Here is a 115343-nt window from a genome sequence, read left to right as displayed (position 1 = left end):
GCTGTCGAAACGCTAGTTCATGCAGTCACGAAGCCGCTCTTGACCGTTAAATCGCGCTGGCTTTGGATCTACACGATCATCGTCGTGGTGTTTCTAACGGCGCCTCTGATCGTCATTGTCGTCCTGTCGTTCAGTTCGTCCCCCTTCGTCGTCTTCCCTCCTCCAGGCTTTTCGCTGCGGTGGTGGGAAGAGTTGGCGAACGCCACGGATTGGCATGCCTCCTTCCTCTTCTCGACTAAGCTCGGGCTCACCTCTGCGCTACTCGCGACGATCATCGGCACCATGGGCGCCTTCTGGCTGGTCCGCACGACGCTGCCAATCAAGAGAGCACTTTTCCTGTTTTCGCTGTCACCCCTCATGGTGCCGGTTGTCATCGTCGCGACGTCGCTCTACGTCTTCGAAGCGCGCATCCACCTGCTAGGAAGCTTCATTGGGCTGGTGATTGGACATATTGTTCTGTCGGTGCCCTATGTCATCGTGGTCATGACCGCCGCGTTGCGTGGTTTCGATCAGTCGCTCGAGAGGGCCGCTGCGGTGCACGGCGCGCGCCCCATCCAGGTACTTCGCCTCGTAACGTTGCCGATCCTTAAGCCGGCATTGATTACCGCGGGTCTTCTCGCGTTCTTGACCTCATTCGACGAACTGCTCGTCAGCATCTTTCTGCTTGGACGACAGACGTCAACGCTACCGATGAAATTCTGGGGGGACATCAAGTTCCAGGTCAACCCGCTCCTTAGCACGGCCTCGACCTTCATCGTCGCGCTCGTGATCGTGTCGATCCTGACTGTTCAGTGGATCAGGGTACGGCATGAAAAGCGTACCTCGGCCAGCGCCAACAAATGAATGATCGGAGGCAATGATGTCGACCAGCCTTGAGATGAAGAAAATCCAGAAATGGTATGGGGCGCTCCACGTCGTGTGCGACTTCGACCTCTACGTTAAGCCGGGAGAGTTTCTAACCTTTCTAGGTCCCTCTGGGTCAGGCAAGACAACCGCCCTGAAAATGATCGCCGGCTTTGAATCTCCGAGTGGTGGCGACATGTTGCTCGGGCCACGCTCCATCGTAGACGTGCCGCCTTATGAGCGCGGGATCGGCATGGTGTTCCAGAATTATGCGCTTTTTCCACATATGACAGTCGCCGAAAACGTTGCCTTTCCGCTCACGGTCCGCAGGGTTGGGCGGGCCGAGACCGAGGAAAAAGTCTTGCGGGCTTTGCAATTGGTCAAAATGGTCGAGTACCGTGACCGCTACCCAAATCAGCTTTCAGGTGGACAGCAGCAACGCATTGCCCTTGCGCGCGCCGTCGTCTTCAATCCGAGCATCCTGCTCATGGACGAGCCGCTCGGCGCTCTCGACCGCAATCTCCGCGAACACATGAAAATCGAGATCATGCGCATCCAGGACGAGTTGAATATGACTGTCGTCTTCGTTACCCACGATCAGGACGAAGCCCTGACTATGTCGGACCGCGTTGCTGTCATCAATGAAGGCAGGCTCGTTCAGGTCGCTGACAGCAGGAGCCTCTACTACAGCCCTCAAGACCGTTTCGTTGCGTCGTTCGTCGGTGAGTCCAACCTTCTCCCCTGCCGAGTCGATCGCATTGAAAATGGGGCAGGCAAGGTTACCATCGGCGCTTCTACGTCAGGCGTCGCTCGCTTGTCCGGGCAATTGGGGGGCGAAGCGGGATGGCTCTTTGTGCGGCCCGAGCATGTTGATATTAGCCCGATCGGCGCAATCCCTAACGCCGAGAACGTCCTCAGTGGAGTTGTCAATGACGCCTTATTTCTAGGCGAGATGACGCGCTATGCGGTTCGTTGCAACAATGAAACGATTACTGTCAAGCAGCAGAATCGCGGGCAAGCCCAACTCGCCGGGGGAACGCCGGTGACCGTTTCCTGGGACGCGGCAAACTGTATAGTATTGAATTGAACTGAACCGTTCAAACTCAATGCTACGCCTTACGGGTGAGCGACTCGGCAGTGAGGCCTCAAGAGGGGGTGAGCCGAGCCAGCCCAATTCGTCAACACTATTGGAAAACGAGTATGAGAGTTTTCGTTGCTGGGCTACCGAAGTCAGGAAAGACGACGCATTTCTCTGTACGCGGCCAACCAGATTCCAGAGACTGAGTACGCCAGCATCGTGGTACCTCCGCGATACGTTAAGGCTCAATTCAACAAGGAAATCTGACCATGAAATACGACGTCGTCATAGTCGGCGCAGGTTTTGCTGGTGTTATTGCCGCTCGTGAACTGCGTCATTATGGGCACAAGGTCTTGGTGCTTGAGGGTCGGGAGCGAATCGGGGGGCGCACGCGAACTGAGCAGAAATATGGTGTTCCCTTGGAACTCGGCGGCACCTACCTTCAGTGGTCTCAGCCACATGTATTCCGTGAAATACTACGGTATGGGCTTGAGTTGGCACCGCCTACTCTTCGACGCGACAAGCGGCACTGGATTGCGGGAGGTAAGCTCCACTCAGGCGCGGCAGAGGAGCTCTACAAGCTGGCGGCACCTGGTCTCGAGGCAATGCTAGCTGATGCTCAAGAAGTGTTCCCGTATCCTTATGAAGCGGGCCGGGTCGATATCACAAGGGTGGATCAAGAATCATACGCCGATCGGTACGCACGTATCTCCCATCCCCTGACGCGTGATCTTGCTAGCGCGGTCCTCAGTGAAATCGCCACGTTCCCCGAAGAGCAGTCAATCACCTCATTGTTGCGCTACGTCTCTGCGATAGGGAATTGGCAGACCTTCTTCAGTTCAGCTGGTGGTTGGAGGCTCAAGACAGGTACGAAGAGCTTAATCGAAGCCATTGCTGATGAAAGTCGTGCAGAGTTTCGCCTTAGCGCACCAGTTGCGAAGATCGTCGACGATGGTACCCAGGTTGTGACTACAACTCGGGCAGGTGAATCCATTCAGGCACGCGCTGCAATTGTCGCTGTCCCAATCAACACGCTGCATCAGATCGATCTCTCACCCGGGCTTCGTATGCCTACCAAGCGATTGGTTGAGGAGCAGCAGCCGAATCGTAACTTTAAGTTATGGGCTCTCGTCCGGGGACAAATCGAACCTTTTGGCGCCTCTTCCCCGATTCACGCAAATCCGCTCAGCTACGTCCAGACCGAGTATCGGATTGACGGCGACACTCTCGTGACTTGCTTCGGCGCTGATCGGAGCAAGTTCGATATTTTCGATCGTAACGCGGTGCAGAATGCCCTCCGCGCCTACGTACCCGGTCTTGAAGTCATCGAGGTCACTGCACATGATTGGGTTTCGGATGAGTTTTCGCAGGGTACTTGGGCCACCTTGCGCCCAGGTCAGCTCTCCGAATTGCTCCCGGACATCCAAAGACCTCATGGTAGGATCGCGTTCGCGGGCGCTGATATATCGCGGTCGCCTTATATTGGTTGGATAGAGGGCGCGTTCGAGAGTGGATCCACGACCGCGCGATCGGTATCACAGAGTTTTTTGGGTGGTCGATAAAATTCAATGGGCGGTTGGCTGGTCATTGTTGGGCGCCAAGAGCTCTGTCACGCGCCAATAATTTCTCAGACGGATCCGGTCTTCTATCCCAGCTTGCGGTCAAGCCACGCAACAAAGGAGATTTTACGTTGAAGGCGATCAATCTCCCCTACACCGGAATCCCCAGCTACCTGCGGCAGCGCATAGCGCTAACGCAGGCCGACTACGTCGGGGCAAAAATCGGCATTCTGGGGGTGCCATTTGATGAGGGCTCTCCTTTCTTGCCTGGCTCACGCATGGGCCCTCGGGCGATCCGAGAGCATTCGATTCGGTTCTCCCCTACGGAGGCGCTGTACGATCCAGACGTGAATGAAACCTACTTGGGCGAGGAGTTTAAACGTGGCCTGATTGTAGATTGCGGCGATGTCGACATCCGACCCGCGAACGCCGCGAGGACCTTTGAACTGATCACGCAGCGAGTTCGGGAGATAATTGAAGCTGGCCTGCTCCCCGTCGTAATCGGCGGCGATCGTTCCATTTCCTATCCGATCTTCGAAGCTTTCAAGAAGCCGCTTCACGTCATCCAGTTCGACGCCCATCAGGACTACTCCGAAATCGACGAGGATATGAATCGAACAAACATGCATGCATTCCGCCAAAATGAAGAGTGCCTCTCGTTGACTCAGGTGGGAATCCGCGGCCTGCGCACCAACAAATCCCATGTCGAAGAGTTGCGCGCGAATGGTCACAGAGTCGTCTGCATGACCGAGACGCGGCGGCTCGGGCCGCAGGGCATCGCCGAATTGTTGCCGGCAGGCTCTGATGTGTATGTCACAATCGATGTGGATGTGCTCGACATCAGTATCATTCCAGGCTGTGTTTCGGGCACACCGGATGGACTGACTTTCCGTCAGCTCATGGAAAGTTTGAAGGCAATCGCCGAACGGCATCATATTTCGGGCTTCGATTTCGTCGAGGTCAATCCGCTGCTCGACGTTCGGACCGGGGCATCAGCAAATCTAGGTGCGATGATCGTAACCGGCTTCCTCGGCTACATTTGCAACCAACCTTGGTGGGCTGCGCGTCGAGACACTTGATCTGCAAGGGGCATGTTCTCGCATGGCAGGCGCGGTGGACAGGCGTCGCTGATGCCGCACAAATCTGATGCTGAACAGAGCTGAAGCTATCGGTCGGTGCGGCGGATCGACAGCTCTGCGAGATCCAGAGACTAAAACGCGACTCGCGCGTAGCAGCTGAAGGGTCGAGGGGTTCCCGAATGATCCGGGGCGAGAATGAACGCGAATATATGGATCTACCAGCTCCCGAAGTACCGCACCAAGTTTCTACGAAGGGAGCGCGGTAGCTGAGGCAAATGATATTTTATAAGCTTGAGTGCTCAACACCATGATCTAGCTCGCCGAGGAGGTATGACGATGCTGTGCGTCGCCCACGAGACGTGGTTTTGCCCGTCAGGTCGCAAACCGCATCATTTTTAGGGATCAGGGCTAAATCGTCGAACAGAACTCGCCGCATGAATGCTGAGTGCAACATCGCCAGCCTGCCAACGGGTCTTTCATGAGTATTGGTCACTGAATGGTGACGTATATGCGTTTGTAAGTCGAGCCCGCGCATCTGAGAGTGAAGCAATTAGAGCAGACGTTGGTCCGCGACGCCGGACTGAAATCTTTCAGCTTTGGAGGTTTGCGCCGTGAGTATCGTCGAAAAATACATGCCCACGCAGCGTGAGCAGTCGTTCTTGGACACAGTCGTCAATGGCAAATACGACCGGCAGATCATCACTGGCATAGCCAAGTTCGCCAGCGGTGACGTGGCTCAGGACATGCGGGGGTTCTATTCGCAAGAAGAACTGGACCGGATCCTAGAACTGAAGGGCACCGCAAAGGATCTGGAAGCCAGGATGCCGATCAAGATCACGCGGCACTACTACGAACAGGCGCAATACAGCCGGCCCATGCAGACGCTGGTGAAAGCCAGCCCGAAGGAAACCTATGATCTCGACGGTGCCGAGGATCCGGGCAAGCAAATGACCTACAGCCCGCGCGAAGGGCTGATCCATAAGTATGAGCTTGGTCTGCTCTATGTGGCGTCGACATGCTCCGCCCACTGTCGCTTCTGCTATCGCGAGGAACTGATAGGCCGCAAAGAGATCGCCCGCGAGGATGGGACGGTAGCGCCTAAAGGCTTGGCGCAGCTCAATGAGATTGTCGAATACATTCGGGAGCACAACAGGGCCGTCACGGCGAACGGCGGTCGGCATCCAGAATCCGGCCGCGAAAAGCTCCGCGAGATTCTGATGTCGGGCGGCGATCCCATGGTTCTGGGGAACAAGAACATTGCTGCCTGGCTGGCCGGGCTAGCTGAAGCCGGCGTCGAGAATATCCGCATCGGGACCAAGGAACTCGCTTTTCATCCGCAGCGGTTCGACCAGACGTTCTTCGCGATGCTCGACGCTTTCCATGAGGCCTATCCGGAGGTCAGCCTGCGGATGATGGTGCACTTCAACCATCCTGATGAGTTTCTCCGCAAGACACCGGATGGCGGCTATGTCGACAATCAGGGCGGTGGGCTGCAATGGATCCCCGAAACGCGGGTTGCGGTCAAGGAACTCGCCCGGCGCGACTGGATCACCATCCACAATCAGTCGCCGATCATCCGCGATATCAACGACGATGCCGAAGCGCTGCGGACCATGCAACGCGAGATGCTCCGAAACGGCATCAACAACCACTATTTCTTCTGTGGTCGCGACATAGTCGGGCACAAGGCATTCAATGTGCCAATCGAGCGCGCATGGCAAATCCTGAACGAGTCGCAAAAGGGCTTGTCGGGCGTCGAGGCCCATGCGCGGCTTTCGATCACTCACTACAAGGGCAAGACCGAAGTGGCGGCCGTCACCAACGAGCCCGTTCCGGGAGTACCTGGTGGTGAAAAAGGCGTCGTGATCTTCAAGCTCTTGCGTTCAGCCGCTGATGCACGCGACCGATGCAAGGTGACCATGGTCGGCCGAAACCCGGAGGCAATCTGGTTCAACGGTTACGATGATCGCGTCATCTTCGACGAGGCTGGCCTCTATTCCATGTATGGGATCAACCCCGCATTCCTGCAGGCGGCGGAATAGCTGCGCGCGATAGGATTCGCCATTTTCCAAACAGTATGGGAGCCCAACGTGACCTTTGTTGTCACCGAGAATTGCATCAAGTGCAAATTTACCGACTGCGTAGATGTGTGCCCGGTCGATTGCTTTTACGAGGGCCCGAACTTTCTCGTTATTCACCCCGACGAATGCATTGATTGCGATGCCTGTACACCGGTGTGTCCGGCAAAAGCGATCTACCGGGATACGGACCTGCCGGCGGATATGGAGCACTTTTTGGAGCTGAACGAAGAGCTTTCGCGATTGTGGCCCAACATAACTGATTCCAAGGAACCACTCCCCGACGCAGCGGCGTGGGATGGGGTGCAAGGCAAGTTCAGCCATTTGGACCGCTAGCTGCTGTTGGGAGACGCGCATGGACGCGAATTTGCATACGGATATATCGAAAAGCGCAGCCCTGTTTGAGCGCGCCAAATCCGTTTTGCCTGGCGGATGTAGTCGAAATACGATTTTGCGCAAGCCGCATCCGATCTACGTCGAGAGAGGGCAAGGGTGCTACGTCTACGATGTGGAAGGCGTCCGTCGCACTGACTTTGCGAACAATATTGCTTCGCTGATTCACGGGCATGCACACCCGGCGATCGTTGCTGCTGTCAGCGAGCAATTGGGGAAAGGAACCGCTTTTACCCTCGGCACCGAAGTCGAGATCGATTATGCCGAGTATATTCGTAGCCGCAATCCTGCCTTTGAGAGAATCCGCTTCGTCAATTCGGGCACCGAGGCGGTCATGGCGAGCCTCAAAGCTGCGCGGGCATTCACCGGGCGACCGAAGATCGCAAAGGTCGAAGGGGCCTACCACGGCCTTTACGACTACGCCGAGGCAAGCCAGACAGCCAAGCCGGACAATTGGGGACAGCCGGAGCGCCCGTCTAGCGTTGCAGTGTCGCGCGGCACGCCTCAGCGCTTACTCGACGATGTCGTTGTGATCCCGTTCAACGATGTGCGACGGGCGATCGAGATACTCGACGAACATCGCGACCAATTGGCGTGCGTGCTGGTCGACCTGCTTCCTCATCGCATAGGCGTAGTACAAGCGGCTCAAGATTTCATTCAAGCGCTGAGACGCTGGACCGAGCATAACGGGGCGCTCTTGATCTTCGACGAAGTGATCACGTTCCGGTCCAAATTTGGAGGGGCGCAGCAATGGTATGATGTCCAGCCGGACATCACGGCCTTAGGCAAGATGATAGGGGGCGGCTTTCCCGTCGGGGCCATTGCCGGTAGTACTGAGGTGATGGAAGTCCTGAACCCCCTCAATGGTCCGGCGCCTTTCCCGCTTTCTGGCACTTTCTCGGCAAACCCAATCACGATGATCGCCGGCCATACGGCGATGAAGTTGTACGACCGGGAGGTTGTTGACAGGCTCAACGCACTGGGCGACCGCGCACGCGGCTCGATCGGCGAGGCTATCAAGATTGCCGGCGTGCCTGCCTGTGTTACCGGCCAAGGATCGATGTTTCGAATCCATCTATCCGCGGATGCGCCTGCCAACTACCGGCAGGCCTACTTGTCGTCGGAGAAAGCTGGGCTTCTTTCGGCATTCGTCGGGCATCTTTTCGACGGCGGCCTGCTCATGGTCGAAACGGGTACTGGTTTCCTGTCAACGGCAATGTCTGAGCATGACATTGATGACATGGCGGCTGTGGTTCTCATCGCTCTGCGAWGGATGAAGCCTCATTTGTAACCGCGCCTCTGGGCGGAATGTGGAGGCAACGTGCGGCTGGAAGGTCAAGGTCGCTGACCGTCACGCCGCTGCTAAGCGGGGTCTGAGCCTGCAACCTTAGCGACCTGACAGCAGCGAGGCGGAAACGAAGGGCCTGACCATGGTTGAAACCGCCAATATAGGCTTGCCCGCACCGGACCTCGACTACGACGCAGTCTCATCGGAAGGAAAGGCATCATCTGAGAGCACGCTCAGGCTCAACATCCTTGTTCTGCCAGGGTTCTCGCAGCTTAGCCTTTCTTCGTTCGTAGAACCGTTTTATCAAGCGAATTGCAGCGCCGGCGAAAAGTTATTTGGCTGGCGAGTCATCGGCACAGATATGTCCCCCGTTGTAAGCTCGAGCGGGATCGCAATTTCGCCCGACATCGACATCAATTGCTACAGAAACAACGATGACGATTCCCCCATTGTAATAATCGGTGGCGAGCGCATCGAAGAGCAAAAATCACGTCTACTTTCCGCTCTCTTACGCCTGAAAAGTCATCGCAAATTGCCAATCTGTGCGATTGGAACCGCTGCTTGGTTGCTGGCTGACGCAGGGATCCTACATGGCGGCATGCGATGCACGATTCATTGGTCGAAACTTGCACCTTTAGGCGAAAAGTTCTCCGAGTTGGTCACCGAAGATTGCCTCTTTGTCCAGCATGGCTCCGTTACAACTTGCGCCGGTGAATTCGCAGCGTTCGATCTCGCAGCTGAAATGATCCGCCTTCGGCACGGAGAGGACCTGGCCCGGCGAGTTTGTGGTCAGTTGAGTGCGGACAGATTTCGTACAGGTAACCATTGCCAATCGGTGCCGCTTGGAGTGCGCTACACCGGTGCCGTCGAAAAGCTCATTTGCGTGATCAGACTGATGGAGGGGCACGTAGAGGAACCGTTGCCACTCAAGAAAATCGCTCACTCAGTCAGTTTATCGCGTCGCCAAATCGAGCGTCTATTCTCAAAGCATCTGAAAACTACCCCGATGACTTATTACTCTCAGGTTAGGCTCAAAAAGGCGCGGCAACTTCTCGAGACGACAGACATGTCGGTCATCGAGGTGGCAATAGCCTGCGGATATGTTTCATCTTCGCATTTTTCGAAAGCCTTCAAAGATCATTTCGGAAGGCTGCCGAGTCATGTTCGTCCCTGGGCATGCTCGGTCGTATCGAGATAGGCAGCCTAAATGCAGCGCAGTCTTAGGCGAATTGTGAGAAGCTATGCTAATGTCCGGTTGGCGCGCTTTGCAGCCGACATCAGCCAGCGCGTAAATGCGTTTACCGGTGGGTTGACGTCGCCAGCCGCGCTGACCACGAAATAGCTGTTATGCGTCTTCAGGGGCATGTCACTTAGCGGGATCAGAATTCCCCCCTCGAGCTCAGTTTCTATTAGATATTTCGGTAGAAGCGCGGCGCCAAGGGAAGCCGCGGCAGCCGAGATGATCATGGAAAACTGATCGAAATGCCGGCCGGTCAGCAGCCGCTTGTCGCTGATGTTGTTCATGGCAAACCAGTCAATCCAGGCGCTCTCGCGGGTGATGAGGTGCAGCAGCGGAGCCTCCGCGAGACGCGCCGGCTCGGTGGCCATGTGCATGTCGCGGAATTTGGGAGATGCTACCGGCAGCATTTCCTCATCAAACAGCTTGGTCATACGGGCGTCTGGCCAGTCGGCCCTTCCAAAATGGATGGCGACATCGAAGCGCTCTCGGGTGAGATCGAACGGTATTGTGCGGGTCTCCAGCCTGATATCGATATTGGGATGATCGCCCAGGAACGTCGCTAGTCTGGGGATCAGCCAACGACTGGCAAATGTTGGCAGTATGCCAATGCGCAACGTCGACATTCGCTCGCCGACTGCAATCGCCCGCACCACCGATTGCTTGAGGTTCTCGAGATCGATCGCTAGGTCCGCCGCAAACCGCCTGCCAGCCTCGGTTAATACGACCCGTCGTCCAACCCGCCTGAACAATGTCGCGCCCATCATGTCTTCAAGCTCTTTGACTTGTCGGCTGACTGCGCTTTGCGTGAGATGAAGCTCCTCAGCCGCCTGTGTAAAGCTTTCGTGACGCGCAGCGCATTCAAAGCTGCGCAACAGGGCATAGGAGGGGAGATTGTGGTGACCCACCGAATGCAAACTTAGCACCTTCTGTGAGCGGAACTCGTGCTTCGTATCTACTACGCTCATCGAGTTCATTTCAACAGCTCTCGGCAGCTGTTGGCTGCTTGGATCGCCGGCGCCGCCGCACGGCACCAGTCCGGCGCCTATCGCTGGAATCGCGTCGAAAGGATGATCGACGACTGGGTTTTTTCGACACCCTCGACGTCACCAATCACGTCGATTGTCTTGTCAAGCTCGCTGATCGATGGCGCGGCGACGTCGGCGATCAGGTCGAAGGCCCCGCTGACCGAATGGACAGACATGACTTCCGGAAGGGCACGAAGCGCGCGAACGACCGCGCCGAGCGCCTTAGACTTGAGGACAATCATGACATGAGCTCGAACCAGGCCGTGCTCGTAAGTGTCTGACAGCCGCACGCCATATCCGGCTATGACCCCCTCCTGTTCAAGGCGATCCAACCGAGTCTGAACGGTTGTTCGTGAGAGGTCCAGCTTGCGGGCAAGCACGGCGATGGGCGTGCGCGCGTCTTCGGCAAGCAGCATCAGAAGTTGGCGATCTTTTGCCGAGACCTGCATTTCGTCGAATTGTCCCTGCGATATGTCCAAAATGAATAGTAGTTTTATGAAATTCATCGCTGCAAATCAACCGCACGAGCTGAGAGACATGACGCGCTCGGACCCAAGTCGTGTCGCAGGAGGAAACAATGAAAGACGTCGTCGTCATCGGATCAGGAAAGATCGGATCCACTATCGCTCGGTTGCTCGCGGATACCGGGGACTATCATGTGACAGTCGTTGATCGCAGCGCGGATCAACTGGCGGAAATTGAAAGTGGTCCCGCCCTTTCGACGGCAATCCTCGATATCACCGACGAAGCAGCCTTGTCGGCTCAGCTGTCCGGCAAATTTGCTGTGCTAAGCGCGGCGCCTTTCCAGCTTACAGTTTCCATCGCCACTGCCGCTGCCAAAGCTGGGGTGCATTATCTCGACCTCACGGAGGATGTAGAATCCACTCGGCAGGTGAGACAGATCGCCAAGACAGCCAAGACGGCATTTATTCCACAATGCGGTCTGGCGCCCGGTTTCATCTCCATCGTGGCGAGCGACCTTGCCCGCAAGTTCGACAGCCTCGACAGCGTGCGGCTGCGCGTTGGCGCACTCCCGCAGTTTCCGAGCAACGCCTTGAACTACAACCTCACCTGGAGCACGGACGGGGTCATCAACGAGTACATCCAGCCCTGCGAGGCCGTCGTCAACGGCGAGCTCATTGAAGTGCCGGCACTGGAGGAGCGGGAAGAATTCTCGCTCGACGGCGTCACCTATGAGGCCTTCAACACCTCCGGCGGATTGGGGACGCTATGCGAAACGCTGAAGGGCAAGGTCAATACGCTCAACTATCGAACCATCCGCTATCCTGGTCACGCCGCGATCATGAAGGCGCTTTTGCAGGACTTGGGGCTACGGCACCGCCGTGAGGTACTGAAGGACATACTCGAAAACGCCCTTCCGACGACGCTCCAGGACGTCGTGATCGTGTTTGTCACGGTTTCCGGGCGCAGGAGCGGCAGGCTGATCCAGGAGACCTATGCGAACAAGATCTACAGCACGCAGATTGGCGGCCGCACCACGAGCGCGATCCAGGTTACGACCGCTTCCAGCATCTGCGCGGTACTCGATCTACTTGCTGACGGCAATATTCCGGCCTCCGGCTTCGTTCGCCAGGAGGACATTGCCCTCGACGCATTTTTGCGAAACCGCTTCGGCCTCTATTATCGCCAGGGAGAACCGGTGAAGGGCCATGGTGTTACTGTCGCCGCATGACCAGGCGTCTCCCCCTTCCTTCCTTGTCGGTCGGCGGAAGTTCCACGCTTAGACCTCGCTTTAACCCTCAGGCGGGGGCCTGGCGTTCACGGCGAAAATTGCTCCGGCTTCAAGCTGTCAGATCGACGCGTGAACGCAGTTCAACATGTAGATTAAGCTGAAGCTGCGTGATGCCGTCGATCGAGCCGTCTCAATTTGTATTCATTCCAATTCGGAATGAACTTCTGAATAGATGTCGATATCGAAGCCGGCAGAAGGATGGTTTGATCGCATCCAGATCCCTCGAGCAGCCGCAAGCGTCGGCTGCTTCTTTCTCCGGTTGGCATTCAGGAGGTCCGTATGACCATGCATGCTCAGATAAAGTCGCTCAGGATGTCGTCAATGACGGTCCACGCCGACGACATCCGGTCGCTGTTTTCGAATGCCATGTCGGAGATGTACCGCGCCGAGGTGCCGCAGTATGGCACCCTCATTGGGCTGGTAACCGACATCAACACTGCAACGATGGCGAGCGACCCGAAGCTGGAACAGGCGTTGCGCCGCAGCCACGAGTTGGACCGGCTCGGTGTCGAGCGTCACGGCGCCATTCGTCTCGGCACGCCGGAAGAACTTTTCAACATCCGCCGCATCTTTGCGGTGCTCGGCATGCATCCGGTCGGCTACTACGATCTGTCGGTCGCTGGCGTGCCCGTGCATTCCACGGCCTTCCGCCCTGTTGAAGACGATGCGTTGCGAAACAACCCGTTCCGCGTTTTCACCTCGCTTCTTCGCCTCGAGCTGATCGAGGACGAAGCACTGCGCAAAATGGCGGCGCGCATACTAGCGCAGCGACAGATATTCACCGCGCGCGCACTCGAACTCGTCGAGGTCTTCGAAGCCGAGGGCGGCCTTGAGCAGGCAGAGGCCGAGGAGTTCGTACGCGAGGCTCTGGAGACTTTCCGCTGGCATAGCGACGCCACCGTGACGCTTGCCACCTACAACAAGCTGCACGGCGCTCACCGGCTGATTGCCGACGTCGTGAGTTTCCGCGGACCGCACATCAACCATCTGACGCCGCGCACGCTTGACATAGACGCGGTGCAGGCCGGCATGCCCAAACGCGGCATCACGCCCAAGGCGGTCATCGAGGGCCCGCCGCGTCGCGACTGCCCAATCCTGCTTCGCCAGACCAGCTTCAAAGCGCTTGAGGAGCGAATCGAGTTCAAAGCAGCAGGGGCCTTGCTTGAGGGCAGGCACACGGCCCGGTTCGGTGAAATCGAGCAGCGCGGCGTTGCGCTTACGCCGAAGGGACGCAAGCTCTATGACAGGCTGCTGGCGTCGGTTCGCCGCCAGGTCCAGGTTGGCGCGGCAGGCTATCGTGCCGGTACCTACGAGAGCCAACTGAAAGAGCGGTTCAAAGAGTTTCCTGACAGTTGGAGCGCACTTCGCGAACAAGGACTCGCCTATTTTCGCTACGCACCGACTCGAGAAGGCTTTGCCGCCGCTGCAAGCAAGGAGATCCTGCCATCGGTCGATGAGCTCGTCGCGCGCGGCCATTTGCATTTCGATCCGATCATCTATGAAGATTTCCTGCCGGTCAGCGCCGCAGGAATCTTCCAATCGAATCTCGGTACCGACGAGCAGGAGAACTATTCTGAATGTTCCAATCGGGATGCTTTCGAACAAGGCTTGGGAGTTAAGGTCGCCAACGAACTTGATCTCTACGCCAAGGCGCAACAGGACTCGATCGACGAGGCATTGGCGCAGCTGAGCAAAGCAGCACGCAAAGCGCCATGAACACGATGGGGCGGATCGGGACGACGGCCGATTTATTGCGGATCTTCGGCGCGCTGGGGTGCTCCGGTTGCTGTGGCGACTTCCCGCCCAGCCTCGCTAGCCGAATTCTGTTCGCCGCTAACGACAGCATCTTTCTGATCGTACCGGTCGCGGTTCTTCATCCACCTGAGGAAGACGACTTAGACCGCCTTATTGCTCCTTCCGCTTCAGGCAATTTTGAGCGCACACCCCTTTCGGGCCGTGGCGGTGGAAACCGGCACCAACGGTCAGTCGCCGACGTCGGTGTCGCCATTGAAAGATCGCGGAACAGGAACCCGGTCAAGCGAGGCTTCATGCTGAAGCAGGTATGCTCCCGGTGCCACCAACTTACCGCATCTCTGTCACGCACCTGTCGCCGCCAATACGCATTGCTAACACTTGGAGGAACACCATGACTTCCCACGCCACGCAGATCGCCCGTCCATCACTCGCCGACGAGGTCGCCGCAATCCTCAGTCGCTGCGGGGTCGATGTCGCCACCGTGAACGCTGGCGAGCTTATCGTGAAATCACCCATTTCGGGCGAGACGCTAGCGCGAGTGAAGACGGTCGATACCGCAACCGCCAACAAAGCCATAGAGAACGCGCATTCGGCCTTCCTCGAGTGGCGACTGGTGCCCGCGCCTAAGCGCGGCGACCTGATCCGTTTGCTTGGCGAGGAGCTCAGGGTGGCCAAGGCTGACCTCGGACGTCTTGTCTCAATAGAAGTTGGCAAGATCCCTTCGGAGGGCCTGGGCGAGGTCCAGGAGATGATCGACGTCTGCGACTTCGCAGTCGGCCTGTCGCGTCAGTTGTACGGCTTGACGATCGCAACCGAGCGTGCCGAGCATCGGATGATGGAAACCTGGCATCCGCTCGGCGTCACCGGCATCATCTCGGCATTCAACTTCCCTGTCGCCGTCTGGTCGTGGAACGCGGCGCTTGCCCTGGTCTGTGGGAACCCTATCGTCTGGAAGCCCTCGGAGAAGACGCCGCTAACCGCGCTAGCGGCTCAAGCCTTGTTCGGCCGGGCGGTTAAGCGCTTCGAGGATGAAGGCGGAAGCGTCCCACATGGACTTGCGAGCGTGCTGATCGGCGCCCGGGATATCGGCGAGGTGCTGGTCGAACATCCGATGGTGCCGCTGCTCTCCGCCACCGGTTCGACGGCGATGGGTCGCGCGGTCGGTCCTCGCGTCGCCTCCCGTTTCGGTCGCTCGATCCTGGAGCTGGGTGGAAACAATGCGGCAATCGTCACCGCTACTGCGGATCTAGACCTGACCCTGCGCGGCATCGCCTTCTCAGCGATGGGCACCGCCGGGCAACGCTGCACCTCGCTGCGGCGCTTGCTCGTGCATGACAGCGTCTATGACAGCTTCATTCCGCGACTGAAGAAGGCCTATGTCTCCGTTTCGGTCGGCAACCCCCTCGAATCGGGAAACCTCATCGGCCCCTTGATTGACAAGGCAGCCTACGACGCACAGCAGGCCGCCCTTTCCGCCGCAAGGTCCGCTAACGGCAAGGTCTTTGGGGGCGAGAGGGTCGATGCCGGCTTCGGCGAGGACGCCTACTATGTCCGCCCTGCGCTGGTCGAGATCGCCGAGCAGACAGGTTCGGTTGAAAAAGAGACCTTTGCCCCCATCCTCTACGTGATTCGTTACGGTGATTTCGATGAGGCCCTGCGGCTGCACAACGCCGTGCCGCAAGGCCTGTCGTCGTCGATCTTCACCAATGACCTGCGCGAGGCCGAGACTTTTCTTTCAGTGCGAGGTTCAGACTGCGGCATCGCCAATGTGAATATCGGCCCATCCGGCGCCGAAATCGGTGGCGCGTTCGGTGGCGAAAAGGAAACTGGCGGCGGCCGCGAATCCGGCTCGGACGCCTGGAAAGCTTATATGCGCCGGGCCACCAATACCATTAATTACGGTCGTAGCCTGCCGCTCGCTCAGGGCGTGACGTTCGAAGTCGGATAGTTGAGCATCCACACCCGCGCAATGGCGAAGAGGCTTCTGCCCCGCGCCACGGCTTGCCGCCGATGTCCTGCTGCCTAACGCCGCGACGTATGTGCGGCGCGCCCTGCCGGTGTCCCTCCCCACCGGCAGGGCGCTATCCGCAAGAGGACGCCGAACCAAGCAACCGTTCCGCTTTGCTCAGCACCCCGATATGCGCTGGCGTGATCAGGTCGACTTTCCGGGCGAGCGCAAACAGTGCAGTCGCCGAGCCCGCCTTCCTTTCCAACTCGATCTCGCAGAGCGGCGCCTCGCGATCGGCTGCAACGACCTTTTTGAGATCCAAAGCGCCTTCGATCGTGCATCGCCATCGATCACATTCCAACGATGCCGTTAGACATGAACCTCGAACAAGGGCGCGAGCTTTGGGCCAGCCCCCGCAAGCAAGTCTCCGGATCTGCGTCGTCAACTATCGGTTTATCGGCGCCGACCGATCGCTCCCATTCCTCGCGTGTGAACGATCCGGTCGCGGCATCATCGCCGGCTTTGACGGTTTGTATCCGTTCATTTCCCGATTGCCGAATCCGAAGCGACAAGTCGCGCTGGACAGATCCCATCCGGGGGTGTCGAAATAGATGGATCTCTGCTGAAGAATGGTGGGCGAGGATCCGAACGGTTTTTTCTTCAGGAGCGACCCCGCACCCGATTGCGAAAGCTCGAGCTTAAGTTCCGTTTCCCTGCATGATGTCCTCGGCGCAGGGTCGCTTCACGGCAATCGGAGGGACCACCTGTCACAAACAACCGCCCGCCTCGGCCAATTGCGGCCGGACGTCAAGCCGGCGGGCGACAATGCGCGAGCCGGAACCACAATTCTCAGTCCTCGTTCATCTGATGATGCAGGAGAAGGACACGAAGATGGCTACCAAAGAAAAGAAAGGAAAAAAGGAGGCGAGCCGCGTGGTGAAGGGGCAAGAGTTGGAGGTAGAGCACCTGACAGAAATTGCCGACGTGTCGCCGAAACAGGCCCGCGCTTTGTTGCGCAAGCATGGTGCCGACTGGCCCAAGCTCAAAGACGAAGCCGAAGATTTGAAGGAAGACTGAAACTCCCTGCGGAGCTTTTTCACTCTCTGTCTCTCCGCCCCGTTGCGGAGCGGCATTGCCCGGCCTACTTCTGGCGAAGGGGCCGCTTTCGCCATATGAGACAGTCGGCCAGCCGGAATGGGCGCTGGCGAGGCTCCTAGGTACGTTAATGTAGCTTCAGCTAATAAAGGCGCTCTGCTAGACTGCTTGCGGGGAGCCAGGGACGGAGCATTTCCCAATGGATGCAACCGAATTGCAGGCGATCAGCGACACTTTGATGCGGATCGTGACGTCGGATATGACGCCCAAGCAATTGATCAAGGCGGCACGGAAAGAGCACCCGAACGCGTCAAAGAAGGACATCGCCCGCGCAGCGTTCTTTTCGATTATCGTCAATGCCGACCAGGACCACGGAAAGGTCAAAAAACCTACAGGCGTTCGCCATAGCCGAGCGTGTAGACGACGGCTCTTGACCAGAAGCATGGCGCTTGCATCCAACCAATGCCGACCGAATAGCAATTCGCGAGCAACAGATTGAGGTTTGCCGCACATGGTGGCATGGGAAGCGTCACACGATTAGGGCGATGCCGTTCAACTCGCGCATTTATCTGCCGGCCTCCTCGAAGAATAAAAGCGCCTGATCGCCACTCTGCATCTTATTGCGGACGAGCCGAGAAACCTCGAAACCAGCGAATGAGCCAGGCATCGCGCGAGAGGCTGCCCCCCTAAACGCGTTACCGCAATGCATTGCAGAAAGCCGCGTGGCGTCGAGATCCTTCGAGAAGGACGTTCAGATACCACTGCAGCATCTTGCTGCCGCGACCTTGGTGCATTGGCAGCAGATCCCCGAAGCGGTGCGCAGCGCGATTGTCGAGAGGGCGACAAGCGGTGCATTCCCCGACTGGCCGCACCACCTGATTGCATGAACAAATCGCGCGGCTTGTCCACTACAGCGGGGAGAACCGCGACTGATGCCCTTAGAGGCTAAGAAGTGCCGAAAAACGTGAGGGCGACGTCACTGCGATGCGGTCCGGCAGACAAGCCGTCCGACAAGACCGGCGCGATGCGCCCAGTGGACGAGGCCACTGACCGCCAGCCGCCGATCGCCTAAAGCAATCAGGCGGCCTTGCCTACCTTCAAAGCCTTCTCAAAGGCATCCTTAATCGGTTTGGACACGTCCTCGGTAGCTCTCAACATCAATGCCTGGAGGGCCTTGGCTTGCTCGGCGGACGTCTCGATCTGTTTGTGCAGGAATGCGGCCTGCAGCTCGAAGAACTCGGACGGCGACTTAACGGCAACCAGTGCTTCGAGGTGCGTGAAACCGGCTTCAGCATTGGCTTGCAGAGCGGCAATTGTCTTCAGGAGCATCTCGTTGCTGGTGGTCCTGGCCATTTCAAAGGTCGACTCTAAAGTCTTTTGAGTCGTTTCGGTGTCCGAGCTCAATTTGGAAAATACTTCCTTCGATTGCTCAACGCTCTGATCGGCGACAGCACGGACTTGCTCGGCAGCCTTGGACGGCTCGATGGTGGGGAATTCGGCGGTCTCGATCGATTCAGTCTTGCCGGTTATCTTGGACATTCTTCCATCCTTTTCCAGGGGCGGCCGCAAAGCAAAGCCGCCTTCTCCATCTACGAAATCGCCGCAACGGATTTATGAAGCTGCCATGAATTTGCGCGAGTGGGGCTGCGCCCAGTGCTGCGTGACTAGCGGTCAGCGAGGGCAAATTGGGGCTGACCGACCAATGTGGGACGCGGAGAAATCGAATTTTTTTAGTCGACGTTCGGCGGTCAACACAGGCCGCAGCGGCGGTACCCATTCCATCTCATCTGCTGCGCGCTTCGCCCTGTGGACAGCAGACGGCGAAGCCTCCACGGCCGCGAAAAGCTCGCGACGGTGGCTCGATTCCGGGACCGGGCTGCCATTTTTGGGAGGCGATCCGTGCCGGTGCCTGGCCCGGATCGTGCCATCTATCTCCTGAGCACGTCATAGTCGTCGTCCATTCACCGGCCGAACCTCCCGATCGCCGGACCCCTGATGAAGATTCCCTCTGGAAAGTGACGTCTTCTTTAGAGCGTGACGGTCTGCGCCGACTTGCCGTACTTGGCATGAAGCTGCGATTGCCCGCCGCGCGCGCGGCGAGGCGCTGTTACTCTACCGTCCAATGGCCTTTGGAAATGCGACAGGCGAACCACAATAATCATATTTAGGCTGAAGACTTTTCCGCGAACCGTAAAAAAGGACACGCGAGTCCTTCCGCTCCTTGCGCGGCCCCTCGAACTCGCTTGCTTCGGAGAAGGGAGGTCGCTCGTCAGTCGTACCTGTGTGATTCGGCAAACCGCCGTAAACGGTCAATCGCTGTCTTTTGGCTGTATGCTACACAGCTTGTCGAACAAAAACAGCTTGCCTTCTCGCACACTGTATTCAAGCGGCTTCTCATTTTGCCAGACGGCGATCGCGATGGCCACAGCATGCAGCCCGTTCCACGCATCGATGCGGCAAGGCGCGGCGTGTCGAAGCGGTTTGGTTCGAAATCTGATTGTCGAACTGCAGGACCAGCCCGAGCACTTGCACGCCTACCATTATGAGCACTGAGCGTGCTCGGGCCTCAAGACGGTATGGTGCGGCTGAAACGGCCCGCCGCGCTCGACTTCCTGAAGTTGATCACGACGCGAGTAACCATGAAACGTGTGGAAAAAGCACGGCCTTTCGTGCCGACCGAAATCCATGTCGGCACGGTCATGGACGAGAAAGGCACCTTTGGCATTCTCTCCATCCAGACAACTGAAGGCCTACTAGACATCGCGCTGGACCGGCAAGCCGCCGACACCATCATGAAGGCGTGAGGGCCGACCGCCCCGCCGGGCGAGGTGTCGTCGTCAATCGCAATATCTCGCGAAAATTATGGACGCGTGGCTTTTCATCAGAGGATGCACATGGCAGAAAATGCAGCCTACAGGCGGATAGCGCAGATTCCGGTCTGCGTCGACGAGAGCATTACCGCTGTGTCGTTCAGATCGAACGGCAATTTACGGCAATGAGATGACGTTCCCAGACAAGAAACGGGGCCTGTCTAACTATAAGATTGAGCTCGCGCGTGATTGTCGGAAGCCGCCCAAAGCGCACAATCCGCTCAAAACTGGACCCCAGGGGGAGCTAGATTCCGTCCGGCCGAGGCGAGTAAGGACGTCTTGGCAACACCGAATAGTTCGGCAGTCGGCGTGCCTAGGTTGCGATGCTGTCCTGACCGCCGGATGCCGGCCATACTTGTCTGTCACCAAGCATCAAGCGGTAGCCATCGACCATAAAGCCTAAGACGGCTAATGCCTCGGCCGCCGAATAGAAAATCGCAACAGGTATGGCGCGACATTGTCCATGCGCTCGAGGCGGTAGGCGTCGCTATGCGCTTGCTGTTCGTCCACAACGATGAACCGCTCCCCCAAGGAAGACCACGTTAGCCGTCATTCATGACACTTCCGTGAGGGAACCGAGCAACGACACCGTGTCTGTCAAACTCGTCAGCGCCGAGTTTTCGAAGAATGCGTCTTACTGGACGCAAACCTGGCGCGTCACTTCGCAAGGCCGGCGGTTGCGCTGGTGGCACTCGGAAAGAGCCATCTCTTCGGCGTCCACGATCGTCGCTTACAACTGCAGTTCATAGCGCGAGCGCTTCGTAGCCGGGATAACCCCGCGCCATGGCCGCACAGCTGTTGCGGAACCCCTGTTTCACCTCGATTTGGCTTACTTCCAACCATTCGCGGACCACAGGCGGTCATGTCGCCGCGCCCTCCAAGTCCTACCAGCCCAGAGCCTACGATCATAGCCGGAAGAAAAATCGCGTCGATTGATCCCGCTTGCGGGTTGCCCCGGTAGGTCGTTCGATCGAAAGCTTGGTACGAGGCGCAATTCCCAGATTCAATTCGAGCAGATGTTGGTCCAACTCCTTGTCCGCCGTCGTCAGACGATGGTTCAGCCGCAGATAGTCCATCCAGGTCGGCGTGCGGAAGGTTTCTGTCCAAAGCAAAGGATCCTGAAGATCGCGCTGGAGGTTCCAGTGCCGCGCACCGACGCGGCTTTGCACGCGCCGTCGTTCCTGCATCCGGTCCAAGAAAGGTTCGACGTTTGCCTCCGGTATCGAGTACTCGATCTTGACGACGATCGGCCCGCTTCTCGGCTTCAGGTCGAGAGCGAGCTGTGGCGTTTCGAAGCCAAAAGGATCCTGATCAGAATCTTGCCATTGACGGATAGGCATCAGGAAGCCGGTGGCCGCGACCATCATTAGCGCGCCGGCGGAAACCTCCAGGGCCAAGGTAAGCGAATAGGTCTCAGCCACTGAGCCCCAAAGCCAGCTGCCGGCCGCGATACCGCCAGACGAAAGCGCATAGTGGATCGAGAGCGTGCGGCCGACGACCCACCTTGGGCTTGCCAACTGGACACTCACGTCGAGCCCCGTCCAGGTGACAACCCAGCCCGCGCCGCCGAGCGCCAGCGCAATAGCCGCCACCACGACTGAAGACGTGAGAGCAAGAGATAGACAACACGCCGCACAGGCAATGCATGCCAGTGTTGTCAGCCGTTCCTGGGACAGAGACCGCCTCAAGACATTGTTGCAAATGCCGACGCATAGGGCACCCGTCCCGAAGCCGGCCATCAGGACACCGTAAACGATTGGGCCTCCGCCCAGTTGATCGCGGGCGACGAGAGGCAGAAGCGCGAGTATGGAGATGCTGGTCAGGCCGAAAAGCGCTCCACGCGCGATGGCCGCCTTGATCTCCGCAGACAGGGCCGTGAAGCGCGCTCCGTCATGGATGGCAGTGGTCAATGGCTCGCGCGGGAGAGGGGAAGCGCGAACATCCCATTTGCGGCGCCCTATGGTCCACAGCAGGGCTAAATAGGTTAGTGTCGCCACAGCGAAGGCTGTTAGAGGTCCAAAGGAGGCAACGACGATGCCACCGAGCGCCGGGCCGACGCTTCGAATGGCGTTGTATCCAACCGAGATGAGCGTGACCGCGGCCGGGACTTCGCGTTTTCGCAAGATATCGCCCACCGACGCGTGCCAGGCTGGATCGGTGAAAGCGGCGCCGGCTCCGGCCAAACAGCTGAAGGCGAGAACCATCCATGGATTGAAAATCCCCAGCGCCGCAAGAACAGTCAGCATCGCCGAGGACAACGCTATCGCGCACCAGCCGGCGAACATGAGATTGCGGCGGCTGTAGTTGTCAGCCAGGGCCCCGGCGAAGATCGACAGGACGAATACGGGCAGTGTGGTCGAAGCCTGCACCAGGGCGACCATCACGTCCGAGGTCGAGATGGTCGCCATCAGCCAACTGATGGCGACAGTTTGAATTAGCCAGCCAAGGCTGGCGACCTGGGTGGCAAGCCAGATCGAACGAAAGGTCACATTCTCGAGCGGCGCAAATGTCGCCGACGAAGCTGGACTCGCATCTTCGTGCGCCACCCTGCTCATTGGGTTGAGCCCTCCTTCGGTCTATAGGTCGTGTTAGAGGTGCCCTCCCGGCGCACGTGCCCATGGAGGAATGGCACCATGAGCGCATTTTATCGGGGCAGCGCAAGATATTTCTTTACCGCTGGCACTCTGGCGCAAGCGATTACTTCATCTGGAATTGCCACGGACGTGCATTCATGATTGCTGGGGTCTATGTCACGTCCTCGATTGCTGCCCGAAAGGAATTTCCCGGGCTACGCGTACCTGCCTGGCAAATATCCGCATCCGGTTCGCGACCCCTTGGGTCACAGTTACCAAAGCGACCCGGTGACCGTTGTTACGGTCGAGGAATCACTCAGCTCAAACGTGTTCCGATGGGGCATCGACCTTTTCAACCACGGCTATTACTGGGAAGCCCATGAGGCTTGGGAGCCTCTATGGCATGCTGCGAAACAAAGCGCCCAGCATCGACTTTTCTTCAAGGGATTGATCCTATTGGCAGCGGCCGGGGTGAAGATCCGCGAGGGAAAGAGGGTCGCTGCCGCGCGCCATGCGGCAAGGGCCGCAGCGCTCTTTCGCCGGGTGGCACTTCGGCCGAGCCGGCTCTTTGAGGCTGCGGTCGGAATGATCCCCGCCGCCCTCGCTGTCGGAGCCGAAACGGCCACAACTTTTCCGACTGTTTTGCGAAATCCGACACCTGGCCAGCTGCCTGAGCCTGTTTTTGATTTCATTCTCGCGCCCAAATCCGAGAGCGGCTGACAGGGCGGCTCTTCGTTATCTGGATGCGCTGCCGGACTGGCATGAACAGTCTGACAAGGGCAGATTCAATTGGGAGCGGTCGACCTACCGCTAGGCCCGGATCTGGCGGAGAACCCAAGGCAGGCGCCGCTTCCATCGTTGACCTCGCGGCAAAGGAACATCTTTCTGCCAGCGCTTTAACTTGCGGGTTCGCCTGCCTCCAGGCTGTGCGTTCGATGCTTCTGGCATCGACGCTTCCTCAACCGTTGGCGGCTTAGGAGACGATTCGTCGGGCACGATCACGCCCTGGGCGTTGGATACCGCTTCACCGGTAGTTGGCAAGGGCTGAGAACGAACATCGTCGGAGAAAATCGGCTGCGGGATCGCTTCAGCGATCGCATCTTCCGTCTTTGCTTCCGCGACGTCGTTCGCGATGGCAGCCAGGTCGATGCCGCCCCAGATCGACTGTGGCCGCTTTACCAGCGCACGCTTCTGTTTGATCTCGACGACAAAGGGTCGCTGTGGCTGCCTCATGGTGATCTCGCGGATTTTTGGGGGCGTTGCTGATGTCCTCTAGGCGGAGCGCACGCCTTCGTCCACCCGCCGCCACGCATTCTCCAAAGGTTTTCGGAGACTTTGCCGCCGTCCAAGCCACGACGAAAGCTGCTCGCCGCCGGCACCCGGGCCAGCGCTCGCGATCTCTTGTCCAGCTTTCAGCGCGATCGCCACGACGATCATATCGCCCACGCAGTCGCCTTTATTAGGCCCATCGCGAAGCCGCAAAATATTCAAAATGCAATGAAGATGGCCGCTACCCTTGTCCATACTCCCATGTTCCCGAGTGTATCGGGCCCGTCCAACGCATTTTTGGAATCGGTCACCTGCGACTGATTCATGCTGCTGATGGACGTCAATGTGCCGGATGGCATGGGTGCCGGGCACGGATTGCCGCACGCAAGCGCCTGGCAATCCCAAAGCTGCCGCACTCTGGTGCACATAGCATCGGCTTCCCTCCACCGGGTTGAGACGTCGCAAGAGTGGCGCTGACCCAGGCTTGTTCCGCAGCCCATTGTCGTTGATCCAGACGCGCGGGGTGATGCACCCTGCTCGATTTCCTGGATCACCGGTCGTTAGTGTAGAGCGGCAGCGTAGCCTTGCGCTGGACCTCGAGCTCCGCCGGCGACATCGTCGACCGCAAGCGCAGCTCGACATCGACGGCCTCCGCTGAGTTCGCCTCACGCCCGTAGCCTGAGGCAAACATGAGGGCCAAGCCTACAATCAGGCGTTCCCATATACGGCGTGCCACCGGCCCGCCCATTTTGCAGCGAGCCTGTGGAGTTCCTTCACAACCTTCGGTAACGATAATCAAAGTGGATTTTCCGCTTAAGCGCTTTATTCAAGTTTTGGCCGTAGATTTCTTCCCAGACAGGTGATCATCCTGCCTGGGGGAAGAGCATGTTGAAAGTCTACACTTGCATTGCGACCCAGCACGATCTGCGTCTGGTCGCGCTAGCGGCCTTCATCTGCGCCCTGGCCTCCTTCACGGCCGTGAATCTCCTCCACCATGTCGGGCGCAGTGAAAGCGAAATGCGACGGATCTGGCTGGCCGTCGCCGCGGTCGCCACCGGCTTCGGCATCTGGGCGACGCATTTCATAGCCATGTTGGCCTTCCAGCCCGCCGTACCGAGCGGCTACAACATCGCCTTGACGATCATGTCGTTGCTGGCCGCGATCGCCTTGACCGGGACGGGTCTCACGATCGGCATCTCGCCACGCGTTCCTCATGGACGCTGGATCGGCGGTGCGATCGTGGGAGGCGGCATCGCGGTGATGCACTACACTGGCATGGCCGCATTCGAGATCGCGGGCCGCGTCGTCTGGGACGTGCCGCTCGTCGCGGCCTCAATCATTCTTGGTGGGCTGTTCGGCGCGGCCTCATTGCCGGTTGCCCTTCACGCCAACACGGTCAAATGGAAGGCGCTCGGCGCCCTCGTGCTGACGGTAGCGATTTGCAGCCACCATTTCACGGCGATGGCCGCGGCTGCAATCATGCCAGACCCGCGCATTGTCATTTCCGCAACGGCGTTGCCCGCGGACTGGATGGCGGCTGGCGTGGCCCTCGTTTCGATCCTCATCATCCTTTTGGCCATCATCGGCCTCGCCCTCGATGTGCGCGATCTCCGTCGCGCCGGCGAGGCAGCGCGTATGCAGGAGCTGGCCGACGCGGCCGTCGAGGGGCTGATCGTGTGCAACGAAACCGAGATCGTGGCAGCCAATCGCAGTTTCGCCGCGCTTGCCTGCGTCGACGGCTCTCAGCCGGCCGGCCGGCCGCTCGCCCACTTCTTTCCCACGGTTTCCCAAGGCGAGTTCACGGGCACTGCGCAAACGCCGCTTGAGGTGGGGCTACGTGCGACGGACGGCAGTACTGTCTCGGTTGAGCTGATCCGGCACAGCATGCTCTATGCCGGCAAGCAACACCAGGTTCTTGCCGTGCGCGATATCCGCGGGCGCAAGCGGGCGGAGGAGGAAATTCATTTCCTTGCCCACCACGATCCCTTGACCAAGCTTCCAAACCGCACGAGCTTCAACGAAAAGCTGGAGGCCGAGTTTGCGACGCATCGCAGCGCTGAGCGGTGCCTTGCCGTCCTCTTCCTCGATCTCGACCGCTTCAAGGAGATCAACGACCTCTTCGGCCATCTCGTCGGAGACGCTGTGCTGCAGTGTGTGGCCGACAAGATCAGGGGCGTCCTTAAGCCAGGGCAGATGGTTGCGCGCTTGGGCGGCGACGAGTTCGCGGTAATTGTTCCCGGTCTGCCGAGCGCGGGCTATGCGACGCGCACTGCTGAAGCCATCCTGGACGCATTCAACGACACAGGCGCCAACCTGCCCGCCGGCGTCTCCATCGGCACCAGCATAGGCATCGCTGTATTCCCGAACGATGCACCCGATCGGGAGACGCTTCTGAGCCATGCCGACGCTGCGCTTTATGAGGCAAAGATGCAGGGGCGCGGCCTTTATTGCGTTTTTGAGCCGGCCATGGGTGAGCATCTGCGCGATCGCCGCCAATTCGAGCACGACATCCGTCACGCGATCTCGCGCAAGGAACTCCGCCTCGTCTATCAACCGCAGGCGCAACTCCTGTCCAACGAGGTCTTTGGTTTCGAAGCGCTGCTCCGGTGGGATCATCCGGAACGCGGCGCCGTTCCGCCGGCGGTGTTCATCCCGGTCGCGGAGGAGTGTGGCGCCATTCTGAAGATCGGTGAATGGGTGCTGCGGACCGCCTGCGCCGAAGCGGCAAGCTGGCAACAACCGCTAGCAATCAGCGTCAACGTTTCGGCCATGCAACTCCACGGCGGGAATTTGCCCGAGCTGGTCGGGGCAGTGCTGAAAGAAACCGGTCTCGATCCGTTTCGCCTCGAGCTGGAAATTACCGAAACTTGCCTGATCAAGGATATCGGGCGGGCGCTCGCTGCCCTGCGTCAGCTCAAAAGCCTTGGGGTTCAAATCGCCATGGATGATTTTGGCACGGGATACTCGTCGCTATCGAATCTGCGGGCATTCCCGTTTGACAAGATCAAAGTCGATCAGTCTCTTATCCGGGCGGTGGATACCAGCGATGAGGCGGCCGCCGTCATGCGCGCGGTCTTTGGCCTCGCTCGGGGCCTCAAGCTCCCGGTCCTGGCAGAGGGTGTCGAAACGGACGCGGAGCTGGCCTTTTTGCGGCAAGAAGCCTGCGATGCGATCCAGGGTTACCTACTTGGCCGACCCTGCCCGATTTCCGAATTCGCCCAGCATACGAGCGGCAAAGGCAGGACGCCCGCTTCCCGACGGCAGAGCATCCACGAACTGCGCCTGGTCAAGAACAGCGCGGCGTAGTGCGCAAGCGCGTCGCACGTTCGTGGTGAGACTCGCGAGCGTTCGGAGATGATGCTGGGTTCCACAGATCAACAGCTCATATGCTGAGATGGTGGCGCATTTCGGAAACTCGGTTCTGCCCGCTCAGCCGCGATCGACGGCTGCGCCTTCCCGCGTTACATCGAACGGGCGTAGCGCCTCGAGCAGCGGTTCGCCGTGCCGCTGATGCTTATCCTGCAGAGCGCGATTCGGGAGGTCGAAACCATCGCCGAATTTCGATCCTTTCGAGAATGAGCCGGCTCATTGAATCAGCTTAGTCTAGCAGGTATCGAAAAAGACAGCGCGATCGCCAACAGACAATTGCGAAGACATGTAGGATCAGGTTATGTCGGCGATGTGCTAAGGGAGCATCGCGGTTTTCGCCATCTTCGAATTTCCGAAGCCCTCCGTTTCCCAACTGGGCTGTCCAATTTTTGCGGTTGAAATTTACTTTTTTCCGAAGTGTTCGATGCTAGGGGACCAACACGCAGCTACTACTCTAGCGTGGGGGGAGCGAAAGAGTGATGCAGCGTCTGTATGCCGCAAGGTTTGGTGATCTTCTGGCGGGAGACCTGCGAGTTTTTGGCGGGCCCTCGACAATCGAACCCCTTGCCGGCCGAATCAGGGCGGAGCAGGTCAGTATCGTGCTTCGCAACACGCCTCTTGGCATGGCTGCGAACATACTCAATGCGGCCACTCTTGTTATGGCGCTTTGGGGCTCCCCGGACCAAACGAAAGCCATCCTCTGGGCGAGTGTCATCATCGTCGCCGCTGGTTTCGTCGGCCTAAGAGCGAGATCTTCGTTTCAGTCAGTCAAACCAAGGTCGGTGTCTCGCCGGACAACGCAAAACCTGGTGCGGAACGCGTTCCTGTTCGGCACATGGTGGGGAGCACTTCCCGTTCTGTTCTTCAGTGGGGCAACAAGTGCCGCCCAGGTCGTCATTACCTGCCTGAGCGCCGGGATGATCGCAGGCGGTGCCGCTTCTTTTTCCACGATTCCTATTGCGGCCGTCGCGTATACGCTCCCGATTTTCGTCGGTTCGATGCTTGCGATCGCGTGGGTGGAAGGCGCCATCAATCTGCCCGTCGCAATCCTGATAGTGAGCTACGCCATCACGCTGTTTCGCGCGGTGCTTGCCCACGCGTTCGAATTTACCCGACGCTTCATTCTGCAAGCGGAAAGCGAAAATGCCATTCGCAGGGATGTTCTAACGAGGTTGCCAAACCGGTTCAGCTTCAACGAGCGGCTGGAGAACGCGTTGGTGGACGCAAAGCAGTTTGACCAGCACTGTGCGTTGCTTTTGTTCGATCTTAACAATTTTGCCGAGGTGAATGATCGCTTTGGCCGAGCCATGGCGGATGCCCTTTTGGTCGAAGTGGCTGCGAGACTTCGGAGATCGACGCGGGAGAGCGATGGCATTGCCAGATTGGAGGGTGGCGAATTTGCAATAATCGCTACGCGCGATATCAGGCCAGATCAGATCAGGTCCTTGGCCAAAGAGATCATAGAGGCCATGCGCCCCCCGTTCTTGATCGAAGGGCGCGAATTATATTGCAGGGCCTCTATCGGCATCGCTTTGGCCCCCGCTGACGGTTTGGATGCCAACCAACTCCTGCGGTGCGTCGACACCGCGTTATACAGGGCCAAGACGCTGGGGGCGGGCTCCATCCAGTTTTTCAGCGCAAGCGACGATGAAGCTGCTGCAAGGCGCCATGTCCTTGAACGCGATCTGTCATCTGCGCTGGCCAATGACCAGCTTTGGCTCGCTTTTCAACCCTTTCTCGACCTCGGGAGCGATCGCATCCGAGGTTTTGAAGCGCTTCTGCGCTGGCAGCATCCGACCCTTGGCCAGATCCCTCCGACGGAGTTCATACCCATCGCTGAAGAAACGGGTTTGATTCACTCCATCGGACACTGGGTCGTCAAAACGGCTTGTTTGGCAGCGGCGCGCTGGCCGCGCGACTTGCGGGTCTCCGTCAACTTGTCGGTAATGCAGCTTAAGAACAAGGCCTTGCTGGATGGAATTGTGGTGGCCTTGGCTGAAGCCGGTTTGGAGCCCCGAAGACTCGAGGTCGAGATCACAGAAACTGTGCTGATTTCGAATTTTGAAGAAACGATTTCATTCTTACAATCGTTAGTTTCTCTATCCGTCACAGTTGCTCTTGACGATTTTGGCACCGGCTATTCATCACTGACCTATCTTCGTAAACTGCCTCTTTCGCGCCTCAAGATCGACCGATCTTTTGTCCAGGATATGCTCACCGATGCGGACTGCGCCGCGATTGTACGATCATTGGTTGAGCTGGCGCATGAGCTTCGAATCGAGGTAACAGCCGAAGGCGTAGAAACTCCCGAACAGCTCGACTATCTGCGCTGCGTCAGATGTGACGAAGCTCAAGGCTATTTAATCGGGAAACCTATCCGGATAGGCGAAATTCCTGGCATTGCCGCGGAGCCGGTGGGTCTGGAGCCAGGTATTTGAATAGCAGGACCGGCACTTTTGCAGCGTGGTCTGGTTGTCTCGTATCTCGATGGTCACGTCGCCTTGCTCAGGTAGGCTGAAGGCAGCAAATCCATACAACCCTGGGAGTAGCCCTGTGGCGAAGCGGAGGGTGCGGAGCCGCTTCCTCGTGGGGGGTCAACGCTGGAAGATGTACCAAGCGTTTCGTACGCAATGGTCGGAACGATGCAGATTTTTTTGCCACCTGATGAGCCGCTCTTGCAACAGTATGTATGGAATCGGCCTGCTGGCTTACCGGAGGGCATCACGCCGCTGCCTTCCTCTTGAACCGTCATTGCCCTGACAACACATTCTGCGAGTGTCGGCGGGTGTCGATGAAGCGCCTGTTCACGCAGACCAGTCGTTCAGTAGGTCGGGAGGAACCAATGAACCCTGAGGCTTTCAGCAGCCCAGTTTTCGTGAAGCGTGCAACCTACATCGTGCAGGAGATTGCCAGCCTTGCGGACGCTATCGATTTCCTCAATGACTGGCCAGAAGATCGCAGAAACCTGATCCACGAAGCCGCCCTCAGGGCATGCTATGATGCATACGATGGACGAAAACCTGTAAGCGCGGCGCGCAATGCCTTTTTCGGCTTTGCGAAACGCGCAGCGATATTGGAAGATGCAATTTCCGCCATGCAATGGCTCGCTGCCTGCAAGTCGGGCCGTGGAAAAGTGCAGGTATAGGCATCTGGCACGGGGCACGCCGTGGTGAGCATTGCGTCGAGATTTCACGGATAGCCGAAAGCAAAAGCAGGTCTCGACATTAGCGGCGCGATCCCACCATGAATCAGGTACCGCACATTGATCGCGAGGGGCCAGGTTCTGCGAGCAGCGGAACCGTTCGGCTGGGCAAAAAGATGCGATCGAGGCTATTTGCCTCACAGGAGCGCTGACATTGGCTGGCTTGAGCAGATTTGAGAGGCCAGTCGTTGTTCAGGTTAGCCATCACAGCTCAGAGCGGATCGTGTTCGAGGTCAATGACGCGGCCGCTATCTTGCTGCGTGATCTTCAACGTCAGACCGTGAAACGGAAGGCCGCGATGGATGCCTGTCTGCAGGTATTGCGCGGTGAGGCTTATCCAGCGGCTGCTCGAAGAGCTTTCGTGGCAGCTGCGCTTGAAGCAAAGATCCTGCGCAGCGATTAGAAAGCTGGGATGCTCAGGAACTGCTGACTGGCCATCGCCGGGACAGCCGTTGGCCTGAAACGATGATGTGAACGCTTGTCCAGGTTCGGTATTCCCAGGCTTTGCAGGGCCGCGCTCACATCGTGGCGACCACCTAGCCTGACTGCGGTACAACGGCGGCGTCGGCGCGAAGCTCACCTCAAGGTGACGAATGCGACGGTTTCTGCGGACCGGAGCCGCCGCCCATCGAGGTGCGACTTTTGCTTCACATGTTCGAGGATCGCTTGCGCCGGCGGCTCCGCGAATTCGCAAGCGGATGCTTCAGATGCCACCCATGCAGAGGTATTTCATTTCCAGATAGTCCTCGATCCCGTGGCGCGAACCCTCCCTTCCGATGCCGGATTGCTTCATGCCGCCGAAGGGTGCGGCTTCCGATGACATGCGTCCGGTGTTGATTCCCACCATGCCATATTCCAAGGCCTCGGCCACACGCCAGACACGCTGCAGGTTCGAGGCATAGAAGTAGGCGGCCAAGCCGTAGATCGTGTCATTTGCCTCGTGCACGACCTGATCCGCATCGTCGAAGCGAATGGTTGGGGCCAGCGGTCCGAACGTCTCCTCCTGCGCAATCGTCATCTCGCTGGAGACTTCAGTGAGGACCGTCGGTTGAAAGAATGTGCTGTCCTTGCCAATGCGTTTGCCTCCACAGCGAATTGTACCGCCTTTTGCGACGGCATCGGCGATATGCGATTCGATCTTGGTGAGCGCATGCCCGTCGATCAGCGGGCCGATGGCCACACCTGGATCGAAACCGTCACCAACCTGAAGCTGGCGAACCCGCTCGACGAACTTGTCGACAAATTCATCGTGAACGCCCGATTGGACGTAAAGCCGGTTCGCGGAAACGCAGGTCTGGCCGGCGTTGCGGAACTTGGCCTGGATCGCCCCGTCGACCGCCGCATCGACGTCAGCATCGTCGAACACGATGAAAGGCGCATTGCCGCCGAGTTCGAGGCTGACCTTCTTGATCTGGTCCGAGCACTGGCGCATGAGCAGCCGGCCAACCTCGGTCGAGCCGGTGAAGCTGATCTTGCGGACCGTGGGGTTTGTGCAGAGTTCTCGTCCGACGGCATCGCCTTCAGAAGCGTAGACCAGGTTGACCACGCCTTCGGGAAAGCCAGCCTGATGCGCAAGGGCGAACATTGCACCGGCAACGAGCGGCGTCTGTTCAGCAGGCTTGAGCACGATCGTGCAGCCCGCCGCCAAGGCCGGAGAGATCTTGCGCGCCACCATGGAAGCCGGGAAATTCCATGGCGTAATCGTGCCGACGACGCCGATCGGCTGCTTGATCACCAGCAGGCGACGGTCCGTCGATGGCGCGGAGATGGTCTCGCCATAAATGCGGTTGGCCTCTTCGGCGTACCATTGCAGGTAGGCCGCCGCATGCGACACTTCCGATTTGGCCTCGGCAAGGGGCTTACCCATTTCAGCGGTCAATATCGCGGCAAGGTCATCGGCGTGGTCGATGATGAGCTGATGCCAGCGCCACAGAACGTCGCTGCGCTCACGCGCCGTCAATGCCGCCCATCCAGGCTGCGCTTTATAGGCTTTGTCGATCGCGGCGCGCGTCTCCTCGACACCCATGTCGGGAAGCTCCGCCAGCACTTCGCCCGTTGATGGGTTAAGGACCTCAAATGTCCGTTCACTGACTGGTTTGCCAAGCGCCGGCAGGCGGTCAAGGCTGCCAAACAGGTCAGGAGATTTGAGGTGGCGGATCAAAGGCGGGAGCAGCGGCAATGTCGATTCCCCAAAAGGCTCTTGGCCTGTCCGGCCGGGTGGACATCTACTGCGCACGTGTGGCTTTTGCATAGGACCACCGCTCACGAAAAGTCGTGCGTCCCTTGCGCCGGGTGAACCCGTTGCGGGGAAGGCTTACGGCCAGCGTCCGACGATGCCGGCGAGGCCCAAACCGTCCGCCAGCGGCGGCGGCGGCCGCAGCCCCCACTTGCTCAAAACGAACGACTTCTCGTCGCCTTGGCTCGCAGCGTTTGCCTTATCGCCCCGTCCGTCTCGGGTATCGCATCGGGGTCGTAAGGCGTGTCGTAACGTGAAGCCCCATCGGGGTTCTGGACGATACATGAGGGGTTGCGGCGGCCGGTAAAACCGAGGCTTGCAAATTTCTCGTTTTTGCTGGGCCTGACGCAGAAGTTTCGGTTATGAATCGCGACTGGCCTGAGGGCCTGCCCACAATTGTTACAAAGGAAACCGCGTATGGCGACAGGATCGGTAAAATGGTTCAACAGCACCAAGGGATTTGGATTTATCCAGCCCGACAATGGCGGTCAGGATGTTTTTGTCCACATTTCCGCCGTTGAACGGGCGGGACTTTCGACCCTCGCTGATGGCCAGAAGATCAACTATGAGATCGAACAGGACCGCCGCACCGGCAAGTCCTCGGCTGGCAGCCTCAGCAAAGCCGGCTGAATTTTTTACCCTGGCTCCCGTCAAGGGCGGATGGACGCGATAGGTCCAGGTGGTCTGACGCCGCGTGATAAGAGTGGGCGAGCACAGGGCTCGACCGGAGGGCTTGAGCGGCTGGCTGCTCCGGTCGAAGTCCTGGGGAAGCCAAGCGGCCTGAAAGGGAAGGCGGGATAGACCCCGCCTTTCATATTCCGGACCAGATGCAATCTATGCCAGTGGCAGCAGCGCCCCCAGAACAAAGCTCGATTGCTGAAATCAAGCTGCGACCTTCTTGCGGGTCCGCTTCGCCGGCGCCGGCTTTTCCGGTTCTACCGGTTTGCGGCCGAGCCCCATCGTTTTGGCCAATGCCGAGCGCGTAGCGGCGTAGTTCGGCGCGACCATCGGATAATCCGCCGGCAGACCCCATTTGGCGCGATAGTCGTCCGGCGTCAGCCCATAGTGGGTCGACAGATGGCGCTTCAGCGATTTGAATTTTTTCCCGTCCTCAAGGCAGATGAGGTAGTCCGGCGTCACCGACTTCCTGATCGATACGGCAGGCTTGAGAACCACCGGTTCTTCCGCCGAAACGCTGGTGCCGGCCGTGCCTTTGAGTGCCGCGTGCACCTGGCCGATCAGGGCAGGGAGTTCGCCGACCGGGACCGGATTGTTCGAGACATAGGCTGAGACGACATCGGCGGTCAGCTCGATGAGGACGTCGATGTTGTTGTCGGCTTCTTCTGTCATGAAACTCTCCGGATGGCTTGAAAGACGGTCGGCGAAGTGTCGCTACATAGTGGCGGTTGCCGCTGAAAGCAATAAAGCCCCGGCAGGACTGTCGCGATGCTCGTCCTGCACTGCGGTCAAGGGTGTCTTGCGTCGCATTGATCCGACCGCGGTTGGCTCATCCATGCTGGATGTAGCATGAGGGAATGATCCTGAGCTGCAACGCTGCCAAACCTGTTCTCGGTCTCTTTCTATGCTGAAGATCGGACTCGATCATTTGAAAAATTCCGGCCCGGCACGCTCGACAATGCCTACTTCCGCGACCAGAGCTGGCCGCCTGTGAAGCAGCAGGATCGAACTCGCCGGTAGGACAGGTGTTCTCCTGTTCCTCTGCAACGATCTGGTCGAGACCGGAAACGATCGCTCCGATTGCCCCGAGCACCCCAGGCGCCAAGGCGCGTGCTCCGGGGAGGGGGGCGGCGCCCGGCATCAGCAAAAGCGGCTGGTGCGTTCAGCTTCGTCCTCGACGAGCGGCCGCCCCGAAAAGCAGCACCGCGACATTATGGAAAGGGGCAGGGATGACGGCCACGGCGCTTGGTGTGAAAGCATACGCACCGACCGCACCAGTGTTCACAACCGAAAAACCCGCCACTCTTGGGGGCAAGAGCGGCGGGTTTTCTGCAAACCTACTCGAACAGAATACGCGTTCCCAGTAAAATTAGCTGCGGATAATTAAAGGCGCATTAACATGCAAAATTTGGGCATCTAAATCGATCTGTATGCAGGATGCCGCGCACCCGGACGCTCGGGTCCTGAATTTGCTGTCGTGGTCAAATTTCCAAACGATCAGCGATCAGAAAATCTGTGCTTGACGTAACGTAAGGTCCCGTGTTTTTCGCCGTGCGTGGAGCGACTTCCAGTCTCGGTCCAGGGCGACGAAAATGAGGGGCGGCAATGGTGGCTGGCGAACCAAACGACGTGCGCGTCAAGCGGTGCGGTGGGGGATGGGTGGTTCATACTGTGGAGGACGGCAAACTGACAGTTCATCGGTTCAAGACACAGTCGCCCGCTGAGAATTTCGCCGATGGCCAACGCGCCAGGCTCGGCCTTGCCAGCAGGCCACCTATTGACGAACACTGATGTTACTTCTGCGGCGGGTGTTACGCCCCGGAGACCAGCGCAGGAATGGCCAAAGCCTGATCAGTCTCGTCAAGGATGGAGAAGCTGTAACGGCCATCTGCGTCAAGATTGACGGAGTAGCTCAGGCGGTCGAGTATGTTGTTATCCTGGTCGAACGTGACAATCCGCGGCTTCAGCGACGTGATATGCGCTTCGTCCAGATAGATGGAGCTGCAGCCAATGATCTGGTCGTCGGGCTGGCAGGTGCGGGCCGCCGCTCCGTTGAGGATACAGCATCGCGAGCCGCGCTCGCCAAGAATGACATAGGTCGAAATCCGCGCCCCGGAATTCTTGTTCCATATCTCCACGAATTCCATGGGTAGGATCCCTGCTTCTTCGCAGTGGTCGGGGTCGAGCGTTATCGAACCGTGGTAGTTGAGATTCGCTTCGGTGACGTAGATGCCGTGCAGCTTGCCGGCGACTAGTTTTCGCATTTTTTCTTCTTTCCTATCATCATGGGATGACTTGTCCCGCCGTCATCTGGGCGGCCAGGTCGCCCCGCTAAATTCCGACGACGAGCGCACCGCCGCCGAGGCCCGCACCTGCCGCTGCCAGGAGGAGCTTTTCGCCTGGTCGAAACGGCTCCGCCTGATGGGCCAGCGAGAGCGAGAGCGGGATCGTCGCGGCGGAAGAGTTACCGTAGTCGACGATCGTCCTGACGATCGCTTGATCCGCAATGCCGAGGTTTCGCCCGACGGCATCGAAAATGCGGGCGTTGGCCTGATGCGGCACGAACCGATCGACGTCTTGCAGCCGCATTCGGGCTGCGGCGAGTGCGTCCTGCGAGCAGGCAGTCATCATCTCCACGGCCTTGCTGAACACTTCACGGCCGTCGGTGATCGTCATCCGGGTCTGCCCGAGGTCGAGGTCACCATGGAACGGCGTGTTGCTTCCTCCGGCGGGAATCTGGATCAGCCCGTAGCGCGAGCCGTCCGAATCAACCGAAGCGCCGAGAATGCCCCGATCAGGATCCTCGCACGGTCCGATCACCAGGGCGCCGGCGGCATCGGCAAACAGGACGGCGCTGGCGCGCTCGGCCGGATTGATGCGGCGGCTGAGGATGTTGGCGGCAATGACAAGGGCCGCTTTGCCATGCAGGCGGGTGAATCCGTCCGCGAACATCAGCGCATAGACGAAGCCAGCGCAGGCGCCGGTCAGATCGACCGCTCCGGCTCGGCCGAGTCCGAGCCGATGTGCGACCAGCGGCGCACTGGGCGGCAGCAGGTGGTCGGGCGTCGAGGTGGCGAGCAACAAAAGACCGATGTCGCCACGGTCGATGCCGGCGTCCGCCAGCGCCATGTCGCCGGCCTGCGCGGCAAGGCCAGACAGCGTATCTTCGTTGGTTGCCCAGAAGCGCGAGCGAATTCCGGTGCGCCGCTCGATCCAGCCGGGTTCGAGCCCGAGACGGTTTTCGATTTCCGGGTTCTCGACCTTTCGCCCGGGCGCATGGTGGCCAAACCCGAGAATGCGCGACGATCTGCTCATGGCCTCGAACCGAAGCGTTCGCCGGCCTCCTCGATCGCGTCATAGAGTCCGTCCAGTTCGTCGCCGGTGATGCAATAGGGCGGGAGAAGGTAGAGGACATTGCCGAGCGGACGAACAAGCAGGCCGCGCTCGAGGAAAAAAGCGCGCAGCTTCGGTCCGATCTCGGCCAAATAGCCGGCAGAGCCGGTGCGCAAATCGAGCGCCACAATCGTGCCGGTCGTCCGGCTGTCGGTGAAGAACGGATTGTCGCGAAAGCGCCGAAGCCCGGCGGCCTGCATCGCGCTCAAGGCCGCGACCCGCTCGGCCACGGGCTCGTCACGCCAGATCTCGACATTGGCGAGTGCTGCCGCGCAGGCAATCGGATTGGCGGTGTAGGAACTCGAGTGGAAGAAGGTCTTCTTCCGGTCCGCGGAATAATGGGCCTGGAAGATGGCATCGGTGGCGAGCGTGGCCGCCAGCGGGATGGCGCCGCCGGTCAAGCCCTTCGAGGTGCACAGGATGTCCGGAGAGATGGGCGCCTGCTCGCAGGCGAACATGGTTCCGGTGCGCGCCCAGCCGGTCATCACTTCGTCGGCGATCAAGAGCGTGCCGGAGGCTTCGGCAATCTTCTTCAATTCGGTCAGAACTGAAGCCGGATACATCAGCATGCCGCCGGCGCCGAGCACCAGCGGCTCGACGATCAGCGCGGCGGCGCGCCGGTCGCGGCTGACGGCCTCGAAACGATCCAGCGTGTCCTGTTCGCGGCCGGCGGCCGGGAAGGGGACGGTATCGACCTCGAACAGCAAGGGCTCGTAGGCGGCGTTGAACACGCCGCGGGCACCGACGCTCATCGTGCCGATCGTGTCGCCATGATAGCTGTGCTCCATGACGACGATGCGCGAGCGCGGCGCGCCGATGTTGCGGAAATAGCCGAGCGCCATCTTCAGCGCGACTTCGACTGAGGTCGAGCCGCTGTCGGAATAAAACACCCAGTCGAGACCGGTGGGAGCGAGCCCGACAAGCGCCCTGGCCAAGCGTTCGGCTGGCTCGTGGGTGAAGCCCGCGAAGATAATCTGGTCGAGGCTCGACGCGGTCGTCTCGATGGCCCTGATGATGCGGGGATGGCGGTGGCCATGGGTGACGACCCACCAGGAGGAAATCGCGTCCAGGATGCGGGAGCCGTCAGCCTTGTGGAGATAGGCGCCCTCGGTCAGGACGATTTCCGGGATCGCCGGCTCGAGTGCGTGCTGGGTGAAGGGATGCCAGACATGCGACATCAGTGATATCCCGTGCACGAGGCGAAGGCAAATCCGGCAATCATTGCGTCCCGCAGCGTCTTGTCCGTCAGCGGGTCGAGATAGGGCAGCCTACCGAGCTGCGGCACACCGCCCATTTCCACGATGGTCCGTTGCGTGTCGGCCATCTCATCGCCGATAAAGGCGATGCCGGCCAGCGGGATGGAGCGGGCGCGCAGCGCCTCGATCGACAGCAGCGTGTGGTTGATGGTGCCGAGCGTGGTGCGGGCGCATAGAATGACCGGCAGCCGCCACTCAGCAAAGATGTCGATGAACCTTGTGCGCCGGTTGAGCGGCACCATCAGCCCGCCCGCGCCCTCGATGACGAGCGGCGTCGGCAGGACGGGAAAAGTAAGATCGGCAGCCTTGATCGCGACGCCGTCGATCTCGGCCGAACGATGCGGTGAAAGCGGGCTCTGCAAGCGGTAGGCTTCCGGCAGCACGCGCCCCGACGGCAGGCCGGCAAGTCGCGCAACCACCTCGCTGTCGGTCTCGCCCTCAAGGCCCGATTGCACCGGCTTCCAGTAGAAACCGTCGAGCAGGCCGGCGAGCCCGGCCGCAAACACGGTCTTGCCAATGCCGGTGTCGGTTCCGGTGATGACGATGCGTTGGGTCATGTCGGCTCCGGTCATGTCTGGGCCGACACCTCGACCAGCGCCTCAACCATGGCGGAAATGTCGGCTTCGTCGACGTTGAGCGTCAGCGAAATGCGCAGTCGCGATGTGCCCTCGGGCACGGTCGGCGGACGAATGCCGCGAATGTCGAAGCCGCGCGCCTGCAATGCCGCCGCCACCGCCATGGTGCGCCCGACATCGCCGATGACAACAGGTTGGATCTGCGAGCCGCTGGGCGTCACGCCACAGCGCTCGGCCAGTTGACAGCCCGCGAAGGCAACGCGCTCTTGCAGCTGAACCCGGCGCAGCGGCTCGTCGGACAGTATGGCAAGCGCTTCGCGCGCCGCGACTGCCATCAGCGGCGATGGCGCGGTGGCGTAGATGAATGGCCGGCACCGGTTGATGAGATAGTCGCACAGTGTTTGCGGCCCGGTGACCAGCGCGCCGGAAGCGCCGAGCGCCTTACCGCATGTGTGGAGCGCGATGATGTTGTCGCGGCCCTCGAAAGCGGCGGCCAGCCCGCGGCCGTCCGGTCCCCAGACGCCGGTGGCATGCGCCTCGTCGACGACGAGGAATGCCTCGTGCCGATCGGCAAGCGCGACGATACTCTCCATCGGCGCGCGGTCGCCATCCATGCTGTAAAGGCTTTCGACCGCGATCCAGACGCGTCCCATGCCGCCTTCGGCGCGCCAGCGCGTGATCACGTCCTCGATAGCACCAACGTCGTTGTGCGCGGCCAGCTTGAACTCGGCGCGCCCGGCCTGCGCGCCCTCATGCATGCTGGCATGGGCGAGCTCGTCGAGGACCAGCAGGTCGCCTTTCTGCGGCAGCGCGGTCAGGAGCGCGAAGTTGGCGATGTAGCCGCTGCCGAAGAACAGTGCGCGTTCGGCGCCAAAGAACGTCGCCGCGTCCGCCTCCAGTTGCTCATGTTCCGGTGCATTGCCGCGCAACAGCCGCGATCCTGTTGCGCCGACCGGCGTGCCCTGCGCGATCGCCGCCGCAACCGCGTCGCCGAGCCTCCTCGAGGCGGCGAGCCCGAGATAGTCGTTCGACGAGAAATCGAGACCTGCGCGCGGCGCAAGCGTCCGCAGCCGGTCCTTGCGCGCCAGTCCCTGCAAGGTCGCGTCATAGCGGGCAAGCGGTGCCCCGTTCATTGCGCCTCGAGTTCCATCGGCTCGATGCCGAGGCGCCGGAAGAGCAAAAGATCCTTGTCCTCGCCGGGATTGTCCGCCGTCAGCAGCGTGTCGCCGACGAAGATCGAATTGGCGCCGGCAAAAAAGCACAGCGCCTGCATCTCGTCGGTCATGGCGGTGCGGCCGGCGGAAAGCCGCACATGCGATTTCGGCATCATGATGCGCGCCAGCGCGATCACGCGCACGAATTCGATCGGCTCGATGGGCTTGGCTTCGGCAAGCGGGGTGCCGGCGATCGGAATAAGCATGTTGATCGGAACGCTTTGCGGATGTTCCGGCAGATTGGCCAGCGTGACCAGCATGTCGATCCGGTTCACCGGTTCTTCGCCCATGCCGACAATGCCCCCGCTGCAGACCTTGATGCCGGCTTGGCGAACCTGCTCGAGAGTATCGAGCCGGTCGGCAAAGCTGCGCGTGCTGATGATCTCGCTGTAGTAGCGTTCCGACGTATCGATGTTGTGGTTGTAATAGTCGAGACCAGCCTGTTTCAGACGAGCGGTCTGCTCAAGATCGAGCATGCCAAGGGTCATGCAGGTCTCCATGCCCAGCGCTTTCACGCCTTCGACCATCGCCACCACGGCGTCCATGTCGCGCGCCTTGGGGTTCCGCCAGGCCGCGCCCATGCAATAGCGGGTGGCGCCGGCGTCACGCGCCTTGGTCGCCTCGGCGATGACGCGCCTGACTTCCATCAGCTTCGACGCCTTCAGACCGGTTTCGTGATGCGCCGACTGGCTGCAATAGCCGCAATCTTCCGGACATCCGCCTGTCTTGATGCTGAGAAGCCGGCTGAGCTGGACCTTGTTGGGATCGAAATTCTCGCGGTGGACGGTTTGCGCGAGGAAGAGGAGATTGTTGAAGGGAGCGTCGTGGAGCGCCCGAGCCTTCTCCAGGGTCCACATCCCGGTGTCAGGGGCTTGAGCCTGTGACGATGTCTTTGTCGAACTGGTTGCGTTCATATCGATCCTGTTTTCTCGGTCCTGGTTTTGCCGCGGCTTTTTTGTGCGCTTGATGGCGATCGAAACGGTTACCGACCTGCTCCATTCCGTTCGCGCGATCATGAGCTCCGATAGTCGAGACCGATATCCAGGATCGGCGCGCTGTGTGTCAGTCGGCCGATGGAAATCAGGTCAACGCCGGTCGCGGCAATCGCCCGCGCTGTATCGGATGTGATGGTGCCGGAAGCCTCCGTGATCGCCCGACCGCCAACGATTGCGACGGCGCGACGGAGATCGTCGAGGGACATGTTGTCGAGAAGGACCGCATCGGGCGCGAAACCGAGGACCTCCTCCAACTGGGCCAGCGTATCGACCTCGACTTCGATCTTGACCAGATGGCCGGCGCTCGCTCGTGCCCGCTCGAGCGCGGCGCGTATTCCGCCGGCGATGGCTATGTGGTTGTCCTTGATCAGGATGGCGTCGTCGAGGCCGAAGCGATGATTGCAGCCGCCGCCGGCGCGCACGGCGTATTTTTCCAGCGCCCGCAATCCGGGCGTCGTCTTGCGCGTGCAGACGATTTTTGCGCAATGCCCGCGAACCGCGGTGACGATCGATGCCGTTGCCGTGGCGACACCACTCAGATGGCTCAGAAAATTGAGTGCCGTCCGTTCGGCCGTGAGAATGGCCCGGGCCGGACCAACCACTGACGCAATGACCTCTCCTTTCGCGACGTCGCTGCCGTCCGGACGCTCCACCGAGATTTCGACACCAGGATCAATCAGGCGGAAAGCAAGCATCGCCAGATCGAGGCCGGCGACAACTCCTGATTGGCGCGTCGCCAGCACGGTCCTCGCATAGTGTTCTTTCGGTACGATCGCGTCCGTGGTCACGTCGCCGGCTCTGCCGAGGTCTTCTAGAAGAGCTGCCCGGACAAGTGGCTCCAGCATGACCGTGGGAAGTGGTGCGAGCTTCATCATCTGGCGCCCTCGAGGTTCGGGACGTGTGCGAGTTCCCGCGCTGCCGCCAAAGCATCGGCGAGAGTAAGTTCGAAACGTCTGGCAACGGCTTCACGATGGGGAAAGTCGGCGCGGTAGTGGGCGCCCCGGCTTTCTTCCCGCGACAAGGCGGCGATCGTCATCATCAAACCGACAGCCGCCGGATCCGATGCCGCGTCGTTGGCCTCGGCGAGCGGCAACAAAGCGCTTGCAGTTGCTTTCAAACATTCTCCATTCCGGACGATGCCGAGTGCGTTCGACAGGAGAGGGCGCACTTGTATGGGATCGGGCGATGGGTAATCGCGTGCAAGGAAAGGTTTTGTCCTGCGTGCAGGCGTACCAGCGACGCTTTCGGCGACCCAACGCGCGCACACCACGGCCTCGGTCAGCGAGTTGCTGGCAAGCCGGTTGGCGCCGTGCAATCCCGTCGAGGCCACTTCGCCGCAAGCCCAAAGGCCTGAAACAGACGAGCGACCGGCGCCATCCACGGCGACACCACCCATGTGATAGTGCTGTGCAGGCCGAATGGGAATGAGGTCATGTGCTGGATCGATGCCGACATCGCGGCAGGCTGCTGCGATCGTCGGAAACTGCCGCTCGAACGCCGTGCCGGGTTTTTCTCGCGCATCGAGAAAGACGCGGTGGCCGTTCGAGAGATGTTTCCAGACGGCGCGCGCTACAACGTCGCGCGGCGCGAGTTCTGCACCTTGTAAGCCTTCGAGGAAGCGCTGGCCGGTTTCATCGACGATCTCACCGCCTTCGCCGCGAACCGCTTCGCTGATGAGTTGCATTGGACGGTCCGGCCCGTCGAGCGCGGTCGGGTGGAACTGGATGAATTCCAGACCGGCAAGGATAACTCCCGCACGGGCCGCGAGCGCCAGGCCCTGTCCGCAACTGCCAAGAGGATTGGTGCTGTCGAGAAACAGCCCGCCAATCCCGCCGGTGGCGAGAACCACCCGTCGCGAGCCGAAGAATACCGAACCCATCGAACAGCTTGCCCAGACACCACGGACCGCATTCTCCTTGACCGCCAGCCGGCGCGCTTCCACACCTTCGACGGCCACAATCGACGGGGTGGAACGCACAGCCGCGACCAAGGCACGCATGACTTCGCGTCCGCTGCCATCGCCGCCGGCATGGACGATACGACGGCGGCCATGCGCGGCCTCCAATCCGAGGCGCAATGTGCCTTCCGGCGTCCGATCGAAACGGACCCCAAGAGTCGCAAGGGCCTCAATCGCGCTAGGAGCCGCATGGAGGATGCGACTGGCGATTTCCGCGTCGCACAGCCCATCGCCAGCGGCGAGCGTGTCGGCGAGATGCGCTTCCGGATCATCGTCAACGCCAAGACTGGCAGCCAGGCCGCCCTGTGCCCACGTGCTCGAAGCGTCGGCTCCAAGCGGCGTTCTGGACAGAAGAAGCACCGGTTCGGGTGCAAGATGAAGCGCCGTCATCAACCCGGCAATGCCGCCGCCAATTATGATGGGCCGGCCAAAGAAGCTGCGGACATCCGCGCTCATACGGCGAGCATCCGCTCGACGGCAAGCCGCGCGCGCCCGGCGATCTCCGGCTCGATGGTTACGACATGACGTTTCTGCTCGAGCGCGGCGCGGATGTTGGCGAGCGTAATCCGCTTCATGTGCGGGCACAAATTGCAGGGCCGGATGAACTCGACCTCGGGATGCTCGACCGCGACATTGTCGCTCATCGAGCATTCCGTCAGCAGCACGACACGTGGCGGTTTTTGTCGTCCGACATAGTCGGACATGGCTGCGGTCGACCCGGAAAAATCGGCTTCAGACACCACGTCTGGCGGGCATTCGGGATGCGCCAGCACCGTCACGCCCGGATGATCCTCGCGCAACTGGCGGATGTCGGCAGGCGTAAAACGCTCATGCACCTCGCAATGCCCTTTCCAGGCGATGATCTCCACCTCGGTCTGGGCGGCGATGTTCTGGGCCAGATACTCGTCGGGCAGCATGATCACCTGGGGAACACCGAGGGACTCGACGACGGCCTTGGCATTGCCGGAGGTACAGCAGATGTCGGACTCGGCTTTCACGACGGCCGACGTGTTGACGTAGGTGACGACCGGCACGCCCGGGTAGCGTTGCCGCAGCAGCCGGATGTCCGCGGCGGTGATCGAATCCGCCAGCGAACAGCCTGCGCGCAAGTCGGGGATGAGTACCGTCTTCTGCGGGTTGAGCAGCTTCGCCGTCTCGGCCATGAAGTGCACGCCGGCCAGCACAATGACATCCGCTTCGGTCGACATCGCCTTGCGGGCCAGCGCCAGGCTGTCGCCGACGATGTCGGCGACGCAGTGGAAGATTTCGGGCGTCTGGTAGTTGTGCGCCAGGATGACGGCATTGTGCTGCTTTTTGAGGTCGAGAATGGCCTCGATGTCCCCGGCAAAGACCGGCCATTCGATCGGGGGGACAAAGTGGCGAACGCGGTCGTACAGCGACGCGCCTGAAGGCAGGATGGCGCTCATCGAGCCTCCAGTTATAGTCTACAAGAATATAAGGCCTATATATCCTTTGTGACTATAAGGGATGTCAAGCCCTCGTAAGCGGCAACTTTGTCCCAGCCACCGGCCGCTCATCGAGAATGTCGTGGCGGAAGCGGTAGAGCTGCGCCGGCCGGCCGCCGGTCTCAGTGGTCGTCTCCCCGGTTTTCTCAACCAGCTCTTGTTGCTCTATGAGTCGGCGAAAGTTCGGCTTGTTGATGAGCCTCCCAGAGAGAGCTTCCACGGTTCGCTGCAGCTGCAAAAGCGTAAAGAGTGGCGGCATCAGCTCGAACACGACGGGCCGGTATTTGATCTTGGAGCGCAGCCGCGCAATAGCCGTTGCCAGGATGCGGCGGTGATCGGCGATCATCGATTTGCCCGTTATCGGAGTAGGTGCGGCTGAAGGTCTACCGCGTATCGCTTCCTTCACAAGCCCCGCCTCGTAGAGAAGCTCATAACGCTGCAGCGCGAACTCTTCGTTCCATGACCGGTTCTCGAACCCGAAGGCAACAGCCGTGCGCCGCCGGCGATCTAGACGCATGGCTTTCTCGTCAGCGCTATCCGCCCATTCCCTCAGGCGCGGTCGCAAATCTTCCAGCACTGCCGCCGGTGCGCCGGAGCGGTGATCCTCCCATGGAAAATAGTCGTACCAGCTTGCCCAGGATCGCCTGGCGGCGGCGCCCGCATCTTCGATCTGCGTAAGCGCCAGATAGCTGATCGAGATTATGCGCTCCTCAGCGCCAATCCGGTCGCGATCGGCGAAGGTGTAGAGCTGTTCGATATAGCCGAGCGGGTGGCCGGTCTGTTGTTCGACCCATCCCCTGAGGCCGGACTGCAACGAACGGTGAGCGAGTTCGAACGGACCTGACGGCAAGGCGTTTGCCCGCGGGATAGTGAGAACGCAGGGGACGCTGTTGTTCATCGCGACGACGACGGCGATCAGGTCGGCCTTGACGTTGTTGCCCTTGCCTCCAGATCTGCGTTGCCTGGTCGGCTTTTCCTGATGGTACATGATCCCTGATCTGGCTGGGCTGAGTTACGTCGCGGAAGCAGCTGAACCGATTTAGTTTGGTTTTCTACGATAACTGTCGGCGCGTCAACATCACGCCGGGAGGCGGTTTTAGCGCTGGCGACTATGCTTTCGAGCCGCCGGGCGACTCATACGCTCGTCGTAATGACGATCGCTTCGAGATGATTGCATCGGGGTCGAAAATGCCGTCATCTCGTCGCCAGAAGACACCAATCTACAAACTGAATTGGACGCCTGCGGCCGCCTGCTGTCCACTACTATCACTTAGTTGGAGCGATAGCAGCAACCTAAAGGACCGGCTGGCTTTACACGGAGCTAGGCGTCACGTCGCGATAATGTTTTCGAAGATACACCATACTAACGCCAACGGAGTCCTGAATGGCACCGCAACCCCAGCGATCTCTAGGAATTCTCAATCTTGAACGCGGGGCAGCGGCGGACGCCATGCCGGCGGCGCCACCACGCGGTTGCTTGATGAGTTCGGCCACCTACGATTTTCCCGTCATTTCGGAAACCGTTGTGGGTGCATGGGTTGACCTCGTTGTCCCTGGCGCGCCCGAGCTGGAGTCAGCCTGCGTTGCAGCAGCGAAGCGCCTAGTCGACCGCGGCGCGGTGGCAATTAGTGCCAACTGCGGCTACTTTATCCGACACCAAGCTGCCGTGGCGGCGGCCGTGAATGTCCCCGTGGTGTCTTCGAGCCTGCTGCTTCTGCCGGCACTACTCGGCCAATTGCCGGCCGACGCTAAGCTCGCCGTTCTGGTCGCCCAGCCGAAGCACTTGAGCGAAGATATGCTCGGGATCACCGATCCGTTTGCACGGGCCAGGGTGGTCATCGGAGGGATTGAAGATAGCGCACTCGTGCGAAATGAGAATATGCGACCACCGCCGCCGACAGATATGGCGGATATAGAAAAAGATGTCTTGGCGTGCGCCGAGCGTATCCGGGGTTCACATCCAGATATCAAGGCCTTTCTATTCGAGTGCACGGCAATGCCGTTGACGGCGCCGGCGGTTCGGCGAATGACGGGCCTGCCTGTCTACGACATTACGACCCTCTGCCGAATGACCTTGGCGTCCGTCGCCTGAGGGAGGCGAGCGCGTCAAAATACGCGGTCCTAGCGCATAGCCTGCCGTGAAACTCTCATTGGGAGAACGATTATGTTCACAATATCACGCCGAAATCTTCTAAAGAGTGCAGCTTCGGTTGGGGCTGCTGGTGTTGGTCTCTCGCTCGCGCGGGTAGCCGGGGCGCGTGCTGCCGAGACGATCACCGTGGTTGAATGGGGCGGAGACTACTTCGAAGCAATGAAGACAGTTGTCGCCAAACAGTCGGACATTAATGTCAATTGGATCCTGCATACAGGCGGTTCCGCCGCCATTCTGCCGAAGATCAAGGCCATGTGGCCACACCCTGGCATAGATCTTCTCACGGGATGGGATGTATCGTGGCAAACAGTCGCCCGTGAGGGCTGGGCGGAGCCGGTCACCTTGGAAAAGGTTCCAAATCTCGCCGATGTTCCAGAAAAGTTGCTGGTCAAGGATGGCGCTGGAAACATCGTAAACATTCCCCGTACGGTTACCGGCCTTTCATGGTTCTACCGGGAAGATACCACTCCCTTCGAAATTGCCAAGCTTGACGACCTTTTGGACCCGCGCCTGAAGGGCAAGATCTGCTTTCCGATTCCCACACTAAATCAGAATGTCCAGATGGTCTCTTTGGCGCTTTCCAAGGGAGGCGACGAGAGAAATATGGAGCCGGCCTGGGATTTCATGAAGAAATTGGCCAGCAGCGGGAACATTGGTCGAGTCGCAAACGCAGATGTTGACGTCACAAACTCCCTTAGCTCGGGAGAAACCAGTATAACCTTCAATGCAAACTCAACCTATACGGCGTTGAATCGTAACTTCAAAATGCGATTGCTGAACAGGATGGATCCAACAACCACAGGGTTCCGGACGTTCTACCTGCAGGAAGGCTGGTGTGTGCTGAAGGGTGGGAATACTGAATCCGCGTTCAAGTTGGTGAACTTTCTCATCAGCCCGGATATCACCGCCGAATACAATCGGCTTGTGGGAGGTCTGCCTGCCAGCGTCAAGGCGGCGATCCCTGACGAGGCCAAACCGTTCGTATTCAACAACGAGGAAATGAATAAATACGCCTACGTTCCGGACTGGTCGTATGTCTCCGAACAGTCGGATCCTTGGATGAAGCGCTGGGAGCAGGAAATCCAGCCTCTGCTTTAGTAAAAGCCCCGCAATCTTTGGCGCAGGTGCGTTGGCTGGAGGGATCGATGAGACGTTCTAAATCTCAAATACTGCTGCTGCTTCCGGCGGCAGCAGTATTTTCCCTCTTCCTCGTGCTGCCGCTATTGATAGTCATCGAGGAGAGCTTTCGCTCATTCACGCCAGGCCGTGTCGGGGCCGTGGCAGGAGCTCCGCTTACCATTAAGAATTACACCGAATTCTTCGGCCCGGTCTATGCGAGGTACTTTGGCCAAACCTATCTGTTGGCTTTTTTCGCGTCCGTGATCGCTATCATCATAGCCTTTCCAGTCGCCTATTACATCGCGAAGAATGCATCTGTCAGTGTGCGGAAGATTTGGATCTCAGCTCTCATCGGGCTAATGTTCTTGAGCGCATTGGTTCGGATCTATGCGATCGAATTGACATTTGGTTCTGTCGGGATACTGGCCCCGTTCATGTCCTTTTTTGGCGTTAACATGAACGGCAGTGCATATATTAACATCATCATCATCGTCGGATTGCTCCACTACGCAATACCGATATCGGTCCTGATCATGATAGGCGCGATACTGAATCTCAATCCTCGCTTGACTGAGGCGGCGCAGTCTCTTGGCGCATCTGCAATAGAGTCGCATCTTTCAGTAACGATCCCGTTGTGCATTAAAGGAATCGTGTCTGCATTTTTGGTTTCAATGACGTTTGGCGTAAGCGCTTTCGCCATCCCTTGGATCCTGGGGCGAGGAAGGGTGCAGTTTATTTCAAACATTATTTACAGTCGCTTCAGTGAAGTATCGAACTATCCCAGCGGGGCTGCAATATCGATTATCATGATGATCTTATCGCTTCTAATGATTTTTATTATCTCTCGAATTGCAACGTTGCTTGATAGGACCTGATAATGATCAGCAGGCGAGACGCAGACGCCGGTCTTGGGGTACTCCTAAAGGCAGTAATCGCGGTGACGGCAGTGTTTTTGCTGCTCCCAGTCGTGATGACCGTGATCATGTCATTTGACTCGCGTGACTATCTTGGTCAATTTCCTCCCCCGAGTCTGTCGGCTAAATGGTACACCAAGTTCGTTCTCAATGGCTATCTCTGGTCCGGACTCCGCACGAGCCTATTGCTGGCGGCTGCGGCGACCGCCGCCGCGACCACGATTGGAGCCTTGGCCGCGCTGGCAATCAGTCGAATGTCTGCGCAATGGCGGGATCCTATTACGACGGCCTTCCTGTCGCCTTTAGTGCTGCCAGGAGTTATCATTGGGTTTGCGTTGCTGATGGCATTTTCGGCATTGAACGTGCTGCCGACATTTCTTAAAATGCTCGCTGGGCACCTTATCATCACAATTCCCTTTACGATCAGAATGACACTGATTGGGCTGACTGGCATAAGTGCCACGTTGCGTGAAGCGGCTTTGAGCCTTGGCGCCCATGAACGCCAAGCTTTCTTTACGATAACCTTGCCTCTCGCTAAGAATAGTATCGCCGCTGGTGCGATCTTTGCCTTCGCATTCTCCATGGACGATTTAACAATCAGCCTCTTTTTGAGCGACTTCAATACGTATACGCTTCCCGTCGCTCTCGTAGGTCTTATGAGGTCGAACTTCGATCTTACTCTCGCCGCGGCCGCCGTTTTTCTGATGGGGCTAACTGTCGTCATTTTGATCGTGCTCGATCGCATATTCGGTCTCGAGCGGGTTATCGGCCATGGCATCTATAAGGCTTGAATCAATGAATGTTCTTGAATTGAAAAACGTCACCAAGAAATACGGCGAATTTGTCGCTGTTGAAGGCGTCTGCTTGGAAATAGAAGAAGGAAAGATTCTTTCTCTTTTGGGGCCGAGTGGTTGTGGGAAATCCACCACGCTACGCATGATAGCTGGGTTTACAACGCCGAACAGCGGCACAGTGGCAATCGCTGGCGAAAACGTTGACCATCTGAAGCCCTACGAACGCAATGTTGGGCTTCTGTTCCAGGATTACGCGCTCTTCCCACACATGACGGTGGAGCAGAATGTCGCGTATGGACTGCGGTACCGCGGAACACCGAAACCGATGATACCTTCTCGGGTCCAGCAGATGCTGTCACTTGTGCGCATGCTCGGTATGGAGGCCAGATATCCTAGCCAGCTAAGCGGTGGACAACAGCAGCGCGTAGCGCTTGCCCGGGCGCTGGCAACTGACCCCCAAATCGTCCTGCTAGACGAGCCACTGTCCGCACTTGATGCCAAGCTTCGCCTGGAGTTGCGTATCGAGCTAAAGGAAATTCTCAGATCAGTAGGCGCGACCACCATTGTCGTTACGCACGATCAGGAGGAAGCTCTGAGCCTTGGCGACGAAGTCGTTGTCATGCATGCGGGAAAAGTGATTCAGCGCGGTTCTCCGATAGAAATCTACAAGGCGCCCGCAGATAAGTTTGTAGCTGAATTCGTTGGTAGATCCAACTGGTTCTGCGCAACTAAACGTAGTCGATCAAGTGGAGACCTTAGCTCCTATATCACCAGCAATGGAATTGAGATTCGCACGAGATCGGCGCCGACAGACCGGCGTGGAAGTGCCGATCTATGCATCAGACCAGAACATATTGAACTCATGGAGGTCACACAGGGTGTTATGAGTGATGAACCAGACCAGAATCTCTTAGAGGGTGTCGTAGTCGACGTGGCGCCTCTGGGGGCCGATGTGCATGTGGTCGTCGACCTACCGGGTGAGACTCGGTTGCAGGTAGTCCGAAAGAATGTCGGGAGGATTCCGACGGTCGTGCCGGGACAACCCGTGCGGCTTTGCTTCGCAGCCTCCGATGTTCTCGTGTTCCCAACCTGAACACTGATTGAATTATCAAGCTATCGATCCGAGATCGACATGGAACCGTGGGAGTGGAGCGAGGACGTCTGGCGCTCCAAAGTCAACAAGGTGCGGGCGGGCCGCTCGTTGACGCCTAAGAGATGGAAGGACGGCAAACGCTGTGCCGTGGCTCTCTCCTCCGATAACGACCACAAGACCAACGAGCTGTTCGTCGGCGGCAACTCCCTCGGGCGCATGTCGCAGGGCCAGTACGGCAACCGCGTCGGTGTGCCGCGCATGCTCAATGTGCTGGCGAAGAATGATATCTGGGCCAGCTTCTTCGTGCCGGCCGTATGCGCGCTCCGTTATCCGGACGAGCAGCGGCGGCTGGTGGCCGAAGGGCATGGTGGCGCCGCATGGCTGGATCCATGAGCTCAATATCAGGTGCCGGCGGACAAGGAACGCGAACTGATTCTGTGGTGCTGCACACGCTGGAGATGGCATGCGAACCCCCTCGTGATACTTTTCGGACGTGACGCTCCTCCAGATCGAGCGCGAGCTTGGCCTCCTGACGAGGCTTCCTTCATCAAGGAGCGTAATCGGGGTGTCCCACCCCAACGCAACGCGCCTTGGCCAGCTCGGGCGGCCAATATGGTCTCCGTATATTCGGTAACAGAGGCAAGCGGATGGAACGCGAGAAACGGCTATGGCTAAGGACATTAGCACATACAGAGTTTTTCCGCCGATGGAGAGTGAACCAGGCCACCTTCGAGAGTCTCAACATGGCCTCACTCCGAAGCTTCGACGGCGGCAACGCGGTTACTCGGCAAAGAAAGGTGTCCCAGGCCGCTTTCGATCGCATAAGCCGCCTTAAGAACGGTGGTGTCGCAATAACGCGCACCGATCAACTGTAGCCCAACGGGGAGCCCGTGATCATCCAGTCCCGATGGAAGGGACGCTGCCGGTTGCTGTGTCAGGTTGAAGGGATAGGTGAAGGGCGTCCAGTCGACCCACCCCTTGAAACCATCGTTTGGTCTGTCCCGTCCGACTGCGAACGGTGCGACCGGCATCGTGGGGGTGACCAGAAGATCATATTTTTCGTGGAACTTCGCCATGAGAGCGGAAAGCTCGAACCGAACCGCCTCCGCTTCCTGGAACTCGGCCAGCCTGATCGTCAGGCCGCGTTCGGCACCTTCGAGAAAGCCTGGATCTAAGAGTTGCCTTTGCCTATCATCCATTCGCGACAGGATACGAGCGGCGCCGGCATACCAAAATGTAGTAAATGCTTCGACCGGATTTGCGAACCCTGGATTGACTTCCACCACCTCGGCTCCGAGAGCCCGAAGCTGGTCGACCGCCTTATCGGTAACTCTTTGGATGTCGTGGGCCACCTTCACATACCCAAGGTCTCGACTGTAGCCGACGCGCAGACCCTTGAGGGTTTTTAGCGGATCGACCGGGAGACCGGGATAAGTGGGTCCCGCATAACCGTCGCGAGCGTCCTTTCGCGCGATGACGTTCATCATCAGGATCGCATCCGCAACGGTGCGGGTCATCGGCCCCAAGTGAGACAGGGTGGTCATGGCGCTGGCAGGCCATTGCGGAACGATCCCGAAGGTCGGCTTGAAGCCAAAGGTTCCTGTGAAGCTCGCCGGTATACGGATTGATCCGCCACCGTCGCTACCTTGATGAAGAAAGCCAAGGTTCAGGGCTGCCGCGACTCCGGCGCCGCCCGAGGATCCACCTGGTGTCAGGTCAGGGTTCCAGGGGTTACGAGTGATGCCATAGAGGGGGCTATCTGTAACACCCTTCCAGCCAAACTCCGGAGTGGTTGTCTTGCCAAGGATAATGCCGCCAGCCTCGCGAATGCGCGCTGTAACGGGCGCATCGTCTGTCCAAGGTCCGTCGGCGCTCCCGGACAGTGATCCACGCCTCGTCGGCAAGCCCCGCGTTAATGTCAGATCTTTGATGGTGGCCGGAATGCCATCGAGAACTCCGGCGGGCTCGCCCTTCATCCAGCGCTCCTCCGAAGCCCGGGCAACAGACATAGCCTCTTGGTAATCGACCACGCAAAATGCGTTCAGCGTCGGGTTGTTTGCGTCGATGCGGCTGAGACAGTCATCGACGACTTCAACGGGCGAGACCTGCCGCTTTCGGTATAGCTCCAGGCACTTGCATGCCGTCAGCCTGTCAAGAGATGTTGGCACAGGTAAATGACTCTTCATTTTACAAGTCCTCTACATTCTGTTTGTTAGACACGCGATGGTAGCCATTGCTTGTTGCCTTTTTGATGTTGTTATATTGCATTGACATCCCTTCTTACGCATCTTTATGCAGCTTGCAGTGCGCATCAACTTCGACCTGAGGCGCTTGTTCCCTCCGATTCAATGGCGAGGGAAATATGGCGTTGACTTGCGAGGGCACTTGTTGACCGCTCGATTGACAACGTTGTTTGCGGTGCATGCTTTCCTTTGTGCAGAAGGAGAATTTTCTCGTCCGGTTTCTTGTCTGCCTCGGTGAGACGATGGTTCAGGCGACGGTAGTCGGTCCAGGTCGGCGTACGGAATGTCTCAGTCCATCGCAAGGGCTTCTGCAGGTTGCGCTGGAGCGTCCAGTATCGAGCCCCGACACGGCTGTGCACATGCCGACGCTGGCGCATAAGGTCCAGGAAAGCTTCGAGATTCTCCGCGGGTACCAGATACGCCAACCCCGGGCCATGCGGTGACCCACCCCGCGCCGCCCAAGGCGAATGCTATTGCCGCCACTACGATCGACGAGGTCAATGCAAGGGAAAGAGAACATGAAGCGCAGGCGAGGCAGGCGAGTGTCATCAGCCGTTCTTGAGACAAGCTCCGTCTGAACAAGCTGTTGGAGATGCCGGCAAAGACAGCGCCTGCCCCGAAGCTGGCCATCAGCGTGCCATAGGCGAGTGGTCCTCCTCTCAACTGGTCGCGAACAACCAGGGGCAGCGCGAGTGTGGCGATGCCAGCCAGGCCAAAGAGGGTTCTACGAGCGATCGCCGATGACATCGCCGTGAAGCGCAATCCATCATAGATCGCCGTCCTCATCGACTCGCGTCGAAGAGGGGTGGAGCGAACCTTCCACTTGCAGCGCCATATGGTGGCCAGGGGTACCAAATAGGTGAGGGTGGTCACACAGAAGGCCACCATAAGCCCGAACGAGGCAACCACGATGCCGCCGAGTGCCGGGCCTACGGTCCGGACAGTGTTGAAGCCGACGGAGAGCAGAGTGACGGCAGCGGGAACGTCGCGCCGATCCACAATATCGCCGACAGGCGCTTGCCAGGCGGGATTGTTGACAGCAACGCCGCTTGCGATCAAGAAGCTGAAGCCGAGGATCATCCACGGGCTGACAAAGCCCAGCGCCACAACAGCGGTCAGCATCGCAGAGGCTATCACCATAAGGCAGCGGCCGGCGAACATGACCCTGCGACGGCTGAAATTGTCGGCGAGCACCCCGGCGAAGACAGATAAGATGAACGCGGGCGGGTTCGGTGAAGGCTATACCAGCGCAACCATCAGATCGGAAGTCGAGATCGTCGCCATCAGCCAGCTGATGGCAACAGTCTGCATCAACCAGCCGAGGCTTGAGACCGGCGTGGCGAGCCAGATAGAGCGAAATGTCGAGTTCCTGAGCAGCGCAAAAGTCGCTGGCGGACTTCGATCTGTATCTGCGCCCGCCGCTCTGCTCATTGCTCCGACCGATTGTGTTCCGCCGACCTAAACCACTTGGCGGGACACGATCCGATTACTGATCGAACGCGTCAAATGCAGTCTTTGTATTATGGTCATCTAGCAGCGAGATGGTCCTGGGCAGACAATCGACCACAACAGTGACGCGATATGCAATCTTCAATGGATATCGAGAGATGCTAAGGGGGTGAACTTCCAAAACTGCTGGAACGCACCCGTTTTGCCGGATCAGACAGCGGAGGCGATAATGCATAGGCTTACGCCTAAGTTTGCAACTATGACTTCCGATCCATTCTTCCCTCCGCCGCGTGAAGGGATCAACTCAGTGCAGCGCCGCACGACAACCGAGAAGGTCCGCCCGGTCGCTTCCCAAGATCAGAGTACGAGCGCCTACCTAAAGGGGAAATTTCATCCGAACAAATTTCAAGCACAGGCACCCAGGCGCTACGTCGTCCTTCAAGCGTACGCCCCAGCGCTTCCTCACAGATCGCGCGGCGCCCGATTACTCGGCTGGTCTTGGACTTTGCGCTATCGCTGCCGGACGATCATAGGGCCGAGTTTCGCGCGGGCTTCTCGTGGCGCGGTGCGCTACATTCAGCGTGACCGGTTTGATCTCTCCCGCACATCTTTTTGGGGGGATAGCCGCCGACCCTACTGAGATCTGCCGGGCCGTTCGAAGGAGCGGCATCGAAGGGCGCGATAGTACAGGGCCAGGCGTAACGTGCCTGTCGCAGCGCCCTTGTGAACATCGAGTCAGGCGGCGGCCATCTAAGAGCGCGATGGTACCGCTCGGAAGATTATATTGGCCTATTGAAGACAGTCCGGCGCATACTCATAAAACGGAAAAACCCACACCGGCTCCTGGTCGCCATGCTACTCGAATAGGGATGAAAAATGAGCGAAGCACCCCATCTTACGTTTGATCTCGACAGCCCTGGCGTAAGCACGGGGCACCTTGTTGTGCCCAAAGGTGCGGACTACGACTCTCTTTCGCTCCCGGTCTTCAGCTGCAATAGAGGGGAGGGACCCAGCCTACTTATCACTGGCGGAAACCATGGCAATGAACTGCAAGGCCCGGTTCTTGCTCGGCGACTTGTTGAATGGCTTCCCGAAGCGCAGAGGTGCGGCAGGATTATCATCGTACCGGAGATCAATCCACTTGCCGTGCAAGCTTGGACCCGCAACACGCCAATTGACGGAAAGAACCTCAACCGAGTGTTTCCGGGTCGATCGGATGGCTCGGTAAGTGAACGGATCGCAGATGCGATTTCGCGTCTATTGTTGCCTATGGTGGACACCGTTCTCGATCTGCACAGTTTTGGGCCGACCTGGGATTGTGCACCGTCGATCATCTCACACCCTATTGCCGATATCGATCAGATGACGAAGACGGTCAGCATTTCGAAGGCATTCAAGTTGCCGGTGACGTTGCTCTGGGAGCACAACGAAACGGATGGAATGTTCGATACTTGCGTGCATAGACAGGGCAAAACGTTCATTTGCACTGAATTTGGCGGCGGCGTAGTTAGCGCCGAAGCTCTTACCATGTATGAAGCTGGGGTTCGCAACGGGCTCATTGCGCTAGGGTTGGTCGCGGGCAAGGCCGAGTATTCGACGTTCCGTCAGCAGAAGTCCGGCCAAACACTGGAAACAACTGCCTCCGACCAGTTGAAATCGCCTTCGCCGGGCATCTTCGAACCGCGCTGCTCGGTGATGGATGAAGTGAAGCAGGGAGATGTGGTAGGCGTCCTACATCCGATGGGTTCGCTGTCCGCTGCTTCCATCGATATTCGCGCGCAATCGAAATCTATCGTGTTCGCAATCCGATCAGCACTGTATGTCCAAGGCGACGAAGAAGTGGCGATACTCGCACGACCCTTAGCTCACTGAGGGTCTGATGTTCGTCGTCAACCACCCAGGAGATCAAGCGGAAAACGGTGACATGCCGGGCGGTGCCAGGCGCAGCAGATCACCCGGGACCAAGTATTTTGCGAGACTTTCGCCGACATTGAATACGCGATCAAGGAACTCGGCGAGGGTCACAGCACGAAGTTCGAGTTCGAGTGCTACGACCTAAGCCACCTTTACAATCGTGCGTGGATCTTCGGCCATGGTTGGATCAAGCCTCCATTCTTCATGCAGATGGTCTTTGGCATTCTCGGCGGCGTCGGTCCCGATCTCGTAACCTTGTGCACATGCGTACCATCGCTGAAAAGCTTTTTGGGAGAAGCTACGAGCGGTCGGTGCTTGCTGCCGGGAGGCATCAGGGTGCAATTCACCCGCAGGCTGCACTGCTGGGCGGTGACCTGCGGGTCTGCTTGGAGGACAGCCTCTACATCGAAGAAGTTCAGCGCGGAGCAAGTGCGCAAGATAGATCCATCGTCGAACACCTTGGAAGAACAGTCGCAACCCCGGATGAGGCACGGCAGCGTCTCGGTTTGAAAGGCGCGGACAAAGTGGCGTTCTAACGCCACAGGCAATCTTCTCATAATCGGCCGGAACTAGGCCTGGATCACCGAAGAGTTTACCATCGACGCTGGACCGAGCCGCGCTTCAACCTGGGATACGACAATGACTGAATTCAAGAACACCGCGGTCCTCGGGGCAGGGGTCATCGGTGCCAGCTGGACTGCCCTATTTTTAGCATCCGGAAGGGACGTCGCGGTACACGATATTACTCCCAACATGGAAAAAAGCATTCGGGATTACGTCGAACGGGCGTGGCCCTCGTTAGAGGAAATCGGGCTGGTCAAGGATGGCAGCCCCGACCGTATGCGGTTCAACAAAACTGCAGCTGAAGCGGTCGAAGGTGCATCCTTCGTACAGGAGAATGTCCCTGAAAGGCTCGCGATCAAGCACGCTCTTTACGGTGAAATCGAAGCTCATCTAGCAGCCGACGCTGTGGTCGCGACTTCTGCATCGGGCCTGACGCTGTCGGAGATGCAGAGAGGCTGGGGCAATCCGTCTCGCTTCGTACTCGGTCATCCTTTCAATCCGCCGCATCTCATTCCGCTTGTCGAGATAATGGGCAATGACCAGACCGCCGGTGGGGTGGTCGAAGATGCGGAGCGGTTCTACGCGGCAATCGGCAAAGTGACCATCCGCGTCAATCGTGAGATCCCCAGGCCATGTTGCGAATCGTTTGCAGGCCGCCGTCTGGCGCGAAGCGATCCATCTCGTCAAGACAGGTGTCGCATCCGTCGGCGACGTGGACAAGGCTATGTGGTCCGGTCCTGGACTTCGTTGGGCCGCCATGGGCCCGACAATGCTTTTCCACCTCGGGGCGGGTGAGGGCGGCCTCGGAGCGTTCTGTGAACCTACACCGACAGCTTTAACCGCTGGTGGGATGATCTTGGTGTGCTGCACCTAGAGCGGAGAAGCTCGTATCGGGCGTTGAGCAGGAGGCCGACGGGCAATCTCCGGCTAACCTCTCTGCGCAACGCGACGCTCTTATCGCCAGCATTCAAAAGGCGATTGCTCCGCTCCGGGTCAAGTAAAGTTCCGAGGCGGCAGGCATTGAGGATGGTCGTGTTGAACAAAGCCAGTTCTATTGCCGGTGCTCGAAGGTGGTAGGCAAACCATCATCGATTTATCAACAAAGAAGTTTCTATTGGAGCGGCGCGCGCAGCGTTTCGGATTCTGCGGCGGTCACGGGCGTGATCCAGTCAACGAAACATTGGATCTGCGAGTTATGCCTGTTGCGGATAACAACATACAGCCCATCCCGCAGGACTACCGGGAGGTCGTGTGCGCCAACGGGCCGTATTCACACCCCCACGATCTCCGAGCATCTGCCGATTACTCCGTCGGAAATAGGCGAGGCGAGTATTGAAGCTGCCGAGGTCGCCGCAGCGATCATCCAACTTGCCCGGAATCCCGAAAACGGTAAGCCCGACCCAAACCCAGACCTCTTCACGGGGTTTTTGCTACGCATCAAGCAATCCTGTGACGGGTCCTAAATGTATCTACGGGTGGCGGCCTTACGCTAACCAAAGTAGAACGCCTCCGGGCGGCCACCACGACAAGACAGAAAATGGCTTACCTTATTGTTGGTTAATTAACTCTGGTATTTCCCCCCCGATGCAAAATACAGAGACTGGAAGCATTCTTGGGAGCCCGAATTCCTTGAATCCGAAGTGTCGTTCCCCCTCGTATCGGACTTTGTCTCGAAGAGAGAGTGGCACTACCATCACCCGATCGTTAATCCTCACTGAGGATGGGTACGAGTCACTCATCGAAAACCTGCCTCGAGTTGATCCTTAAGGACTGACCGAGTTGATCGTTAAGGACTGACAATGCGCGACGTGATACTGCAGGACATCTCCGAAAGTTTTTCCGACACGTATTTCAAAGCGCGCCGGAAGTTCCTCGAGCTCGCCAAGTCTGTGAAATCATACAAATCGCCCGCCCGGGGACCGGGTGGCGAGGAATTGTTCACCGATGTCGCGTGGTTCGGCAATCCAGACGCGTGTCACGTGAGCGTATTGATCTCGGCCACACACGGCGTAGAGGGCTACTGCGGCTCGGCTGGGCAAGTGGACTGGATGCGAGGCGGCAATGCGAGCTCGCTGGGGCCGGACCAGGCGATGTTGCTGATACATGCACTAAACCCATATGGTTTTGCGTGGAACCGCCGCGTCACCGAAGAGGGTTGTGACCTTAATCGCAATTTCGTGGACTTCTCGCAGCCTCTTCCGATTAATCCGGGGTATGACGATCTTGCCAATCATCTAGTCCCAGCACTGATAAGTGGTCCCGAGTTTGAAGCCTCTGAGCTGGCTATTGAGAAATTTCGCGAGGAGAATGGCGAAGTCGCCTTCCAAACCGCGCGAAAGGCTGGACAGTATAGTTATCCCGACGGCGTATTCTTCGGAGGCTTCGGCCCCAGCCATTCGCGTTTGACGCTAGAGAGCATTTCGGACGATTTCTGTCTAAAATCCCGGGATCGGGTGGTGATTGTGGACGCACATACCGGCCTGGGCCCCTTCGGATACGGCGAGCTTCAGACCGAGCAGCCCTCTGGGCTTGCTGGTTATGAACGTGCATTGGCAATGTTCGGCAGATCGGTAACCTCGCCTGATCTTGGGACCTCATCGTCAGTGCCGATACGGGGCTGCGTTGATGAGTTTTGGCAGCGGCTGATAGGTGAGCGCCACATTTACGTAGCGCTCGAATTCGGTACGTTCGATCCGGAGAACGGTCGAAGGGTCCTCAGAGAGGATCATTGGTTAGCGAAGCATCCCGACGCTGACCCGGACCTTGCACGAGCCATCCGACTCCGTCTTCGCGAACACTACGATCCGAGATCGGAGGATTGGCGCGAAATGATTCTTTGGCGCAGCCGTCAGGTGCATAGGCAGATGGTTGAGGGCCTCAGATCTTCAGGGTAGATGGCCGCTTGCCGACATAGCCAGACAAAGCAGGGAGCATTGCCGATAGCAGTCAGGGATGACGTTCAGCTGCCGCGGCGGTAGTTTGAGCAATTCACCTAGCGCTGGCGAGTTGCAAACGAACAATTCGAAACTCTGGTGATGTCGAACGGTGCAATACACCGCAGCGTCGGCTCTCGGTGCCTACAGAAAAATCGTTGCGACGGATCCTGCGGATTACACCGGTACCTTTTACATGATTAACAGCGAGGGCGGTTGCGTCGCCGAAGAGGTCGAAAACTGGTAGCCGGAATTGCACGACTGACTTGGTTTATTAAAGCGAGGTAGCCGCTGCTCGATCCGGCTTCTTTTCGCCTTAGCTTGATGGAGCGTTTGTCGGCGACGGGGCACCCACGGAATCAACCATCGTAGCTCATTAACCCGAGTTCGCCGCCCTTTCTCACGCACCTCAAGTAGCCTTGCCCAAGGAGCGGGGCGTCGCCGGGGACAGACAGTTGTGGGTAGTATCCGCAGCGCGCTGGCGAAACGGGGTCAGCGCATTGCGACCCACCAGCGCCGTGCTTGACGCATGCTCGCACTGCTCCAATTATCGCCTCGCTAGTTGTCATCTCGTCGCGAGAAGACAACAATCTGTAAACGGAATTGGACTGCGGCGGCCGATGGCTGTCTATTCCTGATCAAAGGCATGGATTTGATTGCAGCCTACAGGGCACTTCGAATGAACGAATGTTTTTTTGCAGCAGTTAGCGTAACGATCGCAACATCTCGCGTCGAGGCTGAACCTGCCATTCTTATGCGATGCGTTGCTCTGATTCACCAGATAGCAGTGGACCCGACGAAAACTCCAGCGGTTTTCTTCGATCGTGCTGTCGCGCTGAGATGAGCTCGCGCAACCCCAAGCAGATTGATGCGATTGGCGTCAGCGATCTGCCAGAACGACTCCAGGACATCATCCGACGCCGTGGCGAAGTCCTCGGTCCTGGCTACCAATTTTCCGAGACGATTCCGGTGGAGTTTGTCTCGGGATTTGGTGCCCACTTGATAGACATCGACGGCAATGATTATCTCGATGCGTTTAACAACGTTCAAGGCGTCGGCCACGCCCACAGGCACGTTGCGGATGCCGTTTCCCGCCAGATTGCCACAGTCAACACTGATACTCGCTACCCCCAGGAAGCGCTGGTCGCCTATGCTGAGCGGCTACTTGCAACTTTCCCAGTTGAGCTGTCGAAGCTAAGCTTGCCCTGCACTGGATCTGAAGCGAATGACCTAGCAATTCGGGTCGCGAGGTACCATACGGGCGGCGAGGGTATCATAGTTACGCGTTGGGCGTTTCACGGTCGCACGCGCGAAGTCGCCAGTTTTTCCCCAATGCTAGGGGCAGGATCCCCGCTCGGACCAAACGTCCGACTCATTTCCGCTCCTGATCCCAGGCTCTGCGCACCCGGGCAATCCCTCGAGAATTATATGCGGGATCAAGTGCGTGCCGCGATTCTTGATCTCGAACGGCACGGATACCGGCTAGCAGCCTTGATTGCCGATTCCGCTTTTACCTCCGACGGCATTTTTACTCACCCTGTGGGATTCATGCAGGCAATGGTCGATGAGGTCCATGCCGCTGGCGGCCTCCACATTGCTGACGAGGTTCAATCGGGGTTCGCTCAACTCGGGGATTCGATGTGGGGGTTCAGTCGGCACGGCGTGGTTCCCGATATCGTCACAATGGGCAAAGCGATTGGGAACGGTTTTCCAATCTCTGGCGTTGCCTTCCGCCCGGAGGTCTCTGATGAATTCGGACGAAAAGTCAGCTACTTCAACACACTGGGCGGCCGGTCGCTTTCCGTAGCCGCAGCGTCCGCAGTGCTCGATGTTTTCGAGCAGGAGAATGTGCGTGAACGCGTAGCCGTGAACGGAGCGACCTTGCTGGCAGGGCTTGAAACGCTGACACGGGATTCTCCATATGTTGCGCAGATCCGAGGCAGCGGGCTGTACCTTGGTGTCGAGATCGTCAAGGACAGAGAGACACTCGAGCCTGATCCCATTCGTTGCGAAAGCATCATTAAGAACCTTCGGGATCGTCGAGTTCTGATCAGCCGGACCGGCTCCGCAGGCAACGTGTTGAAAGTTCGTCCTCCAGTCGCCTTCACCGCTGCCGATGTGTCTCGATTCCTTGAGACCTTTGCCATCGTGGCAAAACAGCGGCTCTAGAGGACTCTAGCAACATGAACACATTATCTGGCGCAATGCTGCAACGGCTTCTGGAGGAGAGTAGCCTGCTCTCATCAAGCCAATCTATCGACCCCTTGTTTTTGAATACCATGCTTGAAAGGCACTACGGGCTCAGCGGACGGGTTGAACGATTGGGCAGTGAAAAGGGCCATACGTTCAGGTTCAAAACCGGCGTGAATGAATACCTGGTAAAGGTGTCACCGTCCGACGAGCCGGAACAAGTTACGGCGTTGCAGATTGCAGCGATGCGTTATCTTGATGACGCCGCTCACGCCTTGCCGATCCAGCGGATCAAGCCCACCCTTGAGCGAAGGGATAGCGTTCCAATCGACTTGGGGGATGACACGTGTCGAACACTTAGCGTCTTCTGTTTTGTCGAAGGCCTGTTATGGGAACAAATGGATGCTAACGTCGAGCAATTGACCAAGGTGGGAGACATGCTCGGGCGAGTAAACATTGCGCTGCGATTATTCGGGCATCCAGCTGCCGAGCGCAGCTTAGTTTACGACATTAAGCACTTCCCCCATTGGGCGGGACTTGTCGATTACGCGCCAGACCCCAGGCACCGATTGCTGGCTCAACGGGTCTTCAGGCTCTTTGAAGAAGTCGTTCTGCCGAGGCTGACAAGTCTTGAAATGCAAGTGATCCATGGTGACTACGCTCCCAACAATGTCGTGGTGGATCCGCATAGCGATGTCTTCGTTACGGCCATCCTTGACTTTGGTGACACTGTCCATAGCGCGGTGATCTTCGATCCTGCCAATACGGTCGCGCACCTGATCGGCCGCTCTCAGGATAACCCTTGGGAGGATGCCTTTGCCTTTGTCGCCGGGTACGAGCATAGCAGGCCGATAAACCAGTCAGAACTCCCACTTTTGCCAGTTGCGGCTCTCGCGCGGCTCACCATGCTGGCGTTGATCAGATACTGGAAGGCGGAGCGCGCACCTGACCAGAGCGAGGAGCTACTGGCTAGTGCCGAGTATTACTGGGCGAACCTAGAGCGGGCCATGGGCGCACCACTAGATGATGTGGTCGCGCGATTCCGCTACCGCGCCGGTGATCCTGGTGCTTGAGCCCAACGATAGGAGGTAGTTGGCACTTGAGGGAACGTTGCCCACCACCACCTGAGTACCTCGGCGATCGTATGCGATTTCAGATGTTTAGTCCCGGTATCCGTGAACGCAGGAGATCGGGAATTCTTCTTTGGACGCCAGATTGCATCTGGGAGCGCATATTGGTTAGCCGACTGTCCGTGGCCGTCGAGTACGGAACGTAGCCCCAGGGGGCCTATCTCTTCCCTCAATTTGACCGACTACAACCAACGATAAGGAGTTATCTATGACTACGGCCGAATCGATTCCCTTCACCGGCGCACCGTTCCCAAAATCAGAGTACGAACGACGGCAGAACAAGGTGCTTGAAGAGATAGCTCGATCCGAGCTGGACGCACTCGTGGTCACCGCCCACGGTCATCTCCAGTATCTCAGCGGATACGATGGAATGGGGGCGTATTTCATGCCGTTTCCGTTGATTCTCGTGCCGGGAAGGGCTCCAATATATGTAGTCCGGGAATACGAGTTCACTGGCGTTCGCGCGGAGAGCTGCATTGATGAGCTGGTTGGTTATACAGAGCAACCAGATTTTGCCAAAGTGACTGCCGACGTTTTACGGAGGTCGGGATTAGCAGGCAAGAAGGTCGGGTTCGAGTTGGGCTGCTGGGGCCTCGCTCCAGCGGATGTATATGCGCTTCAGACCCTCATTCCCGAAATGAAGATTGCCGATGCCTCTCGTCTGGTCTCATCAGTTATGGCCGTGAAGAACGAGTTGGAGATTAATGCAATGCGTCATGCGATGGCCGCGACCGACGTGGCCGTGCGTGCATTTCAGCGGTCTCTGAGGGCCGGCATATCCGAAGCTGAAATGGCGGTGGCCATCCAGAGTGAGGTTACCAAGTCCGGCGGCGAGGACGTCAGGCTTGTCTCAGTCGGATTTGGCGAGAGGACGAAGCTGCCGCACACGAAGCTGACACGCCATCCAATGGGTAACAACGAACCTGCGATGGTTGAAGTCGGCGGCATTAAGCAGGGGTATGCCGGGCCTCTGGTTCGCGGTGCAGTGCTTGGCAAGCATGCAGAGACCGAGACCCTGCATGCTTTGGCGGAGGAGGCACTTGAAGCCGCCATCGCTGCAATTAGGCCAGGTGTAACGGCGGGAGAGGTGGACGCGGCCGCCCGAAGGGTGATCGAGCGATCTGTTAGACCCAAAGCCCTTAATCATCGGGTTGGATACCAGACCGGGTCCCCATGGGGCGAACGCGGCAATATCAGCCTGGAGCCCAGCGCACTGGACGTCCTTCAGGCCAATATGACCGTCCATATGCCCGTCATTCTCATTGGAGAAGGTCGTTACTTATTTGGCTGTAGCGAGACTGTCTTGGTGACGGAGCGCGGATCGGAAATACTCAGCGGTACACCACACACACTCTATCGCGCGTGATGCGTCGCAGCGGGGATGAGCGGCATCTCCAAGAGCCAGGGCTCACGGCTGTGCGAGGAAATCGACGACAAGGCGAAAGCCTTCGTCGAGCGGCTGATCGAGGGCGATTGGCCGTAACTGTGGATCGACGCCACCTGCCTGAAGGTCCGCCGCGCGCTGGGCGAATAGTCTCCCGCCATCATTGCCGTCGGCGTCAACGCGGACCGCCGGCGAAAGGTCCAGGCCATAAAGATTGGCACCTTGGGCGCCGAGCCGATCTGTTGCAGTAGCAAGTTGGGTTCCATTCCTTCGATGCGCCGACGCAACATGACGACCCTGATGCTTCCCTTTGCGGCCAGCGGACCGAACTCACCGTGTAATTCCCGAACTGCATCGATCGATGCCGTTCGTTGACGCACCAGCAAGGGTCGGGACCAAATGCATAGCAAGAATAGGCTGCTGCTCGCGCTCTTGACCGGCACGAACCCCATGTTCGGTCTTGTGACCCTTCGGTCGGCGTCGGCCGCATCTGTCTTGTTCTGTTTGACCTACGGTTAGACGTATGATGACCGGATCAGCGAGCGAAGCAGACATATTGTAGTGCAAGAACAAAAGAGGCGACGGCGGTCTTAAAAATAGGCACTGGCCATCTCAAAACGCGATGACATAGCCCGGAACATTATATTGGCGGACCCAATGCCAACTGGCACATACTTCGCAGGAACCAACCGCATCCGCCCGTCAACACCGTCCTGCAGAAATCGAGCGAACTGAAGTGCAGATCAAAGATGTACTCCTCGCGCCAGGAAACGGCGCGTTTTTCTACGACGATCAGGCAGCCATAAGAGCGGGTGCCTCGCAGGACGGTTTTGTCTATGTGGGCCAACCCACGACGCCCGCCTTCCAATCCATTCGCGTTCCGGCAAATTCGCTAAGTATCGGGCTTGTCCTTGTCGACGACACCGTCGTTTGGGGCGATATGATGAGCGTTCAGTATTCTGGTGCCGGTGGACGCGATGCGTTGTTTGAAACTTGGCAAATCTCGGATTTGACGTCGCGGGTCGTGGTGCCTCGGCTTATCGATGTCGATGTGTCTCGCTACCTTGATGCCTGCGCGAACGTTTTCGAGCCCATCGGACACAAGCGGTTACCTCTCGCGATTGAGTATGGCGTCAGCCAGGCGCTCCTTCGCGCAGCAGCCCACCTTCAACGTACGACAATGGCAGAGATCGTATGCAGTGAATTTGACCTACCGCTGCCAACGCGCAGGGTCCCGATCTATTGCCAGAGCGGTGATGCTCGGGAACTTAACGTCGACAAGATGATTTTGAAAGCCGTGGATGTGCTTCCCCACGGTCTGATCAATTCACGGCAGAAATTCGGTGTCGACGGCCTGACCTTCATGGAGTTTGTGAAGTGGGTTGTGACGCGTACGCGTCAAATCGGCAGTCCAGGATACCATCCGGTGCTGCATTTCGATGTGTATGGCTGGATCGGCCAGGAAATCGGCCTAGAGCCGCAACGGATCGCCGACTTTATCTGCAAGGTTGCAGATACAGTCCCGGATTTCACGCTCAACATCGAGTCCCCGGCGGATTTTGGTTCGACGCAAGCTCAAATTGAGAACTACGCCAAGATCGTATCGATTTTGGACAACCGGGGTTCCAGCGCGCGCATTGTCGTGGATGAGAGATGCAATACGCTTGAGGATATCCGGCTCTTTGCCGAAGCGAAGGCCACGCATCTCGTTCAAATCAAGACGCCGGATGTCGGCTCAATTGCCGATACAGCGCGGGCAGTTCTTCTCTGCAAAGCGAATAAGGTAGGCGCATATGTCGGGGGAAGCTGTACCGAGACAGATCTCTCCGCCCAAGCTTCCGTCCACGTATCTGTGGCAACCCAGGCCGACATGATGCTTGCAAAGCCCGGAATGGGTGTCGACGAGGCATTCTCAATTGTTGGGAACGAACAGAATCGGTTGCTGGCGATGCTGAACCATCGTCGGACCCAAAACGAAAAAATTGGATAAAAGCACGGTGTCGTATGCAGAACTCTCTTGAGGGGATCACTGTCGTAGCCGTGGAGCAGGCGGTGGCCGCGCCTTACGCATCCTCGCGCCTTGCGGACGCCGGCGCCCGGGTGATCAAGATTGAGAGGCCCGAAGGGGATTTTGCCCGAAACTACGACAAGTTGGTACGTGGGCAAAGTGCCTATTTCGTCTGGCTTAATCGGGGTAAGGAGTCGGTCTGTCTGGACCTGAGGTTGGAGACGGATCGCGCCGTCCTGGACACGCTTATTGCCAGTGCTGACGTCTTTATCCAGAATCTGAAGCCGGGCAGTATCGAAAAACTGGGTTTCGCGTCTGCGGATCTGCGTCGACGTTTTCCGCGGCTGATCACCTGCGACATTTCTGGTTTCGGGGACACAGGGCCGTATTCCCATTTGAAAGCCTATGATCTCATCGTCCAGGCCGAGACAGGTCTATGCGCGATCACCGGCAACCCACAGGGTCCCGCGCGTGTGGGGGTCTCGGTTTGCGACATTTCGGCGGGCATGACGGCACATAGCGCCATTCTTCAGGCACTGTACCACCGCGAGGTCACCAGAGAAGGAACAGGCATCCAGGTGTCACTGTTCGATGCCGTCGCGGACTGGATGAACGTGCCGGTTCTGCAAAACGATTACAGCGGCTACCACACGGTTCGCGCGGGTGTGAAACACCCGTCGCTTGCGCCATATGGCGCCTATCGTTGCGCCGACGGCAAAGAGGTCATCTTTTCCGTTCAGAATGACCGCGAATGGGTAAATTTCTGCGATAAATTCCTGAAGCAGCCGGCGCTTACACGCGCACCTGGCTTTGCTGACAATATGGAGCGTCTCGGTCACCGTGCGCAACTTGATGAGATCATCGAACGGCGGTTTTCTGAACTTTCCTGCCACCAAGCGATGCAGGAGCTTGAGGCGGCCGGCCTTGCATATGGCCGACTGAACGAAGTGGTGGATGTTTCAAGGCATCCACACCTTCGCAGGGTGCAGGTTGGAACACCCGAAGGAGCTGTCGAGACGATAGCGCCGGCGGCGATTTTCAACTCGGAGCACCCCTCGCTGCGCCCAGTTCCGGCTCTTGGCGCTCATACCGACGCTGTCCGCGAGGAGGTTCTGGGGCTTTTGCGCGAAAGAGCCGCGCGCGTCTGAGTAAGGGGAGTTCGGTCGCGGTTTGCGAAAAGCCTGTGGACCTTGGGTCATCTCAACGCATCGGCCATCCAGCAAGCCCACCGCCGCCACGCTCGCTAAGATTGATTGCAGAGGCGACTCCATGATCAAGGACACCTTTTCGGCCGTTGAAAGCGCGATGTCTGTACCTCGCTGGAGATCCCTGCTCTTCGTTCCCACTCACGTACCGCGATTTGTGGAGACGGCCCATGAGCGGGGTGCGGATGGCGTCATACTCGACCTGGAAGATTCCGTTCCCCAGGATCAGAAGGGCGAGGCACGGAAGCGGCTTCCTGAATCTGTGGCAAAGGTGGCTCGCAAGGGCGCATCCGTTTTGGTCCGCGTGAATCGTAGTTTGCGCGCTCTGGCGGCCGATCTTGATGCAGCAGTAATAGCGGGTGTTGACGCGCTTGTTCTTCCGAAGACGGATTCGGCAGATTGGATATTAGAGATCGCGAATGCGGTTTCAGAACTTGAACGGGAAAGAAATCTTGCGCCGGGACGCATCCGGTTCCTTGCTCAGATCGAGACTCCGGGCGCACTGCAAAGGCTTGCGGCTATTGCCTCAGCGCATGCAAGGATGGTCGCAATGGCTCTTGGTCCTGAAGACTTCAGTGCCGCTGTTGGCGGTACCCCGGAATTCGACCTTCTGTTGACGCCGAACCTTTCTGTTCTGTTTGCCGCCCGTGCGGCAGGCTTGCTCCCGCTTGGCTTCATAGGAAGCATCGGCGATTTCTCGGACACGCATAAACTTCGTGAAGCCGCGGTGCATGCGCGGCGGCTAGGCTTTGCCGGAGCCTTGGCGATCCATCCGACCCAGGTGGCCATCTTCAATGAGGCTTTCTCGCCAAACGCCCAGGAACTCGAGTGGGCACATAAAGTCGTCGCGGCCGAAAATGATGCCACCACGCGTGGCCTCTCTGCATTCTCGTTGAATGGCAAAATGATCGATCCGCCAGTGGTGCGGCGCGCCCGCGAAATCCTCGCCCTCTCAAGCAATAGCTGAGCCTATAGGCGGACGCAGGCGGTTTTGAACCTAATGCGACAGTTTTGTGGCTTGCCTGCCATCTCGTTTCGAGATAGATATAAAAGCACTGGGAACATGCCCCGGGTGGATTTCTTCGTCGTGGACATCAGGCAGCTAAGATACTTTGTCGGCGTCGTCGAAGCCGGCAGTTTCACGAAGGCAGCTGCAACCCTCAACGTTGCTCAAAGCGCTCTAAGCCTGCATGTGCGTCAACTAGAGGAAGGATTCGGTACTCAACTGCTCGTTCGCGACAGAACCGGTGTCAGCGTCACGGCATCCGGAGACAAGTTGCTCGAGCGGGCGCGGACCATCCTGAAGGAAATTCAGCTCACTGAGGCCGAACTGACCAACTCGGTGGCTGCTCCTTCCGGAGAGGTGACCATTGGCATTCCGTCCGGAGCCGCTCGCGTCCTTAGCGGTCCCCTGCTTGAATCGGTAAGAAGCGAATTGCCGAGGATCTCATTGAAGATGATCGAGGGGATGACCGGACCGCTGGAGGAGTGGATGGCTGCTGGCCGTTTCAATCTGGCTGTTCTCTACCGCACTGCTGAGAGCGTTGGGCAAATGGCGGTGCTGGCTCGCGAAGAATTTTGCCTTGTGGTGCCGCCTGGTCAACCGCCCTTCGAAGATTCAATAGCGCTCGCCGACCTGCACGCATTTCCCTTGGCGGTTCCCATGCGCAACAACAATGTCAGGCGTTCGGTGGCTGATGTCGTTGCCCAGCACGGTTGTGTTCTGGACGTTAGGTTCGAAGTCGACTCCCTTTCCACGATCATCAATATGGTCATGGAAGGAAAGGCGTATTCCATCCTTACCCCGTCCGCCATTCAAAGAGAGGCGTCTCAAGGCCTGGTCCGGACGGTCAAAATCATTGATCCAGTGATCACCCGTTCCGTCGTGCTTGCCGTGAACCCGAAAGATGAGCGCTCTCCAGCAGTATCCGCGGTCCGCAAGCTGATCCCTAAGGTCGTAAAGACTTTGATCGAGGGTAAGCACTGGTCAGCCACGGTTCCGGACCGGCTCTAGCAAGTCCCCAAGCGAAGTTTTCTTCCAGTACTATCGCTCTTCGCGGCTGCGTAAGCGGTATCGATCTGGATTTGAGATGGTTTTGGGCGACATTCGATATTTGACCACATGCGACTATCGCGGTGAAATCGCAGAGGAGTGAAAAACGGTTCGGATATCGGCCGTTTTCGTACCTGGCCAAATTCACGAAAGCGGAGCATGCGATGTCCAACGCCACGACCTATCAGCTTTTCATCAACGGCAGTTGGCGAGACGGTAGCGCAACCCTGACGGTGACCAACCCGGCGACAGAAACGGTATTTGGCTCGGTCGCCGCAGCGTCAGCTTCGGATCTGGACGAGGCCCTTTCTTCTGCAGAGGCAAGCCGCCGGGCCTGGTCCTCCCGACCGTCGAAGGGTCGCGGCGAAATCCTTGTCGCGGCCGCCAGCATCCTGGCCACGAAGGTGAGAGACGCAGCCAAGGATTTGTCGAGAGAACAGGGCAAGACGATTGCCGAAGCAACGGGCGAATACGCACGCGCCGTCGAGACGCTGGAGTGGTACGGCACACACGCCGAAGAATTGTCGGCCCCAATTCCACATGGCCCGAACCGAATGATCGTCCCTGAGCCGCTCGGCGTAGTCGCTGCCTTCACGCCGTGGAACTATCCCGCAGTGCTTATCGCCCGCAAGCTTGCCCCCGCGTTGGCGGCAGGCTGTCCTGTGATCCTCAAGGGGGCTGAAGAGACACCGAGTGCGGCCATCCACATTGTCGAAGCGTTGCGCCAGGCGGGTATCCCGGACGGCGTGGTCAATCTTGTCTTCGGCGTGCCGGCGCAGATTTCTGAGCACCTGCTCAGTTCGCCAATTGTGAAAGTCTTGACCTTTACGGGTTCCACCGCTGTTGGAAAACACCTGGCCAAGCTCGCCGCGAATAACTTGCAACGGTGTGTCCTTGAACTCGGCGGGCACTCCCCTGTCGTTGTCTGCGAGGACGCGGATCTCGCAACGGCCGTTCCGGCAATTTCCGAATACAAGTTCGAGTGTGCCGGCCAGAGCTGCAATGCGCCCAGCAGAATCCTCGTCGCCCGGCCACTCTATGAGGAGTTTCTATCCCGGATGACCGACGTTGCGCGCAAAATCAAGATCGGCCCGCCCGACGACCCTACGACCGAGATGGGACCGATGGCAAACGCTCGGCGAATCGACGCCATGCAGCTTCTGGTAAAGGACGCGGTGGATCGCGGCGCCCGCGTCGAGACCGGTGGCGCCCGCCTGGACGGGCCTGGCTTTTACTGGCCGCCAACCGTCCTGACCGGGGTACCAAAGGATGCGAAAGTGCTTCATGACGAGCCGTTCGGGCCGATCCTGACCGTGGCGCCGTTCGACACGATCGAGGAGGCTATCGAAGAAGCCAATGCCACCGAATATGGCCTGGCGGCCTATTTCTTCACCGGCGCCGCCGATGCAAAACGGGCGCTGATTGGCGGTGTTTCGGCGGGCGCTGTCAGTGTAAATTACCTAAAGGGGGTTTCCGCGGATGCGCCGTATGGAGGCGTCAAACAGAGCGGCTATGGGTATGAAGGTGGCGAGCACGGCCTGCGGAGCTTCCAAAGCCTGAAACTGGTTAACGGGCTCGGGTCATTCGGGTGAGAGTTGGTGGATAAAAGGGCACGCACAATTGCCGGTGAAGACATAGCAAGGAGCGTCGCCGACGCCCTTCAGTACATCTCGTATTACCATCCTCCAGACTATATCCAGTACCTTTCGCAGGCATACGAGCGCGAACAGAGCCCGTCGGCAAAGAACGCCATTGGGCAGATACTGCTGAATTCGCGCATGGCGGCATTTGGGCGGCGGCCGATCTGCCAGGACACTGGTCTCGTGGTGGTTTTCGCCAAGGTCGGGATGGGCGTTCGCATCAAGTCTGCGACCAGTTTCGCCGACCTCGTGAATGAAGGCGTCCGACAGGCATATCTCGACCCCGACAATCCTCTTCGACCATCGATCGTCTCGGATCCGCTTGGCCGACGATTGAACACCCGCGACAACACGCCGGCAGTCGTCCACATCGAACTTGTGCAAGGCAACAAGATTGAGATCACCATCGCCGCAAAAGGCGGCGGGTCGGAAAACAAGGCACGTTTCACCACCCTTAACCCCAGCGCGTCTGTTGCCGACTGGGTGGTCGACACCGTTTCGACGCTTGGTAGTGGATGGTGCCCGCCCGGCCTGATCTCGGTCGGCATCGGTGGTAGCGCCGAAAAGGCGATGCTGCTCGCCAAGGAGGCTATGAACGAACCTATCGACATGTCGGAACTGCTTTCCAGGGGACCTGCCAACGCGGAGGAGGCGCTCCGCATTGAGCTTTATGAACGCATCAACGCTCTCGGGATCGGCGCCCAGGGCCTTGGTGGCCTGACGACAGTCGTTGATGTCAAGGTCGCAACATATCCAACTCATGCGGCGTCCAAGCCCGTGGCACTCATCCCGCAATGTGCAGCGAACCGGCACTTGACGTTCACATTGGACGGTAAAGGACCAGTGCAGCTCCAACCGCCCGACCTTTCCCAATGGCCCCAGATCGGTCCCGAGGACTTGCAAACAACCGGCATCCGCCGGGTCAACTTGGATGGGCTGACCAGGGCAGAGACAGCATCGTGGCGCTGCGGGGAAACTCTTCTTCTATCCGGAAAGATGCTGACGGGTCGTGACGCCGCCCACAAGCGAATGGTCGACCTGATCGATGCCGGCAAGCCGCTCCCGATCGATCTGCGGGGACGCGTGATCTACTATGTCGGACCGGTCCGCGCGGTGAGGAATGAGGTCGTGGGGCCGGCTGGCCCAACAACCTCAAGCCGCATGGACGATTTTACGGAAAAATTGCTCGCGCAGACCGGGCTATTTGCAATGGTCGGTAAGGCGGAGAGGGGCCCAGCCGCCATTGCATCGATTGCCAGACACAAGACCCCCTATCTGGCCGCAGTGGGTGGCGCTGCCTACCTGATATCAAAATCGATCAAGGCGGCGCGGCTCGTTGCCTTCGAAGACCTGGGCATGGAAGCCATTTATGAATTCGAGGTCCAGGATATGCCGGTGATCATGGCTGTCGATGTCGAGGGAAACTCGATTCATAATTCTGGGCCGATTGAATGGCGCAAGCGCATGGCTGCCGATAGCATCGCGCGCAACATAGGCGTTTGATAATTCCGTCAAACAATTGTCCTGCGTCGCTTATCCATAGGCTCCGAAGGGCAACGAGAAGGCTATGCGCTTGGTTTGGGCAAGCTGCGAATGAGCCCATGCCATGCCTCAACCACCCGCGACGAACACAACGTTTAGTTGGCGCTCGGCACCATAGATGTAATTGGCGCGGACCCAAAAGCCGCCTAAACGTAAAGCTGTGATTCAGCTCCGGCAGGGCCATGAAGTCGAAACTCAACACCGTATGCCTTGACGCTTGGGACCTTCGGATTCTGTCCGAGCTGCAAGCAGACGGTCGGATATCGAAAAGTGAGCTTGCCAAGCGCGTTCATCTGTCGGCGTCGGCTTGCTCGGAGCGGCTCCGCACACTCGAAGCTGCAGGGGCTATTGAAGGCTATTACGCGCGGCTGAGTCCGTCCCTCACTGGGGGCGTGATTTTCGTGATGGTGGAGGTGGTGCTCGATCGTCACCGCCTCGAAGATCAACGACACTTTGAGACCGCGATTAAGGGCGTCCCCGAAATTATGGACTGCTGGGCTATCGGGGGCCGGGTCGATTACCTGATGCGCGTTGCAGCGCCCTCTATGGCTGCCTATCAGGAATTCATGGAGGGGTTGCTACAGGTAGGTCTCGGGATCGACCAATATTATAGCCTGGTCGTGACGAAATCCGTTAAATCCAATTCGCCGATACCCTTGTCCGCACTAAGAGAGCGGTGATTTTGTGGAGCCCGTGTTTTCCACGGAGATTGGCGCAAGTTCCGTGGATTCGTCGGCCGCGGACGCGCATTACCGTGGAACGTGAGGTGTGTCCGTAGGTATGATCATCCCTTGACGAGCGGCTGACCAAGTGTTCTCCGCCGGGCGATCAAAGGGAGAGCGGCAATGAGCCTGACCAATCTGGGAACCAAGCAAATCCAGGAGAAGGATCGGAGCTTCGTCTTTCATCCGTCCACGCACTTGGCAAAACACAGCCGCGGCGAGACGCCAAACCGGATCATGGCCGGAGCGGAAGGCGTCTACATATGGGATACTGAAGGCCGAAAGAGCCTCGACGGTTTCGGCGGGCTCTACTGCGTCAATATGGGATATGGATGCACGGAGATCGCCGACGCCATTGCCAAGCAAGCGCACGACCTGCCGTTCGCTCATGTCTATGCCAGCCAGGGCACGGAGCCTGTCGCCCGTTTGGCGGAGGCTATCGTCGAATATTTTGGACAGAACATGAGAAGGGTCTATTTTGGCCTGTCCGGTTCTGATGCCAACGAAACCAACATCAAGCTCGTCTGGTACTACAACAACATCCTTGGGCGCCCTGAAAAGAAGAAAATCATCTCGCGACACCGCGGTTATCACGGGTCCGGGCTGTTCACCGGCAGCCTGACAGGCCTTCCGTTCTTTCACAAATTCTTCGATCTGCCTTTGAACCTGGTGCGCCACACAACGACGCCACATTACTATCGCCAGGCGCATGAGGGCGAAACTGAGGAGGCCTTCTCCAAACGCTGCGCCGACGAACTTGAAGCCCTTATTCTTGCCGAGGGCCCAGATACGGTTGCAGCCTTTATCGGAGAACCGGCACTTGGGACCGGCGGCATCGTTCCGCCCCCAAAGGGCTACTGGACGGCCATTCAAGAGGTGCTGGACAAGTATGATATCCTGCTGATCGCCGATGAAGTGGTTTGCGGCTTCGCGCGAACTGGCGAGAAATTTGGTTCGCACCTTTATGGTATGCGCCCGGATTTCGTCACAATCGCCAAGGGCGTCAGCTCCGCTTACCTCCCCATCTCTGGGTCAATTATCGGCGACCGCGTCTGGAAAGTCCTTGAAGAAGGAACGGAGAAGCACGGAGCTCTGGGCCATGGCTGGACATATTCCGGTCATACGCTTTGCGCGGCAGCCGCACTCGCCAACATTCAAGTCCTTAAGGAAAGAAACATCCTGGAACATGTCCAGGATGTCGCGCCCTATTGGCTTTCCCGCATGAAAGCCGAACTGGAGGGACATCCCATTGTCGGCGAAGTTCGTGGCGTTGGAATCCTCTCTGGCGTAGAGATGATGCGGGATCCCAAAACGCGCGTACCTTTTGAGCCCGAGCTGCAGGTCGGCGTGCGTGCCGCCGCTGCTCTGCTTGAGAACGGTGTCATTGGCCGAGCCATGCCGCACGGCGATATCCTCGGCTTTGCCCCGCCGCTGATCATCACCCGGGCCGAGGTGGACATCATCGTCGACGCGACCGCGAAATCGGTCGATACGACTTACCGTGCGCTGAAGGCCGAGGGCGCGCTTTAAACCTGACAGGGCGGGTGATGCCCCAGGGTCGCCGGGAAGTCATTTTCCGGGCACTCGCTTGCGCGCAGCACGCGATCGAGTCTCGGCAGACCCCCCGCGAGACACGCGGAGCCAAGGTGCTGCCGCTGTCCAGCGGTCACCAGGCCGCGACATTCGCGGCGCGCCCTGCCGGTGCTCCCTCCCCACCGGCGGGGCGCATTTTCTCAAGGCGCTGGATAGAAATGCGTTGCGGCGTTGCGGCGGACCAAATGGGACATCAACCTTCGATCCTCGCTTGCCAGTGCCCCCGGCGTCCGCCCGAAGCACGTTGAGGCGCTCGAGAAGTGACTGATGTTTAAACCAGCTCCTTATTGCTGGCAAAATTCGGACATAGCGCCGCCGCCGGCTGCGAGGCCTGCCAAAGTTGAATGTGCAGCCTCAACTACAACGAGCAACTCCTTGGAACCGATCTGATCGCCGGCCTTGACCAACACTCGGCGAACGTCCCGTCGCGCTCGGCATGCAGCGCCGTTTCCATCTTGATCGCTTCGAAAGCAGAACGTCGCCCGCTTTCACCGACCTGGCCGGCGACGACCGAAAGCGGAGACCACGCCCGGCATCCGCGTGTCAAACGGCTTCCAAGACTGACCCTCGATTGGAGTGCGCCCCTCGGAGCGGACAGGATCAGGCGGCAGTTTTGACCATCTTCCGGGCGTGTTGGTCTTCGAACTGTTGCTGAGATAGCCGAGCGCTGAGTGCAATCGGCGGGTGTTGTAAACCTCATCAATGAAGCGGGGAAGGTCCTCAGCGAGGTCGGTGAAGGTTTCATAGGCCATCGGATAGATGGCTTCGACCTTCATCGTCTTCATGAAGCTTTCCGCTTTGGCATTATCGTAGGGATTGCCGCGCCGACCCATCGATCCAATAAGATCGTGCTCGGCGAGAAGATTGCGATAGAGGAGCGCGGCATATTGCGCCCCTCGATCCGAGTGATGGACGCAGCCCGTGGCTTTCGCCGTTCGATTGCCGCCTTCAATTCTGCAACGGTCAAGCGCGCGTCGATCGACCGGCCGATGGCGTAACCAACGACCTTGCGGGACCAGGCATCCAAGATGACCGCGACGTAGACGAAGCCTGCCGCAATCGCCACGTAGGTTATGTCGCTTACCCAAAGCCGGTTCGGGCCATCGAGTGTCACGTCCTTCGCCAGGTTCGGGAAGATCGGCAATTCATGATTGCTGTCCGTGGTGGCGATAAAGCGTCGCATGATCCTGGGCTGCAGATCATGCTCGCGCATCAATCGTCTGACCTTCTTGTGGTTCACGACAATGCCGCTCTGCCGCAGCGCCGCCTGCATGCGGCGATAGCCGTAGGCTTCGAAGCTGTCGGAGATCTCACCCATCGTCTCGACGAGCGCTGTGTCATCCACGGCGGTTTCGGGCTGATCGTAGTAGGTTGATCGCGCGATCCCCATCAGCCGGCATCCTTCAGCGATGGAGACACCGCGGGGCCGGTGATCACGGATGTAGGCCCGCTTCTGGGACGTGGTGCGCTTTTTAGAGCCCCCTTTAGAAACTCGATTTCCAAGGCTTGCCGGCCTACCAGCCGCTCCAGCGCGCGATCCGAGCCTCATAGGTCTGCATCGTCTCGGCCGCCGCTACATCCTCGTCGAAGGCGCCGGCCTCGTATTTCTGGACCCAGATACGGATCAGGTTACGCGCTAGTTCGTGCCGCCTGGCCAGACAATGAAGCGTCTCGCCGAGAGGAACTCTTGCACTACCTGACGTTTGAACTCGATGCTGTGCGCGCGATGTGCAGTCATGGCTTCCATCCTTCGAAAGCCCGGCTTCCAAGTCAATTCTGCTTAGTCAATCTGTCCGCTCCGAGGGGCGCACTCCATTATGGGGTCAATTTTGCACGCCGATTCACATCCTTGAATTCCAAGGTGTACCTCTCGGTACTCACAAGCTGCCTGCTATGCTCGAAGGATAGGCGGCGCCTGTATATCGCGCCAGGGGCAGTGCACTATGGCTCTACTATGTTAGGTCCGGACTAGGATGTGGCGATCCGCATGCAATCCGAGAGATCACACGAAGAGTCTAAAGGCGAGGAAAGAATGGGGGCGCCTGCTCGGTCTTGGTGTTCACACTTGTAGGTCGCTCAATAGAAAGTGTTACACACGGCGGATGCTTCCCCATATGCAAATGCAGAAATCGATCTTCTAAGTCTATATCTGCCTTGGTAAGGCGATAATTCATCCGAAGATAATCGTTCCAAGTGGGAGTGCGAAACGTCTCGGTCCACTGCATGGGCTTCTGAAGATTACGCTGAAGCGTCCAATGTCGGGCACCGATACGACTTTGCACATGCCTACGCTCCCTCATCAACTCAAGGAATGCCCCAACATTTTCCTCAGACACCAAATACTCAGTCTTAACAACGATGGGGCCGCTTCTTGGCTTCAGAGACAGCGCAATTGTGGGGGCATCGAACTTGTCCAAGGGATCGGGCTCGGAATCGCGCCGCTCGCGCAAGGGGAAAAAAAAGCCCGCTCCGGCTACAAATAGCAAGGCTCCAGCAGAGCTTCCTAGCGCCAAGGGAAGGGAGTTGTTCTGCACAACCGTCCCCCAGGCCCAACTGCCGACAGCGATACCGCCATCTATCAATGCATAGTAAATCGAGATTGTGCGCCCTACCACCCAACGCGGACTAGCCAACTGCACACTAACCCCAATTCCCGCCCAGGCCGTCGCCCAGCCTGCACCGCCTAAGGCAAGTGCGGGGGCCGCTACCACGAGCGAAGTTGTCATAGCGAGAGCTAGAGAACTCGCGGCGCAGGCAAAGCAGGCAAACTTAATCAAACGTTCTTGAGAATGCTTCCGCCTAAACGAACGATTGAGAATGCCTGCGACGACTGCTCCAGCTCCAAAACATGCCATTAGACTGCCGTAGGCGACAGGACCTGCCCCCAACTGATCGCGAACTACCAATGGCAGCAAAGCTAGTATTGCGATTCCTGCAAACCCAAAAAGTGTCCCGCGCGCGATTGCTGCTTTAATTTCGGACGACATTGCGGTGAAGCGGAGCCCGTCATAGATGGCCGTCCCTATTGGCTCCCGCGGGAGCGGTGAGGAATTCACTTTCCATTTGTAGCGCCATATGGCGCCCATGGGTACTAAGTAGCTGAGTGTTGCTATGCCCAGCGCCGCCAGAAGCCCAAAAGAGGAAACGACGAGCCCGCCGAATGCCGGGCCGATGGTTCTGACGATATTGAAGCCGACGGAAAGTAGAGTAATTGCGGCAGGCACATCGCGTCGTTCGGCGATATCACTAACCGAAGCTTGCCATGCAGGATCGTGGAGAGCTCCCCCACATGCAATCAAAAAGCTGAATCCAAGGATCGTCCAAGGATCAGCGAAACCCAATGCGACAAAGACCACCAGCAGCGCAGATGCGACAGCCATAATGATCCTGCCTACGAACATCACTCGGCGACGACTAAAATTGTCGGCTAGAGCGCCAACGAAAACCGACAGGATAAATGCGGGTAGCGTCGCGGAGGCCTGCACCAATGCAACCATCAAGTCAGAAGCCGAGATTGTCGCCATCATCCAACTGATAGCAACGGCTTGCGTGAGCCAACCGAGGCTAGAAACCTGAGTCGCGAGCCAGAGCAAGCGAAAGATAGGGTTTTTGAGCGGGGCAAATGTCGTAGGCTCGATGGGATCCGCGTCTGCACCCGGCATTCTACTCATGGGGCCGACCGATTCGTGTTTCGCAGTTCCCTGGTTCGGACCATCCAATTACCAATCGCTCGCGTCAAATGCTGTATTCATATTGTGGTCATCTGGCATCTAGATGGCAGGAAAACCGGATCACGCAGGCGAGCGATGCGCATTTATGTTTACGCGTCCACTGAGGTGTCTCAGACGTCCGGATGAAACGCAGAGAGAGGAGCTTCACACCGGGCACCAACTGCATTTTTCGTCTAATCCCCAACACTCACATCTCGCGGCCAGATGAGAACAATATCAAAACTGCATTTGACGACAGCCACTGCGACTGTTGATTGTCTGACCGAGCTGAAGTTCGGAGCTTTGAGCGAACGGCTTCGAATAGCCGGATGCGTCTTACCGCAGCCGACCCCACCAACATGAAAATACTTAGGTGAGATATGGCGATGATGTCTTCAACCATCCCTATGACGGGCGTTCCGTTCCCTCTATCAGAGTACGAACGCCGGCAGAACAATTTGCTGGAGGCGGTTGCCAATGCCAGTCTCGACGCTCTTGTGGTGACTGCGCATGGGCATCTTCGCTACCTCAGCGGGTACGATGGAAGCGGCGGATACTTTGCGCCGTTTCCTCTGATTTTTATACCGGGTCAATCCCCTATATATCTCGTTCGCGAATATGATGAGCACGCCGTTCGAGCGTATTGCTGTATCGAGGAGATCGTCACATACACTCATCAACCTGATTTTGCGAGGGTATTTGCGGAGCTAATTACGAAGTATGGGTTGCAGAACAAGCGAGTTGGTTTTGAGCTTGGATGCTGGAACTTCGCTCCATCAGATCTCAGTGCAATTAAAGCCAAGCTTCCCAATCTAAAGATCACAGATGCAAGCGGACTAGTTCCAGCGCTCGCGGCGGTGAAGGGCGAATTGGAGCTACAATGCATGCGCGACGCCATGAATATGACCGACTTGGCGATAAGGACCTTCCAGACTTCTCTGCGGCCCGGTCTCACCGAACTTGAAATGGTTGAGACGATAGCGGCGGCGGTAAATGCAGACGTCGGCTCCGCTGGCGGCGGAGTTGGACTGTCTCCGTCTATGACCATCCTGTTCGGGGAGCGGACAAAGTTGCCGCACGGCCCAGCGACGCATCATCCAATCAGTAATAACGAGCCGGCCTTTCTAGAAATCGGCGCATCCAAATACGGGTACGCCGCCGGGATGGTCCGATGCGCCGTGCTTGGCCGACATCCGGAGACCGAGTCCCTGCATGCGTTGGCAGAAGAGGTCATCGAGACGCTCGTCGCCGCCATCAGGCCGGGTACCACCGCGGCCGCAGTGGACGCTGCGGGTCGAGAGGTGCTGAAGCGTTCTGGACGCAAGGGGGTTTTTCGCCAACGAACAGGATATCTAACCGGCATTCATTGGACTGAGCGCGGAAATCTGAGTTTGGAGCCAGGCGTCGAAGATGTCCTCCAACCCGGAATGACATTGCACATGCCGAATATATTGCGAAGCGAGACTGGATACTTGATTGGAGTCGGTGCTCAGGTCTTGGTAACCGCGCGTGGCGCGGAAGTATTGAGTAGCATACCACCGACACTTTATCTCGCTTAACATGCTACAAATTGTGTTGAGACGAATTCCTCGAGAATTAGGTCGTCGACAGCGGCCACCACGCATCACACGCGCCCGGGTGAGCGAGAAGCTCGCTTCCCTCGTTGTTAATTGGCTCGGTATCCGACATTTATCTGCAGGCACGCCAAGCTGATAGAAGATGTAAGTGACCCCGCCTCCGCGTCAAATCTAGACCCCTGTGAAATCGCCGAAAGCCGGAAGGGAAGGCTTCTGGGTACATTTTTGGCGAGGCTCCTGGGTTTCGCCACTGCGGCGATTATCTACGGCGGAAAATTGTAGTCCGTCCAATGGCGGCAACATTGGAGGAGAACATAGATGAGCCTTCCCGAAAATGACGCCCATAACGCGCTCGCATCCCGCACAGGTGAGCGCGGTGTAGACCATGTACGCGATATCCAGAACTGGCTTGCGGGCAGCGAGCTGGCCGGGCTCGTCATCCCGTCGACAGATGGCTTCCTGAGCGAGTTCGCGCCCCCCTCAGAACGGCGGCTGCGCTGGGCAACGGCCTTCCGCGGGTCGACTGGCGAGGCGGTCGTGCTGCGCGAGAAGGCGGCGCTCTTCCTTGACGGGCGCTATGCCCAACAGGGCCTTGCCGACACCCGCGGCGCGCCGTTATCAATTGAGCATGCGACGATTGCAGCCCGTCGCGCCTGGCTCGGCGAAGCCCTTCCGAAAAGCGCGCGCATCGGCCTTGATCTTTGGCTTCACTCGGTAATCGAACGGGCCGAATGGCAGTCACTAGCGGACGAGCTCAACTTCGTCCTGGTGGCCCTTCCCGGGAGCCCTGTCGATCGCCTGCGGAGCAAGGATATGCAACCGGCGTTTTCGCCAATGGCTGTCGATCATCCTTTATCGCTGGCCGGCGTCTCCCATACACAGAAATGCGCGACGCTTGCCGAACACTTGCGCGGACAGGGACTGGAGGCTCAGCTCGTCGCCGACCCTGAGGATGTGTCATGGCTCCTCAACGTACGCGCCGCTGACGAGGCGCTGCAGACCGAGGTCGGCGACTGGCACATCGTGCCCGCCTGCCGCAGCCGAGCGCTGGTGGAACGCGAGGGCAAGGTGACCTGGTTCGTGGACCGGCGTAAGCTTGCGCCGACTCTGCTTGCCCGCGAAAAAAATGGGGTCTCGATCGCGCCGCCCGACAAGATCGGCGAGGTGCTCGCGGCGACCTGCCGGCGCGGCCCCGTCGGTGCCGACCTTCGCCGCACGCCAGCCGCACTCGCCGATATGATCGAGGCCAATGGCAGCATCCGGGCCGACGATACCGTTGCGCTTAGCCGTTGGCGCAAGCACGCCGCTGAAATCGAGGCGGCACGGCGCGCGCATATCATCGACGCCGCCGCCGTGGTGCGCTTCATGGCATGGCTGGCGCGGACAGTACCGGTGCAGAGTGTCACCGAATTTGAGGCGGCAGAGCGGCTGGAGGCGCTGCGCCGCGAGTACCCGCAATACAAAGGACCGTCCATGCCCCTGATGTCGGCCTCCGGGCCGAACGGGGCGCAGCCACACTACGTGCCCAGGCGCGAGGGATGTCGGCGACTCAACGACCATCCGATCTACTGGATGGATTCGGGCGGGCAATATCCTGGCGCCACGACCGACAACACACTCACCCAAGGACTCTGCCAGCCTGAGCCCAAACACGTGCTCGCCCATACGCTCGTGCTCAAAGGCTTCGTGGCGCTGGCGACCGCCCGTTTTCCGACGGGCATCCAGGGGATGCGGCTCGACTGCCTCGCCCGCCAGGCGCTGTGGCAGGAAGGCATGGACTACGACCACAGCACCGGGCACGGCGTCGGCGCATTCCTCAACATCCATGAGGGGCCTTACATCGCGCCGAGAGCTGGGGTGGAGTCGACGACACCCATCGAACCAGGCATGCTCATCACGAACGAGCCAGGCTACTATGCCGCCGACGATTTCGGCGTGCGTATCGAAAGCCACATGGTCGTCGTGGCCGCGCCGCAGGTAGGCTTTGCCGGCTTCGACACCATCTCTCGGCTGCCAATCGATCCAAAGCTCATCGATTCTTCACGCCTCGACGCCGGCGAGCGCCGCTGGCTGGCCGATTATCACCGGATCGTCCTTGCCGACGTCAGGCCGCTGATCGATCCGGTGTCGCTCGAATGGCTTTCTGGCGTGGCGTCCGCCTTCGCCGCCGCGGCCGGAGACACGTGAGGAGCGAGAATATTGCGAGAAATGGGCAACGGCCGATTCTGGCGCCCCTGTTCACCAATAGCAATTTTGCGAGGCTCAGGTCAGGCAAAGGTCGAAGTATCGTGTATCTGAGGATGCCGATATCGGTTCCTCACGCATAGTCGTGCCGGCGAGCACATTCCACGTTCGGCGGGTTGTTGACTCCGCTCATCAGGCCGGCGTTGAGCTGATTGGCCCACCCTGTTCCGTGCGCAATCTGGGGGACCCCGTACACGACATGGTATTCGCCGAGGTGCGCGAAATCATGGTCGAAGCGGTAAGGCGGGGCGACTTCGACGCTATCGTTCGGACAATTGGTGCGGTACAAACCACACCCTACCGACGATAACGCCCTACACGTCGTTTTATTCGGCCGCCGATCTTGTGGAGATAGGAAAGTTGAGACGATCTCACACCTGGTAATCAGGCTGAATCAACCGAACCGGCAACTGCTCATGCTTCAGGAGAGATATGCCTTAGGAGCAGACTCCGGCGAGGAATTCACCCACGCAGCGCAGGAGGCCGGAATGGTTATCGCCGTTGCGGTTGAGGTTACCCTAGGAAATCACAAAAAGGTTCTGCAGTCAGGCGACGGTTATTATTTTGACAGCCGTTTGCCGTCAGGTTCCGCAAGGTGTACGACCCCGGAAAGCGAGATACTGAGCGCACTAATTACTGTCATGCCGAAAAAACAGCCCCTTGACTCGTTTGCCTAGATCGCCGCCACGTGATGTAGAGAGCCACCAGCCAGAGCACAGGAAGAAGCGTCAACAGCGATGCCACTGCGGCGAGCGTTGGGTCGATCTGGTTCCGTATGTTTTCCCACATCTTCAGCGGCAGCGTGTAGACTGAGAATCCGCCTACAAATGATGTGACGACGACCTCGTCAAACGAGTGAATGAAGGCGAACACCGCGCCGCCGATAATGCCGGGTCGGATCAAGGGCAACGTCACTCTTTTGAAGGTCTGTAACGGTCCGGCGCGCAAGCTCATGGCTGCCTGCTCCAGCCTCCGGTCAAAATTTGCCAATGTCGCTGACACTATTACGACGACATAGCCGATGGCGCCGATGCTGTGCGCCAGCACAACACCTGTTTGCGAACCGACCAGTCCGAGATTGACCAAGCCAAAGTATGTCGCCACGGCTACAACGATAACCGGGATGGTGATCGGCGTCAGGATCGCCAGAGTCAGCAAGCGGCGTAACTGAGGACGGGCGCCGCTAATGCCGTAGGCGGCAAGAGTGCCAACGAGGGTCGACACTATGGCGACCGCGACGCCGATCTGAATGCTGGTCCAGGCTGCGCCATACCAAGACGGATCCTCGAAGAACGAACTGTACCATCGAAACGAAAAACCCGAGGGAGGAAATTCCAGAATCGACCCGGCGCTGAATGACATGATTATAACAACCACCTCTGGAAACAGCAGGTAGAACATAACTAGGACTACAATCGTCGGTCCAACAATTTTCGACCATTTGCTCTCATGCCCAGTCTGATAGAGTTGGACCTCCCATCGCTTCGCACGTGAAGAAATGGGTAGTTCGTCATAGTAGCGTTTCATCGCCCTGAACAAGGGCAGCCGGCTTCGCCACTTCCGCGCCGTTGGGACTGTGCCTGCTTGGGTACCCGAAAGATCGAGCCCCAAGACGGAAAGCACGATCACAGCGATCGCCAACAGAATAAACGACGAGGCTGCAATAGGCGCCATGTCAAGGCCGGTCGAGACCTGTGACGCGATGAAGGTCGACATCATCGCATCGCGCAATCCACCAACGGCCGCCGGCGTGATGTAGAAGCCGAGGCAGATCACAAAGACCAACAGGGAGCCACTGCGCACGCCCGGTAAGCTGAGTGGGAAGAACACACGCCAGAAAGCGGTAAACGGTCGCGCGCCCATGCTGCGCGCGGCGGCCATCAGCGACCTGTCAATGCCCATCATGACGCTGACGAGAGGCAGGATCATCATCGGCAGCATGATGTGGACCATGGCGATGTAAACAGCCATACGGTTGTAGATGAGCGGGATCGGACTCGAGATGAAACCGAGTTCGAGCAGCAAATTGTTTATCAGGCCGCCATCGCCGAGAATTATGATCCATGCATAAGTGCGCGCCAAACCGCTTGTCAGATACGGAATTACGACGAGCACGATCAGTGCCATGCGCACGCGCTTTGAGGCAGTCACGATCAGGTAAGCCGTGGGATAGCCGATGATAAGGCAGATCGCCGTAGCCACTAGGCTAATCTGGATCGTCTGGTAGAGCACGCGCACATTTGCCGACTGGCCGAAAAATGCACTATAGTTGGCGACCGAAAAGCCCGGAGCATTGAGGCTATTCAGGAAGAGCTGAACGATCGGAACGCCGAATACGACGAGCAGAATGGTGAGGGCCGGCACGGTGAGTGCAATCGGCGTGCGTACCAATTTTTGAAGTATTTGCATCGCTCGTCTTCCAGGGGCTCACACCGCGACGAAGCGGACGTCGGATCGAAGCCAATCAAGCCGCACAGTATCCCCCGGTTGGAAGATCTGCTGACCCGAGGCAACATGCTCGCGGGCGACGAGCACACTGCTCCCGACACGCACATGGTATTTCCGCAAAGGTCCGGCGTAGATCATGTCCTCAACTATACCGGTGATCGACTGGCAACGACTTGCATCGGCCCGCTTCGGCGCAGTCGGCGAGGCGGCGCAGATACGCTCTGGCCGGATCATGGGCACGGTGCCGGCCGGCCGCGCCGTATCGGATCCCGCCTCACAATCGAGATTTTCGAGGATGTTGGCTTCACCAATAAAATTCGCCACGAAACGTGATTTCGGCCTATCGTAAAGGGCTTCCGGGGTGTCGGTCTGTTCGATGCGCCCGGCACGCATGACAACAATACGGTCGGACAAGGTGAGCGCCTCCTCCTGGTCGTGCGTCACGCATATGGTGGTAATCCCGAACTCTTTGTGCAGGTTCTTCATCTCGATCTGCATCTGTTCGCGAAGGTTGCGGTCGAGGGCGCCGAGCGGCTCGTCGAGCAAGAGAAACGGCGGATCGGCGATCAGCGCGCGGGCAAGCGCCACACGCTGCTGCTGGCCACCGCTCAGTTGCGAAGGCATGCGGCCGCCAAAGCCCTTGAGGTGCACTCTCTCGAGGATACGCTCGACCCGCTTTGTCCTATCGGTCGCTTTGATGCCACGCATTTCGAGAGGAAATTCCAGATTGCGATTTACCGTGAGGTGCGGAAACAGCGCATAGCTTTGAAAGACAATGCCTTGATCGCGCCGGTAAGATGGGACTGCGGCAACAGAATTTCCAGCGATAAGGATGTCGCCTCCAGTCGGCGCCACAAACCCGGCGAGCAGCATCAGCGCCGTGGTCTTGCCTGAACCGCTCGGTCCGAGAATAGTCAAGAACTCGCCCCGGCGAACTGTAAGGGACAAGTCCTCGACCGCGGCTACTTGCCCATACACCTTGGTGACGTGGCGAAATTCAATCTCGGCGGAAGTTGGGCTCTGCTCCAATGCGTTATCCTCAATACGTGGGTGGACGCGGCTAAATCGTGATGGCCGGGGCCAAAATCGAGATTGACCGGATCGCCCGGGACTGGGGTCCTGTTCTGCAAAGACAAGTGCGTCCGACATGCTGGCTCCAGAATATCATTGGGCAAGGCGGCAAACAAATGAATGCCGCCCTGCCTTTCAACTCGCCGAGGATCTAGCGAAGGACCCACTCGCTCCAGCGCTGGGCGAGCCTCTGTGTATTCGTCAGGCCATCCGAGCCGACTTCAGCGTACCACGCTCCGTTTATGGGGATGCCTTGCGACATATAGTCAGGATGGGTTGGAAGCCTTCGGGCAATGTCGTCCGGTATCAACTTGAACGCGTTGCGGTTGCTCGGACCTTCAGGGTACATTTTGGAGAAGTTCGCTTGGTTCTCGCCTCGGGCAGCGAACTCAACAAACTTCTGAGCATTTTGCGTATTGGGGCCTCCTTTTGGGATAACCCAATAGTCCCATGTTAGCTTGGCTTGATTGCGGCTAATTTCGACCGGCAAGCCCTTATCCATCGAAGAGATCGCTCGGCCGTCGTAGGAATTCATGATGTCGCCAGTTCCACCACTCATCAATTGCTGGATCTCGGACCCACTCGACCACCACTTGCGGACATGCGGCTTAATCTTGTCGAGGCTGGCGAAAATACGATCAATGTCCATCGGATAAAGTTTATCGATAGCGACGCCGTCCGCCATCAATGCTTCCTCCCAAGGTCCTTCAGACCCATACTGACCAGACACGAGGAATCGAGTACCAGGAAACTTTGAGACGTCCCAGAATTCGGCCCAGTTGCCCGGTCGTGGCTTGCCGTCAGGGAACGTATTGGTATTGTAGACCATGTTGTAAGAATAGATGAGCGATGCGACGCCGAACGGATGCTTGGCGAAATCGAAGAGGCCGTCAATCTCTTCTTTCTTGTGGATCGAGTAATCGATCTTTTCGAGGTATCCCTTCGCGGCCGCAGGAAGCATCGCACCTGGACCCATGGGACTCGCGTCGATCGTAACGTTATTCGCTTTCACCATCAGCTCGAGCTTAGCGAAATCGAAATCTTGGGTGATTGGAGTAACCTTGATTCCAGTTTCTGCTTCGAAGGGTTTCACATAAGCTTCGATATTAGCCTTTCCAACTTCGCCACCGTTGACCAATACTCGCAGTTCATTTGTCGACTGCGCTGCAGCCCGGCCAGCCAGAGAAGATAGCGCGCCAACCGCGAGTCCGGACGACGTGGCCTGCATAAAACGCCTGCGGTTCATAAGATGGTGCATTGACGTCTCCCATTGAAATGTTGATCCTTGGTCAGGGGAGCCCCGGATTCAGCGCTACGCCGATATTATTTCCCGAAAGGCAGAACCGTGGACATATCAGGAAATTGAGCAGAAACGGTCGATCAGCTGACTAACTTGAATGCTAGGACGCTCTGTAACTCAACATCCATCGCGCGGCACCTTGCGTCAAATGCTGATTGTATATCGGAGTCATCTAGAACCGATATGCAGGGATGAGACATTTTTTCCTACGGATATCTGCCTTACCGCGAGTTAACAGAGCTGCCGAATCCCTAAGGGATGTACCCGATTTCGATGAGTAGCCAACACGCTGTTTACGGCACAATGTCGGCTTCTGGTCGTCGATGCCTTCGACTGTTCGCCACTCTGCGAAGCGAGTGGGTGCCACTCGCGTGATGCCGCAAATCTCTCCCGTAGCCGGCATCAAGCAGCGGGATTTTTCGCCCGGGCGAGGCCAACGGATTGGCTGTTGATTTTCAGTAAGAACTGACCCGGCATTTCCACCGGAAGCTCTGCGGGGACGGTCAAGGTTCTGGTTTTCTCCTTCGCTTTTTTCGGTTCGTGGGCAGATCTGTTTTTGAACCGGAAGCTGTCGTTTCCGGTTTCGAGGATGTTGCAATGATGGGTCAGTCGGTCGAGAAGCGCGGTTGTCATCTTGGCATCGCCGAAGACGCTGGCCCATTCGCTGAAGCCGAGGTTCGTGGTATGATGACGCTTGTGCGTTCGTAGAGGGGGTCGGAACAAGAGCAGTTCGAAATCGTACGCTAAGGTCGAACGGAGCAGGAACGTTATGCGGCACGCCGTAGCCCTGCCGGGAGGCGAAGCGACCTGAAGCCCTCCGGGAGATGTTGCTCGCTGTCCCAGGTGTAGATGCCCGTCAGGTTGATGTGCTCCCGACTCAGCGGCGAGATATGCTTCAACACCGTATCTGGGATGTTCCTTCGCGCTCGTTTGAGTTCTGTAGCCGCGCGGTCGAGTTAGACAGTGTTCCAGTGGACGATCGCGCTGACTACAAGATTGAGGCCGGAGGCGCGGAACGCCTGGCTTTCGAATGATCGGTCGCGGATTTCGCCGCGCTCGTGGAAGAAGACGGCGCGCTTCAGTTTATGTGCAGCTTCTCCCTTGTGGCGACGGCTGGCATTGAAGTCGTTGGCCAGCCATGCCGGTGTGGCGTTGCCCTCAGATCCCACCGTCCAGACGATATGCGCATCTGCAATTTCGGGTCGATTTCTAGCTTGCGCAAGAAGGCGATCCGTTCGGTCAGCCCGACAAGGTCTGACGCACTTGGCGCATCCGGCGCTGATCGCAGCCAATGAAAGCGCGTTTGGCCGATGGCCGGGTCAACCTCCAACAGCTTATCCAATGATTGAAGCGTATCGACCGAAATTTCTTCGATCAGCGCTCTCTCCGCTCGCCGACGGGCAATGGCGCGGGCGACAAGACCGATCCGTTCGATCGTGTCGATTAACGGCAGTAGAGATCCGCGTTACAGTAGCACTCGCTATCGCGTCCCCCCTCGTCGGAGACCGCGGCCGCCTGAATTGCAGCCAGCAGCGCAGCTCTACGGTCTTGCCCCGTCGCGCTCCGCGCGGCCAGATAAACCATCAAGCGAGCAATGTGATCGCGACGCGTTTCTTCACGGCGTGCATACAGCGCAAACTTTCCAGCGTCGGCGCCGATCTGCTCAGCAACGTACTTTAGCATTGCGCGAGGCGGAGTTTCGTCGATCGCCAACACCCTGCCTGGATATCGCATCAGACAGAGCTGAACGGCAAATCCGAGCTGATTGTGTTCTCGACTGCGAAGTCCAATCTCAAGCCTGTCAGCCGGCGACAACGAATAGTGTCGGATGAGGCCGTCCTCATCGGTTGGTATATCGAAAAGTCTTTGTTGATCCCGAACCTTGAGAAGCCTCCGTTTACCCATCGACCAACTCCATCCACGACTGATGTGCCGGGAGCGTCGTCGAGTCGGTCGGACGAAGAAATCAAAACTGGTGCCCTGCGATGGTAGTCCACAGGGATCGGATGCTGCACAGCCGCACTACCGTAGAGTTCAAGATCCGTTCGCTCTTAGCGTACGATTTCGCACTGCTCTGTTCCGACCCCTTCTTCGTGGTGGAAGGCGGCATCACGCACCGCTTCTTCGTAGAAGGCTTGGCGATGGAGTGGCCGCGCAAGAAGCTGATCGCCTCGCAGATCAAGTTTCTTGCCGGCGCCGGCGACCAGCAGGCGCTGATCCTTGAACGTCCGGGCCTCTACCAGATCTTCGACGATGATGACGAGGTCAATATCGGCGGCGACGATGTCGAGCGCTCCAAGCTGCGCAAGCGCAAGAAGTCGGTGACGGTAATCTACGGCGGCGGTGTCGAGTTCGAACTCGAACGCCGCGTTTACACCACCGAAGAGCTGATGAGCATCTTCGGAGTTCCCCCCGGCTACAAGCTCGACATCATCGGCTCCGATGGGGTCTTCCGTGAGATGGCGCCGGGCGAGCGCCTGAAGGTGAAGGACGGGATGGAATTCGCCTCCCATCCGCCAGTGGGGCAATCGTCATGACGGCCCAGCTCCAACTTGCGGCATTGCGGCGGATCATTCGCCTGGCAGAACTGTGGGACGAGGGGGGCAACCCCTCGTCTTTCTCCCGAACATGAACATCCTGCACAACGGGGGTACCGTGACGGTAGATGGCCAGTTTTGCCCGCGCAGCCATTCGAGCTACACGACGCGCCTCTTCCTGTCGAAGCCCTTCCCGAACCGCGGTCAGAACTGGACGGTCCACCAGATCATGGGCCGCGCGTGGCACGCGATGTCCTTCAACAATGTGCCGGCGTCGTTGCCTTGGACAAATCCTCGCAAATCACCTGGGGCAGCTCAAATGAGAGTAAGCCTCAAGATCGCCGGCCCGCTGCTCGACCAGCTCCGGAGCGACCTCTCAAGGCCGCACTTCTTCGCAAACGAGCGTGTCGGCTTCCTGACGGCGGGCGCGGCCATAGCGCCAGATGGCCTGTTGCTGTTGGTTCGCGGCTACATGCCGGTCGCCGACGAAGACTACGAAGTCGCTCCAAATGTCGGCGCAAGGATCGGCTCTAACGCCATGCGCAAAGCCGCGCAGGCGGCCTATCGGCCAGCTTCGACCCTCCTCCATGTTCATACCCACGGTGGTCGCGGCCTTCCCCGTTTCAGCGGGGTGGATATTGAGAGTGGCAATACGTTCGTGCCCGGGTTTTTCCAGTCGTGCCCGAAAACGCCGCACGGACTGCTGGTGTTGAGCAACGACAGCGCAACTGGGCTGCTATGGCTTGAGCCCGGTAAGCGCTCCGTCCCGATCAATCGTTTCGTCCGCGTCGACCAACCGGTCGTCGAGCAATGGAGTGCGAAAAATGATGGCGCTGCTGGCGGGCGTCCGCAGGTCGTGTGGTCCAACGGTGTGCCTCGCTTGCGGTAGGACTGGTCGTCCAGATGGTCACGCCCTGGAATCGGCGGGCCAGGGTAGGTGCCTATCTCTCGTATGACGGCAATACCGGCCTGGTCTCCGAGGCCGACCGGTTCCGGCGTTGGTCAGCGCCTTCTTGCCCGAACTATCCGCCAGCAGCGGTCGGCGACCTGAGCTTCGACATCCGAAGCTATGTTGCAAATAAACCGGAGGCAAAACTGCCTGTGAGGTGGATGCGTCGGATGTTGGGCTTGGTTCGAAAACGGGCAAGCGGCGAATAGATTTTGGTCGGATGTTCCCGCGCCTAACTACGTTATGTCCCGCTCGATCGGAATGGTGTTGGAAGGTTAATCGGCAGGAACGGCCCGTTGGGTCACTGCCGCCTGTAAATGCATTTCTCGATCGATTGCGGCTGCGTTGACGTTCACCATATGTGCTTCGAAAGTCGCATAAATGGCAGACTGGTGTGACGACCGGAACTAGTTGGTCATTTCACGGGGTTTACCAGTCCGGAATTATGGGTTTCTGGTGCGTGGCCTATGCAGTTGAAAACAGGAGAGTTTTCTGGCTCAAGGTAGGGGTTTCCGATCCTGAGACCGAGTTTACCAATGGCCTCAATGACAGTTAATTGTGGATTGGCATTAAGTGATTGGATTCGCGTAGAATATAGCCGCCCTTAGTCAACCCGCTCACCGTCGGCAACGGATTGGTAAACCCAAGACGACAGAATTGGTAAACCGGCGCAGCCCTATCGACCAAGATCCCGCTCTGCGCCGCTTCCCCCTCGCGTCGACGTCGATCATACGCTTCGTTCACGGTCCAGACACAGGGGGCGCACAACCGCAAACGATCTTCGAAGCAGGGCTTAATTCCGGACGGAGACAGATAATTCTGGACGGCACAGCGGGCCCGACCGCGTCGTCATCGATGGTAGCCCAGACCAACCAGGAGGCTATCGTTTACCTGTGACATCACAAATCGTTTGCAGGATCGTTCCCGGCGTCGGCTGACCGATCCGGATTCGCAAGAGTAAATACCTGAATACCCGGATCGAACAGGACCATCGGCGCATCAAGCGCCGCATCCGGTCAATGCTCGGCTTCGAATCAGAGGATCAGCCGCGATCATTCTAAACGGCAGGCGAGGTTGGCCGTCAATCCGAATCCATCCCTGGCCGAGCAGTTCCAAATCCTTGCCGCAGACCTCTCTGCGCTCCCATTCAGCTCTCAAAACTTGCCGGTTTCCTTGAACACTTCGAAGGTCGCGCGGATGTGGTCGGCCACGGCCTTGACCGGCGCACTGGCGTCCGGTGCTACCACCATCACCAGATTGTAGGTGCCGATATCGGGCATACCGTCCTTCGAGCAAAGTTCGACCATGTCGTTGCCAAGGAACGACTTCGGCAGCGGCGCTACCGCGAGGTCGGCCATGATTGCGGCGCGCTGGCCGGCCGTATGCGCGCTCATATAGGCGATGCGGTAATTGCGACCGTCGCGGCCGAGCGCTTCGAGCGCGCCGGCCCGCCAGGCGCAGCCTTCTTCCCACAGTGACACCGGCAGCGGTTCGCGCAAATGCGCGCAGCCGCCCTTGGCCCCGGCCCAGACGATCGGTTCGGTTAAAAGCACCTCGGCGCCGAGCGCCTTGGTCTTGTGGGAGTTGGTGAGCAGCGTGATATCGAGCGCGCGGTCATCCATGCGCCGGCGAAGATTGACGCTCTGGTCGATGGTGACGTCGACCGCAATCGAAGGGTGCGACTGCGCGAAACGCTTCAGCACGTGGGGCAGCACGCGCTCGCCATAATCGTCCGGCGAGCCGAGCCGCACCACGCCGACGATCTCGGGGATGATGAATTTCGACACCACTTCCCGGTTGATTGACAGTAGCCGGCGCGCATAGCCGAGCAGCATCTCGCCATCGGTGGTGAGTGCCACCGAACGGGCGTCGCGCGCGAAGACGGAACGGCCGAGAATGTCTTCCAGCTTCTTGATCTGCATGGATACGGCCGACGGCGTGCGGAAGACCGCGTTGGCTGCGGTGGTGAAGCTGCCAGTCTCGGCGATCGCCACAAAGGTGCGCAGCACTTCGAGGTCAAGCAGCGGCAAAGGATGATTGAGCGGGGCGTTCATCGGGATCAGCCTTCAATTTTGTTGATGAGAACCATTATTTGGTTTCACTGAATTGAACCTTAGATTGCAAGGTTAGTCAATTCCAATCGGAAGCCAGAGGCTGAGAGCGTCTCGTTTCGCGCGGCCCACGTAGGCATGAACGCGCTCTTCACAGGATCGAACGGCGTCGCGGAGCACGGGCCATCGTCGCCTTGAGATCCGCAAACTCAACAACGTCCAACCGCTCGACGATCGCGCCGATTTCCTCACCAGTATCGTCAACGGTCAGCCCAGCGGGCAGATCGACGACCTCCTGCCGGCCGCCTACCTCCAGGCCGCCGAGTCTGGGCATATCCGGCTTAAGCATCTTGCGATGCCAACCGAGTAATTCTGTCACGCTGGCTTCGTGGCATCTAATTTAGATGATTGCCGAAACAATGCCGGCGCCCCGATGTCTGTGGCCGGCATCCCTCCTGAAGCACCAAAAGCCTCAACTAGGCTCCCTTGGGATGACCTAACATGAAGGTTTAGACGCCTGTTAATGCTGGCGCAGCCCAAACACCCATCACGAGATCGCGCATTAGCAGCGCTTCAGCCCAACGATCTGTCGAGTCATTTCCAGCACTGGTTGTGATTGCATAAGGGCGTGGCCCAAGCTCACAAGTAAAGCTTAGTTGGGCGTCAAAATCTGCGCGGCGGCGCCAACTTTCGAATCCGTAGCGCCACCAGCCAGCGAACAGGTCCACCCACATCTTATGATGCGGGAATGAGATCTCGATCTGGACCTGTTCGCGCGATGCCACACGGCCATGAAATGCCCAGGATGAATCCAAAATTCTTTCGATGAGCCGATGATTTTCGTCGCTTACAGGCCAAGCAAACTCGCGACCTACAAGGAAATGCGACAAATCCGCGAGAAGCGGCATGCTCGGCACGGCATCCAACAGATCAAGTGTGTAAAAGAGATCGGTCGTGAGCCGATTGCGATGCGTCTCAAAATAAACCTGAAAGCCAGCACCTTCGCTAATCTTCATCCAGCGCTCAATGAGGTCGATGCCATCGGCTAGTCGACGCAGTCTTGCGTCCGGTTGCACATTGAAATGCAGTGCGCCAAGCTCACCGACAATGTCGATTTGCCGCCTCAAATCATCATCGCTCGCAGGAAGCGCGCATGCTTCGACAAGCAGGCCGGCTCCGCCGAGCGCCCGTTTAAGCGACTGAGACTGCTCCTTACTGCCCAGGAAGACGCTTACTCCGTCAAAGCGCGCATCTGCAATCATGCGAAGGTTTTCGTCTAGGGTTCGTTCGAACCCATCGGGCTCGCGTCGCTCCATTGCCCAGAGTGATTGAAGAACCTTGAGTTGCTGCATCACGCCTCCCGTATCGTTAAAGGTGCCCCGTTGTGACAGTATCGAAATGACTAGAATTCGTCAGGCGAGCGCTGCATGGCGAAGGGAGCATTTGAATAGAGAGCGGGATCGCCGACACCCTTGCGTAACGAGCTCGCAAGCTGCGCAAATCCCAGATATCGGCACCATCGCCTTGAGATTATCCTCCTGACGCTAGTAAACGACCACCCCGCGGATGCTCTTACCGGAATGCATCAGATCGAAGCCTTTGTTGATGTCTTCCAGCGGCATTGTATGCGTGATCATCGGGTCGATCTGGATCTTGCCTTGCATGTACCATTCGACGATCTTCGGAACATCTGTGCGGCCACGTGCGCCGCCGAAGGCGGTGCCCATCCAGTTGCGGCCGGTGACGAGTTGGAATGGGCGCGTCGAGATTTCTTGGCCGGCGCCAGCGACGCCGATGATGATCGACTTGCCCCAGCCGCGATGCGATGATTCGAGCGCCTGGCGCATCACCTTCGTGCTGCCTGTGCAGTCGAATGTATAGTCGGCGCCGCCGATCAGGTCGCCGTTACGCTTCGTCATGTTGACGAGGTAGGGCACGATGTCGTCGCCGACTTCCTTTGGGTTGACGAAGTGCGTCATGCCGAATTTCTCGCCCCACTCCTTGCGGCCGGGATTAACGTCGACGCCGATGATCATGCCGGCGCCTGCAAGCTTCAGGCCCTGCAGCACGTTGAGTCCGATGCCGCCCAGGCCGAAGACGATCGCCGTCGAGCCGATCTCCACCTTGGCCGTGTTGATGACGGCGCCGATGCCCGTCGTGACGCCGCAGCCGATGTAGCAGATCTTGTCGAAGGGGGCGGCGGAATTGACCTTGGCGACGGCGATTTCCGGCAGCACGGTGAAATTGGCGAAGGTTGAGCAGCCCATGTAGTGGAAAATCTTGTCCTTGCCGATCGAGAAGCGCGACGAACCGTCGGGCATCAGACCCTGACCCTGCGTCGAACGGATGGCCGTGCAAAGGTTCGTCTTGCGCGAAAGGCACGAAAAGCATTCGCGGCATTCCGGCGTGTAGAGCGGAATGACGTGGTCGCCCTTCTTGACCGAAGTCACACCCGGGCCGACATCGACGACGATGCCCGCGCCCTCGTGGCCGAGAATGGCGGGGAAGAGACCTTCCGGGTCGGCGCCTGAGAGGGTGAAGTCGTCGGTGTGGCAAATGCCAGTCGCCTTCACCTCGACCAGTACTTCGCCGGCGCGCGGACCTTCGAGCTGAACGGTCATATTTTCAAGCGGTTTTCCGGCCTGAACGGCAACAGCGGCGCGTACGTCCATAGATCAATTCCCGTGTAGGCGTGGTTATTCCGAAAGTGCAGGGTTGGTCGCCGAGGATCAGCCTGCAAGGCTTGAATGACAAGTCGGCTTAAGAGAAAGCGAAACGGACAGACCGCGTAGCATCAACGATCTTGCAGAGGCCGTGCTATTGTTTCTGCTTGGAAGAGATACGCTTCCACGAAAATTTGATGTAGTTGCGTTTGATATAACCGATTGCCTCGATATCGTTCTCTCGCACTGCTGTGAGCAGATCAGTTATTTCTAGTTGTAGCAATCTAACGGCATCCGGCCATATGTCGCGGGACATGTCGTACCATGCTCTGGCAGCCCTAAAATAAAGGTTGTGCCACATCTCACGGAACACGTTGTTTAGCAAAAGATCGCTAATCGCGAAGTGTAAGATATGGTTTATTTGCCAATGCTCACCGACATCAAATTTCTCTGCCAAACCGTGTGACCGGCTAAGCAGGGTTTCCAAGACAGCCACATCTGCTGTCGTCGCATCACGGGCTTCAATTCGGCCAAAAAGCTGCGCCATTTCAATTCTAAGATCGAAAACCTCACGCATTTGCACGGGGTCAAGGGTTGTCACGAAAGTACCGATGCCGTTTCTCACCTCCACCAGTCCTTCGATCGACAGCCGTTGGAATGCTTCACGAACTGGTGTCCGGCTGACGTGGAATTCAACAGCGATATCGCTTTCGCGAAGCATTGTCCCCGGCGCATATTCAAGAAGACAAATGCGATCTCTCATCAGGTCGTGAATTTCGATAGCGCCCACCTTCTTTGATTCCGCTTCTCCGTTCATGCCGCAACTCCATTGGTCATATCTCGCCCTCGTTCTATGCAAGGCAAAGCCGCCTCTTTTCTGAACATATTGTCAGGATCGATCCCCAAACGTTTGTTGGTTCGGCTGTCATTGCCGGAAGGCAATCACCTTGAAAATTCGATGCACGATCCTGTGACCGCCGAGTTGCAGCAGATGACTGCTCCCGGCAAAAACGCGGCGCATTATCAGACCCCCACTTGGTCATCGAACGGAAGGCATGCTCTCCGGTTCAGTTGGTCATCGGCAGAATGAGCGGGTGAGCGCGGGGTGCATTTGCCTCATGTCGTTCAATTGTCAATCTTCAATATCAGGGATCCTTCAATTTGGTCAGTCTTGGAATGCCGCTTAATGCAACATCAACGCTTTAAGGGCGATTGCGGGATTTGCCAGTGCGTCAGCTTCGGCACAAATTCGCCTTCCGATCATCGTCTCGGCGACGCGTATATCCTTCCCGATAGCGGCAGCACTGCCAAACCCGCATGCCGCCACTAAGCGCCCGTCAGGGGCCAAGTTAAAGGAAATCTGTCCCTTCTCGCCAAGGTCCCTGTTTATAGTGGCACCCGAATTACTACAAATACCAGCGATCTGAAGCGTCTCGTCGTACTGGTCCGACCAGAACCATGGAACGCGCTCGTAAGCGGAGTTTGAGCCCAACATATTAGCTGCCGCAGCCGCGCCCTGTTGCCACGCGTTCCGCCACACCTCGAGCCTAATTCGCTCGCCGTAGAGGGGATGTAGGAAAGAACAACAGTCGCCGGCCGTAAAAATGTCAGGATCGGAGGTGGCTAGCGTGTCGTTCGCCGCGATCCCATTTTCGATCGCTAGCCCTGCCGCTTGTGCAAGTTCTATGTTTGGAACGGCACCGACCCCCACCAGCACCAGATCGGCGAGGTATGTGCGGCCGTCCGCCAACAATACCGCAGATCGTTCTTCAGCCGCCTCGACTCCCGTGACCGTAGAATTCAGCTCAATGCGTACGCCAGCACCCAGATGTTTTGCTTTGACGCGCTCTGCCATGCTGGCTGGTACTGCTCTCATCAGCAGCCGTGGGCCGGTCTCAAGCACTGTTACAGAGGCGCCCCTGGACATCGCACTTGCGGCAACTTCAAGCCCGATGAAGCCACCTCCGATCACGACGACATTACATCCTGGCCTGAGGGCCTGCCGAATAGCGACGGCGTCGGCATAAGTGCGAAGCGTGTTCACTCGACAGTGTGGGTTGACTGGGACAGTTAATCCTCGGGGACGGGCGCCGGTTGCTAAGAGCAAACGCTCGTAAGCCAGAAGTTCGCCTCCCGAGAGCGAAACTGTATGTGTTGCGCGATCGACTGACTGGACGTTGCGCCCATCAAGGTATTCGATTGCCAACTTTTTCAGCCGCTCATGAGTGATAAGGAACTTTGGCCCATCATCTCCACTCTCGGCCAAAAGGCGTTTTGATAGCGGTGGTCGTTCATAAGGTAGTGTAGCTTCATTGCCGATCAGGATGACGCGTCCGCCGCACCCTCTCTCCCTTAACGCAACAGCAGCGGCCGTTCCCGCCTCGCCCGCACCGACAATTACCATAGGGCGTTCAGGTTTCATGCGGGCAATTTCTTGCAGCATAATGGCGCAGCTTGGTATCTATGCGGCATCACTCTCCTCCCGATAGGCATTCAGAACTTGATGAACACGACATTAGAATCGACCTTGATCTCGTAGCGCCTTAGGTCGATGCAAGCGGGCAGAGCTCGAGCTTCGCCGGTTCGGTAGTCGAACGCCCCAAAATGCTTGGGACATTCGATGATGTTGCCGTCCACAAGGCCGTCTGCCAGATGGACCTTTTCATGGCTGCAGTGCCCGTCGATCGCAAAGTAGTTGCCGTCTGGCGACCGAATGACTGCGAACGAGCGCCCGCCATGGTCGAACCTCATAGCTTCTTCAGGCGCTAAAGCCTCCAAGGCGCAAACCTCCACCCACTCTCCTGGTTTGGTCATGTCTCTTTCTCTCTTTGGTTTGGTATCGAACACGGCGCTAATGATGCAAAGCCGCCGTGCCCCGCTTGCTGCAGAGAGCAACTATTCGCCGAGAAAAGTGCAGCCCGAGTGCAGCTTATGTCTTGGAACCGCCGCGGTTGAAGTTTTTTGCCTTCATTCGCCTGTACATCGCATCGTCGGCCTCGGGCGAGCCATCGTGCGCTGTGCCGAACCACTCATCAAACGGGATTAACGTATCGCCGTAGTTCACCTCAAAATACCTATGGTGTAGGTAATGATAGTAGCCTTCGGTATCGAGATTCTTGTCCCCTTCGGATACGATCTTGTCGAAGCCGAGATGACCCAGCGCTGGGATCAGCGCCTGGATCATAAGGCAGAACATCACGTTCGTCGGGTGAGAGGGCACAACGAAGTAAAGAAGCACCCCAGAGAAATATAGGATGTGCTCAAACGTATGCATCGACAAACCCGACCATGGTCCCGGATTAACGTTATTATGATGCACTTTGTGGATGGTGTGGTAGAGGGGCCCAATGTGGATCAAGCGGTGAACCAAGTAGAATTGCAGCTTCAACCAAGCGGGCGTAATCAGCAGCAATCCGATAAAGTACGGAAGATGCTGGTGAATATTCAGTTGCGCCATGTGGCCATTTGCATACATCCACCAAGCGAGCACCTCATAAGCCGTCCAAACTGGCACCCCGCTACACATAGTCCAGAATACGTTCTCGGCCGTTTGGCTTTTGAATAAAAATACTGAATTGTCGGTGTCGGGCCACTTTGCATTGTATTTGAAGCTAGTGTGTTGTCGGCGCTGAATGTATAGAAGCGTGTGTAGCCCTCCATATATAAGGACGGCCAGCGCGGCGTTGCGCAAGAGAATAGCCGCCACCCAGCCGATGCTGAACTCTCGCATCGTATCCATCGTCGGCGTCAGATAGACCCACGCGACAACCGATATACCGATGAGGAGCATATTCCAGGGCCAGAGATATCCAGGAAAGCCGAATATCCACACGAGAAACTTTTTCGGTTGAGCCGGCCATACAAACAAGGGCTCGCGGGCGGGCCGCTTATGAGGTGACCACTGGCCCCGTTTATCACGGCTTCCATAAAGGCTGTCATCCATACGATTCTCTCCTTCGTGAGCCCAGCGCTCTGAAACTCTAAAGAGTTATGATGTATACAGCAGTACGGCTTTCTGGCTGCCATGTCAAGAGTGGTGCGCCGCAGAGCGCGGTTTTTGTTTGCCGTACAGCGGCGAGCTGTGTATAGCTTGACCGAGAACCCGTGACTTGCACGTTACGAGGCCTGCCCTCACCACATGGGTATAGAACAGGCGCTGTTTCACTTCGTGGCCGGGCGCATGCATCGCGCCGGCGTCAGCTATATGCGCGGGAAACGATCCTTTCCGTCTGGGGTTCGTCGAGACACCTAGACCAAGACCAACATGGCGCGGCTGTGGGCGAGCTTCTGGTTGGGCAGCGGCTCCAAGCCGAAGTCCCATAGGCAGACTATTAATCTTCCTGGCGACGCTGTGTCATGATCGCCTGAAGACCGCCGTGGCTGCTGATGGGCGTGGTGGTTCCGAAACTCAAAGTCGGTGACATCGTGATCATGGGCAATTTCGGCTCGCTGAAGGGTAGGGCTGTTCGCCGCGCCATCGTGGCGCCGGCGCATTCTGGTGCCGATACACTCGCCCGATCTGAACCCGATCCAGCAACTCTCTGCAAAGCTCAAACAATGGCCCAGGAAGGCGAGCGTCATGCGCTCGCCTTTCCCATCCGGCACGCCGGCGGGGCGCTCCCTCGGTCATCGCGGGGATAGGGCAGAGCTACCCAGCCTTCGTCTAGCCGCGGCCGGGATTGAGTACCGGCGCCGTCGTCTCGTGAGCGAATAGTTTTGGTGAGATCTTCAGCAGCCGTTCATGCACCAGACGCGGATGCCAAAGGCGCAGCCGCCCTGCGCTCAGGCCATAACGGCGAGCGACATCGGAAATGATTGCGTTCGCTCTAGCGTCTCCGCGATGATCCGCCCTTTGTCATCCACAGACCACTGGCGCCGGCCGCCAGGCGCCGTAGGATCAAATCCAGACACAAGCCGATTTCCGATCCCCAATGCAGAACCGGCAATATCGCGACCACGCCCGAAAGGTGGTCCGGAACCACCGTTTACGAAAAGAGTAGGCCAAGCCATTCATCCATCTACGAATGAACTCTTGTCCCTCAGGTCGGCGGGGTGCGGACGATTTGCGATGGCAGACCGCAGAACCCGACTGTCAGGTGGACGCGTCGGGACTCGATTTGGCTAGTCAGCGGTTTCCTGTGGCTCGAGCCGATTGCCGCCGCAAGACGCCCATGAGGATCATCAACATCAAGGAGAGTACGATCCAAGTGGTGGCTACAGCCAGGATGGTGGGACTGATCTGCTCGCGCAGCCCTGACCACATTTTGCGAGGAACCGTGTAGTACTCTGGACTAGGTGAAAGGAACAGCGTGATTACTGCCTCATCGAACGATGTGACAAACGCTAAAGCGGCTCCTGACAGAACTCCTGGAGCGATAAGAGGCAGCGTGACCCGGCGGAAAACCATTGTGGGATGGGCGCCGCAAACTAGGGCAGCCCGCACGAGCCCTTGATCGAAATTGGATAGAGTGGCAAGCACCGTTACCACTACGAAAGGAAGTCCAAGGGTGGAATGCGCTAGGACGAGTCCAACGTAGCTGTCCACAAGCCCGACTTTTGCGAAGACGAAATACGTACCAGCCGCCAGCACAACGATCGGAACGATCATCGGCGCAAGAAGAAGACTCAGGATGAAGCTGCGCATTGGCAAAGGCCTGTTTAGCCCCAGAGCGGCAAGAGTGCCGAGTGCGGTAGCCAGCAGAGTAGAAAGGCCACCCACAAAGAAGCTATTGCGCACGGCAACCCTCCAGCCCGCATCCGAAACGAACGCTTCATACCACCGGATAGAGTATGCCTCCGACCGGAAATGCAACATGCCACCGGTGAAGGTGAAATAGGGCTCCGAATTGAAGGAGAGGGGTACGATGATGAAAATAGGCGCGATGAGAAACATCAAAATTGCGCCGCAGATCACGCGAAACAGCCCCGACCACGCGTATTCGACATTAAAACTGTGCATGTCGAGCCCTCAGTTCATCAGGCGGTTTGCGCCGGAATATCGATTGTAGACGCCGTAAAGGATCAGCACGACTGCCAGGAGTATCACCCCGAGTGCCGCAGCCAACCCCCAGTTGAGCGATGACTGCATGTGAAATGCAATCAGGTTAGAGATCATTTGTCCGGACTGTCCGCCGACGAGCGCGGGGGTGATGTAGTACCCAACAGCAAGGATGAAGACTAGGAGAGCGCCAGATCCAAGTCCTGGCAGCGTATTTGGGAAATAGACCTTCCAGAACGCATAGAACCTGTGAGCACCAAGCGACTGCGCCGCGCGCATGTACACAGGCGAAATGGAGACCATCACGCTGTATAGCGGAAGGATAAAGAAGGGCAGGAGGATATGCGTCATAGCGATCAACGTGCCGGCGAGGTTGTAAATCATCCTCACGCGGTTTTCGTCTGAAATGATGCCGAGATAGACGAAGAGATCGTTCAGCACACCCTGCGACTGCAGCAGCACGATCCATCCTGTTGTTCTGACAAGCAGCGACGTCCAGAATGGTAGAAGAACGAGCATGATCGAGACTGAGGCAACGAGCTTCGATGACGTAGCGATCAAGTAGGCGACAGGATATCCGAGCAGAATACAAAGCGACGTCACCGAAAATGCTATAAGAAAAGTCCTCACGAACAGTGTGGTGTAAATGCGATTTTCCTCCGGCGCGAGTTCCAAGCTGCCGGAAGCATCGCGGCGAAGATCGACAGCGGCGAGATAGTAGTTAGCATTTACGGAGTGGCGCAACTGATTGATAGCCTGCCAGGTCGATTGAGCTGCCCAATTTGGATCGGCTTTGACAAAAAACTCTGTAAAGTTGTCGACGGGTGGCGTTTGACCCAAGCGGCGCACAGTCCGCATGACCGTGCTGCGTAAACCGGGGTACTCAACATTGAGGCGGTTTGCAATTAAGCCAACCGTATCAGCTTTCCGGGCTTCGCTGAGGTCTTCCGCAAGCGCTCGGAAGGTTTCCTCATCCGGAGCACCCCTTCCACTCCAATGCTCAAGCGCTTGGACGACTCGTGGAAGCCCATCCGGAACGATCGGGTCATATATACTCAGCCGCAAGATGTAACCGAGCGGGACGATGAAAGCGATGAACAAGAGCACCAATGCAGGCGCCAACAGTAGAAGGCCCTTCCGAGTATCGCTGCGACGGGACCGCGCTACTCGGTGGCCCAGGTCATCAGGCGTGGCGAAAAATATTGCCTCAGCCATTGGAGGCCTTTCCCTCGGCTGCAAGAGCCCGAGCATCCGTCGCATGCCAACCGAGTATGACGGGATGCCCTACCGAGACCTCAGGGATGCCGCCTCGGTTAGGTTGCTTTAATGTTAGTGTTTGGCCGCTTTCAAGCTGACAAGATATACGCAGATGGTCTCCGAAGTACACAACCTCCTTAGCGATGCCCTTCACCTTGTTGGCGAAATCGTCGTCACTAAGCGCCAGGCAAACGCGTTCTGGTCGAAGCGAGACGACTACCCGACCACCTTGCTTTAACGGGCCGACAGCGACGCATTGAATCTGGGCATTTCCAACCATGATAGCGCATGCGCTTCCGCTCACGGAAGTTGCAATGCCAGCGAGATGGTTGTTCTCGCCGACAAAAGACGAAACGAATGACGTTTCCGGCGCCTCGTAGATAGCCCGGGCCGGCCCCACCTGCTCGATCATACCATTGTTGAAAACGGCCACTCGATCTGACAGTGCCAGGGCTTCGTCTTGATCGTGGGTAACATAGACCACGGTCAGGCCGAGCTCTTCGTGCAGGTGTTTGATTTCCATCTGCATGTGCTCTCGAAGCTGTTTGTCGAGCGCTCCGAGCGGTTCATCCATGAGAACGAGTGAGGGCTCAAAGACAAGTGCACGGGCGAGGGCAACCCGCTGCTGTTGGCCGCCAGAAAGTTGCGCAGGTCGTCGATGCGCCAAAGCTCCCATACGGATCCGCTCGAGAGCAGAACACACCCGCGAGGCGATCTCTGGCTTCGGGATTTTACGAGCAACAAGCGGGAATGCGACGTTCTCCTCGATAGTCATGTGTGGGAACAGGGCATAGTTTTGAAAGACCATACCGATCTCACGTCGGTGCGGTGGAAGGTCGGTCAGATCGCGACCCGCTACGCTAATCTTACCACCCGTGGGACGCTCGAAGCCGGCGAGCATCATCAAAGATGTGGTCTTGCCAGAACCGGATGGCCCTAGCATGGTCAAAAATTCGCCTTTAGCGATCGTCAACGAAAGGGATTTCACGACGAGAGAAGAACCGTCATAGCTTTTTTGTACTTCGTGGAACTTTACGAAGCTGTTGTCGGTATTCATGAGCATTCCCTGACCCCAACAGTAGCAGCAAATCGCTGTATCCGAAGGTCGGAGCTTAAGCTCCGACCTTCACTAAAGAGGTTAATCGAAGACGGATCACTTCGCCTGCCAAGTCGCCCAGCGCTGATTGATCTCGTCCTGATGATCGGCCCAGAACTCAAGATCATTGGCGAGGGACGTCTTGAAGTTAGATTCATATGTAGGAAGGTTGGGTCGGACAGCTTCCGGGACGAGAGGCTGCGAGGACTTTCTCACGGGGCCGTAGCTGATCCATTTCGTCATGTCCGCCAAGCGCTGACTTGTCGTCGAAAACTTCACGAAGTCCAAGGCAGCGTCCTTGTTCTTGCTCGCTTTTGAGATCGCCCACACATCGAGATTCCAGATCTGGCCATCCCAGACAATTTCGAACGGCTTATTTTCTTTTGAGATGGCGTCGTAGATGCGACCGTTGCCCGCCGTTGTCATTACAACTTCACCGTCGGCAAGGAGCTGCGGCGCTTGCGCTTGCGCGCCAAAGAACACAACGTCCTTCTTTATTGTGTCAAGCTTTGCGAATGCCCGGTCAAGGCCTTCCTTCGTCGCTAGCGTTTGGTAGACCTTATTGTTGGGCACGCCATCTGCCATGAGCGCCCATTCGAGCATCACGTTCGGCTTATTATTCAAGCCCCGCTTCCCCGGAAACTTCTTCAGATCGAAGAAATCAGCGATCGTCTTCGGCCCTCCGTTCGGAAACTTCGTTTTGTCGTAAGCGATTACGTTGGACCAGGTGACGGTCCCGACGCCGCAATCCATCAAAGTGCCCGGCAGAAAATCGTCGATCGCGGAGGTCCCGTCCGCGGCCTGCGCGAGCTGGGTGGCATCGATCTTTTCGATCAGACCGTCATCACATGCCCGAAGCGCGTCCTGGAGTTCAAGATCGATAACATCCCATGCCCCATTGCCAGACTGCACCTGCGACCGGAGTTCAGCCAGCCCGCCATTGTAATCGGCCGTCAGTACCTTAGTGCCCTTCTCGGCCATGTAAGGTTCGATGAAAGCCTTCGACTGAGCGGCAGTGTAGGCACCCCCGAAGGAAGCTACCACCAGCCGATCCTCGGCGAAGGCCGGAATCGTGGATACACTGGCCAGTGCAACGCCTGCCACGAAAATCGAAATTCTATTCATAGTTGTTACTCCTCTGGATTGGCTGGCTCTTTTTCGCCAGCTCGGCTTATTGAAGGTAGACCGGTTGTTCTGTATGACTTGTCTTCTCTCCTCACAGTGTACTCGTGGCCGAAGCATTACGGCATTTTGCTACGGACTGGGGCAATAACAGCACCGCACAAGCAGCGATCCTCGAAGATGTGGAATGAAGGCCAACGCCATTACCCGAGCCGCGTTGGTGACGATATTGCTGGTGCCCTCTTCATTCCGGAACGGTCAAAAACCTCAACGTTCGTCGGCGTCTAGATTCCGTAGGGATGTGCTACGCTGTCCCTCACAACACTGCGAGTTCACGCGGGTATTCGGTTAGGTAGTCAAATCCAGTTTCCGTCACAACAATCGAGTCTCCAATGCGTCCACCGAAGGTGCCTTCGATGGTAATGCCCCCGTCGACCGCGAAAGTCATACCGACAGCCAACTGTCGCTTCTCTCCTCGCTTTAATTCCGGCGCTTCCAGAAAGGATTGGCCGACGGACCGGCCGGTGCGATATCCCGGAGAGAAGCCCGCCTCCGTGTAGACCGCCTCCGCGGCGGCATTCACTTCCTCGCAGCTAATTCCAGGCCTGATAGCTGCGAGTGCCGACTGCTGTGCGGCTACAGCGGTCTGGTAAACACGGGCTTGCTCATCCGTCGCTCCACCCACAAAGAATTCGCGGTCGAAGCCAAGCTTGTAGTTGCGGAAGTTGGCGATGCCGCAGAAGCAGAGATAGACGGGATCTCCTAAGCGGATTTCGCGGACAGAAGAGCGGCGATGAACCAAGCAAACGTCAGTGCCGGATTGGAGAATCTGGAGATTGTAAATGGTAGGAGACACGAAACGGTCGGTATCGTCGTCGAGGAATGATGCAGCCTTTCGTGTTCCAGCAGCAATGACCGCTAGAGCCACTTCGTACTCTGGCACACCAACGGCGATGGTCTCGCGCGCTCCTTGCACCATCGCCACCGCAACCTGACCTGCCTTTCGCATAATCTCGATTTCGTCAGCGGACTTTATCATGCGTATCTCGGACACGAGGGGTCCAACATCACCGAGTTCGGCGTCTCGAACTATGGGAAGTAGGTCGTTGGCAACGAGGGCAGGGATGGATCGTTTCTCGATCGCGATACGGCGGGCCTTGCCCGCGATCGCCGATTTGAGGACCCTTCGCCACTCATCATCGATGCCATCGCTCCAGGGGCGGATATCGCGGACCCAGCTCATCCGTGAACACATCTCTGTTTCCATAAGAGGCGTGATCATGATCGGGTCACCATCAACTGGGACGGCCATTAAGGTGGGGCGGCCGAAGTCGATACCTAGGTAGTTTAGATACTCCCCGAAGTACGCAATGGAGTCTGGGTTGGTCAGCAAGGCGATCTCGAAGCCGGCTGCCTCAAGCGCGCTCTTCAATTTTTCGGTGCGAAGCTCACCCGTTTTCATGTTTTCGATCCAAGCTGTATGCAGGTGCGATAAAAAAATCTATATGCCAGCTCTAAACCCCTGTCAACTGCCCGGAAATTGCGGCGTTTGCCCGCCTTGTCTTGCTCCAGCTGTCATAGGTGTGTACAGGTGGGGTTGTCGCAATTGGAGGGAAAGATGCAGCGCACTGGGGAATTTGAAGATCAGATCGGCTGCGGCGGCATCCGCTTTGATGCGGGTCGTCACAATAAGGCAAAGATCGGTTTTGTGCTTTTGGCCATGGAGCAGACAATCGAGGAGGACATGTTCAAATTGGCACCAGAAGGCGTGGGAGTTCACTTCCAGCGAGCGCCTATGGCCAACAAAGTGGATGTCGAAACTCTGTTGGCGATGGCATCGGGTATCGGCGACGCGGCGGCTTTGATCGTTCCGGAGGTGAAGCTTGATGTAATATGTTATGGGTGTACGTCTGGGAGCGTAGTGATCGGTGAAGACAAGGTTTTTGCCGAGCTCACCCGAGGGGCGCCTGGCGCCAAGCCGACCTCAATTATTTCCGGAGTTATGCGTGCTCTGAAAAGTGTGAATGCGAAAAAGATTACTGTTGCGACGCCGTACGTCGATCCCGTTAATGAAATTGAACGTCGATATATGGAGGAAAGAGGATTCGAGATCCTGAACATTCAGGGCCTTAACGTCGAAAATGACGAGGACATGGTTCGGATAACTCCTGATTATCTATTCGAGTTTGCTAAGCAAGTGGATCGTCCTGGTTCCGACGCAATTTTCATTAGTTGCGGAGCGCTGCGGTCAGTGGACATCATTCAGGCACTGGAAGCAGAAACTGGGAAACCGGTCATCACCAGCAATCAGGCCATGATGTGGGACTGCCTCAGATTGGCGGGAGTCCGCGATCGGAGCGACTTATATGGTAGACTATTTAGAGAATGTTGATCTCTAGGTCTCAACCTAATGCCTCGCAATCGAATCCATGCTCAGTATCGCCGCCGCATTGAGGTGACCTATCGTAATGAATGACAGTGTTGTGTCCCGACGCCGGCAGACACCTAACAGGTCCGGCCGAAAGGGCGGGCGGGCGAAGCTTAACGCAATCTACAATATTCTGCGCAACCGCATTTGTTTCTTTGAAATTCCTCCAGGCAGCATTCTTCGCGAAAGCGAACTTGCAAGGCAATTCCAAACAAGCCGAACGCCTATCCGGCAGATTTTACAGAGGTTGGAGATCGAGGGGCTCGTCGAGGTTCGCGACGGTGTGGGGAACTTGGTTACCCCCGTCGATTATTCTGCGCTTTCAGATGTTTACAGGTTGAGGCTTCGAGTGGCCGAACTGGTCGGAGATTTTGCTCCCCGTCAACCTTCGGCAGACGCCGTGAAGCAGATATCCATCTTGCTTGCCTCGGCGAACCTCCTTCGAAGTGGGAAGGATCTACGGCAGTTCTGGAGAATTGAAAATGACAGACATATTTTCATCAATGAGATGATCAGCAACGCGCCCCTCAGGGCGTTGCATGACAACCTGTATTTTCAAACTGCTAGAGTGTGGTATGGGGTCGTCGACACGATGTGGCCTGAGGCAGTTGATGGTCTCTGTCGAGAACTCGAGCTAATCAAAAACTGTGTGGAAGTTTCAGATATACGCGGCATGGGATATGTAAACCGCAATATGATAGCGGAAGGAATGTTTCGCCTGGAGCGCCACTTTGCTCGAAATAAATGATTCTGTGTCTAACACCGCAAAGTAGCGCTTTGCTATCTTTAAATCCAAGATATCGACTTTAACAGTCAGCGATCTTGAAATCAGTCTGCGGTCGTGAATGCCCCAGCAGGATGCTCGACCCGACATTGGCAGCAAGAGTACCACGCATCGGTTTGCGGATGGTGGCGCAAAATATCGCTAATACTCCCATCCCACGGCTTTTCTGAGCTGTGGTTACAGGGCTGGCGTCTTTGAGGACAAGAACGACAGACATTGATACCCCGCAACGATCTGGTTCTTAGCAAGGCAATCCTAATTGCCCTTGATCGCCGGCCGACGAATGGGGATCGGCGCGATGCATTGCGCTATGATCGTGGCGTTACACTGGCGACTCCGCAAAGAGGTTGAGAAGAAGCGCGAGGTAGGGGTTGCTGTTGGCTCTAGGTGCGGCTGGCCGGCTTTGGCCTAACGTTCCATGAGGACAAGACCCGGCTGTCGCCGTTGGGCGCTTCGCGTTCCTCTCGCGACAACTGAGAGGCGAGCCCCGCCCGAGACCTGCCTTTCTGGGCTGCAATTGTCCGGCCGGATCCGGGATGACTGGGTATTTCACAAACAAAAGGGGGCGCCTGGCGTGAGCTGACCTCGCTGCGGCACGGTGCCTTGGCGGGCTGGTCAGAGTGAGACGCTGACACGCGCTTCCTTTCCCCCCGCCAGCTACGCGGATGGCGCGAACTACGACGCAAGCAGCATACGATGCGGGTCGGAAAGAAGGCGAGTGCTGGGAGATCGAAGCGCACGTGTGTGAGGGGGAAAGCCAATTGGCAATGGGACACGCTGCAAGCACATGTAGCTCATCCAGCCGCATCGCCGTTAAGCTGTATGCACCATCAACGATGGCAGGAAACTCCAGCTAATGATTCTTGCAAAAACGCGCCCTTAACCAGAGGAATTGCATGTCGATCTCTTGCTTGCGATCTCGAAGATGTGTACACCTAACTTGCATTTTCGGAGGAGCGCTTATGCCGCATAACTCAGTCCCATCAGGGAAGATCGAACGCGCTGACGTTCAGCTTGACACCGGCAGCCATCACCGAGCCAAGCTTGGCTTCGTCCTTCTAGCGATGGAGCAAACCATCGAGGAGAACATGTTTCGTATGGCGCCCATGGGCGTAGGGGTACACTTCCAGAGAGCGCCTATGCCGAACCTTTGTAATGTTGAAACCCTAGGCGCAATGGCTGAAGGCATCGAAGGCGCCGCAGCATTGATCGTTCCGGAGGGAAACCTAGATGTCGTATGCTACGCTTGCACATCTGGTAGTGTGATTATCGGCGAAGAGAAGGTATTCGATCTGCTTCGCTGCGGAGCTCCGACGGCAATACCGACCTCTATAATCTCAGGAGTGATACGTGCTCTGAAAGCCGTGAACGCCCGAAAAATCGCGATCGCTACACCGTACGTTGCGGGGATTAATGAAATCGAGCACGTCTACTTGGAGCAACGTGGCTTCGAGGTGTTAAATATTCAAGGTCTTGGAATTGAAAACGACGCAGATATTGTGCGTGTAACGCGGCAATATCTGTTTGATTTCGCTCGTAGCGTCGACAGTCCGGATGCTGACGCGATCTTTATTAGCTGTGGCGCTCTACGTTCGCTGGACATCATCTCGGATCTAGAGGCCGCCTTAGGCAAGCCGGTAATCGTCAGCAATCAAGCTATGATGTGGGATTGCTTGCGACTGGCCGGTGTGAACGATAGGATGGATGGGTATGGTCGGCTTTTTGCGGATCATTGAAGAAACAAAGTGGCCGATCAGCTGAGCCGGATTTTGGCGAAAGAAACCCGGGGTTCTAGGTTGGCAACGACGTGTCCCTGAAAAGCAATCGGTTTGAGATTAGCCTGTTCCTCGAACGAGGAGGCAGGCAACTAGCCGATCGAAATTTTCGGGCGGGATCATCCGCATTTTGAAGGGGCACGCCGCCGGACATGCCGCAGCCCGGCCCACCCCACCTCGGCGCTCGCACATCAGGAGATGACGATCCGGAAGCTGGAGCGGGCTCGGCATTGTTAGGGCTCTGAACGATGGGCCCGCCTACACGAACAGATGGACCCCATCTTGGAAGAAATCGAGAGCATGGCGACGGAAGTCGAGATCGCCAGTAAGGTACGACTGCGCCCGCTGCCGACACTGGCGGCGGTGTTTTCATGATCCCGATTCCAAGCCTTGTTGCGAGACGGCTTGCGCTGCGCACACCTTCAATTGCCGCGACAGATCGCGGAAGCGTTCGGCGTAACTCCGTCACAGCTCTATACCTGGCGCAAGCAGATGGCCGGCGGCGAACTCGCCGATCAGGCGATGGCGTCCTTCGCGCGCATCGACGTGAGCGATCTGCCCGAGGTCAAACGCCCCGTTGCCGATTGCCCGGACCCGGCCGGAAGGTGCGCCGCATTGGGCGCCAGCCAGTCGTTGATTAGGCTTTTGACAAGTTCAACTTTCCAAAGAGGATATCAAAAGCCTCCACCCAAGGCAGAGCGGCTCGCCTTTCGGCGAGGTGCTCCAGCCCCACTTTTGTGTAGGTACCTTCCGTTGCGATGCCGTCAGAAACGACCTCAAGTGCTACATCCTGCCGCGCGAGCGCGTAGCCAGTCGCTCCCGCAACATTCCCTGCAACAATTAGCCGGGCTTGGGCCGGCGTGAGTCCGCGCTCCAAGAACCAACCTTCAAGCGTGGCGACGAAACGGTACATCCACCCAGCGAGGCAGGCACCGAACATCGCAAGTTCGAATTGATCTTCGGTATCGAACGTCACGACCTTACCTGCACAATTCAGCACCGGTTCGAGGCCGTGAGACGCAGGAAATACCGGAATAATGCCATCGTTAATCGTATCAATATAGCTCGACGGCATGATGCGCACCACCGATATGTCTTTGCCCGTTGCCGCCCGTAATTCTGCGATGGTGACGCCCGCGACGGCCGAAATTAATACCTGCTCTGGACGCATAGCCAGATTGGGCAACGCATTGGCAAGCTGTTCGGGCCGCACCGCCAAAAGGATCCAGTCGGCCTCGGCGAGCATGCTCGCATTATCCGCGGCTACCGTGCAGTCGTGGGTAGTGGCAAGCCGCTCTGCCTTGACTCGGCTATAGGGCGAGAGAAGAATTCGACCGCCAAACCCACCCCTTCGCAAGGCGGCGATTAAGTAGGCGGAGAAGTCGCCGGTTCCAATAAACCCAATTGTCGGCATGTTCATATGGTGACTCCAATATCGCATGCCGCCCGAGCTTTCAAAATGCCGACCGGTTTGCGCTAGCTGCCTCCATTGCGTCGAGCCTGGACAACACCATCGCCAGATGTGATTTGTGAACCGTCGCAACCAGACGTACATCCCGAAGCTCCAGGCTTCTTCGTATCACGCGCAGCTCATCGATAAGGTCTTCTACCTGCTGCCGAAAATCCATTTTCTCAAGAAGCAGGAACCAAAATCTAGCTGACTGGAAGAAAAGGATATCGTTGAAGTCTCTCAGAGGGCCATTGCTACTCAAACCATGCAGAACTTTATGCAGTCGGATAATGATTTCGGCAAATTGCCTTTTATCCTTCACATCTAACAGTTGTCGACAGGTTTGCTCCAGGTCGTGGATTTCGCGGAGTGTGTCGTCAGTCACGGGAAGGGGGGACGACTCTGCCATAGCGTCCATCAATCGCATCCGAACGATGTATATATCTCGCATCGAGCTCAGATCGATCGATGTGACTTCGGTGCCGTTGCCGTGCTGGCTTATGATCAGCCCGTCGTACTCGAGGCGCTGCAGGACCGTGCGAAGGGGAGTTCGACTGACACCGAATTCCGATGCAAGTTCCCTCTCGTTGAGTCGGCTACCTGGCTGGTAGTCAAGGAGGCATATTCGCCGCCGTAACTCGAGGTATATTTCCTGTTTGCTCATTTTTCCGGCGGGTTGCCTCTCTCCGTCCATAACTCCGTCTTTGTCTTCATGAGCAGTGAAGGTGGTTTCGTTCGTAGATACCAAGGCGCTGTGGCGTTTCATCGCTAGCTTTCTCTAAGCGGCAGCAGGGGTGAACGGCATCGAGTCACGTTCCAACGCGCAAAGTCGAGTTCATTTGACGTAAGTACGCGATTACGCTCTGCGCGGTAATACGCCCCGTAGCCGGGTTCTCGTCGCTTGGGCGATTCTGTATCGACATCGAAAAGTTCGAACTGTCGGATTCCACATCTACGTTGTGGGTGTTGAACATTAGACTAGGATCTGCCCAAATCTCCATCTGCGTTCGGTCCGGTCCGAGACCCGCCAGGCTTAGAGCAGCAGCGACATTCACGTTGGCGGGGAATTCCTTCGCCACGTCGCTCACGGTGCCTTTTAAAACGCAAACTGCTTCCTCGAGGCTTTCCAAGTTCAATCCGTTGCGAACGACATAAGGTGCGGTTGCAAGGCTCCTTGGCGGTTTGCGGGTGCGGATCGTCACCTTGCGGATCTCACCAACTGCCGCGGCTTTGATGGCGTCGAGCCCAAGCATCGCCCCGGATGGGACCACAATTCGCCCACCGATGCGGCGCGCCAACTCCACTAGATCTTCTCGACCGAGCAACTGGCTCGCTGACATAGCGATGAGGGTCTTGCCGGCGCTCAGGACAGGCAGCGCGATAGCGTCGAACATCTTTGGCGGGAGACCCTCCAAAACTGTATCACACTCTCTTGCCAAATCTTCAAACGAGAGGCAGGAAACATGACTGTTTAAAGTGGCATTGAACTCTGCGGCCCGATTTTGGCTCCGGGCCGAGATAGCCACCAGTTCGCACCCAACTATTTCCCCCCGATCCAATGCGTGTGCCACGGACGAGCCTATGGCGCCAATCCCAGCTATTCCAATTCTGACAGGAGTCCCGACCATCAATCTGCCGCTTTGACTGCGCTCAAGAATTGTTGCGTTCGTTTGCTTTTGGGATTGGAAAACAGTTCAGCAGGACTGCCTTGTTCTTCAATCTTTCCACCATAGAAAAAGCAGACGCGATCAGAAATATCACGAGCAAAACCCATTTGATGGGTCACCATAAGCATCGTCAGCCTGTGCTTGAACACCAAATCCTTAATCACATTCGTGACTTCGCCGATAACCTCGGGATCAAGGGCAGAGGTAACTTCGTCAAACAACATAACCTTGGGCCTCATCGCCAGGGCGCGGGCAATCGCTACGCGCTGTTGTTGGCCACCCGAAAGCCGGGAGGGATGTTGGTCCTTCTTGTCGATCATGCCAACCATCAGGAGAAGCTCTTCGGCACGTTCTCGAGCCTCGCGTCGCGAGAGACCCAAGACTAAGACCGGCCCCTCCATACAGTTCTGTAGCGCCGTCATGTGGGGAAACAAGTTGAAATGCTGGAAGCACATTCCTATCGAGGAGCGTGCTTTTCGTAGGTACTTTGCATCTGCCCGCACCAGTACGCCGTTTTTTGGCATGTGGGTGAGGGGTTTGCCATCCACATAGATGACGCCGCCGTTGATGGTCTCGAGGGTCATCAGCATGCGCAGCACCGTCGTCTTGCCGGATCCCGATGGGCCAATGATGCTCACCATCTCACTTGGTGCGATGTCCAAGTTCAGGTTGTCCAGAACGATAAGGTCGCCATAGCTTTTACGGACCTTCATGAACCGTACCATCGGTATGTCTGGACCGACGAGCTCGAGGGGATATGACGAGAGGTCTTCCATCATTGCATTCCTAACTTACGGCGAACGGTCGCTTCAAACCAACGAATGGCGCGCGCGGCGGTCAGTGAGATAACCAAGAAGATAACGCCCACCATGGTGTAAGGCTCAAGGTAGCGATAGTTTTGCCCGCCTACGGCGTTTGCTGCCTGCATCAATTCGGCAACACCAATTACAGATAGCATAGGCGTATCTTTGAAAATGCTGACCAAGTAGTTTCCCATCCCAGCAATTGACGGGGGAAGAGCCTGCGGCAAAACAATACGCCTATAGGTCTGCATCGTCGTTAGATTGATGGCCGTGCATGCTTCCCATTGCCCCTTCGGGACCGACTCAATGCCACCCCGATAAACTTCAGAGAGATAGGCAGCATAGTGCAGGCCGATAGCGATCATGCCTGCCACCCAAGGGCTCACAAAAATCCCGTATTCTGGCCCGACGTAATACACAAAGAAGATCTGCAGGACGAGCGGAGTTGAGCGGATGAACTCGACGATTTCGCGAGCAATATAGGTCAAAATACGCAACGGTGTTCGCTGAGCAAGTGCAAACAAGAGACCAATGACAACGGCAATGGCGTATCCCATGCCCGCAGCCAGAAGGGTATTGCCCGTAGCCCAAAGCATCTTGGGCAGGATTTCGGCTGTGAATGCGAAGTCCCACTGCATCGCTCAAGCCCTTCCTATCCGCCGAGCCATGATGCGCTCGGTCCAGCGCATGCAAGGCGTGATGAGAAATCGAGAGAAGACGTAGTAGATGATCAGGGCTGTTCCAAAAGTCCACGTAGAGAGATAAGTTGAACTGTTCAGCTGACGCGCCTCAAACATAAGATCAGGAACTGCTATCAGCGCCACCAGCGCGGTGCTTTTGAGCAGCTCGACCACCAAGTTTCCCCAGGCCGGCAGCATAATTACAAAGGCCTGCGGGATGATAATCTTTCGCATTTGTTGGGCTGGCGACATCGACAATGCGTAAGATGCCTCCCACTGACCGCGCGGCACCGACTGTATGGCGCCCCGAACCAGCTCAGCGCCGTAGGCGCCAAGGTTCAGGCCGACTGCAAGAAATCCGGTAAGAAAATTATCCAATGTGATGCCAAACAGCGGCAACACGTAAAACAACCAAAAAAGCTGGACCAGCAGTGAGGTGCCGCGAAAAAACTCGACGTAGCCCACTGCGGCTCTCCTCACAACCGGGTTCGAAGACAGCATCATCAGGCCGAAGAGGTTGGCCACTAATACGGCCAGCCCCAAGGAGCAAAGGAATTGGATGGCGGTCACGAGCGCGCCGTCTACAAACCGGGTACCATAATCCGCAAGGAACGAGGTGTATGTCATAGGAGCTCACTTCGGCAATGCTGACGAGCTGCCTCACGCAGCTCGCCAGCCAACTCATTGTTACCGATTGGCGCAGATCCATTCGGTTTTTGCATCGCCCGGAAGCTGAGCTTTCGTGTATTGAAACTTTCCGACTGCCTCAAGCATTTCCGGCGAACCGAGGTACTTTGCCTGGGCCTCGTTGTACGCCTTCAAAAAGTCCTTGTCCTCAGGCTTGAATGCAATCGCTACCCAATTATTCGTCCAATCGGGTAGAGCGGCCGGGTCAGTCACTTCG

General features: G+C 57.8%; 94 protein-coding genes and 11 pseudogenes (2 of these 105 cut by a window edge). 53 read left to right on the top strand and 52 right to left on the bottom strand.

Translation table 11 applies throughout. The annotated features are described in order from the left end of the window. The 8 genes from AC1D10_RS31935 to AC1D10_RS31900 all read left to right on the top strand — a co-directional run. Nucleotides 1-843, top strand: the final stretch of a protein-coding gene (locus tag AC1D10_RS31935; protein ID WP_477278771.1) for an ABC transporter permease subunit. The gene continues 927 nt to the left of window position 1, outside the view; the window shows 843 of its 1770 coding nt (coding positions 928-1770); the start codon falls outside the window, past its left edge; the stop codon is at nt 841-843. A 16-nt stretch (nt 844-859) separates the two neighbouring features. Further along, nucleotides 860-1930, top strand: coding sequence for an ABC transporter ATP-binding protein (locus AC1D10_RS31930; RefSeq protein ID WP_477278770.1), 1071 nt, complete (start codon nt 860-862; stop codon nt 1928-1930). Between the two features lie 260 nt (nt 1931-2190). Then, nucleotides 2191-3483, top strand: a complete 1293-nt coding sequence (locus tag AC1D10_RS31925; RefSeq protein WP_477278769.1) for a flavin monoamine oxidase family protein — start codon at nt 2191-2193, stop codon at nt 3481-3483. Between the two features lie 128 nt (nt 3484-3611). Continuing rightward, entirely contained in the window at nt 3612-4559 is a 948-nt protein-coding gene (locus AC1D10_RS31920) for an arginase family protein (RefSeq protein WP_477278768.1), read from the top strand. A gap of 611 nt (nt 4560-5170) precedes the next feature. Beyond that, a complete protein-coding gene (locus AC1D10_RS31915; RefSeq protein ID WP_477278767.1) occupies nt 5171-6601 on the top strand; it encodes a KamA family radical SAM protein in 1431 nt (476 codons plus the stop codon). Between the two features lie 48 nt (nt 6602-6649). Continuing rightward, nucleotides 6650-6973 (top strand): ferredoxin FdxA, encoded by a 324-nt coding sequence (fdxA, locus tag AC1D10_RS31910; protein WP_477278766.1) that lies wholly within the window; start codon nt 6650-6652, stop codon nt 6971-6973. A 19-nt stretch (nt 6974-6992) separates the two neighbouring features. Then, nucleotides 6993-8321, top strand: coding sequence for an aspartate aminotransferase family protein (locus AC1D10_RS31905; RefSeq protein WP_477278765.1), 1329 nt, complete (start codon nt 6993-6995; stop codon nt 8319-8321). A gap of 139 nt (nt 8322-8460) precedes the next feature. Then, on the top strand, nt 8461-9516 hold the full coding sequence (locus AC1D10_RS31900; RefSeq protein ID WP_477278764.1) for a GlxA family transcriptional regulator: 1056 nt from the start codon (nt 8461-8463) through the stop codon (nt 9514-9516). A gap of 41 nt (nt 9517-9557) precedes the next feature. On the opposite strand, the gene AC1D10_RS31895 is transcribed toward AC1D10_RS31900, so the two are convergent. Next, nucleotides 9558-10532: a LysR substrate-binding domain-containing protein gene (locus AC1D10_RS31895; protein ID WP_477278763.1), complete on the bottom strand. Its 975-nt coding sequence runs from the start codon at nt 10530-10532 to the stop codon at nt 9558-9560. Between the two features lie 68 nt (nt 10533-10600). Next, nucleotides 10601-11032 carry an Lrp/AsnC family transcriptional regulator gene (locus AC1D10_RS31890; protein WP_477278811.1) on the bottom strand — a complete coding sequence of 144 codons (432 nt, stop codon included), beginning with the start codon at nt 11030-11032 and terminating at the stop codon, nt 10601-10603. Nucleotides 11033-11160: 128 nt separating this feature from the next. Between AC1D10_RS31890 and AC1D10_RS31885 the strand changes: the two genes are divergently transcribed. The 3 genes from AC1D10_RS31885 (at nt 11161) to amaB (ending at nt 16039) form a co-directional block, all read left to right on the top strand. Then, nucleotides 11161-12276 carry a saccharopine dehydrogenase family protein gene (locus tag AC1D10_RS31885; protein WP_477278762.1) on the top strand — a complete coding sequence of 372 codons (1116 nt, stop codon included), beginning with the start codon at nt 11161-11163 and terminating at the stop codon, nt 12274-12276. A gap of 372 nt (nt 12277-12648) precedes the next feature. Further along, complete coding sequence (hglS, locus tag AC1D10_RS31880) at nt 12649-14052, top strand: 2-oxoadipate dioxygenase/decarboxylase HglS (protein WP_477278810.1); 1404 nt, start codon at nt 12649-12651, stop codon at nt 14050-14052. A gap of 430 nt (nt 14053-14482) precedes the next feature. After that, a complete protein-coding gene (gene amaB, locus AC1D10_RS31875; RefSeq protein ID WP_477278761.1) occupies nt 14483-16039 on the top strand; it encodes an L-piperidine-6-carboxylate dehydrogenase in 1557 nt (518 codons plus the stop codon). 445 nt (nt 16040-16484) lie between these two features. Here the strand turns inward: amaB and AC1D10_RS31870 are convergent. Next, nucleotides 16485-16742 (bottom strand): annotated as a pseudogene (locus AC1D10_RS31870) (hypothetical protein); the annotation flags it as partial. A gap of 122 nt (nt 16743-16864) precedes the next feature. Here AC1D10_RS31870 and AC1D10_RS31865 point away from each other — a divergent pair. The 3 genes from AC1D10_RS31865 (at nt 16865) to AC1D10_RS31855 (ending at nt 18021) form a co-directional block, all read left to right on the top strand. Beyond that, on the top strand, nt 16865-17116 hold the full coding sequence (locus AC1D10_RS31865) for a hypothetical protein (protein ID WP_477278760.1): 252 nt from the start codon (nt 16865-16867) through the stop codon (nt 17114-17116). Between the two features lie 217 nt (nt 17117-17333). Then, nucleotides 17334-17633 (top strand): hypothetical protein, encoded by a 300-nt coding sequence (locus AC1D10_RS31860; protein WP_477278759.1) that lies wholly within the window; start codon nt 17334-17336, stop codon nt 17631-17633. 223 nt (nt 17634-17856) lie between these two features. Continuing rightward, nucleotides 17857-18021: a hypothetical protein gene (locus AC1D10_RS31855; protein WP_477278758.1), complete on the top strand. Its 165-nt coding sequence runs from the start codon at nt 17857-17859 to the stop codon at nt 18019-18021. Nucleotides 18022-18211: 190 nt separating this feature from the next. Here AC1D10_RS31855 and AC1D10_RS31850 read toward each other — a convergent pair whose 3' ends face one another. Beyond that, nucleotides 18212-18673: a phasin gene (locus AC1D10_RS31850; protein ID WP_477278757.1), complete on the bottom strand. Its 462-nt coding sequence runs from the start codon at nt 18671-18673 to the stop codon at nt 18212-18214. 1037 nt (nt 18674-19710) lie between these two features. On the opposite strand from AC1D10_RS31850, the gene AC1D10_RS31845 reads away from it, so the two are divergent. Continuing rightward, the gene (locus AC1D10_RS31845; RefSeq protein WP_477278756.1) at nt 19711-19938 is read left to right on the top strand and encodes a hypothetical protein; all 228 of its coding nucleotides are present in this window, start codon (nt 19711-19713) and stop codon (nt 19936-19938) included. A 971-nt stretch (nt 19939-20909) separates the two neighbouring features. Here AC1D10_RS31845 and AC1D10_RS31840 read toward each other — a convergent pair. After that, complete coding sequence (locus tag AC1D10_RS31840) at nt 20910-22559, bottom strand: MFS transporter (RefSeq protein ID WP_477278755.1); 1650 nt, start codon at nt 22557-22559, stop codon at nt 20910-20912. A 306-nt stretch (nt 22560-22865) separates the two neighbouring features. Here AC1D10_RS31840 and AC1D10_RS31835 point away from each other — a divergent pair, with 306 nt between their 5' ends. Next, nucleotides 22866-23297: a DUF309 domain-containing protein gene (locus tag AC1D10_RS31835; protein ID WP_477278754.1), complete on the top strand. Its 432-nt coding sequence runs from the start codon at nt 22866-22868 to the stop codon at nt 23295-23297. A gap of 90 nt (nt 23298-23387) precedes the next feature. Here AC1D10_RS31835 and AC1D10_RS31830 read toward each other — a convergent pair whose 3' ends face one another. From AC1D10_RS31830 to AC1D10_RS31820, 3 genes are all read right to left on the bottom strand, one after another. Next, entirely contained in the window at nt 23388-23810 is a 423-nt protein-coding gene (locus AC1D10_RS31830) for a hypothetical protein (protein ID WP_477278753.1), read from the bottom strand. A gap of 39 nt (nt 23811-23849) precedes the next feature. Next, complete coding sequence (locus tag AC1D10_RS31825) at nt 23850-24101, bottom strand: hypothetical protein (protein WP_477278752.1); 252 nt, start codon at nt 24099-24101, stop codon at nt 23850-23852. A gap of 295 nt (nt 24102-24396) precedes the next feature. Continuing rightward, complete coding sequence (locus tag AC1D10_RS31820) at nt 24397-24537, bottom strand: hypothetical protein (protein WP_477278751.1); 141 nt, start codon at nt 24535-24537, stop codon at nt 24397-24399. A gap of 194 nt (nt 24538-24731) precedes the next feature. On the opposite strand from AC1D10_RS31820, the gene AC1D10_RS31815 reads away from it, so the two are divergent. From AC1D10_RS31815 to AC1D10_RS31800, 4 genes are all read left to right on the top strand, one after another. Then, nucleotides 24732-27152, top strand: coding sequence for a bifunctional diguanylate cyclase/phosphodiesterase (locus tag AC1D10_RS31815; protein WP_477278750.1), 2421 nt, complete (start codon nt 24732-24734; stop codon nt 27150-27152). Between the two features lie 542 nt (nt 27153-27694). Next, on the top strand, nt 27695-29653 hold the full coding sequence (locus AC1D10_RS31810; protein ID WP_477278809.1) for a putative bifunctional diguanylate cyclase/phosphodiesterase: 1959 nt from the start codon (nt 27695-27697) through the stop codon (nt 29651-29653). 404 nt (nt 29654-30057) lie between these two features. Then, a complete protein-coding gene (locus AC1D10_RS31805) occupies nt 30058-30360 on the top strand; it encodes a DUF982 domain-containing protein (RefSeq protein ID WP_477278749.1) in 303 nt (100 codons plus the stop codon). A 211-nt stretch (nt 30361-30571) separates the two neighbouring features. Continuing rightward, on the top strand, nt 30572-30820 hold the full coding sequence (locus AC1D10_RS31800) for a DUF982 domain-containing protein (RefSeq protein WP_477278748.1): 249 nt from the start codon (nt 30572-30574) through the stop codon (nt 30818-30820). Between the two features lie 300 nt (nt 30821-31120). On the opposite strand, the gene AC1D10_RS31795 is transcribed toward AC1D10_RS31800, so the two are convergent. Then, nucleotides 31121-32596 (bottom strand): NAD-dependent succinate-semialdehyde dehydrogenase, encoded by a 1476-nt coding sequence (locus AC1D10_RS31795; RefSeq protein ID WP_477278808.1) that lies wholly within the window; start codon nt 32594-32596, stop codon nt 31121-31123. Between the two features lie 474 nt (nt 32597-33070). Here AC1D10_RS31795 and AC1D10_RS31790 point away from each other — a divergent pair, with 474 nt between their 5' ends. Beyond that, nucleotides 33071-33283: a cold-shock protein gene (locus AC1D10_RS31790; RefSeq protein ID WP_477278747.1), complete on the top strand. Its 213-nt coding sequence runs from the start codon at nt 33071-33073 to the stop codon at nt 33281-33283. A gap of 252 nt (nt 33284-33535) precedes the next feature. Here the strand turns inward: AC1D10_RS31790 and AC1D10_RS31785 are convergent, their stop codons facing one another. The 11 genes from AC1D10_RS31785 to AC1D10_RS31735 form a co-directional block, all read right to left on the bottom strand. Further along, nucleotides 33536-34003: a Ros/MucR family transcriptional regulator gene (locus tag AC1D10_RS31785; RefSeq protein ID WP_477278746.1), complete on the bottom strand. Its 468-nt coding sequence runs from the start codon at nt 34001-34003 to the stop codon at nt 33536-33538. A gap of 1139 nt (nt 34004-35142) precedes the next feature. Continuing rightward, the gene (panD, locus tag AC1D10_RS31780) at nt 35143-35595 is read right to left on the bottom strand and encodes an aspartate 1-decarboxylase (RefSeq protein WP_477278745.1); all 453 of its coding nucleotides are present in this window, start codon (nt 35593-35595) and stop codon (nt 35143-35145) included. A 67-nt stretch (nt 35596-35662) separates the two neighbouring features. Next, nucleotides 35663-36646: a beta-ketoacyl-ACP synthase III gene (locus tag AC1D10_RS31775; RefSeq protein ID WP_477278744.1), complete on the bottom strand. Its 984-nt coding sequence runs from the start codon at nt 36644-36646 to the stop codon at nt 35663-35665. Then, nucleotides 36643-37902, bottom strand: a complete 1260-nt coding sequence (locus AC1D10_RS31770; protein ID WP_477278743.1) for an adenosylmethionine--8-amino-7-oxononanoate transaminase — start codon at nt 37900-37902, stop codon at nt 36643-36645. Before AC1D10_RS31770 ends, AC1D10_RS31775 begins: the two co-directional genes overlap by 4 nt. After that, entirely contained in the window at nt 37902-38537 is a 636-nt protein-coding gene (bioD, locus tag AC1D10_RS31765) for a dethiobiotin synthase (RefSeq protein ID WP_477278742.1), read from the bottom strand. Before bioD ends, AC1D10_RS31770 begins: the two co-directional genes overlap by 1 nt. An 11-nt stretch (nt 38538-38548) precedes the next feature. After that, a complete protein-coding gene (locus AC1D10_RS31760; RefSeq protein ID WP_477278741.1) occupies nt 38549-39688 on the bottom strand; it encodes an 8-amino-7-oxononanoate synthase in 1140 nt (379 codons plus the stop codon). Beyond that, nucleotides 39685-40683, bottom strand: coding sequence for a biotin synthase BioB (gene bioB, locus AC1D10_RS31755; RefSeq protein ID WP_477278740.1), 999 nt, complete (start codon nt 40681-40683; stop codon nt 39685-39687). Before bioB ends, AC1D10_RS31760 begins: the two co-directional genes overlap by 4 nt. 98 nt (nt 40684-40781) lie before the next feature. Beyond that, nucleotides 40782-41636: a carboxylating nicotinate-nucleotide diphosphorylase gene (gene nadC / locus AC1D10_RS31750; RefSeq protein WP_477278807.1), complete on the bottom strand. Its 855-nt coding sequence runs from the start codon at nt 41634-41636 to the stop codon at nt 40782-40784. After that, nucleotides 41636-43177 carry an L-aspartate oxidase gene (locus tag AC1D10_RS31745; RefSeq protein ID WP_477278806.1) on the bottom strand — a complete coding sequence of 514 codons (1542 nt, stop codon included), beginning with the start codon at nt 43175-43177 and terminating at the stop codon, nt 41636-41638. The genes nadC and AC1D10_RS31745 overlap by 1 nt, the downstream gene beginning before the upstream one ends. Further along, on the bottom strand, nt 43174-44148 hold the full coding sequence (gene nadA, locus AC1D10_RS31740; protein WP_477278739.1) for a quinolinate synthase NadA: 975 nt from the start codon (nt 44146-44148) through the stop codon (nt 43174-43176). Before nadA ends, AC1D10_RS31745 begins: the two co-directional genes overlap by 4 nt. A gap of 64 nt (nt 44149-44212) precedes the next feature. Continuing rightward, nucleotides 44213-45175 carry an NUDIX hydrolase gene (locus AC1D10_RS31735; RefSeq protein WP_477278738.1) on the bottom strand — a complete coding sequence of 321 codons (963 nt, stop codon included), beginning with the start codon at nt 45173-45175 and terminating at the stop codon, nt 44213-44215. A gap of 396 nt (nt 45176-45571) precedes the next feature. Between AC1D10_RS31735 and AC1D10_RS31730 the strand changes: the two genes are divergently transcribed. The 6 genes from AC1D10_RS31730 to AC1D10_RS31705 all read left to right on the top strand — a co-directional run bounded on the left by AC1D10_RS31730 (nt 45572) and on the right by AC1D10_RS31705 (nt 50652). After that, on the top strand, nt 45572-46279 hold the full coding sequence (locus AC1D10_RS31730) for an aspartate/glutamate racemase family protein (protein WP_477278737.1): 708 nt from the start codon (nt 45572-45574) through the stop codon (nt 46277-46279). A 72-nt stretch (nt 46280-46351) separates the two neighbouring features. Continuing rightward, on the top strand, nt 46352-47437 hold the full coding sequence (locus tag AC1D10_RS31725) for an ABC transporter substrate-binding protein (protein ID WP_477278736.1): 1086 nt from the start codon (nt 46352-46354) through the stop codon (nt 47435-47437). Beyond that, nucleotides 47395-48333 (top strand): ABC transporter permease, encoded by a 939-nt coding sequence (locus tag AC1D10_RS31720; RefSeq protein ID WP_477278735.1) that lies wholly within the window; start codon nt 47395-47397, stop codon nt 48331-48333. Before AC1D10_RS31725 ends, AC1D10_RS31720 begins: the two co-directional genes overlap by 43 nt. 2 nt (nt 48334-48335) lie before the next feature. Continuing rightward, on the top strand, nt 48336-49163 hold the full coding sequence (locus AC1D10_RS31715; protein WP_477278734.1) for an ABC transporter permease: 828 nt from the start codon (nt 48336-48338) through the stop codon (nt 49161-49163). A gap of 4 nt (nt 49164-49167) precedes the next feature. Beyond that, nucleotides 49168-50259, top strand: coding sequence for an ABC transporter ATP-binding protein (locus tag AC1D10_RS31710; protein ID WP_477278733.1), 1092 nt, complete (start codon nt 49168-49170; stop codon nt 50257-50259). 39 nt (nt 50260-50298) lie between these two features. After that, nucleotides 50299-50652 carry a hypothetical protein gene (locus AC1D10_RS31705; protein WP_477278732.1) on the top strand — a complete coding sequence of 118 codons (354 nt, stop codon included), beginning with the start codon at nt 50299-50301 and terminating at the stop codon, nt 50650-50652. 356 nt (nt 50653-51008) lie between these two features. Here AC1D10_RS31705 and AC1D10_RS31700 read toward each other — a convergent pair whose 3' ends face one another. Both AC1D10_RS31700 and AC1D10_RS31695 read right to left on the bottom strand, forming a co-directional pair. Next, nucleotides 51009-52445 carry an amidase gene (locus AC1D10_RS31700; protein WP_477278731.1) on the bottom strand — a complete coding sequence of 479 codons (1437 nt, stop codon included), beginning with the start codon at nt 52443-52445 and terminating at the stop codon, nt 51009-51011. 125 nt (nt 52446-52570) lie between these two features. After that, nucleotides 52571-53933, bottom strand: a pseudogene (locus tag AC1D10_RS31695) (MFS transporter). 894 nt (nt 53934-54827) lie between these two features. On the opposite strand from AC1D10_RS31695, the gene AC1D10_RS31690 reads away from it, so the two are divergent. The 18 genes and pseudogenes from AC1D10_RS31690 (at nt 54828) to AC1D10_RS31605 (ending at nt 74766) form a co-directional block, all read left to right on the top strand. After that, a complete protein-coding gene (locus tag AC1D10_RS31690) occupies nt 54828-55823 on the top strand; it encodes a succinylglutamate desuccinylase/aspartoacylase family protein (RefSeq protein WP_477278730.1) in 996 nt (331 codons plus the stop codon). 78 nt (nt 55824-55901) lie between these two features. After that, a pseudogene (locus tag AC1D10_RS31685) lies at nt 55902-56401 on the top strand (3-keto-5-aminohexanoate cleavage protein). Nucleotides 56402-56504: 103 nt separating this feature from the next. Beyond that, nucleotides 56505-56984, top strand: a pseudogene (locus tag AC1D10_RS31680) (3-hydroxyacyl-CoA dehydrogenase NAD-binding domain-containing protein); the annotation flags it as partial. Nucleotides 56985-57045: 61 nt separating this feature from the next. Next, the gene (locus AC1D10_RS31675; RefSeq protein ID WP_477278729.1) at nt 57046-57303 is read left to right on the top strand and encodes a 3-hydroxyacyl-CoA dehydrogenase family protein; all 258 of its coding nucleotides are present in this window, start codon (nt 57046-57048) and stop codon (nt 57301-57303) included. 196 nt (nt 57304-57499) lie between these two features. After that, a complete protein-coding gene (locus AC1D10_RS31670) occupies nt 57500-57892 on the top strand; it encodes a 3-keto-5-aminohexanoate cleavage protein (protein ID WP_477278728.1) in 393 nt (130 codons plus the stop codon). A gap of 336 nt (nt 57893-58228) precedes the next feature. After that, a complete protein-coding gene (locus AC1D10_RS31665; RefSeq protein ID WP_477278727.1) occupies nt 58229-59323 on the top strand; it encodes a M14 family metallopeptidase in 1095 nt (364 codons plus the stop codon). 879 nt (nt 59324-60202) lie between these two features. Next, complete coding sequence (locus AC1D10_RS31660) at nt 60203-61531, top strand: aspartate aminotransferase family protein (protein WP_477278726.1); 1329 nt, start codon at nt 60203-60205, stop codon at nt 61529-61531. Nucleotides 61532-61545: 14 nt separating this feature from the next. Next, nucleotides 61546-62625: a phosphotransferase gene (locus AC1D10_RS31655; RefSeq protein ID WP_477278725.1), complete on the top strand. Its 1080-nt coding sequence runs from the start codon at nt 61546-61548 to the stop codon at nt 62623-62625. A gap of 265 nt (nt 62626-62890) precedes the next feature. Beyond that, nucleotides 62891-64048 carry a M24 family metallopeptidase gene (locus AC1D10_RS31650; protein WP_477278724.1) on the top strand — a complete coding sequence of 386 codons (1158 nt, stop codon included), beginning with the start codon at nt 62891-62893 and terminating at the stop codon, nt 64046-64048. Nucleotides 64049-64054: 6 nt separating this feature from the next. Then, a pseudogene (locus AC1D10_RS31645) lies at nt 64055-64303 on the top strand (transposase); the annotation flags it as partial. Between the two features lie 499 nt (nt 64304-64802). Next, a complete protein-coding gene (locus tag AC1D10_RS31640) occupies nt 64803-66056 on the top strand; it encodes a methylaspartate ammonia-lyase (RefSeq protein ID WP_477278723.1) in 1254 nt (417 codons plus the stop codon). A 14-nt stretch (nt 66057-66070) separates the two neighbouring features. Next, nucleotides 66071-67222 (top strand): CaiB/BaiF CoA transferase family protein, encoded by a 1152-nt coding sequence (locus tag AC1D10_RS31635; protein WP_477278722.1) that lies wholly within the window; start codon nt 66071-66073, stop codon nt 67220-67222. Nucleotides 67223-67343: 121 nt separating this feature from the next. Continuing rightward, nucleotides 67344-68246: an HpcH/HpaI aldolase/citrate lyase family protein gene (locus AC1D10_RS31630; protein WP_477278721.1), complete on the top strand. Its 903-nt coding sequence runs from the start codon at nt 67344-67346 to the stop codon at nt 68244-68246. A gap of 120 nt (nt 68247-68366) precedes the next feature. After that, nucleotides 68367-69293: a LysR family transcriptional regulator gene (locus AC1D10_RS31625; RefSeq protein WP_477278805.1), complete on the top strand. Its 927-nt coding sequence runs from the start codon at nt 68367-68369 to the stop codon at nt 69291-69293. 203 nt (nt 69294-69496) lie between these two features. Then, nucleotides 69497-70924: an NAD-dependent succinate-semialdehyde dehydrogenase gene (locus AC1D10_RS31620; protein ID WP_477278720.1), complete on the top strand. Its 1428-nt coding sequence runs from the start codon at nt 69497-69499 to the stop codon at nt 70922-70924. Between the two features lie 6 nt (nt 70925-70930). After that, entirely contained in the window at nt 70931-72475 is a 1545-nt protein-coding gene (locus AC1D10_RS31615; protein WP_477278719.1) for a fumarate hydratase, read from the top strand. Nucleotides 72476-72696: 221 nt separating this feature from the next. Continuing rightward, nucleotides 72697-73194: an Lrp/AsnC family transcriptional regulator gene (locus AC1D10_RS31610; RefSeq protein WP_477278718.1), complete on the top strand. Its 498-nt coding sequence runs from the start codon at nt 72697-72699 to the stop codon at nt 73192-73194. A 165-nt stretch (nt 73195-73359) separates the two neighbouring features. Beyond that, nucleotides 73360-74766: an aminotransferase gene (locus AC1D10_RS31605; RefSeq protein WP_477278717.1), complete on the top strand. Its 1407-nt coding sequence runs from the start codon at nt 73360-73362 to the stop codon at nt 74764-74766. Between the two features lie 347 nt (nt 74767-75113). Here AC1D10_RS31605 and AC1D10_RS31600 read toward each other — a convergent pair. The 4 genes and pseudogenes from AC1D10_RS31600 to AC1D10_RS31585 form a co-directional block, all read right to left on the bottom strand. Continuing rightward, nucleotides 75114-75365, bottom strand: a pseudogene (locus AC1D10_RS31600) (biotin/lipoyl-containing protein); the annotation flags it as partial. Nucleotides 75366-75542: 177 nt separating this feature from the next. Then, a pseudogene (locus AC1D10_RS31595) lies at nt 75543-75605 on the bottom strand (hypothetical protein); the annotation flags it as partial. 5 nt (nt 75606-75610) lie between these two features. Beyond that, complete coding sequence (locus tag AC1D10_RS31590; RefSeq protein WP_477278716.1) at nt 75611-76378, bottom strand: IS3 family transposase; 768 nt, start codon at nt 76376-76378, stop codon at nt 75611-75613. A 466-nt stretch (nt 76379-76844) separates the two neighbouring features. Further along, nucleotides 76845-78491, bottom strand: coding sequence for an MFS transporter (locus tag AC1D10_RS31585; RefSeq protein WP_477278715.1), 1647 nt, complete (start codon nt 78489-78491; stop codon nt 76845-76847). 434 nt (nt 78492-78925) lie between these two features. On the opposite strand from AC1D10_RS31585, the gene AC1D10_RS31580 reads away from it, so the two are divergent. Then, the gene (locus tag AC1D10_RS31580) at nt 78926-80098 is read left to right on the top strand and encodes a M24 family metallopeptidase (RefSeq protein ID WP_477278714.1); all 1173 of its coding nucleotides are present in this window, start codon (nt 78926-78928) and stop codon (nt 80096-80098) included. A gap of 336 nt (nt 80099-80434) precedes the next feature. Then, nucleotides 80435-82303, top strand: coding sequence for a M24 family metallopeptidase (locus AC1D10_RS31575; RefSeq protein ID WP_477278713.1), 1869 nt, complete (start codon nt 80435-80437; stop codon nt 82301-82303). Between the two features lie 696 nt (nt 82304-82999). Here AC1D10_RS31575 and AC1D10_RS31570 read toward each other — a convergent pair. The 6 genes and pseudogenes from AC1D10_RS31570 to AC1D10_RS31545 form a co-directional block, all read right to left on the bottom strand. After that, entirely contained in the window at nt 83000-84769 is a 1770-nt protein-coding gene (locus AC1D10_RS31570) for an ABC transporter permease subunit (protein ID WP_477278712.1), read from the bottom strand. A gap of 18 nt (nt 84770-84787) precedes the next feature. Beyond that, the gene (locus AC1D10_RS31565) at nt 84788-85957 is read right to left on the bottom strand and encodes an ABC transporter ATP-binding protein (RefSeq protein WP_477278711.1); all 1170 of its coding nucleotides are present in this window, start codon (nt 85955-85957) and stop codon (nt 84788-84790) included. 73 nt (nt 85958-86030) lie between these two features. After that, entirely contained in the window at nt 86031-87137 is a 1107-nt protein-coding gene (locus AC1D10_RS31560; RefSeq protein WP_477278710.1) for an ABC transporter substrate-binding protein, read from the bottom strand. 444 nt (nt 87138-87581) lie between these two features. Continuing rightward, nucleotides 87582-87889: pseudogene (locus tag AC1D10_RS31555) on the bottom strand (ATP-binding protein); the annotation flags it as partial. Nucleotides 87890-87946: 57 nt separating this feature from the next. Beyond that, nucleotides 87947-88222 (bottom strand): annotated as a pseudogene (locus AC1D10_RS31550) (Tn3 family transposase); the annotation flags it as partial. 33 nt (nt 88223-88255) lie between these two features. Continuing rightward, nucleotides 88256-89084, bottom strand: a pseudogene (locus AC1D10_RS31545) (DUF4158 domain-containing protein); the annotation flags it as partial. Nucleotides 89085-89185: 101 nt separating this feature from the next. Here AC1D10_RS31545 and AC1D10_RS31540 point away from each other — a divergent pair. From AC1D10_RS31540 to AC1D10_RS31530, 3 genes and pseudogenes are all read left to right on the top strand, one after another. Then, nucleotides 89186-89716 carry a hypothetical protein gene (locus tag AC1D10_RS31540; RefSeq protein ID WP_477278709.1) on the top strand — a complete coding sequence of 177 codons (531 nt, stop codon included), beginning with the start codon at nt 89186-89188 and terminating at the stop codon, nt 89714-89716. Nucleotides 89717-89807: 91 nt separating this feature from the next. Next, the gene (locus tag AC1D10_RS31535; RefSeq protein WP_477278708.1) at nt 89808-90605 is read left to right on the top strand and encodes a hypothetical protein; all 798 of its coding nucleotides are present in this window, start codon (nt 89808-89810) and stop codon (nt 90603-90605) included. Between the two features lie 1001 nt (nt 90606-91606). Continuing rightward, nucleotides 91607-91702 (top strand): annotated as a pseudogene (locus AC1D10_RS31530) (IS6 family transposase); the annotation flags it as partial. A 117-nt stretch (nt 91703-91819) separates the two neighbouring features. On the opposite strand, the gene AC1D10_RS31525 reads toward AC1D10_RS31530, so the two are convergent. The 13 genes from AC1D10_RS31525 to AC1D10_RS31465 all read right to left on the bottom strand — a co-directional run bounded on the left by AC1D10_RS31525 (nt 91820) and on the right by AC1D10_RS31465 (nt 106314). Further along, nucleotides 91820-92719 (bottom strand): LysR substrate-binding domain-containing protein, encoded by a 900-nt coding sequence (locus AC1D10_RS31525; protein ID WP_477278707.1) that lies wholly within the window; start codon nt 92717-92719, stop codon nt 91820-91822. 148 nt (nt 92720-92867) lie between these two features. Continuing rightward, nucleotides 92868-93095: a hypothetical protein gene (locus AC1D10_RS31520; protein WP_477278706.1), complete on the bottom strand. Its 228-nt coding sequence runs from the start codon at nt 93093-93095 to the stop codon at nt 92868-92870. A 130-nt stretch (nt 93096-93225) separates the two neighbouring features. Then, nucleotides 93226-94068, bottom strand: a complete 843-nt coding sequence (locus tag AC1D10_RS31515) for a sugar phosphate isomerase/epimerase family protein (protein WP_477278705.1) — start codon at nt 94066-94068, stop codon at nt 93226-93228. Between the two features lie 192 nt (nt 94069-94260). Next, complete coding sequence (locus tag AC1D10_RS31510; protein ID WP_477278704.1) at nt 94261-95388, bottom strand: S-(hydroxymethyl)glutathione dehydrogenase/class III alcohol dehydrogenase; 1128 nt, start codon at nt 95386-95388, stop codon at nt 94261-94263. A gap of 145 nt (nt 95389-95533) precedes the next feature. After that, nucleotides 95534-96196, bottom strand: a complete 663-nt coding sequence (locus tag AC1D10_RS31505) for a GntR family transcriptional regulator (RefSeq protein WP_477278703.1) — start codon at nt 96194-96196, stop codon at nt 95534-95536. 366 nt (nt 96197-96562) lie between these two features. Next, nucleotides 96563-97801 carry an NAD(P)/FAD-dependent oxidoreductase gene (locus AC1D10_RS31500; RefSeq protein ID WP_477278702.1) on the bottom strand — a complete coding sequence of 413 codons (1239 nt, stop codon included), beginning with the start codon at nt 97799-97801 and terminating at the stop codon, nt 96563-96565. Nucleotides 97802-97872: 71 nt separating this feature from the next. Further along, on the bottom strand, nt 97873-98193 hold the full coding sequence (locus tag AC1D10_RS31495; RefSeq protein WP_477278701.1) for a MocE family 2Fe-2S type ferredoxin: 321 nt from the start codon (nt 98191-98193) through the stop codon (nt 97873-97875). A gap of 115 nt (nt 98194-98308) precedes the next feature. Continuing rightward, the gene (locus tag AC1D10_RS31490; RefSeq protein ID WP_477278700.1) at nt 98309-99322 is read right to left on the bottom strand and encodes a sterol desaturase family protein; all 1014 of its coding nucleotides are present in this window, start codon (nt 99320-99322) and stop codon (nt 98309-98311) included. Nucleotides 99323-100504: 1182 nt separating this feature from the next. Beyond that, entirely contained in the window at nt 100505-101338 is an 834-nt protein-coding gene (locus tag AC1D10_RS31485; protein WP_477278699.1) for an ABC transporter permease, read from the bottom strand. Nucleotides 101339-101347: 9 nt separating this feature from the next. Further along, entirely contained in the window at nt 101348-102592 is a 1245-nt protein-coding gene (locus AC1D10_RS31480; protein WP_477278698.1) for an ABC transporter permease, read from the bottom strand. Continuing rightward, nucleotides 102585-103691: an ABC transporter ATP-binding protein gene (locus tag AC1D10_RS31475; RefSeq protein WP_477278697.1), complete on the bottom strand. Its 1107-nt coding sequence runs from the start codon at nt 103689-103691 to the stop codon at nt 102585-102587. Before AC1D10_RS31475 ends, AC1D10_RS31480 begins: the two co-directional genes overlap by 8 nt. Nucleotides 103692-103787: 96 nt before the next feature. Beyond that, complete coding sequence (locus tag AC1D10_RS31470; protein ID WP_477278696.1) at nt 103788-104855, bottom strand: ABC transporter substrate-binding protein; 1068 nt, start codon at nt 104853-104855, stop codon at nt 103788-103790. Between the two features lie 313 nt (nt 104856-105168). Next, nucleotides 105169-106314: a M24 family metallopeptidase gene (locus AC1D10_RS31465; RefSeq protein ID WP_477278695.1), complete on the bottom strand. Its 1146-nt coding sequence runs from the start codon at nt 106312-106314 to the stop codon at nt 105169-105171. 156 nt (nt 106315-106470) lie between these two features. Here AC1D10_RS31465 and AC1D10_RS31460 point away from each other — a divergent pair, with 156 nt between their 5' ends. The 3 genes from AC1D10_RS31460 to AC1D10_RS31450 all read left to right on the top strand — a co-directional run bounded on the left by AC1D10_RS31460 (nt 106471) and on the right by AC1D10_RS31450 (nt 109800). Further along, entirely contained in the window at nt 106471-107244 is a 774-nt protein-coding gene (locus tag AC1D10_RS31460) for a maleate cis-trans isomerase family protein (protein ID WP_477278694.1), read from the top strand. A gap of 76 nt (nt 107245-107320) precedes the next feature. Beyond that, a complete protein-coding gene (locus AC1D10_RS31455; protein WP_477278693.1) occupies nt 107321-108028 on the top strand; it encodes a GntR family transcriptional regulator in 708 nt (235 codons plus the stop codon). A 998-nt stretch (nt 108029-109026) separates the two neighbouring features. Then, on the top strand, nt 109027-109800 hold the full coding sequence (locus tag AC1D10_RS31450) for a maleate cis-trans isomerase family protein (protein ID WP_477278692.1): 774 nt from the start codon (nt 109027-109029) through the stop codon (nt 109798-109800). Nucleotides 109801-110476: 676 nt separating this feature from the next. Here the strand turns inward: AC1D10_RS31450 and AC1D10_RS31445 are convergent. The 7 genes in view from AC1D10_RS31445 to ehuB are tightly spaced (at most 60 nt apart) and all read right to left on the bottom strand, a layout consistent with a single transcriptional unit that may run on beyond the window. Beyond that, the gene (locus tag AC1D10_RS31445) at nt 110477-111259 is read right to left on the bottom strand and encodes an NAD(P)-binding domain-containing protein (RefSeq protein WP_477278691.1); all 783 of its coding nucleotides are present in this window, start codon (nt 111257-111259) and stop codon (nt 110477-110479) included. Nucleotides 111260-111293: 34 nt separating this feature from the next. Continuing rightward, on the bottom strand, nt 111294-112055 hold the full coding sequence (locus AC1D10_RS31440) for a GntR family transcriptional regulator (RefSeq protein ID WP_477278690.1): 762 nt from the start codon (nt 112053-112055) through the stop codon (nt 111294-111296). Between the two features lie 43 nt (nt 112056-112098). Next, nucleotides 112099-112917, bottom strand: a complete 819-nt coding sequence (locus AC1D10_RS31435) for an aspartate dehydrogenase (RefSeq protein ID WP_477278689.1) — start codon at nt 112915-112917, stop codon at nt 112099-112101. Continuing rightward, complete coding sequence (ehuA, locus tag AC1D10_RS31430) at nt 112917-113732, bottom strand: ectoine/hydroxyectoine ABC transporter ATP-binding protein EhuA (protein WP_477278688.1); 816 nt, start codon at nt 113730-113732, stop codon at nt 112917-112919. The genes AC1D10_RS31435 and ehuA overlap by 1 nt, the downstream gene beginning before the upstream one ends. Continuing rightward, nucleotides 113732-114397 (bottom strand): ectoine/hydroxyectoine ABC transporter permease subunit EhuD, encoded by a 666-nt coding sequence (gene ehuD, locus AC1D10_RS31425; protein WP_477278687.1) that lies wholly within the window; start codon nt 114395-114397, stop codon nt 113732-113734. The genes ehuA and ehuD overlap by 1 nt, the downstream gene beginning before the upstream one ends. A gap of 3 nt (nt 114398-114400) precedes the next feature. Then, a complete protein-coding gene (gene ehuC / locus AC1D10_RS31420; protein ID WP_477278686.1) occupies nt 114401-115066 on the bottom strand; it encodes an ectoine/hydroxyectoine ABC transporter permease subunit EhuC in 666 nt (221 codons plus the stop codon). 60 nt (nt 115067-115126) lie between these two features. Then, nucleotides 115127-115343, bottom strand: partial view of an ectoine/hydroxyectoine ABC transporter substrate-binding protein EhuB gene (gene ehuB, locus AC1D10_RS31415; RefSeq protein ID WP_477278685.1) — the final stretch only. 617 nt of this gene lie beyond the right edge of the window; only the last 217 of its 834 coding nucleotides appear in the window; its start codon lies off the right edge, out of view; it ends in the stop codon at nt 115127-115129.

The organism is Mesorhizobium sp. P2_A8 (genome assembly GCF_056404935.1).
This window is presented reverse-complemented; position numbering and strand designations above follow the sequence as displayed.

Coding starts and splice junctions, on each gene's coding strand:
- AC1D10_RS31930 (WP_477278770.1), top strand. CDS start 860: ATGTCGACCAGCCTTGAGATGAAGAAAATCCAGAAATGGTATGGGGCG.
- AC1D10_RS31925 (WP_477278769.1), top strand. CDS start 2,191: ATGAAATACGACGTCGTCATAGTCGGCGCAGGTTTTGCTGGTGTTATT.
- AC1D10_RS31900 (WP_477278764.1), top strand. CDS start 8,461: ATGGTTGAAACCGCCAATATAGGCTTGCCCGCACCGGACCTCGACTAC.
- AC1D10_RS31895 (WP_477278763.1), bottom strand. CDS start 10,532: ATGAACTCGATGAGCGTAGTAGATACGAAGCACGAGTTCCGCTCACAG.
- AC1D10_RS31890 (WP_477278811.1), bottom strand. CDS start 11,032: ATGCAGGTCTCGGCAAAAGATCGCCAACTTCTGATGCTGCTTGCCGAA.
- AC1D10_RS31885 (WP_477278762.1), top strand. CDS start 11,161: ATGAAAGACGTCGTCGTCATCGGATCAGGAAAGATCGGATCCACTATC.
- hglS (WP_477278810.1), top strand. CDS start 12,649: ATGTCGTCAATGACGGTCCACGCCGACGACATCCGGTCGCTGTTTTCG.
- amaB (WP_477278761.1), top strand. CDS start 14,483: ATGACTTCCCACGCCACGCAGATCGCCCGTCCATCACTCGCCGACGAG.
- AC1D10_RS31865 (WP_477278760.1), top strand. CDS start 16,865: ATGCGCGAGCCGGAACCACAATTCTCAGTCCTCGTTCATCTGATGATG.
- AC1D10_RS31860 (WP_477278759.1), top strand. CDS start 17,334: ATGGATGCAACCGAATTGCAGGCGATCAGCGACACTTTGATGCGGATC.
- AC1D10_RS31850 (WP_477278757.1), bottom strand. CDS start 18,673: ATGTCCAAGATAACCGGCAAGACTGAATCGATCGAGACCGCCGAATTC.
- AC1D10_RS31845 (WP_477278756.1), top strand. CDS start 19,711: ATGGTGCGGCTGAAACGGCCCGCCGCGCTCGACTTCCTGAAGTTGATC.
- AC1D10_RS31840 (WP_477278755.1), bottom strand. CDS start 22,559: ATGAGCAGGGTGGCGCACGAAGATGCGAGTCCAGCTTCGTCGGCGACA.
- AC1D10_RS31830 (WP_477278753.1), bottom strand. CDS start 23,810: ATGAGGCAGCCACAGCGACCCTTTGTCGTCGAGATCAAACAGAAGCGT.
- AC1D10_RS31825 (WP_477278752.1), bottom strand. CDS start 24,101: ATGGACAAGGGTAGCGGCCATCTTCATTGCATTTTGAATATTTTGCGG.
- AC1D10_RS31820 (WP_477278751.1), bottom strand. CDS start 24,537: ATGTTTGCCTCAGGCTACGGGCGTGAGGCGAACTCAGCGGAGGCCGTC.
- AC1D10_RS31815 (WP_477278750.1), top strand. CDS start 24,732: ATGTTGAAAGTCTACACTTGCATTGCGACCCAGCACGATCTGCGTCTG.
- AC1D10_RS31810 (WP_477278809.1), top strand. CDS start 27,695: ATGCAGCGTCTGTATGCCGCAAGGTTTGGTGATCTTCTGGCGGGAGAC.
- AC1D10_RS31805 (WP_477278749.1), top strand. CDS start 30,058: ATGAACCCTGAGGCTTTCAGCAGCCCAGTTTTCGTGAAGCGTGCAACC.
- AC1D10_RS31790 (WP_477278747.1), top strand. CDS start 33,071: ATGGCGACAGGATCGGTAAAATGGTTCAACAGCACCAAGGGATTTGGA.
- AC1D10_RS31785 (WP_477278746.1), bottom strand. CDS start 34,003: ATGACAGAAGAAGCCGACAACAACATCGACGTCCTCATCGAGCTGACC.
- panD (WP_477278745.1), bottom strand. CDS start 35,595: ATGCGAAAACTAGTCGCCGGCAAGCTGCACGGCATCTACGTCACCGAA.
- AC1D10_RS31775 (WP_477278744.1), bottom strand. CDS start 36,646: ATGAGCAGATCGTCGCGCATTCTCGGGTTTGGCCACCATGCGCCCGGG.
- AC1D10_RS31770 (WP_477278743.1), bottom strand. CDS start 37,902: ATGTCGCATGTCTGGCATCCCTTCACCCAGCACGCACTCGAGCCGGCG.
- bioD (WP_477278742.1), bottom strand. CDS start 38,537: ATGACCCAACGCATCGTCATCACCGGAACCGACACCGGCATTGGCAAG.
- AC1D10_RS31760 (WP_477278741.1), bottom strand. CDS start 39,688: ATGAACGGGGCACCGCTTGCCCGCTATGACGCGACCTTGCAGGGACTG.
- bioB (WP_477278740.1), bottom strand. CDS start 40,683: ATGAACGCAACCAGTTCGACAAAGACATCGTCACAGGCTCAAGCCCCT.
- nadC (WP_477278807.1), bottom strand. CDS start 41,636: ATGAAGCTCGCACCACTTCCCACGGTCATGCTGGAGCCACTTGTCCGG.
- AC1D10_RS31745 (WP_477278806.1), bottom strand. CDS start 43,177: ATGAGCGCGGATGTCCGCAGCTTCTTTGGCCGGCCCATCATAATTGGC.
- nadA (WP_477278739.1), bottom strand. CDS start 44,148: ATGAGCGCCATCCTGCCTTCAGGCGCGTCGCTGTACGACCGCGTTCGC.
- AC1D10_RS31735 (WP_477278738.1), bottom strand. CDS start 45,175: ATGTACCATCAGGAAAAGCCGACCAGGCAACGCAGATCTGGAGGCAAG.
- AC1D10_RS31730 (WP_477278737.1), top strand. CDS start 45,572: ATGGCACCGCAACCCCAGCGATCTCTAGGAATTCTCAATCTTGAACGC.
- AC1D10_RS31725 (WP_477278736.1), top strand. CDS start 46,352: ATGTTCACAATATCACGCCGAAATCTTCTAAAGAGTGCAGCTTCGGTT.
- AC1D10_RS31715 (WP_477278734.1), top strand. CDS start 48,336: ATGATCAGCAGGCGAGACGCAGACGCCGGTCTTGGGGTACTCCTAAAG.
- AC1D10_RS31710 (WP_477278733.1), top strand. CDS start 49,168: ATGAATGTTCTTGAATTGAAAAACGTCACCAAGAAATACGGCGAATTT.
- AC1D10_RS31705 (WP_477278732.1), top strand. CDS start 50,299: ATGGAACCGTGGGAGTGGAGCGAGGACGTCTGGCGCTCCAAAGTCAAC.
- AC1D10_RS31700 (WP_477278731.1), bottom strand. CDS start 52,445: ATGAAGAGTCATTTACCTGTGCCAACATCTCTTGACAGGCTGACGGCA.
- AC1D10_RS31690 (WP_477278730.1), top strand. CDS start 54,828: ATGAGCGAAGCACCCCATCTTACGTTTGATCTCGACAGCCCTGGCGTA.
- AC1D10_RS31665 (WP_477278727.1), top strand. CDS start 58,229: ATGCGCGACGTGATACTGCAGGACATCTCCGAAAGTTTTTCCGACACG.
- AC1D10_RS31660 (WP_477278726.1), top strand. CDS start 60,203: ATGAGCTCGCGCAACCCCAAGCAGATTGATGCGATTGGCGTCAGCGAT.
- AC1D10_RS31655 (WP_477278725.1), top strand. CDS start 61,546: ATGAACACATTATCTGGCGCAATGCTGCAACGGCTTCTGGAGGAGAGT.
- AC1D10_RS31650 (WP_477278724.1), top strand. CDS start 62,891: ATGACTACGGCCGAATCGATTCCCTTCACCGGCGCACCGTTCCCAAAA.
- AC1D10_RS31635 (WP_477278722.1), top strand. CDS start 66,071: ATGCAGAACTCTCTTGAGGGGATCACTGTCGTAGCCGTGGAGCAGGCG.
- AC1D10_RS31630 (WP_477278721.1), top strand. CDS start 67,344: ATGATCAAGGACACCTTTTCGGCCGTTGAAAGCGCGATGTCTGTACCT.
- AC1D10_RS31620 (WP_477278720.1), top strand. CDS start 69,497: ATGTCCAACGCCACGACCTATCAGCTTTTCATCAACGGCAGTTGGCGA.
- AC1D10_RS31610 (WP_477278718.1), top strand. CDS start 72,697: ATGAAGTCGAAACTCAACACCGTATGCCTTGACGCTTGGGACCTTCGG.
- AC1D10_RS31605 (WP_477278717.1), top strand. CDS start 73,360: ATGAGCCTGACCAATCTGGGAACCAAGCAAATCCAGGAGAAGGATCGG.
- AC1D10_RS31590 (WP_477278716.1), bottom strand. CDS start 76,378: ATGAGGCTCGGATCGCGCGCTGGAGCGGCTGGTAGGCCGGCAAGCCTT.
- AC1D10_RS31585 (WP_477278715.1), bottom strand. CDS start 78,491: ATGCCGGGTGCAGACGCGGATCCCATCGAGCCTACGACATTTGCCCCG.
- AC1D10_RS31580 (WP_477278714.1), top strand. CDS start 78,926: ATGATGTCTTCAACCATCCCTATGACGGGCGTTCCGTTCCCTCTATCA.
- AC1D10_RS31575 (WP_477278713.1), top strand. CDS start 80,435: ATGAGCCTTCCCGAAAATGACGCCCATAACGCGCTCGCATCCCGCACA.
- AC1D10_RS31570 (WP_477278712.1), bottom strand. CDS start 84,769: ATGCAAATACTTCAAAAATTGGTACGCACGCCGATTGCACTCACCGTG.
- AC1D10_RS31565 (WP_477278711.1), bottom strand. CDS start 85,957: ATGTCGGACGCACTTGTCTTTGCAGAACAGGACCCCAGTCCCGGGCGA.
- AC1D10_RS31560 (WP_477278710.1), bottom strand. CDS start 87,137: ATGCACCATCTTATGAACCGCAGGCGTTTTATGCAGGCCACGTCGTCC.
- AC1D10_RS31540 (WP_477278709.1), top strand. CDS start 89,186: ATGCTGCACAGCCGCACTACCGTAGAGTTCAAGATCCGTTCGCTCTTA.
- AC1D10_RS31535 (WP_477278708.1), top strand. CDS start 89,808: ATGAACATCCTGCACAACGGGGGTACCGTGACGGTAGATGGCCAGTTT.
- AC1D10_RS31525 (WP_477278707.1), bottom strand. CDS start 92,719: ATGAACGCCCCGCTCAATCATCCTTTGCCGCTGCTTGACCTCGAAGTG.
- AC1D10_RS31515 (WP_477278705.1), bottom strand. CDS start 94,068: ATGCAGCAACTCAAGGTTCTTCAATCACTCTGGGCAATGGAGCGACGC.
- AC1D10_RS31510 (WP_477278704.1), bottom strand. CDS start 95,388: ATGGACGTACGCGCCGCTGTTGCCGTTCAGGCCGGAAAACCGCTTGAA.
- AC1D10_RS31505 (WP_477278703.1), bottom strand. CDS start 96,196: ATGAACGGAGAAGCGGAATCAAAGAAGGTGGGCGCTATCGAAATTCAC.
- AC1D10_RS31500 (WP_477278702.1), bottom strand. CDS start 97,801: ATGAAACCTGAACGCCCTATGGTAATTGTCGGTGCGGGCGAGGCGGGA.
- AC1D10_RS31495 (WP_477278701.1), bottom strand. CDS start 98,193: ATGACCAAACCAGGAGAGTGGGTGGAGGTTTGCGCCTTGGAGGCTTTA.
- AC1D10_RS31490 (WP_477278700.1), bottom strand. CDS start 99,322: ATGGATGACAGCCTTTATGGAAGCCGTGATAAACGGGGCCAGTGGTCA.
- AC1D10_RS31485 (WP_477278699.1), bottom strand. CDS start 101,338: ATGCACAGTTTTAATGTCGAATACGCGTGGTCGGGGCTGTTTCGCGTG.
- AC1D10_RS31480 (WP_477278698.1), bottom strand. CDS start 102,592: ATGGCTGAGGCAATATTTTTCGCCACGCCTGATGACCTGGGCCACCGA.
- AC1D10_RS31475 (WP_477278697.1), bottom strand. CDS start 103,691: ATGAATACCGACAACAGCTTCGTAAAGTTCCACGAAGTACAAAAAAGC.
- AC1D10_RS31470 (WP_477278696.1), bottom strand. CDS start 104,855: ATGAATAGAATTTCGATTTTCGTGGCAGGCGTTGCACTGGCCAGTGTA.
- AC1D10_RS31465 (WP_477278695.1), bottom strand. CDS start 106,314: ATGAAAACGGGTGAGCTTCGCACCGAAAAATTGAAGAGCGCGCTTGAG.
- AC1D10_RS31460 (WP_477278694.1), top strand. CDS start 106,471: ATGCAGCGCACTGGGGAATTTGAAGATCAGATCGGCTGCGGCGGCATC.
- AC1D10_RS31455 (WP_477278693.1), top strand. CDS start 107,321: ATGAATGACAGTGTTGTGTCCCGACGCCGGCAGACACCTAACAGGTCC.
- AC1D10_RS31450 (WP_477278692.1), top strand. CDS start 109,027: ATGCCGCATAACTCAGTCCCATCAGGGAAGATCGAACGCGCTGACGTT.
- AC1D10_RS31445 (WP_477278691.1), bottom strand. CDS start 111,259: ATGAACATGCCGACAATTGGGTTTATTGGAACCGGCGACTTCTCCGCC.
- AC1D10_RS31440 (WP_477278690.1), bottom strand. CDS start 112,055: ATGAAACGCCACAGCGCCTTGGTATCTACGAACGAAACCACCTTCACT.
- AC1D10_RS31435 (WP_477278689.1), bottom strand. CDS start 112,917: ATGGTCGGGACTCCTGTCAGAATTGGAATAGCTGGGATTGGCGCCATA.
- ehuA (WP_477278688.1), bottom strand. CDS start 113,732: ATGGAAGACCTCTCGTCATATCCCCTCGAGCTCGTCGGTCCAGACATA.
- ehuD (WP_477278687.1), bottom strand. CDS start 114,397: ATGCAGTGGGACTTCGCATTCACAGCCGAAATCCTGCCCAAGATGCTT.
- ehuC (WP_477278686.1), bottom strand. CDS start 115,066: ATGACATACACCTCGTTCCTTGCGGATTATGGTACCCGGTTTGTAGAC.